At 71.7% G+C, this 112738-nt stretch carries 102 protein-coding genes and 1 pseudogene (1 of these 103 cut by a window edge); 51 read left to right on the top strand and 52 right to left on the bottom strand.

Annotated features, from left to right (window positions below; all coding sequences use genetic code 11):
• On the top strand, positions 1-667 hold the 3' portion of the coding sequence (locus tag AB0C66_RS31880; protein WP_362446520.1) for a PP2C family protein-serine/threonine phosphatase. Its footprint begins 440 nt before the window's first position; only the last 667 of its 1107 coding nucleotides appear in the window; the start codon falls outside the window, past its left edge; its stop codon occupies positions 665-667.
• Here AB0C66_RS31880 and AB0C66_RS31875 read toward each other — a convergent pair.
• A complete protein-coding gene (locus AB0C66_RS31875; protein WP_362446517.1) occupies positions 664-2331 on the bottom strand; it encodes an ATP-binding cassette domain-containing protein in 1668 nt (555 codons plus the stop codon). The two genes, AB0C66_RS31880 and AB0C66_RS31875, sit on opposite strands and share 4 nt — an antisense overlap.
• A 286-nt stretch (positions 2332-2617) precedes the next feature.
• A complete protein-coding gene (locus AB0C66_RS31870; RefSeq protein WP_362446514.1) occupies positions 2618-4747 on the bottom strand; it encodes a SpoIIE family protein phosphatase in 2130 nt (709 codons plus the stop codon).
• Between the two features lie 241 nt (positions 4748-4988).
• On the opposite strand from AB0C66_RS31870, the gene AB0C66_RS31865 reads away from it, so the two are divergent.
• The gene (locus AB0C66_RS31865; RefSeq protein WP_362446512.1) at positions 4989-6200 is read left to right on the top strand and encodes a CoA transferase; all 1212 of its coding nucleotides are present in this window, start codon (positions 4989-4991) and stop codon (positions 6198-6200) included.
• Between the two features lie 73 nt (positions 6201-6273).
• Here AB0C66_RS31865 and AB0C66_RS31860 read toward each other — a convergent pair whose 3' ends face one another.
• Genes AB0C66_RS31860 through AB0C66_RS31850 form a run of 3 tightly spaced genes read right to left on the bottom strand, consistent with a single transcriptional unit; the run spans position 6274 to position 8889 of the window.
• A complete protein-coding gene (locus tag AB0C66_RS31860) occupies positions 6274-7089 on the bottom strand; it encodes an FAD:protein FMN transferase (protein ID WP_362446509.1) in 816 nt (271 codons plus the stop codon).
• A 31-nt stretch (positions 7090-7120) separates the two neighbouring features.
• Entirely contained in the window at positions 7121-7549 is a 429-nt protein-coding gene (locus AB0C66_RS31855; protein ID WP_362446506.1) for an FMN-binding protein, read from the bottom strand.
• A gap of 44 nt (positions 7550-7593) precedes the next feature.
• A complete protein-coding gene (locus tag AB0C66_RS31850; RefSeq protein ID WP_362446643.1) occupies positions 7594-8889 on the bottom strand; it encodes a ferric reductase-like transmembrane domain-containing protein in 1296 nt (431 codons plus the stop codon).
• Positions 8890-9145: 256 nt separating this feature from the next.
• Here AB0C66_RS31850 and AB0C66_RS31845 point away from each other — a divergent pair, with 256 nt between their 5' ends.
• Both AB0C66_RS31845 and AB0C66_RS31840 read left to right on the top strand, forming a co-directional pair.
• Positions 9146-9931: a response regulator transcription factor gene (locus AB0C66_RS31845; protein WP_362446640.1), complete on the top strand. Its 786-nt coding sequence runs from the start codon at positions 9146-9148 to the stop codon at positions 9929-9931.
• Positions 9928-11412, top strand: coding sequence for a HAMP domain-containing sensor histidine kinase (locus AB0C66_RS31840; protein ID WP_362446503.1), 1485 nt, complete (start codon positions 9928-9930; stop codon positions 11410-11412). Before AB0C66_RS31845 ends, AB0C66_RS31840 begins: the two co-directional genes overlap by 4 nt.
• On the opposite strand, the gene AB0C66_RS31835 is transcribed toward AB0C66_RS31840, so the two are convergent.
• Positions 11409-12089 (bottom strand): TetR/AcrR family transcriptional regulator, encoded by a 681-nt coding sequence (locus tag AB0C66_RS31835; protein WP_362446500.1) that lies wholly within the window; start codon positions 12087-12089, stop codon positions 11409-11411. The genes AB0C66_RS31840 and AB0C66_RS31835 overlap by 4 nt on opposite strands.
• A gap of 58 nt (positions 12090-12147) precedes the next feature.
• Here AB0C66_RS31835 and AB0C66_RS31830 point away from each other — a divergent pair, with 58 nt between their 5' ends.
• Complete coding sequence (locus AB0C66_RS31830; protein ID WP_362446497.1) at positions 12148-13710, top strand: FAD-binding oxidoreductase; 1563 nt, start codon at positions 12148-12150, stop codon at positions 13708-13710.
• Between the two features lie 61 nt (positions 13711-13771).
• On the opposite strand, the gene AB0C66_RS31825 is transcribed toward AB0C66_RS31830, so the two are convergent.
• Together AB0C66_RS31825 and AB0C66_RS31820 are read right to left on the bottom strand one after the other, a co-directional pair.
• Entirely contained in the window at positions 13772-14575 is an 804-nt protein-coding gene (locus AB0C66_RS31825; RefSeq protein ID WP_362446494.1) for a crotonase/enoyl-CoA hydratase family protein, read from the bottom strand.
• 149 nt (positions 14576-14724) lie between these two features.
• The gene (locus AB0C66_RS31820; RefSeq protein WP_362446491.1) at positions 14725-15681 is read right to left on the bottom strand and encodes a DUF6194 family protein; all 957 of its coding nucleotides are present in this window, start codon (positions 15679-15681) and stop codon (positions 14725-14727) included.
• Between the two features lie 364 nt (positions 15682-16045).
• Between AB0C66_RS31820 and AB0C66_RS31815 the strand changes: the two genes are divergently transcribed.
• The 4 genes from AB0C66_RS31815 (at position 16046) to AB0C66_RS31800 (ending at position 22280) form a co-directional block, all read left to right on the top strand.
• Positions 16046-18463, top strand: coding sequence for a xanthine dehydrogenase family protein molybdopterin-binding subunit (locus AB0C66_RS31815; protein WP_362446488.1), 2418 nt, complete (start codon positions 16046-16048; stop codon positions 18461-18463).
• The gene (locus AB0C66_RS31810; protein WP_362446485.1) at positions 18460-19359 is read left to right on the top strand and encodes an FAD binding domain-containing protein; all 900 of its coding nucleotides are present in this window, start codon (positions 18460-18462) and stop codon (positions 19357-19359) included. Before AB0C66_RS31815 ends, AB0C66_RS31810 begins: the two co-directional genes overlap by 4 nt.
• Positions 19356-19895, top strand: coding sequence for a (2Fe-2S)-binding protein (locus AB0C66_RS31805; protein WP_362446482.1), 540 nt, complete (start codon positions 19356-19358; stop codon positions 19893-19895). The genes AB0C66_RS31810 and AB0C66_RS31805 overlap by 4 nt, the downstream gene beginning before the upstream one ends.
• A gap of 153 nt (positions 19896-20048) precedes the next feature.
• The gene (locus AB0C66_RS31800; RefSeq protein ID WP_362446479.1) at positions 20049-22280 is read left to right on the top strand and encodes a SpoIIE family protein phosphatase; all 2232 of its coding nucleotides are present in this window, start codon (positions 20049-20051) and stop codon (positions 22278-22280) included.
• A 27-nt stretch (positions 22281-22307) separates the two neighbouring features.
• Here AB0C66_RS31800 and AB0C66_RS31795 read toward each other — a convergent pair whose 3' ends face one another.
• Together AB0C66_RS31795 and AB0C66_RS31790 are read right to left on the bottom strand one after the other, a co-directional pair.
• Positions 22308-22790 (bottom strand): hypothetical protein, encoded by a 483-nt coding sequence (locus AB0C66_RS31795; RefSeq protein WP_362446476.1) that lies wholly within the window; start codon positions 22788-22790, stop codon positions 22308-22310.
• A gap of 103 nt (positions 22791-22893) precedes the next feature.
• On the bottom strand, positions 22894-23778 hold the full coding sequence (locus AB0C66_RS31790) for a LysR family transcriptional regulator (protein ID WP_362446473.1): 885 nt from the start codon (positions 23776-23778) through the stop codon (positions 22894-22896).
• Between the two features lie 175 nt (positions 23779-23953).
• Between AB0C66_RS31790 and AB0C66_RS31785 the strand changes: the two genes are divergently transcribed.
• Entirely contained in the window at positions 23954-24985 is a 1032-nt protein-coding gene (locus tag AB0C66_RS31785) for an aldo/keto reductase (RefSeq protein ID WP_362446470.1), read from the top strand.
• Between the two features lie 112 nt (positions 24986-25097).
• Positions 25098-26078 (top strand): hypothetical protein, encoded by a 981-nt coding sequence (locus tag AB0C66_RS31780; RefSeq protein ID WP_362446467.1) that lies wholly within the window; start codon positions 25098-25100, stop codon positions 26076-26078.
• 10 nt (positions 26079-26088) lie between these two features.
• Here AB0C66_RS31780 and AB0C66_RS31775 read toward each other — a convergent pair whose 3' ends face one another.
• The 3 genes from AB0C66_RS31775 to AB0C66_RS31765 all read right to left on the bottom strand — a co-directional run bounded on the left by AB0C66_RS31775 (position 26089) and on the right by AB0C66_RS31765 (position 29736).
• Positions 26089-26913: a nuclease-related domain-containing protein gene (locus AB0C66_RS31775; protein ID WP_362446464.1), complete on the bottom strand. Its 825-nt coding sequence runs from the start codon at positions 26911-26913 to the stop codon at positions 26089-26091.
• 111 nt (positions 26914-27024) lie between these two features.
• The gene (locus AB0C66_RS31770) at positions 27025-28380 is read right to left on the bottom strand and encodes a diacylglycerol kinase family protein (protein ID WP_362446461.1); all 1356 of its coding nucleotides are present in this window, start codon (positions 28378-28380) and stop codon (positions 27025-27027) included.
• Between the two features lie 174 nt (positions 28381-28554).
• On the bottom strand, positions 28555-29736 hold the full coding sequence (locus AB0C66_RS31765) for an ROK family protein (RefSeq protein ID WP_362446458.1): 1182 nt from the start codon (positions 29734-29736) through the stop codon (positions 28555-28557).
• A 294-nt stretch (positions 29737-30030) separates the two neighbouring features.
• On the opposite strand from AB0C66_RS31765, the gene AB0C66_RS31760 reads away from it, so the two are divergent.
• The 6 genes from AB0C66_RS31760 (at position 30031) to AB0C66_RS31735 (ending at position 35337) form a co-directional block, all read left to right on the top strand.
• Positions 30031-30981, top strand: a complete 951-nt coding sequence (locus AB0C66_RS31760) for a thiamine pyrophosphate-dependent enzyme (RefSeq protein ID WP_362446456.1) — start codon at positions 30031-30033, stop codon at positions 30979-30981.
• On the top strand, positions 30978-31937 hold the full coding sequence (locus tag AB0C66_RS31755) for a transketolase C-terminal domain-containing protein (RefSeq protein WP_362446454.1): 960 nt from the start codon (positions 30978-30980) through the stop codon (positions 31935-31937). The genes AB0C66_RS31760 and AB0C66_RS31755 overlap by 4 nt, the downstream gene beginning before the upstream one ends.
• A gap of 295 nt (positions 31938-32232) precedes the next feature.
• Positions 32233-32838 carry a hypothetical protein gene (locus tag AB0C66_RS31750; protein ID WP_362446451.1) on the top strand — a complete coding sequence of 202 codons (606 nt, stop codon included), beginning with the start codon at positions 32233-32235 and terminating at the stop codon, positions 32836-32838.
• 73 nt (positions 32839-32911) lie between these two features.
• Positions 32912-33517: a hypothetical protein gene (locus AB0C66_RS31745; RefSeq protein WP_362446448.1), complete on the top strand. Its 606-nt coding sequence runs from the start codon at positions 32912-32914 to the stop codon at positions 33515-33517.
• Between the two features lie 95 nt (positions 33518-33612).
• On the top strand, positions 33613-34227 hold the full coding sequence (locus tag AB0C66_RS31740) for a hypothetical protein (protein WP_362446446.1): 615 nt from the start codon (positions 33613-33615) through the stop codon (positions 34225-34227).
• A gap of 297 nt (positions 34228-34524) precedes the next feature.
• Entirely contained in the window at positions 34525-35337 is an 813-nt protein-coding gene (locus AB0C66_RS31735) for a hypothetical protein (RefSeq protein WP_362446444.1), read from the top strand.
• A gap of 117 nt (positions 35338-35454) precedes the next feature.
• Here the strand turns inward: AB0C66_RS31735 and AB0C66_RS31730 are convergent, their stop codons facing one another.
• Positions 35455-36504: an alpha-L-rhamnosidase C-terminal domain-containing protein gene (locus AB0C66_RS31730; RefSeq protein WP_362446441.1), complete on the bottom strand. Its 1050-nt coding sequence runs from the start codon at positions 36502-36504 to the stop codon at positions 35455-35457.
• 607 nt (positions 36505-37111) lie between these two features.
• Between AB0C66_RS31730 and AB0C66_RS31725 the strand changes: the two genes are divergently transcribed.
• On the top strand, positions 37112-37756 hold the full coding sequence (locus AB0C66_RS31725) for a hypothetical protein (RefSeq protein WP_362446438.1): 645 nt from the start codon (positions 37112-37114) through the stop codon (positions 37754-37756).
• A 22-nt stretch (positions 37757-37778) separates the two neighbouring features.
• On the opposite strand, the gene AB0C66_RS31720 is transcribed toward AB0C66_RS31725, so the two are convergent.
• Positions 37779-38192, bottom strand: a complete 414-nt coding sequence (locus AB0C66_RS31720; RefSeq protein ID WP_362446435.1) for a DUF1398 family protein — start codon at positions 38190-38192, stop codon at positions 37779-37781.
• A 107-nt stretch (positions 38193-38299) separates the two neighbouring features.
• Here AB0C66_RS31720 and AB0C66_RS31715 point away from each other — a divergent pair, with 107 nt between their 5' ends.
• Positions 38300-38746, top strand: a complete 447-nt coding sequence (locus AB0C66_RS31715; RefSeq protein ID WP_362446432.1) for a MarR family winged helix-turn-helix transcriptional regulator — start codon at positions 38300-38302, stop codon at positions 38744-38746.
• Between the two features lie 49 nt (positions 38747-38795).
• On the opposite strand, the gene AB0C66_RS31710 is transcribed toward AB0C66_RS31715, so the two are convergent.
• From AB0C66_RS31710 to AB0C66_RS31670, 9 genes are all read right to left on the bottom strand, one after another.
• Positions 38796-40424, bottom strand: coding sequence for an APC family permease (locus AB0C66_RS31710; protein WP_362446429.1), 1629 nt, complete (start codon positions 40422-40424; stop codon positions 38796-38798).
• Between the two features lie 207 nt (positions 40425-40631).
• A complete protein-coding gene (locus tag AB0C66_RS31705) occupies positions 40632-43562 on the bottom strand; it encodes a DUF5682 family protein (RefSeq protein WP_362446426.1) in 2931 nt (976 codons plus the stop codon).
• Entirely contained in the window at positions 43559-44680 is a 1122-nt protein-coding gene (locus AB0C66_RS31700; RefSeq protein WP_362446423.1) for an AAA family ATPase, read from the bottom strand. The genes AB0C66_RS31705 and AB0C66_RS31700 overlap by 4 nt, the downstream gene beginning before the upstream one ends.
• 21 nt (positions 44681-44701) lie before the next feature.
• Positions 44702-46042: a VWA domain-containing protein gene (locus AB0C66_RS31695; protein WP_362446420.1), complete on the bottom strand. Its 1341-nt coding sequence runs from the start codon at positions 46040-46042 to the stop codon at positions 44702-44704.
• A complete protein-coding gene (locus AB0C66_RS31690; protein ID WP_362446417.1) occupies positions 46039-47433 on the bottom strand; it encodes a hypothetical protein in 1395 nt (464 codons plus the stop codon). The genes AB0C66_RS31695 and AB0C66_RS31690 overlap by 4 nt, the downstream gene beginning before the upstream one ends.
• Entirely contained in the window at positions 47433-47927 is a 495-nt protein-coding gene (locus tag AB0C66_RS31685) for a hypothetical protein (RefSeq protein ID WP_362446414.1), read from the bottom strand. Before AB0C66_RS31685 ends, AB0C66_RS31690 begins: the two co-directional genes overlap by 1 nt.
• Before the next feature lie 217 nt (positions 47928-48144).
• Positions 48145-48963: a tyrosinase family protein gene (locus AB0C66_RS31680; RefSeq protein ID WP_362446411.1), complete on the bottom strand. Its 819-nt coding sequence runs from the start codon at positions 48961-48963 to the stop codon at positions 48145-48147.
• A gap of 51 nt (positions 48964-49014) precedes the next feature.
• On the bottom strand, positions 49015-49458 hold the full coding sequence (locus tag AB0C66_RS31675) for a tyrosinase family oxidase copper chaperone (protein WP_362446408.1): 444 nt from the start codon (positions 49456-49458) through the stop codon (positions 49015-49017).
• Positions 49459-49787: 329 nt separating this feature from the next.
• Entirely contained in the window at positions 49788-50831 is a 1044-nt protein-coding gene (locus AB0C66_RS31670; protein ID WP_362446405.1) for a DUF4331 family protein, read from the bottom strand.
• 593 nt (positions 50832-51424) lie between these two features.
• Here AB0C66_RS31670 and AB0C66_RS31665 point away from each other — a divergent pair.
• Genes AB0C66_RS31665 through AB0C66_RS31645 form a run of 5 tightly spaced genes read left to right on the top strand, consistent with a single transcriptional unit; the run spans position 51425 to position 55259 of the window.
• Complete coding sequence (locus AB0C66_RS31665; RefSeq protein WP_362446402.1) at positions 51425-53215, top strand: ATP-binding protein; 1791 nt, start codon at positions 51425-51427, stop codon at positions 53213-53215.
• 12 nt (positions 53216-53227) lie between these two features.
• Positions 53228-53662, top strand: a complete 435-nt coding sequence (locus AB0C66_RS31660) for a roadblock/LC7 domain-containing protein (protein ID WP_362446399.1) — start codon at positions 53228-53230, stop codon at positions 53660-53662.
• Positions 53659-54048: a DUF742 domain-containing protein gene (locus AB0C66_RS31655; protein WP_362446396.1), complete on the top strand. Its 390-nt coding sequence runs from the start codon at positions 53659-53661 to the stop codon at positions 54046-54048. The genes AB0C66_RS31660 and AB0C66_RS31655 overlap by 4 nt, the downstream gene beginning before the upstream one ends.
• Positions 54026-54637 carry an ATP/GTP-binding protein gene (locus AB0C66_RS31650; RefSeq protein WP_362446393.1) on the top strand — a complete coding sequence of 204 codons (612 nt, stop codon included), beginning with the start codon at positions 54026-54028 and terminating at the stop codon, positions 54635-54637. Before AB0C66_RS31655 ends, AB0C66_RS31650 begins: the two co-directional genes overlap by 23 nt.
• Positions 54618-55259, top strand: coding sequence for a GAF domain-containing protein (locus AB0C66_RS31645; RefSeq protein ID WP_362446390.1), 642 nt, complete (start codon positions 54618-54620; stop codon positions 55257-55259). The genes AB0C66_RS31650 and AB0C66_RS31645 overlap by 20 nt, the downstream gene beginning before the upstream one ends.
• 33 nt (positions 55260-55292) lie before the next feature.
• On the opposite strand, the gene AB0C66_RS31640 is transcribed toward AB0C66_RS31645, so the two are convergent.
• The gene (locus AB0C66_RS31640; RefSeq protein ID WP_362446387.1) at positions 55293-55742 is read right to left on the bottom strand and encodes a DUF523 domain-containing protein; all 450 of its coding nucleotides are present in this window, start codon (positions 55740-55742) and stop codon (positions 55293-55295) included.
• Positions 55743-55923: 181 nt separating this feature from the next.
• Here AB0C66_RS31640 and AB0C66_RS31635 point away from each other — a divergent pair, with 181 nt between their 5' ends.
• Complete coding sequence (locus AB0C66_RS31635) at positions 55924-56982, top strand: enoyl-CoA hydratase/isomerase family protein (RefSeq protein WP_362446384.1); 1059 nt, start codon at positions 55924-55926, stop codon at positions 56980-56982.
• Positions 56983-57130: 148 nt separating this feature from the next.
• On the opposite strand, the gene AB0C66_RS31630 is transcribed toward AB0C66_RS31635, so the two are convergent.
• The gene (locus AB0C66_RS31630; RefSeq protein ID WP_362446381.1) at positions 57131-57613 is read right to left on the bottom strand and encodes a helix-turn-helix domain-containing protein; all 483 of its coding nucleotides are present in this window, start codon (positions 57611-57613) and stop codon (positions 57131-57133) included.
• Between the two features lie 50 nt (positions 57614-57663).
• Here AB0C66_RS31630 and AB0C66_RS31625 point away from each other — a divergent pair, with 50 nt between their 5' ends.
• Complete coding sequence (locus tag AB0C66_RS31625; protein ID WP_362446378.1) at positions 57664-58092, top strand: nuclear transport factor 2 family protein; 429 nt, start codon at positions 57664-57666, stop codon at positions 58090-58092.
• Between the two features lie 33 nt (positions 58093-58125).
• Here AB0C66_RS31625 and AB0C66_RS31620 read toward each other — a convergent pair whose 3' ends face one another.
• The 3 genes from AB0C66_RS31620 to AB0C66_RS31610 all read right to left on the bottom strand — a co-directional run bounded on the left by AB0C66_RS31620 (position 58126) and on the right by AB0C66_RS31610 (position 60752).
• A complete protein-coding gene (locus tag AB0C66_RS31620) occupies positions 58126-58635 on the bottom strand; it encodes a tetratricopeptide repeat protein (protein WP_362446375.1) in 510 nt (169 codons plus the stop codon).
• 42 nt (positions 58636-58677) lie between these two features.
• On the bottom strand, positions 58678-59085 hold the full coding sequence (locus tag AB0C66_RS31615) for a protein-tyrosine phosphatase family protein (protein WP_362446637.1): 408 nt from the start codon (positions 59083-59085) through the stop codon (positions 58678-58680).
• 143 nt (positions 59086-59228) lie between these two features.
• Positions 59229-60752: a PLP-dependent aminotransferase family protein gene (locus tag AB0C66_RS31610; protein WP_362446372.1), complete on the bottom strand. Its 1524-nt coding sequence runs from the start codon at positions 60750-60752 to the stop codon at positions 59229-59231.
• 29 nt (positions 60753-60781) lie between these two features.
• Between AB0C66_RS31610 and AB0C66_RS31605 the strand changes: the two genes are divergently transcribed.
• Together AB0C66_RS31605 and AB0C66_RS31600 are read left to right on the top strand one after the other, a co-directional pair.
• Positions 60782-61393 carry a LysE family translocator gene (locus AB0C66_RS31605; RefSeq protein ID WP_362446369.1) on the top strand — a complete coding sequence of 204 codons (612 nt, stop codon included), beginning with the start codon at positions 60782-60784 and terminating at the stop codon, positions 61391-61393.
• Positions 61394-61401: 8 nt separating this feature from the next.
• Positions 61402-62148 (top strand): phenylalanine--tRNA ligase beta subunit-related protein, encoded by a 747-nt coding sequence (locus tag AB0C66_RS31600; RefSeq protein WP_362446366.1) that lies wholly within the window; start codon positions 61402-61404, stop codon positions 62146-62148.
• Positions 62149-62179: 31 nt separating this feature from the next.
• Here AB0C66_RS31600 and purU read toward each other — a convergent pair whose 3' ends face one another.
• The 5 genes and pseudogenes from purU to glyA form a co-directional block, all read right to left on the bottom strand.
• Positions 62180-63034, bottom strand: coding sequence for a formyltetrahydrofolate deformylase (gene purU / locus AB0C66_RS31595; protein WP_362446363.1), 855 nt, complete (start codon positions 63032-63034; stop codon positions 62180-62182).
• On the bottom strand, positions 63031-63621 hold the full coding sequence (locus AB0C66_RS31590) for a sarcosine oxidase subunit gamma family protein (RefSeq protein WP_362446360.1): 591 nt from the start codon (positions 63619-63621) through the stop codon (positions 63031-63033). Before AB0C66_RS31590 ends, purU begins: the two co-directional genes overlap by 4 nt.
• Positions 63611-66813: pseudogene (locus AB0C66_RS31585) on the bottom strand (sarcosine oxidase subunit delta family protein). The gene AB0C66_RS31590 and the pseudogene AB0C66_RS31585 overlap by 11 nt, the downstream one beginning before the upstream one ends.
• A gap of 23 nt (positions 66814-66836) precedes the next feature.
• On the bottom strand, positions 66837-68081 hold the full coding sequence (locus AB0C66_RS31580; protein WP_362446634.1) for a sarcosine oxidase subunit beta family protein: 1245 nt from the start codon (positions 68079-68081) through the stop codon (positions 66837-66839).
• Positions 68081-69442 carry a serine hydroxymethyltransferase gene (gene glyA, locus AB0C66_RS31575; protein WP_362446357.1) on the bottom strand — a complete coding sequence of 454 codons (1362 nt, stop codon included), beginning with the start codon at positions 69440-69442 and terminating at the stop codon, positions 68081-68083. The genes AB0C66_RS31580 and glyA overlap by 1 nt, the downstream gene beginning before the upstream one ends.
• Positions 69443-69543: 101 nt before the next feature.
• Here glyA and AB0C66_RS31570 point away from each other — a divergent pair, with 101 nt between their 5' ends.
• The gene (locus tag AB0C66_RS31570) at positions 69544-70209 is read left to right on the top strand and encodes a GntR family transcriptional regulator (RefSeq protein ID WP_362446354.1); all 666 of its coding nucleotides are present in this window, start codon (positions 69544-69546) and stop codon (positions 70207-70209) included.
• Positions 70210-70252: 43 nt separating this feature from the next.
• Here AB0C66_RS31570 and AB0C66_RS31565 read toward each other — a convergent pair whose 3' ends face one another.
• From AB0C66_RS31565 to dnaK, 6 genes are read right to left on the bottom strand one after another with little or no spacing between them, the layout of a single operon-like run.
• A complete protein-coding gene (locus tag AB0C66_RS31565; protein ID WP_362446351.1) occupies positions 70253-70516 on the bottom strand; it encodes a UBP-type zinc finger domain-containing protein in 264 nt (87 codons plus the stop codon).
• 6 nt (positions 70517-70522) lie between these two features.
• Positions 70523-73144, bottom strand: coding sequence for an ATP-dependent chaperone ClpB (clpB, locus tag AB0C66_RS31560; protein ID WP_362446348.1), 2622 nt, complete (start codon positions 73142-73144; stop codon positions 70523-70525).
• Positions 73135-73542 carry a chaperone modulator CbpM gene (locus AB0C66_RS31555; protein WP_362446345.1) on the bottom strand — a complete coding sequence of 136 codons (408 nt, stop codon included), beginning with the start codon at positions 73540-73542 and terminating at the stop codon, positions 73135-73137. Before AB0C66_RS31555 ends, clpB begins: the two co-directional genes overlap by 10 nt.
• Entirely contained in the window at positions 73539-74522 is a 984-nt protein-coding gene (locus AB0C66_RS31550; RefSeq protein WP_362446342.1) for a J domain-containing protein, read from the bottom strand. The genes AB0C66_RS31555 and AB0C66_RS31550 overlap by 4 nt, the downstream gene beginning before the upstream one ends.
• Before the next feature lie 6 nt (positions 74523-74528).
• Positions 74529-75119 carry a nucleotide exchange factor GrpE gene (locus AB0C66_RS31545; protein ID WP_362446339.1) on the bottom strand — a complete coding sequence of 197 codons (591 nt, stop codon included), beginning with the start codon at positions 75117-75119 and terminating at the stop codon, positions 74529-74531.
• Positions 75120-75130: 11 nt separating this feature from the next.
• Entirely contained in the window at positions 75131-77032 is a 1902-nt protein-coding gene (gene dnaK / locus AB0C66_RS31540; RefSeq protein WP_362446336.1) for a molecular chaperone DnaK, read from the bottom strand.
• 241 nt (positions 77033-77273) lie between these two features.
• On the opposite strand from dnaK, the gene AB0C66_RS31535 reads away from it, so the two are divergent.
• Positions 77274-78515 (top strand): GNAT family N-acetyltransferase, encoded by a 1242-nt coding sequence (locus tag AB0C66_RS31535; protein ID WP_362446333.1) that lies wholly within the window; start codon positions 77274-77276, stop codon positions 78513-78515.
• A 376-nt stretch (positions 78516-78891) separates the two neighbouring features.
• On the opposite strand, the gene AB0C66_RS31530 is transcribed toward AB0C66_RS31535, so the two are convergent.
• The 3 genes from AB0C66_RS31530 to AB0C66_RS31520 all read right to left on the bottom strand — a co-directional run bounded on the left by AB0C66_RS31530 (position 78892) and on the right by AB0C66_RS31520 (position 81034).
• Positions 78892-79638: an alpha/beta fold hydrolase gene (locus AB0C66_RS31530; RefSeq protein ID WP_362446330.1), complete on the bottom strand. Its 747-nt coding sequence runs from the start codon at positions 79636-79638 to the stop codon at positions 78892-78894.
• Between the two features lie 153 nt (positions 79639-79791).
• The gene (locus AB0C66_RS31525) at positions 79792-80250 is read right to left on the bottom strand and encodes a hypothetical protein (protein WP_362446327.1); all 459 of its coding nucleotides are present in this window, start codon (positions 80248-80250) and stop codon (positions 79792-79794) included.
• A gap of 166 nt (positions 80251-80416) precedes the next feature.
• Entirely contained in the window at positions 80417-81034 is a 618-nt protein-coding gene (locus tag AB0C66_RS31520) for a hypothetical protein (protein ID WP_362446324.1), read from the bottom strand.
• 162 nt (positions 81035-81196) lie between these two features.
• Between AB0C66_RS31520 and AB0C66_RS31515 the strand changes: the two genes are divergently transcribed.
• From AB0C66_RS31515 to AB0C66_RS31490, 6 genes are all read left to right on the top strand, one after another.
• On the top strand, positions 81197-82372 hold the full coding sequence (locus AB0C66_RS31515; protein WP_362446322.1) for an FAD-dependent oxidoreductase: 1176 nt from the start codon (positions 81197-81199) through the stop codon (positions 82370-82372).
• Entirely contained in the window at positions 82369-82662 is a 294-nt protein-coding gene (locus AB0C66_RS31510) for a (2Fe-2S)-binding protein (protein ID WP_362446319.1), read from the top strand. Before AB0C66_RS31515 ends, AB0C66_RS31510 begins: the two co-directional genes overlap by 4 nt.
• Positions 82643-84085 carry an NAD(P)/FAD-dependent oxidoreductase gene (locus AB0C66_RS31505; protein WP_362446317.1) on the top strand — a complete coding sequence of 481 codons (1443 nt, stop codon included), beginning with the start codon at positions 82643-82645 and terminating at the stop codon, positions 84083-84085. The genes AB0C66_RS31510 and AB0C66_RS31505 overlap by 20 nt, the downstream gene beginning before the upstream one ends.
• A 102-nt stretch (positions 84086-84187) precedes the next feature.
• Entirely contained in the window at positions 84188-85093 is a 906-nt protein-coding gene (locus tag AB0C66_RS31500; protein WP_362446314.1) for a dihydrodipicolinate synthase family protein, read from the top strand.
• A gap of 2 nt (positions 85094-85095) precedes the next feature.
• A complete protein-coding gene (locus tag AB0C66_RS31495) occupies positions 85096-86097 on the top strand; it encodes a proline racemase family protein (RefSeq protein ID WP_362446311.1) in 1002 nt (333 codons plus the stop codon).
• 130 nt (positions 86098-86227) lie between these two features.
• Complete coding sequence (locus AB0C66_RS31490; RefSeq protein ID WP_362446308.1) at positions 86228-86935, top strand: GntR family transcriptional regulator; 708 nt, start codon at positions 86228-86230, stop codon at positions 86933-86935.
• 85 nt (positions 86936-87020) lie between these two features.
• On the opposite strand, the gene AB0C66_RS31485 is transcribed toward AB0C66_RS31490, so the two are convergent.
• The 3 genes from AB0C66_RS31485 to AB0C66_RS31475 all read right to left on the bottom strand — a co-directional run bounded on the left by AB0C66_RS31485 (position 87021) and on the right by AB0C66_RS31475 (position 89914).
• Positions 87021-88391: a phytase gene (locus AB0C66_RS31485; RefSeq protein ID WP_362446305.1), complete on the bottom strand. Its 1371-nt coding sequence runs from the start codon at positions 88389-88391 to the stop codon at positions 87021-87023.
• 141 nt (positions 88392-88532) lie between these two features.
• Positions 88533-89075, bottom strand: coding sequence for an ester cyclase (locus tag AB0C66_RS31480; protein WP_362446302.1), 543 nt, complete (start codon positions 89073-89075; stop codon positions 88533-88535).
• Positions 89072-89914: a class I SAM-dependent methyltransferase gene (locus AB0C66_RS31475; protein ID WP_362446299.1), complete on the bottom strand. Its 843-nt coding sequence runs from the start codon at positions 89912-89914 to the stop codon at positions 89072-89074. Before AB0C66_RS31475 ends, AB0C66_RS31480 begins: the two co-directional genes overlap by 4 nt.
• 286 nt (positions 89915-90200) lie before the next feature.
• Here AB0C66_RS31475 and AB0C66_RS31470 point away from each other — a divergent pair, with 286 nt between their 5' ends.
• Positions 90201-91082, top strand: a complete 882-nt coding sequence (locus AB0C66_RS31470) for a fructosamine kinase family protein (RefSeq protein WP_362446296.1) — start codon at positions 90201-90203, stop codon at positions 91080-91082.
• A gap of 34 nt (positions 91083-91116) precedes the next feature.
• Here AB0C66_RS31470 and AB0C66_RS31465 read toward each other — a convergent pair whose 3' ends face one another.
• Positions 91117-92061, bottom strand: a complete 945-nt coding sequence (locus tag AB0C66_RS31465) for an SDR family oxidoreductase (RefSeq protein WP_362446293.1) — start codon at positions 92059-92061, stop codon at positions 91117-91119.
• A 327-nt stretch (positions 92062-92388) separates the two neighbouring features.
• On the opposite strand from AB0C66_RS31465, the gene AB0C66_RS31460 reads away from it, so the two are divergent.
• Positions 92389-93723 carry an MFS transporter gene (locus AB0C66_RS31460; RefSeq protein WP_362446290.1) on the top strand — a complete coding sequence of 445 codons (1335 nt, stop codon included), beginning with the start codon at positions 92389-92391 and terminating at the stop codon, positions 93721-93723.
• Positions 93724-93819: 96 nt separating this feature from the next.
• On the opposite strand, the gene AB0C66_RS31455 is transcribed toward AB0C66_RS31460, so the two are convergent.
• The gene (locus AB0C66_RS31455) at positions 93820-94101 is read right to left on the bottom strand and encodes an antibiotic biosynthesis monooxygenase (RefSeq protein WP_362446287.1); all 282 of its coding nucleotides are present in this window, start codon (positions 94099-94101) and stop codon (positions 93820-93822) included.
• Between the two features lie 177 nt (positions 94102-94278).
• Between AB0C66_RS31455 and AB0C66_RS31450 the strand changes: the two genes are divergently transcribed.
• The 3 genes from AB0C66_RS31450 (at position 94279) to AB0C66_RS31440 (ending at position 97100) form a co-directional block, all read left to right on the top strand.
• Entirely contained in the window at positions 94279-94827 is a 549-nt protein-coding gene (locus AB0C66_RS31450) for a helix-turn-helix domain-containing protein (RefSeq protein ID WP_362446284.1), read from the top strand.
• Positions 94828-95043: 216 nt separating this feature from the next.
• Positions 95044-96033 (top strand): Gfo/Idh/MocA family oxidoreductase, encoded by a 990-nt coding sequence (locus AB0C66_RS31445; RefSeq protein WP_362446281.1) that lies wholly within the window; start codon positions 95044-95046, stop codon positions 96031-96033.
• Between the two features lie 68 nt (positions 96034-96101).
• The gene (locus tag AB0C66_RS31440) at positions 96102-97100 is read left to right on the top strand and encodes an NAD-dependent epimerase/dehydratase family protein (RefSeq protein ID WP_362446278.1); all 999 of its coding nucleotides are present in this window, start codon (positions 96102-96104) and stop codon (positions 97098-97100) included.
• A gap of 93 nt (positions 97101-97193) precedes the next feature.
• Here AB0C66_RS31440 and AB0C66_RS31435 read toward each other — a convergent pair whose 3' ends face one another.
• On the bottom strand, positions 97194-98321 hold the full coding sequence (locus tag AB0C66_RS31435) for a carboxylesterase family protein (protein ID WP_362446275.1): 1128 nt from the start codon (positions 98319-98321) through the stop codon (positions 97194-97196).
• On the bottom strand, positions 98312-99208 hold the full coding sequence (locus AB0C66_RS31430; protein ID WP_362446272.1) for an MBL fold metallo-hydrolase: 897 nt from the start codon (positions 99206-99208) through the stop codon (positions 98312-98314). Before AB0C66_RS31430 ends, AB0C66_RS31435 begins: the two co-directional genes overlap by 10 nt.
• A gap of 188 nt (positions 99209-99396) precedes the next feature.
• Between AB0C66_RS31430 and AB0C66_RS31425 the strand changes: the two genes are divergently transcribed.
• The gene (locus AB0C66_RS31425; RefSeq protein WP_362446631.1) at positions 99397-102114 is read left to right on the top strand and encodes an AAA family ATPase; all 2718 of its coding nucleotides are present in this window, start codon (positions 99397-99399) and stop codon (positions 102112-102114) included.
• Positions 102115-102192: 78 nt separating this feature from the next.
• On the opposite strand, the gene AB0C66_RS31420 is transcribed toward AB0C66_RS31425, so the two are convergent.
• Positions 102193-103134, bottom strand: coding sequence for an RICIN domain-containing protein (locus AB0C66_RS31420; protein ID WP_362446269.1), 942 nt, complete (start codon positions 103132-103134; stop codon positions 102193-102195).
• Between the two features lie 237 nt (positions 103135-103371).
• Between AB0C66_RS31420 and AB0C66_RS31415 the strand changes: the two genes are divergently transcribed.
• The 7 genes from AB0C66_RS31415 (at position 103372) to AB0C66_RS31385 (ending at position 110328) form a co-directional block, all read left to right on the top strand.
• Positions 103372-103992 (top strand): cyclodeaminase/cyclohydrolase family protein, encoded by a 621-nt coding sequence (locus AB0C66_RS31415; protein ID WP_362446266.1) that lies wholly within the window; start codon positions 103372-103374, stop codon positions 103990-103992.
• Positions 103989-104831: a bifunctional 5,10-methylenetetrahydrofolate dehydrogenase/5,10-methenyltetrahydrofolate cyclohydrolase gene (locus tag AB0C66_RS31410; RefSeq protein WP_362446263.1), complete on the top strand. Its 843-nt coding sequence runs from the start codon at positions 103989-103991 to the stop codon at positions 104829-104831. The genes AB0C66_RS31415 and AB0C66_RS31410 overlap by 4 nt, the downstream gene beginning before the upstream one ends.
• 359 nt (positions 104832-105190) lie before the next feature.
• Positions 105191-105829 (top strand): bacilysin biosynthesis protein BacA, encoded by a 639-nt coding sequence (locus AB0C66_RS31405; protein WP_362446260.1) that lies wholly within the window; start codon positions 105191-105193, stop codon positions 105827-105829.
• Positions 105826-107094 carry a DUF6421 family protein gene (locus AB0C66_RS31400; protein WP_362446257.1) on the top strand — a complete coding sequence of 423 codons (1269 nt, stop codon included), beginning with the start codon at positions 105826-105828 and terminating at the stop codon, positions 107092-107094. Before AB0C66_RS31405 ends, AB0C66_RS31400 begins: the two co-directional genes overlap by 4 nt.
• A gap of 11 nt (positions 107095-107105) precedes the next feature.
• Complete coding sequence (locus AB0C66_RS31395) at positions 107106-108170, top strand: DMT family transporter (RefSeq protein ID WP_362446255.1); 1065 nt, start codon at positions 107106-107108, stop codon at positions 108168-108170.
• Positions 108167-109441: an ATP-grasp domain-containing protein gene (locus AB0C66_RS31390; protein WP_362446252.1), complete on the top strand. Its 1275-nt coding sequence runs from the start codon at positions 108167-108169 to the stop codon at positions 109439-109441. Before AB0C66_RS31395 ends, AB0C66_RS31390 begins: the two co-directional genes overlap by 4 nt.
• The gene (locus AB0C66_RS31385) at positions 109441-110328 is read left to right on the top strand and encodes a branched-chain amino acid aminotransferase (protein WP_362446249.1); all 888 of its coding nucleotides are present in this window, start codon (positions 109441-109443) and stop codon (positions 110326-110328) included. The genes AB0C66_RS31390 and AB0C66_RS31385 overlap by 1 nt, the downstream gene beginning before the upstream one ends.
• Before the next feature lie 20 nt (positions 110329-110348).
• Here AB0C66_RS31385 and AB0C66_RS31380 read toward each other — a convergent pair whose 3' ends face one another.
• The gene (locus AB0C66_RS31380; RefSeq protein WP_362446246.1) at positions 110349-111596 is read right to left on the bottom strand and encodes a DUF1266 domain-containing protein; all 1248 of its coding nucleotides are present in this window, start codon (positions 111594-111596) and stop codon (positions 110349-110351) included.
• 237 nt (positions 111597-111833) lie between these two features.
• Here AB0C66_RS31380 and AB0C66_RS31375 point away from each other — a divergent pair, with 237 nt between their 5' ends.
• Positions 111834-112304, top strand: coding sequence for an RHS repeat-associated core domain-containing protein (locus tag AB0C66_RS31375; protein WP_362446243.1), 471 nt, complete (start codon positions 111834-111836; stop codon positions 112302-112304).
• A 14-nt stretch (positions 112305-112318) separates the two neighbouring features.
• On the top strand, positions 112319-112648 hold the full coding sequence (locus tag AB0C66_RS31370) for a hypothetical protein (RefSeq protein ID WP_362446240.1): 330 nt from the start codon (positions 112319-112321) through the stop codon (positions 112646-112648).
• Positions 112649-112738: the final 90 nt, after the last annotated feature.

Raw genomic sequence — 112738 nt, 5'->3', positions numbered from 1 at the left:
CTATCTGCCCGCCGAGGCGGAGGCCAAGATGGGCGGTGACCTGTACGCGGCGGCGCGCACCCCGCACAGCACCCGGCTGCTGATCGCGGATGTCCGGGGCAAGGGGCTGGCCGCGATCAGCCATGCCGCGCTGCTGCTGGGCGCCTTCCGCGCGGCCGCCCACCGCCAGGCCACCCTGCGCAACCTGGCCATCCATCTGGACGGCGCGATGCGCTGGGACAGCGCACAGTGGCGCGGCCGGGACGCCACCGACACCGAGGAGTCCTTCGCCACCGCCATGCTGCTGGACATCCCCGACGAGGAGCCCGTCGTCCGGTCCATCAGCTGCGGCCATCCACCCGCCCTGCGGCTCGGGGGCAGCGGTGTCGGCGCACTCCGCCCCCGTGAGTGCCATCTGCCGCTGGGGCTGGGCCGACTCGCCGGGGCGGCCGAGTACCAGACCGAGACGTTCCCCTTCGAGCCAGGTGAGCTGCTGCTGCTCTACACCGACGGTGTGGTCGAGGCCCGCGACCCGGACGGTGTCTTCTACCCGCTCGCCGACCGGGCCGCCGCCTGGCACCGGCAGCGTCCGGACGAGGTGGTGCACCGGCTGTGCGAGGACCTCCTCGCACATGTCGACGGCCACCTCGGCGACGACGCCGCGGCCGTGGCCGTGCGCCGGGGCTAGGCCCGGTCCGTGTCGGGTGCCGCGAGCAGTTCGCCCACCTCCTCGGCGGTGGTGTCCCGGAGCTCTTCCCCGAGGAGCAGCCAGCGGGTGATACCGGCCGACTCCAGGAAGGCCAGGTCATGGGAGGCGATGAGCAGCGCGCCCCGGTAGGAGTCGAGCGCGCCGGTCAGCTGGCGCGCACTGGCCATGTCCAGGTTGTTGGTGGGCTCGTCCAGCATGAGCAGCTGCGGAGCCGGGGCGGCGAGCATGGTGGCGGCGAGGGCGGCGCGGAAGCGTTCCCCGCCGGACAGGGTGCCCGCGGGCTGTTCGGCCCGTGCCCCCTTGAACAGGAACCGCGCCAGCTGGGCCCGGATGTGCTGATCCGCCACCCCGGGCGCCGCCCTGGCCACGTTGGCCGCCACACTCAGCTCCTCGTCCAGCAGGTCGAGGCGCTGGGGCAGGAAGCGCATCGGCACCCACGTCCTGGCCTCGCCGGACAGCGGGGTGAGTTCCCCGGTGAGGGTGCGCAGCAGGGTGGTCTTGCCCGCTCCGTTGCGGCCGACGAGTGCGATGCGTTCGGGGCCGTGCACCTGGAGGGTGGCCTCGCGCAGCCCGCCGTAGCGCAGGCGCAGTCCGGTCAGGCTCAACACGGTGCGTCCGGCGGGTACGGCGGTGTGCGGCAGGGACACCCGGATCCGGGCGTCGTCGCGGATCGCGTCCGCGGCCTCCTCGCGGCGTTCCCGCGCCTCGTGGAGCCGGTCCTCCTGGAGCCCGCGGAGCTTGTCGCCCGACTCCTGCGCGGACCGTTTGCGTTCCCCGGCGACGATCCTCGGGGCCCTGCGCTGGGCGTCCAGCTTCTTGCTCTGGCGCTGACGGCGCGCCAGTTTGATGTGGGTATCCTCCAGTTCACGCTTCTGGCGGCGTACGTCGGCCTCGGCGGCGCGCAGGGTGCGGGCGGCCGCCTCCTGCTGGGTGGCCAGCGCCTCCTGGTAGGCGGACCAGCCACCGCCGTACCAGGACACCGCGCCGGAGCGCAGTTCGGCGACGCGGTCCACCCGCTCCAGCAGTTCATGGTCGTGGCTCACCACGATCAGCACCCCGGAGCGCCAGGAGTCGACGGCCTCGTACAGGCGGCGGCGGGCGAACAGGTCAAGGTTGTTGGTCGGTTCGTCGAGCAGGAGCACATCGGGGCGCTCCAGCAGCAGCGCGGCCAGTCGCAGCAGTACGGTCTCCCCGCCGGACATCTCGCCGACGGCGCGGTCGAGTCCGATGCCGTCGAGTCCGAGGGAGCCCAGGGTGGCCAGGGCACGTTCCTCGACGTCCCAGTCGTCGCCGAGGGTGTCGAAGTGTTCCTCGTCCACCTCCCCGGCCTCGATGGCGCGCAGCGCCGCGCGCCGCCGGTCGATACCGAGGGCCTGGTCGACGCGGAGCGCGGTGTCGAGGGTGAGGTTCTGCGGAAGGTGGGCGAGGGTGCCGCCGACGGTCACCGACCCCTGGGCGGGCCGCAGCCGTCCGGCGAACAGCCGCAGCAAGGTGGACTTACCGGTGCCGTTGTCGCCGACCAGGCCGGTGCGGCCGCGGCCGATGGTCAGGGAGAGCCCGTCGAAGACGGGTGTGCCGTCCGGCCACTGGAAGGTCAGTCCGGAGCAGGTCACGGAGGCGCCGGGCGCGGTGGATGGGGCCATGAGTGGTTCTCGCAGTCATCAGCGCGGTGGATGGGGACTTGGTGTGCGAGCACCACGCGGCGGCCGAGCCGTGGAGGGGGTTGCCCTGCGGAAGTTGCCCCGCGGAAGGTGAGGGACGGCTCATGCACCGAGGTCGGATCCACGCGTACGTCACGGGCCGGACGGACCGGCAGCGGGTGACGGGCGTACGGCCGATGCCGTACCGCGCGGTGATCGCGGACCTCAGATGCGCAACGTCCACCTCTATCGGAGACAACAGGACACGGTCACTGTACCGCAGCCGTACTCAGAGTGAGATGTGGTGTGCGGTCCGGAAGCGCGACCAGCGCCGGGCCACGGGGTGTGCGTGGCGGGGTGTCCGGTGCAGCCGGGCCAGGATGAGGACGGTGTCGTCGGCCGGGTCGCCGGGCACCATATGGTCCAGGATGCGGTCGGCGGCGGCCTCCAGTCCGTCGGGCGCCAGCCGCAGTTCGGAGCGGAGCGCGTCGAGTCCCTTCGCGACGTCGTGGGTGCGGCCCTCGATCAGCCCGTCGGTGTACAGCACGAAGACGGAGTCCTCGGGCAGATCGGCGTCGGCCGTACGGAAGCGGCAGCCGCCGATGCCCAGGGGTACGCCCAGCACCTCGTCCAGCAGCTCGACCCGGCCGTCCGGGCAGAGCACCAGGGGCGGCGGGTGTCCGGCGCTGGCGAGGCGCAGATGTCCGGTGGTGGGGTCGTAGACGGCGTACAGGCAGGTGGCCAGTTCGATATGGGACTCGCGGGCGAACTGGTCTAGTTCGGCGAGGAGTTCGGCCGGTTCCGGGTCGTGGCGCGCCAGTGCGCTGGCGGTGATGCGCAGCCGCCCCATGGCGGTGGCGGCGGGGATGCCGTGGCCCATGACATCGCCCACCACCATGGCGACACGGTGGGCGGACAGGCCGATCACGTCGTACCAGTCGCCGCCCACCTCGGTGATGCGCCCACCGGGCAGATAGCGGTGGGCGATGCGCACATACGGGCTTCTCGCCAGGGAGTTGGGCAGCAGCGCGCGCTGGAGCCGGAGCGCGATGTCCCGCTCCTGGTTGTACAGCCGGGCGTTGTCCAGGCACAGCGCGGCCCGGGAGGCCAGCTCCCCGGCCAGGCCGCGGTCCTGCTCGGTGAAGCCCGGCCGGGCCGAGGACCGTCCGAACACGGCGATGCCCTGCACGGTCTTGCGGGCGATGAGGGGCGCGAAGAGCAGACTGGACAGACCGCTGTCGTTCAGCAGCCGGGCGCGCTCCTCGCTGAGCACGGTACGGGTCAGGAAGTCCTCGTCCACCCGGGCCAGGGTCGGACGCCCCGTGCGCAGCACCTCGTGGATGATCGAGCCGGTCGGATACGTCACCACGTCCAGTCCGCCGACCAGTTCGGTGGCGGGTGGCGGCAGGATGGTCTCGGCGGCGATCCGCCGGGTGACCAGGGGCCGGTCCGGGTCGAACTCCAGCCCTTCCTCCGGGGACCGCATCACCTCCACCACGGCGCCGTCGCAGAAGTCCGGGACGGTGACGTCGACCACCTCCCGCGCGGTGACCGTGGTGTCCAGGGTGGTGCCGATCCGGGCGGCCGCCCGGTCGAGCAGGGCGAGCCGCTGGCGGGCGGCGGACGCCTCGACGAGGGCCTGCTCCCGGTCGGTCACATCAACCATCACCCCGCCCACCCCGAAGAACCGGATGCCACCGGGGCGCGAGAGCGGGAAGAGGGACACCGACCACACCTGGTCGGTGTCCGGGTGGCCCTTGGTGCGCACCCCCACCAGGGTGCCCACGATGGGCCGCCCCACCTCGGCCACGGCGCTCAGCATGGCCGCGTACTCACCGTTGTCCGAGGTGATGACCACTTCGCCGACATGGCGTCCGAGGTGGCCTTCGACGGGGAGTCCGTCCATGTCGGCGAGGGTCTGGTTGACATGGGCGTAGCGCAGGTCCTCGTCGAACATGACCAGACCGATCGGACAGCTCTGGAAGAGCACATCGAGGAAGGCCAGATTGGTCTTCACCCGGTCCAGCTCATCGCCTCTGCTGCCGAGCGCCAGCACCACTTCCCGGCCACCGACCCCGGCCACCGGGAAGACCCGGAACGCCGCGTCGAGCGTGTCGCCGTCCCGGTGGCGGGCCCGCACCCGGCCACGCCAGTAGCCCTCGGTGCGGCCCCGCTCCACCAGCCGGGTCCACGATCCGAAGGCGCCGTCGGACGGGCCGGTGAAGAGCATCTCGCCGGGCTGGGACAGCGCCTCCCGGGAGCGGTAACCGAAGAGGTCCTGCGCACCGGGTCCCCAGTAGCAGATCCGGTCGGACTCATCGACGGCGAACACCGCCACCGCCACCCGCTCCAGCAGGGTGCCCGGCTCCGACCAGAGCGGCCCTCGCCCCGCTTCCTCGCTCTGCCGGTCTGCTGGCACCAGTCATCCCTCCGCGCATACGAAAACGCAGTGACCTGGTCGCCCTCGAAGAGGGGGCCTCCCGATCCAGTCTGCGCCCTTCGGCCACACATCGAAAGGGTGGACGCAGGGTGTGCGGACGGACACGGAGGGTAGCACCCGAACGGGATCGACGCTGGGACGGCATGGTGGCGACGGGCGGCAGGCTCGTACCCTTGCCGCACCCGGCAGTCCGTGTCCCGCCCCGTACCGAAGGTGGCCCATGACCAGCCCCGCACCCCATGGCGCGGCCCCGCTCGCGGGAATCCGCGTGGTCGACCTGTCCAAGATCCTGGCCGGCCCCTATGTGACCATGTCGCTGGCCGATCTGGGCGCCGATGTCATCAAGGTCGAGCACCCGGTCGGCGGCGATCCCACCCGTCGGTGGGGACCGCCCTTCAACGGCCCTGACGCGGCGTACTACCTGGCCGCCAACCGCGGCAAACGGTCCGTGACGCTCGATCTGAAGTCCCGGGCCGGACAGGAGGCCGCCCACCGGCTGATCGCCGACGCCGATGTGGTCGTGGAGAACTTCCGCCCGGGCAGCACCCTCCAGGAGGAGTTCCGCTACGACCGGCTCAGCGAGGCCCATCCCCGCCTGGTGGTCCTGCACATCTCCGCGTTCGGCGAGAGCGGTCCGCTGCGCTCGGAGCCGGGCTACGACATGGTGGCGCAGGCCGCCGCCGGGCTGATGTCCCTGACCGGTGAACCGCAGGGGCCACCGGTCAAGGCCGGATACGCGATGGGCGACCTGGGGGCCGCGCTCTTCGGCACCATCGGGGTGACCTCGGCCCTCGTCGAACGCGCCCGGACCGGCCACGGCCAGTACGTCACCACCTCGCTGTACGAATCGCAGCTGGCCCTGCACATCAACTGGGCCACCAGCTACTTCGCCACCGGGGAGACACCGACCCGGCTGGGCTCCGGACACCCGAGCCTGGTGCCCTACCAGGCGTATCCGGCGTCGGACGGCCACTTCGTCATCGCGGTCGGCAACGACGCCCTGTGGCAACGGCTTTGCGCCCTCATCAACCGCCCGGACCTCGGGGACGACCCCCGGTTCGGCACCAACCGGGACCGGGTGGTGCACCGCGCGGAGCTCAACACCGCGCTCGAGACCACCCTGCGCGGCGAGACCGTGGCGTACTGGTGCGCCACCCTCAAGGCGGGCGGTGTCCCCGTCACCCCGATCCGGACGCTCGACGAGGTCTACGGCTCCGAGCAGACCGCGGCCCTCGGCATGGTCCAGCAGGTGGCGCACCCCGTCGCCGGACCGCTGGACCAGGTGGCGTTCCCGGTGAGCTACCGCGGCCTCCGGCCGCCGGTGCGCACCGCGCCACCGCTGCTCGGTGAGCACAACCATGAGGTGCTCTCCGCGCTCGGCTACGACGACGAGGAGATCCGGCGGCTCACCGAGCCGCCGCCCGGCCGTTGACCGCCCCGGCTAGGGCGTGTTTCGAAAGTCCCGCCCGCCCTCCGGGCGAACGGCGCTACTTTCGAAACACGCCCTAGGGGCGGACACCCCCCGGATCCGTGTCGCCGCCCCGGCCACCGGCGCCCACCTCACTCATCGCCGCCGATGACACCGCGGCCACGGACGGGACACCGCCCACCGCCGCGAACCCCGGTGTCCACCAGGCGCGGCCGTCCGCGGTGAGGGCGAACGCCTCGACCCCCGGGAGCGATCCCACCCAGTCACGCGCCCGCTCCCCCTTGACGAACGCGGCGGTGGCCAGGGCGTCCACCTCGGTCAGATGACGTCCCACCAGGGTGATCGAGACCAGGGCGGTCGGCGGCCGGCCGGTCGCGGGGTCGAGGATGTGGTCGCCGCGTTCGGCCGTACCGGAGGTGGCGACGGCCAGGTCCCGGCCCGACACCACGGCGGCCACCTCACCACCGCGCCACGGGTCGGCGATCCCGCACCGCCAGGGGCGGCCCGGGCCGGAGCCGCCCCGCGCCTGGAGGTCACCGCCGCCGTTGACCAGATGGTGGCGGGCGCCGGCCGCGTAGAGGATGCGGGAGGCACGTTCGGTCGCCCAGCCCTTCACCATCCCGGACGGGTCGAGCCGCCCGCCCGGGGAGGCGGTGAACGCCCCGCCGCTGCGGTGGCCGACACCCCGGCACAGCCGCAGCACCTCGGCCACCTCGGGGTCGCACTCCGCGAGCGTGAGCTCCCCCCGCCCCAGCCGACTGATCTGGCTGCCCGGCCGGTACGTCGAGAAGAGCGCGTCCACGCGGTGCAGCCAGGCCACGGCCTCGCCGAGGGCGGTCTCGATCGCGGGTGTGGCCGGGTCACGGATGTCGAAGGAGAACACCGTCCCCATGACCTCCTCTGTGTGGCGTACCCGGTGGCGTTCAGACATCGGCCCGGTCCAGGGCGCTCTGGAGGGAGGAGATATAGCCCTGGCTGGTGTAGGTGGCGCCGGAGACGGCGTCGATGTCCGCGGACTGGGCGGTCAGCGCCCGCTCGGTGAGCTGGGGTACGGCCTGTGCGCTGGGGCCCTCGTCATGGACACCCTCCAGGACGTCCACCTTGGTGAGCCTGGACTTCGCCAGGGTGATCCGGACCTGCACCGGGCCCTGCCGGGTCTCGACGACCTCACCGGTGAAGCGGCCGGACACCGCCTTCGACGACGGGGACGACGGGGTGGAGGTCTCGGCGGTGGGCCGGGACGAGGGCGCGGCGGCGGGGGCGGGACCGCCGGGTTCCTGGTGCGGTTTCGCGTACAGCACCAGGAACAGCCCCAGCACGGTGGTGGCGGTGGCCAGGACGGGACGTTTCATGGCAGTGGCTCCTCGGCGTCGGGATCGGGCGCGACGGGCGGTGGTCAGAAGGCGAAGGACTCGTGGTGGATACGGCGCCGGGGCACTCCGGCTCCGCGCAGCGCCCGGATGGCCGCCGCCGTCATCCCCGGGGGCCCGCACACGAAGACGTCGTGCGCCTCCAGCTCGGGCACCAGCGCGGTCAGCGCCTCCGTCGTCAGCGGGGGCGGCTGGCCGCCGGGCGCGCCGACGGCGTAGTGCACCCGGGCACCGCGCGCGGCGGCGATGTCGTCGAGTTCACGGCGCAGCGCGAGGTGTTCGAGGCTCCGGGCGAAGTACACGAGCACCACCTCACCGGGCAGCGTCTCGAACAGGGTGCGCAGCGGGGTGATGCCCACGCCGCCCGCCAGGAGCACGGTCCGCTCGCCGCGTGCGCGGGCCGCCGTGAACCCTCCGTACGGGCCCTCCGCCCACACCCGGGTGCCGGGCCGCAGCCGGGCCACCGCGCGGGAGTGGCCCCCGGCCTCCTTGACCGTGATGCGCAGATGACGGGAGTCGGGGGGCGCGGAGAGCGAGAAGGGGTTGGCCGTCCACCACATGCCCGGGGCCAGGAAGCGCCAGCGGAAGAACTGGCCGGGCTGGGCGCCGAGCGCGCCCAGCCGCTTGCCGGTGAGATACACCGACACCACGCCCGGGGCCTCCGGATGGATCTCGGCCACCCGCAGCCGGTGGCGCAGCGCGCGCCGGACCGGGGTGAGGAAGCGGTACCACAGCAGCAGACCGGCCACCCCGAGGTAGAGGGTGTACCAGGCGATCCGCGCGGGTTGTGAGCCGAGGAAGTCCGAACCGTTGGACAGCTGGTGGAAGAAGGCGAGGAAGACCGCGAGATAGGTGCAGAAGTGCAGGTAGTGCCAGGTCTCATAGGTCAGGCGGCGGCGCGCGGCACGGGCGGAGATCACCCCGGTGGCCACCAGCAGCAGCATCCCGGCCGTGGCCATCAGCATGTCCTCGTAGTCGAACACCAACGTGGTGGTCTGGTCGATGACATCCGCGCGGGACACCACCGAGTAGCCCCAGATGATCAGCATGGTGTGGGCCAGCGCCAGGAAGACGGTGTACCGGCCGCCCATGGCGTGCCAGCGGGCCAGCCGGTCGGTGCCCACGCCCCGGTCCAGCGCCGGGATCCGCGCCATCAGCGCGAGCAGCACGGCACACGCGTAACCGGCCAGCAGCCCGGTGAGCCGCCCCGCGCCGGTCAGCCAGCCGTCCAGGCCGACCACGGCCGGGGTGTTGCGCCACCACAGGACGAGGACGGCGGCGGCCCCGGCGTGGATGAGGGCCAGCACCACGGCCGGGGGCAGCCCCCGGCGGACCGGAGGCGGTGCGGGGCGCGGCAGCCGGCGGCTCCAGCCGGTGTGCTCGATGACGGTCACGGGAATCTCCCTCCACGGACGGACACGACACCGGCGGGGCGGCCCGGGTGCGGACGGCGGACCCGCCGGTGGCGCACACCGTGGCAACCGTTCCTCTGGGTTTCCTCTGAGAACGGGCCCTGGCATGCTCGGGAGGCCGGATTCAGAGGAAACACAGAGGTTGGCACGGGAGACTGCGGGCACCATGGAGAATCTCGACACCCCCGCGGCGGCCCCGGCCGGACTGCACCGCAGCGACGGCACACCGGTGCGGGTGCTCGTCGTGGACGACGAACCCGATCTGGCCGGCATCCTGTCCGACGTACTGCGCTACGAGGGCTGGGAGGTGCGCACCGCGGGCAGCGGCGAGGACGCGCTCACCACCGCCCGCGAGTTCCGTCCCGACGCGGTGGTGCTCGATGTGATGCTCCCCGGTATCGACGGCCTCCAGGTGCTGCGGCGGCTGCGCGCCGAGGCGCCGGGGGTCTGTGTGCTGTTCCTGACGGCGCGGGACGCGGTGGAGGACCGGATCGCCGGGATCACCGCGGGCGGTGACGACTACGTCACCAAGCCGTTCAGCCTCGAGGAGGTGCTCGCCCGGCTGCGGGGGCTGCTGCGCCGGGCGGGGATGACCCGCGCGACACACGCCGCCCAACTGCTCACCTTCGGGGACCTGGTGATGGACGAGGACGCGGTCGAGGTGTCGCGCGGCGGACAGGTGGTGGAGCTGACGCCCACCGAGTTCGAGCTTCTGCGGTTCCTGATGCGCAACCCGCGGCGAGTGCTCAGCAAGGCCCAGATCCTCGACCGGGTGTGGAGCTATGACTTCGGCGGCCAGGCACATGTGGTCGAGCTCTACATCAGCTATCTGCGCAAGAAGATCGACGCCGGACGCAGCCCGCTGATCCACACCGTGCGCGGCGTCGGCTACGTCCTCAAACCGGACCCCACGGGCGACGCCCGCTCCGAGCCCCGGGCGGACGCCCGATGAGATGGCTGTCCGCCCTGCCGCCGCGCAGTCTGCGTGCCCGGCTGACCGCGTTCGTGGTGGCCCTGCTGGCGGTCGCTTGTGTCGCGGTCGGGATCGCCACCTCCGCGGCGCTCGAAGGCTTTCTGCTGCAACGCCTGGACCAGCAACTGAACGCGGTCGGAAACCACTTCCCCGCCAGTCTGGACCCCGTGCCCGTGGCGGCCGGCAGCGGGCCCGAACGGGTCGGCACCGATCCCGGCCGCTCCGGTCCGGACACCCGCGGCCAGGCCGCGGGCACCTTCGGCGCCTGTGTCCTGGGCGGCAGGGTGACCCAGGCCGCCGTCGTCCGTGAGCGCACCGAGACCGCCGTACCGTTGACCGACACCGACCGCCGTACCCTGACCGCCGTACCGGTGGACGGCCGCGGCCACAGCATCACGCTGTCCTCGCTGCGCGAGTACCGGGTGATGGCGGTCCACGGCAAGGCCGATGTCCTGATCACCGGCATGCCGCTGGCCCCCGTCGAGGACACCGTGGACCGGCTGCGCCTGGTGGAGGCCGTGGTGTTCGGCGCGGCACTGCTGGCCACCGGGGTGGCGGGCGCCGTGGGCGTACAGCTCTCGCTGCGCCCGCTGCGCCGGGTGGCGGCCACCGCCTCCGGAGTGGCCCGGCTGCCGCTGGCGGGCGGGGAGGTGGCGGTTTCCCAGCGGGTGCCGGACACCGATCGGCGCACCGAAGTCGGCCAGGTCGGCTCGGCGTTCAACCGGATGCTCCAGCATGTGGAGGAGTCACTGGCCCGCAGACACGCCAGTGAGGAACGGCTGCGCCGGTTCGCCGCGGACGCCAGCCATGAACTCCGTACCCCGGTGGCCTCCATCCGCGGCCACGCCGAACTGGCCCTGCGCCACCCCGACCCCGTACCGGACAAGGTGCGCCACGCACTGGACCGGGTCCGGTGCGAATCGGTGCGGATGGGCGAGCTGGTCGACGATCTCCTGCTGCTCGCCCGGCTGGACGCGGGGCGTCCGCTCGCCACCGAACCGGTGGATCTGACCCGGCTGGTGCTGGACGCGGTGAGCGACGCTCGCGCCGCCGGACCGGACCACCGCTGGGTGCTCGAACTCCCCGAGGAACCGGTGGTGATGGACGGGGACGCCCGCGGACTCCAGCAGGTGCTGACCAATCTGCTGGCGAACGCGCGCACCCACACGCCGCCGGGCACCACGGTGACCGTACGGCTCCGGTACCGGGACGACGGAGTGGAGTTCGTGGTCGAGGACGACGGCCCCGGCGTGCCCCCGGCCCAGCAGTCCACCGTCTTCGACCGATTCGTACGGGCCGGTGACGGACGGGTGCGCACCGGCGGCGGCACCGGTCTCGGCCTGGCCATCACCCATGCCGTGACCACCGCCCATGGTGGCCGGGTGGACCTCACCAGCCACCCGGGGCACACCGTCTTCCGGGTGCGCCTGCCGGGTCCGGCCCACACCGCCCCCGGCTAGGGGGTGTCCCGCGACGCGCGGCCCGTGCCGAGCGCCGCCAGGAACAGGCGCTCGCACCGCTCCGCCATGTCCTGCGCCGATTCGCCGGGGTTGCGGGTCCACCACACCACCAGGGAGCTGACCACCCCGGTCCACACATGTTTGAGGGCCGCCGCGTCCCGGGGGTCGTCGAACCCCCGGGTGTTCAGCAGTTCCTCCGTGCCGCGGGCCGCCATACGGTCGATCGCCGCGCGGTACCGGTGCGCGGTACCGGCCGGTTCGCCGGTGTCCGGGAGCGTGGGGTCGTACAGCAGAAACCACCCCTGGCGCTGTCCCTCGAGGGCCTCGAAGACCGCGCGCAGCACCGCCACCGGAGTGCCGGGGGTCGTGGTGGCACCGTCCATCGCCTGGGCGATCGCCGCACTCAGCCCGTCGCCGATATGACGCAGGGCCGCCAGATAGAGCCCGTCCTTGGAGCCGAAGTACTGGTAGAGCAGTGGCTTGGTCACCCCGATGGCGGCGGCGAGGTCCGCCATCGAGACCTGGGCGTAGCCACGGGTGCCGAACTCCTCGATCGCGGCGGCGAGGATCTGCTGCTCCCGGCGGTGCCGGGGCACCCCTTTGGAGCCCGCACGCGCCGGGCCCGTGCCGTCCGCCCCCGTCGATCCCCGTGCCGTCCGCCCTCTTGTGCTCGCCATGAGCTCGATCTTACCTTGAGGTAATATACCGATGGGTAAATTCCTGGGAGGCGCATCGATGAAGACCAGATCGTGGTGGGGATGGGGCTGGGAACAGGACGCCCTCACCGACGCCGAATGCGTGGCCATGGGCGCCCTGGTGCCCGGCACCTCGGCGGCCCCGCTCCCGGTGCCCGCCCTCGCCGACGTGGCGCCGCCCGCACCCCGGCTGACCGCCCCCGCCTCACTCGCCGCGGTCGTCTCCGGCGACCCCGCCGACCGCGTGGCGCACACCATGGGCAAGGCGTACCGCGATGTCATGCGCGCGCTGCGCGGCGAACCCGGCCGGGCACCCGACCTGGTGGCGTTCCCCGAGACCGAACAGGACGTGGTCGACCTCCTCGACTGGGCCGCCCGGGAGGGGGCCGCGGTCATCCCCTACGGCGGCGGAAGCTCCGTCGTCGGCGGTGTGGAGTACCGGGGCGACAGCCACCCGGCCGTGCTCTCCCTCGACCTGACCCGGATGGACCGCGTCCTTGCGGTCGACCCGGTGAGCCGCGCCGCGCGCATCCAGGCGGGCGCTCTCGGCCCCGTCCTCGAAGAGCAGCTGCGCGCCCATGACTTGACGCTGCGTCACTATCCGCAGAGCTTTGAATTCTCCACCCTCGGCGGCTGGCTGGCCACCCGCGCGGGTGGCCACTACGCCACCCTGCACACCCGCATCGACGACTTCACCGAGTCGCTGCGGGTGGTGACCCCCATCGGCGTCAGCGAGTCGCGACGGCTCCCGGGATCGGGAGCGGGTCCCTCACCCGACGGGCTGTTCCTCGGCTCCGAGGGCACACTCGGCATTATCACCGAGGCGTGGATGCGACTCCAGGACCCACCGCGCCACAAGGCGTCCGCCTCGGTCACCTTCGAGGACGTCGGCCAAGCCATCGAGTGTGTACGCCAGTTGGCACAGTCCGGACTGCACCCCGCCAACTGCCGGCTGCTGGACCCGGGCGAGGCAGAACTGGCCGGGGCGGACCCGCACGGCCGCAGTGTGCTCGTCCTCGGCTTCGAATCGGCCCAACACCCGGTGGACGGCCCGCTCGAGCAGGCACTCGACATGGCCCGCGGCCACGGCGGCACCGCCCGGCGGAGCGAGGGCGGCGCCGACGACTCGGTGGCGGCGTGGCGGTCGGCGTTCCTGCGCATGCCGTACATCCGGGACGGGCTGGCGCGGATGGGCGCCATCGTGGAGACGTTCGAGACCGCGTGCACCTGGGACAGGGCGCGGGATCTGTACGAGGCGATCCACGGCGAGGTCGGCGCCGCGGTGGCGAAGGTCACCGGCCAACCCGGGAGGATCACCTGCCGGTTCACCCATGTCTACCCCGACGGGCCCGCCCCGTACATCACCGTGATCGCGGCCGGCCGCCCCGGTGCGGAGGTGGCGATGTGGGACGACATCAAGCAGGCTGCCTGCGAGGTGCTGGACGCCCACGGCGCCACCATCACCCATCACCACGCCGTCGGCCGTGACCACCGCCCCGGCTACGACCGCCAGCGGCCCGACCCGTTCGCGCTCGCCCTCGACGCGGCCAAACGCGCACTCGACCCCGGCGGTGTGCTCAACCCGGGTGTGCTGCTGCGCTGACCAGCAGAGGGACGGTATGAGGACGTGCCGCCGGAGACACCCTCCGGCGGCACACCCACACTCAGCGGCCCTTGAACTCGGCCTGCCTGCGCTCGATGAACGAGGCGACACCTTCCGCGGCGTCAGCGGTGTGGAACAGGGCGGCCACGTCCTTGGTGAGCCGCTCGGCGGCGGGCCGCTGACCTTCCACACGGGCCCGCCGGGCCGAGGCCAGCGTGGCGCGCACCGCCAGCGGAGCGGCGCGGCGCGCGATGTGCTCGGCAAGCTCCACCGCGCGGTCCCGCTGCGCACCGGTGTCCACGACCTCCTGGACCAGCCCGATCCGCAGCGCCTCCGCGGCGTCGAACTCGTCGCCCGTCAGCAGCCAGCGCATCGCGTTGCCCCACCCGGCGTCCTGCGGGAAGCGGATGGTGGCGCCGCCGAACGGGTAGATACCGCGCTGCACCTCGAGCTGGGAGAAGCGGGTGTCGGCGGCGGCGATCCGGATGTCGGACGCCAGCAGCAGTTCGATCCCGAGGGTGAGGCAGCGCCCCTGGGCGGCGGCCACCACCGGCTTGGTGCGGTCCCGGCCGACCAGCCCCCACGGGTCCACCCCCTCGGTGGCGGCGAACGCGCCGCCGTCGGCGATCCGGGGCGCCACCTCCGCCAGGTCAAGACCGGCGGTGAAGTGGTCGCCGTGGGCGAAGAGCACACCGACCCACGCGTCCGGATCGTCCTCGAGCCGCTGGTAGGCGCGGGCCAGGGCGTGGAGCATCGCCAGGCTGAACGCGTTGCGCTTGGCGGGACGGTTCAGCCCCATCAGCAGGACATGGCCCCGCAACTCCTCCGTCACCACAGGTGCGTTGTCCGCATCGTGCTCACTCATCAGCCCGCTCCTGCCCCCATCGTGGACATCACGTCATCGCGCACATCACGCTTCTACCAATGGGTAACTATGGTCTACAGCATATTCCTGAGTCAAGGGTGGGGACGGCCACCGTCGCCACCCGGACATGGCCCGGAGCTCCGCGCGGATCAGGGCAGCAGAGGCCGCAGCGCCGCCCAGGCACCGAGCTGGTCCCGGACCGGCCCCGGCCGCAGATGGCCGATCAGCCGGTCAAGATGAGCCGTCAGATTCTTGTGCCGCCGCAACTCCCTCATCCGCTCGACATCGAGCTCGGACCAGTGAGCGGCCAGCGCACGGGCCTCCGCCGGGCTCAGCTCGAGCGCGTCGAGCGTGTCGCCCGCCAGCGCCTCGGGGTTCCAGTCACCGTCCGGGTCATCGGGAGCGAGCCGGTCGATGACCCACATCCGGAGCATGAACTCCTGGGAGCGGGCACGCGTCCGCCGCCCCCGGCCACCGCCGCCCTGGCGCCGGCTGGCCTCCAGCGATACGGCGGCCCATCGCACACGGTCCTCCCGCGAGCAGCCGTCGTCATAGGCCCGGTCCTGGGCGAGCAGCCGAGCCGCCTCCAGCTCCTGTCCATGAGCCTCGCCGACGAGGGTCTGGAAGTGCTCGTCCATCAGCAACCGGCATGAGCGGACCCGCTGGTTGCGGTACTTGCGGACCGCGAAGGCATGGGCCTCGGCCAGCAGGGGCTTCAGCGTCTCCAGGGTCGCCGCGCTCGGCTCCACCACGCACACCCAGTGCTGTGTGGCGTACACGGGGTGCGGCATGAGAGTGTCCCGTCGCGCGTAGTCGCACCCCGCGTCCAGGACGCCGCTCTCGTCGCGCCGCGTGGGGACGGCACCGAACCGCGTGGTGTACGTGTCCTTCGTCAGCCCGATATTGAGCCGGTAGGCGCCCGGGCGGCTCAGATCGGACACCCGGTCGTAGGTGTCGCCCGTCACGAGGGTGAGGAACGGGAACTGGCGGTGGGCCGGGAGGTCGGCGTTCGGGTCGTAGATGACGAAGGTGTCGCCGGAGCTCTCCAGCACATTGATGCCCACGAAAGTGTCACGCAGGTACCGCTCCACTTCACTGACGTCCATACCGATGGCCCCTCCGGCTCGGAAACACACTCCTTCAAGCGTCTCATTGAAGTGGGGAGTTGAGAGTTTCGGAGCCGTCGCGAGGGCGGTGGCGGGATCGGCGGCCCGGTATGGATCACGGTAAGTCTCAACGCACGGTGTCAGGTGTCGGCGATGCCCGAGCCGCATACGAGGGCCGGCGCGACCGGTGGTCCGTCCGGGCAGATCACGCATGCCCCATGCTCACACTCCGCGTTCGCCGGATCACTCACCGCCTCCCCGGCCACCGGGCGGCGGAAGCCGCTTGGCACACTATTCTTTCTCTCATCCGCCGTGGCACCGGGAGTGTCATAGCCTGGGATTCCACAGGTGCAGGCGGTACGAGATGAATGCGAAGCCTCCCTTCCGGGACACCGGGTACGGCGTGGGCGCCAGCTGCCCGCGGATCGAGGACGCCCGCCATCTCAGTGGTCACGGGCGGTTCCTCGCGGATGTACGGCTGCCCGGGACACGGGACGTGGCGGTGGTGCGCAGCCCGGTCCCGCACGGCAGGCTGCGCTCGGTGCGCGCGCCGCGCGGGGTGGCCGCCGCCGATGTGTGGACCGCCGCCGAGCTGGCCCCGCTGGCGCGGCCGCTCCTGGCCACCGCGGCGCTGCCCGGGTTCCGGACCGCTCCCCTGCCGGTCCTCGCCGTGGACACGGTGCGCTACGTCGGCGAGCCGATCGCGCTGGCGATCGGTGACAGCCGGGCCGAGGCGGAGGATCTGGCCCGGCGGATCGCCGTGGACATCGAGGAGCTGCCCGCCGTGGTCGGTCACCGCGCCGCACTGGCCGACGGTGCGCCCCGGGTGCACGCCGACTGGCCGGACAACGTCTACGCCACCACCTCCGCCGGCGCCGGTGATGTGGCCGCCGCGGCGCGGCGGGCGGCGGTCTCGCTCACCCGGCAGTACACCGTGGACCGTATGTCGCCGCTGCCGCTGGAGACCCGTGGCGTGATCGCGCACTACGACCGCGCGGACGACCAGTTGGTGGTGTGGACGTCCACCCAGACCCCGCATCTGATCCGCGACACCATCGCCGAACTGCTCGGCCTGCCGGGCAACCGGGTGCGCGTGATCGCGCCCGATGTCGGCGGCGGGTTCGGGGCGAAGTGCACGGTGTACCCCGAGGAGATCGCGCTCGCGGCCGTCGCGACCCGGCTGGACCATCCGGTCCGCTGGGTCGAGGACCGGGCGGAGGCGATGGTCGCCACCACCCAGGGCCGTGACCACCACTACCGGCTCACCGGCCATGCGGCGGCCGACGGCGAACTGCTCGGGCTCGAGGCCGACATCGTGGTCGACGCGGGGGCGTACTCGGTGCACCCGTGGACGGCCACGATGGACGCCTCGATGGCCTCGGCGATGCTCCCCGGGCCCTACCGGGTACGCGACTACCGCTGCACCGCGCGCAGTGTGGCCACCCACACCACACCGCTGGGGCCGTGCCGCGGAGTGGCCCGCCCGGCCGCCTGCTTCGGCATCGAGCGCCTGATCGACGACCTGGCCCATGCGCTGGGGATCGAGCCGTACGCGATGCGGATGCGCGCGATGGTCGGCCCGGAGTCCATGCCGTACACATCGGTCGCCGACAAGGTGTACGACAGCGGCGACTACCCCGAGGCGGTGCGCCGGGTCGGCGAACTCATCGGCCACCGGGCGGTGCGCGTACGGCAGCGGGCCACGGATCCCGGCTCACGCACCCGGATCGGCGTGGGATACGGCTCGTTCACCGAGCAGACGGCACACGGCTGTCTGGAATGGGCTTCCCGCGGTCTGGCGGTCACCTTCGGGGTCGAGAGCGCCCGGCTGGTCATGGACGCCACGGGCAGTCTGACGCTGAGCGTCGGTGTGCAGTCCCAGGGCCAGGGCCATGAGACGACGCTCGCGCAGGTGGTGGCCGAGGTGCTGGACATCGCGCCGGAACGGGTCGCGGTGCGCCACGGTGACACCGCGCATATGCCGCGCGGGGACGGCACCTTCGCCTCCCGCACGATGGTGATGGCGGGCGGGGCGGCGTACGGGGCCGCGAACCTGATGGCGGAGCGGATCCGGAACATCGCGGCGGTGCTGCTCGGCGAACCGCCCGACCGGTTGCGCTTCGAGCACGGCTCGGTCGTCGGAGACCACGGCGGGCGCACCCTGTCGGCACTGGCCCGGGAGTTCTGTCTGACACCCGACCACGTCCCCGGTGTCGAAGGCGGTCTGGACGTCACCTTCCACTACCGTCCCGATGTGCAGACCGGCGCCTTCGCCTACGGTACGCACGCGGCCGTGGTCCGGGTGGACCTGGACACCGGCGAGGTGGAACTGCTCGACTACGCGGTCGTCGAGGACTGCGGCACGGTGGTCAATCCACTGATCGTCGACGGCCAGATCATCGGCGGCACCGTCCAGGGCATCGGCACCGCGCTGCTGGAGGAACTGCCCCATGACAGCGGCGGCAGACCGGCCGTGACCACGCTCAGTGCCTACCGTCTGCCCCGGGCCGCCGATGTCCCCGAGATCAGGGTCGAGCACCTTCGCACACCGTCACCGCACACCGTCCTCGGAATGAAGGGCGTGGGCGAGAGCGGGGCCATTCCGCCCCCGGCCGCGATCGGCAACGCGATCACCGACGCGCTGCGGGAGTTCGGAGCGCGGATCGAGCGGACCCCGATGACGGCCGCCCGGGTGTGGGCCGCGCTCGACCGTGCGTCGGTGTCCGGTCCGCCGCGCGCACCGGTGGGCGCCGCGGCCGGTGGCCGGGCGGTGCCGCGATGAAACCGGCGGAGTTCAGCTACCACCGGCCCGGTGGTGTGTCCGCGGCGGTGGCGCTGCTGGCCGGTCTGGGCGACGGGGCCCGGGTGCTGGGCGGCGGGCAGAGCCTGGTGCCGGAGCTGAACACCCGCCGCGTCACACCGGAGCATCTGGTGGACATCACCGGCATCGGCTCCCTGCGGGGCGCCCGGCGGATGGGCGCCGGTGTGCGCTACGGGGCGACCACCACCCATCGGATGGTCGAGGACGGACTCGTCCCGGACGCCGCGGGGGGTCTGCTCGCACGTGCCGCCGCGGGCATCGGCCATCGGGCCGTCCGCACCCGCGGCACCCTGGGCGGCAGCCTGGCGCAGATGGATCCGGCCGCGGAGTGGCCCACGGTGTTCGCCGCGCTGGACGCCACCGTGGAGGTGTGCGGGGCGCGCGGAGTCCGCTCGCTTCCCGCCCGTGAGCTGCCGCTGGGCGCGTTCCACAGCGCACTCGCGACGGATGAGATCATCGTCGCCGTCGAGGTGCGCGAGCTGCCGCCGGAGCGCTGGTGGGGGCTGTACAAGACACCCGGTACCGGAGGGGCCTTCGCCGCGTCGCTCGCGGTGGTCCTGTACGACACCGATGAGCGCGGCGCGCTGCACGGGGTGAAGCTGTGGCTCGGGGCGGCACAGGAGACGCCGGTACGGCTGGCCGCCACCGAACTGCTGCTCACCGGACGGTCCGCGACGGAGCTGGACGTGGCGGCGGTGCTGCCCGGTGTCGCCCAGGACCTCGACACCGTCGACGGGACGCGGAACGACACCGCCCGCCACGCGCTGCGCGTGCACGCGGCCACGGTGTGCCGGGCGCTGGCCGGCGCCGAGCGGGTGGGGCGCCCCGCCGCCGCGACGGGGAGGGGTGCGCCATGAACGAGGTGTCGCCGCGTCTGAGGGTCAACGGCGCGGAGCACACCGTGACCGTTCCGGCCCGGACCAGCCTCGCCGACCTGCTGCGCGACCACCTCGGGCTGACCGGCACCCATCTCGGATGTGAGGACGGGGTGTGCGGGGCGTGCACCGTCCTGGTCGACGAGTTGCCGGTACGGGGCTGTCTGGCCCTGGCGGCGACGTGCGACGGGGCGGAGGTGGTCACCGTGGAGGGGCTGGCCGGGGCGGACGCCGACCGGCTGCGGGCCGCGTTCTCCCGCGAAGGGGCCCTTCAGTGCGGTTTCTGCACACCGGGCATGCTGATCACGGCGTACGACCTGGTGCGCCGCCACGCCGTGGGCTCCCCGGCCGAGATCCGCGCCGCCCTCTCCGGCAATCTGTGCCGCTGCACCGGCTACCAGGCCATTGTGCGCGCCATCGGCTCGGCGGCCGGGGAGACCGGTGCCGGACCGGGTGTGCGGGCGGGTGGCGGGGCGGGAGCGGAGACCGGGGCACCTCGTGCCCGCGACGACGCGTGACCCGCTGTATACCTGTAGAGAGGGCAGTTTTCGCGCGGAAACGTCCGCTGGGAAACCGCTCGCCGGGAAACCGTTCTCGGGAATCCCTCTCGGGGAATCCATTCGCCGGGAGGACGTTCGCCGGGACACCGCGAGGAAACGTCGAGTGCCACGATGCAGGAGCGCCACCACAGCCGACCAGAGGCGACCGGGTCCGACACCGATCGCGTCACGCCGGTGTTCACCCAGGCGCTCCAGCAGGCGGCCCGTGAGCTGAGGGCCACCGCCGCGATCGTGGTGATCCCCGTCGACGACGGACGCGGTCTTGCCTCGGCGGTGGTGGTGGGCCGCCCCCTGTCGATCTTCACCACGATCGAGCGGATGCCGGTGACGGCTCGCCTGGCGTCCGCCACCGCACACCGCACCGGCCGCCAGTACGTGTCCACCTTCACCGAGTTCGACAACGCGGCCCCGTCCCGTTTCGACGTCACGATGCCGTTCCCCTACACGGTGGCCTCCACCCCGATCCGCGCCTCGGGGCACGGATACGGGGTACTGACCCTCATCTGGGCTCCCCCGCTCGGCCCGCGGGCGCTGCAACCCGATGAACTGGACCGCTGCGAGAAGATCGCCGAGGATCTGGCCCGGGAGCTGACGCAGTCCGGGGTGGCCTCGCCACCGCGGATCTCGCTGCCGATGCCGCAGTTCCTCCAGGCCCTGCCGGACCGGGTGGGCCAGGAGTGGGCACCGGAGTCCGCCAACATCACCTTCCTCTACCAGATCTACAAACTGGCCTCCTGGCTCAACCGCGCGGTGCGCGGCCAGGAGGTGCTGGATGTGGTGGCGTCGCGGATCATGGAGCCCTTCGGCGCCCGTGGCATGGCCGTCTCCGTCCGCCAGGACGACCAGACCACGCTGCTGGGTTACAGCGGGTATCCGCGGATCGTCGCGCATGCGCTCGCGGGGGCTCCGTCGCCCTCGCCGGACGATCACACCCCCGGGATGCCACCGCTGTCCGTGGACGCCCCCACGTTCCTGGAGTCCGAACGGATGCTGGCCGAGGCCCGGTTCGACGGCACCTCCCAGGGGGTCCGGGCATCTGCCCTGCTCCCTCTCATCAGCGGTGGTTTCCGTACCGGCACCCTGGCACTGGGCTTCGACGGCCCCCGCCACTTCTCCGCCGAGGAGCGGTCGACGCTGGTCACCATGGCGGATCTGGTGGCCCAGGCCGTGGAGCGCGCCGTCCACTTCGAGAACGAGCACCGGCTCGCCCGCGAACTGCAACAGGGACTGCTGCCCGCCCGGCTCCCGCACCGCGAGGACCTGGACATCGCCACCCGGTATGTGACGGCCACGGCGGGCACCGCGGTGGGTGGCGACTGGTACGACGTGCTGACCCTCCCCGACGGCAATGTGGGACTGGTCATGGGCGATGTCGAGGGCCACAACCCCAACGCGGCGGCGTGCATGGGCCAGTTGCGCAGCGCGGTACGCGCGTACGCGGCCGAGGGACACCGCCCCGCGGCCCTGCTGGAGCGCACCAACCGGATCCTCACCGAGCTGGACACCGAGCTGTTCGCCACCTGTTGCTGTGTCTGGCTCGATCTGGACGTCGGTACGGCGGAGATCGCCAGCGCGGGCCATCCCGCGCCGCTGCTGTGCCATCCGGACCACCATGTGGTCGTGCCCGAGATGTCGGTGGGGCTGCCGCTCGGGGTCGCGCCCGACACCGTCTACCAGTCCATGGAGCAACCGCTGCCGGACGGCACGGTGCTGGCGCTGTACACCGACGGTCTCGTGCACTCCCAGACCGTGGATCTCGGCAATGCCAGCGAGCTGTTCGGCCAGGCCCTGGCGGCCACCCGGGACGGGCGGCTGGAGGACCTGGCCACCCGCGTCATCGAGAGCACCGGGATCCAGCGGGCGCGCGGGGACGACGCGGCGCTGCTGCTGGCCCGCTACGCGGGAGTGCTGCCGGGTTCACGCCAGCACGTCAGCCGGGTCTTCGTGCAGCGGCACGACCTGAGGTCGGTCAAGGACGTCCGGGAGTTCCTGCGCCACTACACCCGCACCAGGGGCTGGGACGAGATCTCGGACGATCTGGAGCTGATCGCCACCGAGGTGGTGACGAACGCCCTGATGCACGCGGACAGCGAGGTGGACGTACGGCTGCGCGAGTACTCCGACCGGCTGCGGGTGGAGGTCCTGGACTCCGATCCCCGGCCGCCGATGCCCGCGCCGATCACCGTCTCCGACTCCGTACAGGACAACTCCGAGCACGGACGCGGTCTTGTCATCGTGGCGGCCCTGGCCGCCGCGTGGGGCAACAGCCCCAGCGGCCGCGGCAAATCGGTCTGGTTCGAGCTGCGCCTCCCGGAGGAAGCGCGGCCGCCGGTCGGCGCGTAGCGGGCCATTCGACGGGCGGCGGCCCCGTCAGGTGGTGGTGTGCACGGCGAGTTTGAACTCGGCGAACACCAGCCGGCGGGCGGTGCGGTCGTCGTGCGCGACCATCAGCGCGAGCGGGACATCGGGATGTACGAAGATCTCGTGGTGTTTGGTGAAGCACTGCATTCCGGGGCTCGGCGCACGGTGGTCGGTGGCCGTCGAGTCGGCGCCCGTCGACAGCCCCAGCGGATCGCGCGAGAAGCGGTCCCGCAGCTCGGTGTAGTTCCCCTTCTCCCACTGGACCATGGCGGTCAGCGCGCCCCAGCCGTCCACCGACGGCCAGATGAGTCCCGAGCGGTCGTCGCTGCGCCACTTGCCGACCGTGTAGCCGTCGGGCTGCCGGGCCGGATGCATATTGTCCGGGTCGTGGGACTCCTCGCGGCCGTACGGGAACCGCACCACGTGGTATCTACCGTCGGCCGGGACGAGCTGCGGCATATCGACGATCAGCGAACAGATCCGCACGGCCACGGCGCCTCCTGGGAGGGGACTTGCTGGACAGTGTGCGAGCGGATCTCCTGACTGTCCATCAATCCGGCAGCCTCCCCGTGCCCGGAGCCCGCCGAACCCGCCCTCAGCGGCCCAGATACGACAGCAGCTCGCGCGCGGCCGGGCTCGGACGGTCACCGGCCGGGGTGGCCACGGACACCTCCCAGCGCCGCTGCCGCTCGTCGGCCCCCGGGTCCATCGGCACCACACACAGCCCCGCCGCCTGCTCCTTGCGGGCGACGGGCCGGGGCACGACCGCGATCCCCAGCCCGTGGCCCACCAGCTCGATGAGGGTGTGCACGTCGTACACCTCCAGGGCGACCCGGCGTGGCGTATCGCAGGCGGCGAACACCCGGTCGGTCACCCGCCGGGCGCCCCAGTCGGGGTGGAAGTCCACGAAGGTCTCGTCCGCCAGCTCCTCCCACTTCACCTGGCCGGACCCGGCCAGCCGGTGGCCGGAGCCGCAGAGCAGCACCATCGGCTCGCTGTCCAGCGGCACCAGACACGCACCGTCCGGGGGCGGTCCTGGAAGGGTCACGAAGGCCATGTCCAGCCGCCCGTCGACCACGTCGTCCATCAGCAGGGCCGAGCCCGCCTGGCGCAGCCGGACCTCCACATTGGTGTGCTGGGCGCGGAAGCGCGCCAGCAGCGCTCCGACATCGACGGTGACACACTGCTCGACACCGACCGCGAGGCTGCCCCGCAGCAGCCCCTGCACCTCGGCCACGGCCTCCCGGGCGGCACGCGCCCCGGCCAGCGTGCGGTTGGCCTCCACCAGCAGGGCCCGCCCGGCGCCGGTGAGCTCCACACTCCGGGTGGTGCGGACGAACAGCGGAGAGCCGAGCTCCCGCTCCAGCGCACGCACCGAGGCCGAGAGCCCCGACTGGGACACCATCATCCGGTGGGCCGCCCTGGTGAAGTGCCGCTCCTCGGCGACGGCCACGAAGTACTCGAGCTGTCGGAGTTCCATGAGGGAGAAGTGTAGGCGATTGAGAAGTGCTGGCGCTGAATCCGTCCACTCTCTTCTCTTGGACAAATGGGTGGGGTACGGCCCAGCATGGAAACCGGCCACCGGGCCCGCCCGGCCGCCACCACCCGGACCCTCTTCTCTTCTCCGCTCATCTCTCATCCAAGGAGTACCGACCGTGGAGTACCGCACCCTCGGCCGCAGTGGTTGCAGTGTCTCGACGCTCGCGCTCGGCACCATGACCTTCGGCGCCGAGTCCGACGAGTCCAGCGCCTTCGCCCAGCTCGACCGCTTCGTCGAAGCGGGCGGCACACTGATCGACACCGCCGATGTCTACACCGCGGGCGCGGCCGAGGAGATCGTCGGCCGCTGGCTGGCCGCCCGTCCCGCCGATATCCGCGACCGGGTCACCATCGCCACCAAGGGGCGTTTCCCGATGGGTACCGGCCCCAACGACGTGGGGCTGTCGCGCAGCCACCTGGACCGCGCGCTCAACGCCTCGCTGCGCCGTCTCGGCGTCGAGACCGTGGCGCTGTACCAGGTGCACTCCTGGGACCCGCTGACCCCGATCGAGGAGACGCTGCGCTTCCTGGACGACGCCGTACGGCAGGGCCGGATCCACTACGTGGGGCTGTCCAACTTCACCGGCTGGCAGCTCCAGAAGGCGGTGGACGTGGCCGACTTCCGGGGGCTGAGCCGCCCGGTGACCCTCCAGCCGCAGTACAGCCTGCTGTCGCGCGAGATCGAATGGGAGATCACTCCGGCCTGCGCCTCCGAAGGGCTGGGGCTGCTGCCGTGGAGCCCGCTCGGCGGCGGCTGGCTGACCGGCAAGTACCGCCGAGACACCCGCCCCAGCGGGGCCACCCGGCTGGGCGAGAACCCCGAGCGGGGCACCGAGGCGTACGACCGGCGCAGCTCGCTCGAGCGCACCTGGGACGTGGTGCACACGGTGCGGGCGGTGGCCGAGGAGCGCGATGTCTCCATGGCCCAGGTGGCCCTGGCATGGGTGCTGGCCCGTCCGGGCGTGAGCTCGGTCATCCTGGGCGCCCGCACCCTGGAGCAGCTCGAGGACAATCTCGCCGCCGCCGAACTGCGGCTCTCCGAAGGGGAGTTGCGGCGGCTCGACGAGGTCAGCGACCCGGGTGCGGCGGACTATCCGTACGGTGGCCCGGGGATCGAGCAGCGCAGCCGCGCGCTCGCGGGCGGCTGACACCGTTTCGGACCGGGGCTGGCCGACCTGCCGTACGGCATGGTCCGCTAGCCTCGGTCCGGCGTTGTTGACGCCTGTCGGTGTCGTCGGTTGTCGAGGTGGGGGATGGGCGATGTCCGGGGAACGGATGCCCTACGAGCGGCGGCGGACCGCCGTCGCGGACCGGGTGCTGCGGGAGTGGGGTGTCACCCTGCCCGAGTCCTTCTTCCGGTTCTGGACGTTCCTGGAGGGGCTCGGCCCCGTCGAGCGGCAGGCGCTCGCGGACATGGACGTGGCGGTGGCCGGGGTCACCGACCTGTGTGCCGATCCGGGGCTCCCGGCGCGCGACGGCGTCGATGTGCGGGTGCACGGGCGCTACTACCGCGATCCTCCGGAGTTCCTCACCTTCCTGCACGGCGGCTCGGACGGGCTGCACTACGGGCTGTGGTTCGACGACGGCCGCGACTGCGACGGCGTCGCCTCCTACTACACCCATGACGGCGGCGGGATCGACCGCACCTGGCGGACCCCGCTGGAGGCGCTGCGCGCCCGGCTGGAGCTCCATTGGCGGGACCTCGCGGACGACGACGCGGAATCGGCGTACGTGGCCGCGCGGATGTCGGGGCTGGAGCGGCTGCGGGAGGCGCTGACCGCTCTCGAGACGGGGGACCGCACCGAGGTGGGGCTCGCGTACGGCAACGCCTACGGCGCGGGTCTCCCCCCGGAGGATCCGGACCGGATCACCACCCTGGACGCCGGGGGCGCGCTGGTGGCGGGCCGTACCGCACTGGACCGGCCACCGCACGGGGGAGCCGACGAGTACCGGTTCGCGCGGTACATGTACGGGCTCTTCGACGACGCCGCGGCCGTGGAGACCTGTGCGGCCGACGCGCTGCGGTGGTGTGCGGACGGCGATCCGGCGGAGGCGCTGGTCCTGGGGCGGGATCTGCACTGGGCCTCGGCCGGGGACCCGGTCCGGGAGGCCCGGGCGAACACCCTCCTCGTGGCGGCGTACCGGGCGCTGGGCCGCACCTCACTGCTGGAGATCGCCGAAGCACACCACCAGCACCGGGATCTGCCCCGGGTCGATGTGCTGGACACCGGCGGCGGGTGAGGGCGGGGCGTCAGACGTCTGCCCAGGTGCGGGGGTCGCGCGCGGCGCCGTGGATGGCGTCGGTCTCGCCCGGTGTCCATATCCCCGCCATGCCCGTGAACGACGAGAACTCCCGGTCCCGGACCACCCGTACGTCCCGCAGCGACGGCACCACGGTGACCCGGTCGATATCGACGAACGCGAGCACGGGCCGCACCTCGACGGTGAAGCCGCACGCCCGGGAGAGGGCGGTGGACGCGCGCCGCGCCTCGGCGCGGCTCTTGCGGACGTACGGATACGACTGGCCGCCGATGCGCACGGAGTCGTCCCCCACCCAGACCCGGGCGCCGCGGTGGTATTTGGTGTTCACGCAGAACACTCCGCCGGGACCGATCAGCAGATGGTCGATGTCCACGTTCCGCGCCAGTGGGATGGAGTGCAGCACCCGCCAGCCCCTGGAGGTCAGCCGCTCCAGTTCGGCGCCGACCCGCCGCTCCCCCACCAGCCCCTTCCGCCAGCCGTACGCCGGGGAGCGGCGTCCCAGCAACACCGCCACCAAACGCTCCACCCAGCCCGGGGCCACCTCGTCCAGTTTCTTGCGGACCGCGTCGCCCGGCCGGTTGGCCGCGAGGTCGTGCCGCGGGCGGATCGCCGCGGGCTCCCCGGGGGCCACGCCCTGTGCGGGTGTGGGCACCGGACCGGTGAGATACGGCGCCAGCACCTCGACGACGTCCTCCCGGTACTCCTCGATCCGCACCCGGAGCCGTCCGGTGCCGCGGTCGAACCAGGCCACCGTCTCGCCACCGGGGAGATTGACGTACAGGCGGTCATGCCCATAGCGCTTCCACGGCGACACCCGTAATCCGTCCACACCACACCCCCAGCGACACCGGTCCGTATATCGCGGTCATCCGAGCAAACGCCGTCGGCGCGGGCAAGGGCGCGCCGCGCTTTCCGGCCACCCGGTTCAGTGGCGTGCGGGGCCATGTGTGGGGGGCCTCGCGGTCCGGCCAAGGTTCAGTGCCAGCTGCCGCACCCGCCGCCAGTCCATCGGCGGCTTACGGGACGGGGTGCCGGGGCGGTGGCGGGGCAGCCGCAGACGGAGGGCGCGCGGCGCGATCCGGCACCGCACGGGTGCCGGCAGGGTCAGCGCCTCCCCGTCCACCCCGACCTGGACGGTGGGGTCGTCGGCCTCCACGACCACCTCATGGACGGTGAGCGAGGTCAGCCCAGGGGCATGGCGGCCACGCAGCATCCCGGCCGCCTGGGCCGCGCTGTCGACGGTGGCGGCCAGCACCCCCAGCACGCCGGAGTCCAGCCGGTCCCGCCGTCCCAGTCCGGCCGGGTCGCCCATCCGGTACGGGTTGTTGCTCACCAGGACGGCCTGCGGCCCCTCGATGACACGGTCCCGTGCCCGGACGGTCAGCCGTGGTCCGGTGTGATGGGTGAGCAGGTCCGGCAGCAGGTCCAGGGTCGTACGGAGCTTGTCGTCGCGGTAGGCGGGGCTCTGGACGACGGAGGCGTAGGCGCCGAAGGACGCGTTGTTCACGAACGGGCGGTCCCCGATATGGCCCAGGTCGACCCGGAGTTCCACCCCGTCGGTGAGCGCGTCCAGACAGGTGGCGGGGTCGTCCCGGTCCAGTCCGAGGTCCATGGCGAAGTGGTTGCGGGTTCCGGCGGAGATCACCATGAAGGGGAGTCCGCGTTCGGCCGCCACGCCCGCGACCAGGGCCTGTGTTCCGTCACCGGCCGCCACGCCGAGCAGATCGGCGCCCTCGTTGGCGGCCCGCCGGGCGAGCCCGGCCACGTCTTGGGGATGGCCCGGGTCCAGGACCACGACCTCGGCGCCGAGCGCCTTCGCCCGCTCGACCAGGTGGAAGGCGTCGACCTTCCCGCCGCCCGAGCGCGGATTCATGATGAGGAAGGGCCGCCGCGGCGCGGTGGCCGGGCGTTCCGCGGTGTGGTCCGGTCCGGTGTCCGCGGCCAGCGCGGCCCGGCCGGTGGACACGGCCAGCGCCCACAGGGCGGCCGAGACGAGGGCCACCCACAGCAGTCCGGCGAGCGCGTAGAGCACGACGACCGTCACGGGTGCGGCGACGGCGAGCGCGAGGGCGAGCGCCCTGAGCAGCGCGCGGTGCACCAGCGCCCACCACGCACCGGCGGCCGTGAGCGCCATCCCGGCCGCGCCGACCGCCACCAGGAGCACACTGCTGAGTCCGGCGAAGAGCAGCAGGACCAGCACCGCCGCCGCGCCCGCCGCCACCGCCAGCCGTGCGCTCCAGCGCGGGGCCACGGGACCACCCACCCCCAGAGCCGTGTGCATCGGACCTCCCGCGGCGGCCGAGGTGCCGTCCGTTCCAGCACACACCCGGCGCCGTGGCCGCGCATCATTTCCGTCGTACGTGGCCCGTCCCGCGGGTGTGGGTTCCGGGGCAGAGCACCGGCGAGGCCCGCGTGGCGAGGGCCATGGCGGCCGCCCGCCGTGGTGTGCGCGGGGTCAGCCGGGCGGGGACGGCGGCGACGAGGACAGCGGCCCACCGACCCCGAGGCCACGGACATGGTCCAGGGCGAGCCGGACCGCTCCCAGCACCACCGCCCGCTCACCAAGGGGTGAGACCAGGATCTCCGGAGCGCGCAGACAGCGCCGGGTCAGCTCCCGGCGCAGCGGGGCGGTCACCGCCTCCGGCTGGTCCGCGAAACCACCGCTCAGCACGAGGAGCTGTGGATCGAGGGTGAGCACCAGAGCCGCCGTACCGGCGCCCAGGTCCCGTGCGTAGGCGCGCACCGTGTTCACCGCGGACCGGTCCCCGGCGCGGGCGGCGGTGAACACGTCCACCGCGCCTGCGTCCGCGTCGTCGGCCGGGCCGCTCCCCGCCGTCGTGGGACGCCAGTCCCGTACCCGCCGCCGCGCCCGTTCCCAGCCCGCGGCGGGCAGTGCGCCGATCTGCCCGGCGGCGTTGCCGAAGCCGCGGTGCACCGCACCACCGATGATCAGCCCCGCGCCGGTGGTGGGCCCCGCGTACAGACAGATGGCGTGCTCGGCGTGGTGTGCCGCGCCCCGCCAGCTCTCGGCCAGAGCCGCCAGATTGCCCAGTGTGTCCACCAGGACGGTGCCGGGCACCGAGCGGGCGAGCCGGGCGCGCAGATCGACCCCCGTCCAGTCCGGCAGGTCGTCGCAGACGGCCACGCGTCCGTCCGCGTCGACGAGGCCGGGAGTGGCCACCCCGGTGGCCCAGATACCACCGGGGCCCAGTTCCGCGGTGGCCGCGGACCTCGCCTGCCGTGCCGCCTCGTCGACCGCGGCCAGCCGTCCGGTGCGGTCCGCGGAGGCGTCGACCGCGATACGGGCGGTGTGTGTCACGGCGCCGTCGAGATCTGCCACCGTCGCGGTCACCTGGCGCTCGCCCACCTCCACACCGAGCACCCGTCCGGCGTCGGCGCAGAAGCGGTAGCGGCGGGCGGGACGGCCGATCGTGCCGGCGGTGCGCTCGGCCTCGGCCACCCAGCCCTGTGCGGTCAGTTGCCGCACGACGTCGTCGGTGGAGGCGCGCGACAGTCCGGTGCGGCGGGCGATCTCGCTCAGGGTCAGCGGTGGTTCGCCACGGAGCACACGTACGACGGCACGCGCGTTCAGCTGACGGAGGCGGGACAGATCACCCCCGCGCGCTTCCTCGGCCATGTACCCCTACCGATCAGTATGGAGAGATCGATAGTAATCGAGCGCGACGGCCCGCGAGTACGGAGCCCGTGGCCGACGACTAGGGAAAGCCATCGGGGTCCGGTCGCTGATCTTCTGGAATGCTCAACGCGATCCGTGGCCGCGCCCTGTTCCGGCGGGCGCGTTCACGGCAGGTCCACGCGACCGTCCGCCAGGGAGACCGTCCGCCAGGCGAAAGAGTGGCAATACGTGCAGACAGCTTCCAGCCGCGGCCCGAGCCGCACTCTCGAGCGCCGACTCCCCTTACTGCGTCTGATGATGCGTGTGCGGCTGTACGAGGCGAAGGCCGCGTCGCTGCGGGCCCAGGGGCTGGCTCCCGCGCTCGAACCCCTCCCCCACTGCGGGGAGTCGGTGGTGGTCGGTGTCATCGCGGCGATGCGCGACGAGGACAGGGTGACCTCGGTGTCCTCCGGCCACGCCGCGCTCATCGCGAAGAACACCCGCCCGGACCGGCTGTGGGCCGGAGTCCTGGGGCGCCCGAAGGGCTGTGCCCGGGGCCACGGTCTGCTGGCCCACTTCTTCGACATCAGCCACGGACTGGTCGGCGCCAACGGCCTCGCCGAACAGGCACTGGTGACGGCGGTCGGCACCGCCTGGGCCGACCAGGAGGCGGGTCGCGACCACATCACCGTGGTCCTGTGCGACGCCCATCTCTCCCCCGGATGGTACGAGGCGACGCTGATGGCGCGGGAGATGCGGCTGCCGGTCCTCTTCGTCCGCCAGCACCGTTCCGCCGAACCGGGTGACCCGGCCACCCCCGTCGCCGCGACACCCGGCGATCTGCGGGCGATGCGGGACGGACCGGTGGACGCCGGGGACGTACTGGAAGTGCACCGGGCGGCGGAGAGCGCGGTACGCCGGGTGCGCGGTGGCGGGGGGCCGGGGCTGCTCGAGATCCAACTCCCCGCCGCATTGCCCCGGTTGGCCAGCCCGGAGTCCATGGGCGGCGACGGCGCCCCGGCGACCGATGGCGCGTACCCCGAGGACCCGATCGCCGCTCTGGCAGGACAGTTGATCGCCGCCGGGGTGCTGACCCGCGCCGATGTCGACCGGCTGCGGGCCGAGGAGGCGGCCACCGTCGACGGCTGGCTGGACGCCACCGACACCGGCCACCCGGACGACGGCGACGCCGGTTCCGGCCTCATCCCACCGGGCGCCGGTTCCGCTTCCATCGCCCCGTCGGGGGATGTCGGACGGGCGTGGTGAGCGCGGGCAGATCCGTACCCGACACCCCCGCGCTGGCCGGAGTGTGGGAGGGGTTGCGGGCCGCGATGGCCGACGATCCCTCCGTCGTGGCCGTCCGCCCGGCGGCCCGGCCGCCGGATGCCACCACCTCAACGGCCCTTCGTGAGCTGGCCGAGGCGGTCGGGGCGCGGCGGGTCCGTGACCTGCCGGGCCCGGCGGGGACGGTGGCCGGGGTGTGCGCCGCCGCCGCGGCGGCCGGACTGCGTCCGGTGGTGGACCTCACCGGCTGCGCGGCCGCCACCGTCCTGGGGCCACTGGCACATACCGCCGCGGTGAGTGCCGCGACCTCCGCGCTGCCGGTGGTGTTCGTCGTCGACGACTGGGGTGAGCCGCCCGGTGCGCAACCGGTGCACTCGCTCCTCGTCCCGCTGACCGGGCTCACCACGGTCCTGCCCTCGGACGGGCATGACGCGGCGGGGCTGACGCTGGCCGCCATCCGCTCCTCGGGGCCGGTGGTGGTGGCGCGGAGCGCGGCGGCGGACCATCTGCCGTCACGGGCGGGGCCCGCGGCGGAGGTGCCGCTCGGGGTCGCCGCGGTGCGGCGCCCCGGTACGGATGTGTCCGTGGTGGCGGTCGGCGCGCTGGTACCGGTGGCGCTGCGGGCGGCGGCCCGACTGGCCGACGAGGGCGTGTCGGTGGAGGTAGTCGATCCGCGCACGGTGGTGCCGCTGGACCTGGACACCGTCCTCGGCTCCGCGGTCCGCACCGGCCGGCTGGTGGTGTGTGACGACGCCCCGGCGCAGGGTTCGGTGGCCGGTGAGATCGTGGCCGCGGCCACCGTGGTGCACTCCGCGCTCAAGGCGCCACCGCTGCGGATCACCCGCGGGGATCCCCTGGGGGGCGACGGCGAGGGGGATGACACGGTGACGGAGTGGGACATCCGCGCGGCCATCCGGCTTGTCCTGCACGCTGATTGAGGGATATTCACCTTCACCCGGAACCAGGCCCCTTCCACCGTACGGCCGTGGTCGAATCACAAAATCTCACCGTGAATATGAGCCGCGAGCCAGGGCAATTAGGGCGTGTCCGAGGCCATCGCTCACAAGAGGCGAAAGTCTCTTCGGGACTTCGCTGGTGCGCCGTTCCACCGGAGTGCATCATTATTATTCCGCTTCTGTCCCGGCGGTCCGTTTCCTTGGCTCGACCGTACGGAAGGCTGCCCGGAACGCCGGGAGCGAGCACCGAAGTTCCTCTCACACAGGAGACGTTCGCATGACCGCACGAGCACGACGTGGCCGGATCGCGGTGGCCGCGGTGGCCGGAGTCGCCGGGGTGTTCTGCACCGCGGGGACCGCACCGGCCGCCGTGGCCGAGACCTCCCATGCCGCCGGCCGCCACTGCCTGGCCAACACGGACAACGGCCAGTTGCGGTGCTTCGCCACGTTCGCCGAGGTGATGGAGCACGCCACGGCGGGCCGCGCCGCCGCCGCACCCGACCCCGCGACCGCAGCGAGGTCCGCGGCCTTCCGGACGAAGGTGAACGCCGACGAGGAGGACCTGCCCGCTCCGGCGACCAACCGGGTCGTCCAGCCCAGCGACGTCGTCATCGGCACGTTCTTCACACAGAAGCGCTACGGAGGCGCCTCGCTCACCCTGTGGGGCTCCCACCCGTGCCACGACGATGACGAGGACTTCTACTGGAACCTCGACACCAAGTGGAAGAACAAGATCTCTTCCGTGCAGCCCTGGGGCAACTGCCAGATCCAGCTCCATCCGCAGCCCAACCTCGGTGGCGGGGTCGAAGGACCGTACAAGGAGAACACCATCGACGTCGGCGCCTCCGCCGACAACAAGGCCCAGTCGGTCAGCTTCACCTAGCCGGTCCCCGCGGCACCCCGAGCAGGGTCACCGCGGCAGCAACCCGGCGCTCCCGATAGGAGATCAACGCACGATGTTCCGTACCCGTGCCCGCGCAGCCGGATTCGTGGCGGCGGTGGCCGTGGTGGGCAGCCTGACCGCCGTGCCGGCCGCACAGGCCGATGACCCGCCCTCCGACAAGGAACTCCTGGAGAAGTGCGGCAACGGCACCAAGTCCTGTGTGTTCCACCCCAGCGGTCAGCCCACGGAGTTCACCGGCGAGCGGCACCAGGTGGGTGACTTCGCCTACAACTGCACCAGCCGCAAACAGCGGTCCAGCCTCTCCTGGTCCGACACCACCGGGGAGTCCAACAGTGTCGGGCTCTCCATGAGCGCGACATTCGGCGTCATCTTCAAGACGACGGTGACGACGTCCTTCGAGCACACCTGGACGAGCTCGCACACCGAGACCCAGACCACCAATGTGGATGTCCGCCCCGGCGAGGTGGGCTGGATCACCCGCGCGCCCAGGATGCAGTCCGTCGAGGGCACCTACGAACTGGTCTTCAAGGACAGGTACAAGGGCCACTACTACTGGTACGTCCCGTTCAAGGCCACCGGCCCCCTGGGGGTCAGCAACAAGTCGCAGCTCACCCGGCCCATGACGGCCAAGGAGAAGGCGTCGTACTGCGACGAGTGACGCGGGCGGGCCGCCCGGACGGGCGGAGGCCGGCGCGCCGCCTCGAAGGAGCCGCACCGATCGGCTCGGCACCCCCATGAAGGAGAGCACGAACCATGTTCCGTCACCGTGCCCGCGTGGCCGGTTTCCTGGCGGTGGCAGCCGCCGTGGGCAGCCTGACCGCCATGCCCACCGCCCAGGCCGACGACCAGCCGACCGACAAGGAGCTGCTGGACCAGTGCAACAACGGCACACAGTCCTGTGTGTTCCACCCCGGCGGTCAGCCCGACATCTTCCCCGGGGAGAAGCGGCATGTGGGCGACTACGCCTACAACTGCACCAAGGACCCCCAGCTGTCCAGCATCTCCTGGACGGACACCACAGGGTCGAGCAATTCCCTCGGGGTCACGATCAGGGCGGAGTACAAGTTCGCGGAGGTCTTCACGGGAGCCGTGGAGAGCTCCTTCAAGCACACCTGGACCTCTGAGCACTCGGAAACGGCCACCACGATGGTGGACGTCCCGCCCGGTGAGGTCGGCTGGGTGAGCCGCGAGCCCCAGATGCAGAAGGTGAAGGGGACCTACGAACTGGTCTTCAAGAAGAGGTACAAGGGCCACTACTACTGGTATGTCCCCTTCGACGCCACCGGTCCGGTGGCGGACATCGCCAGCGCCAGGACGCAGCACACCCGCAAGATGACGGCGCGGGAGAAAGCCGAGAACTGCGGCTGACTCCGCAGGAGAATCCACACCGGCCGCCCGGGGAAATCCCCGGGCGGCCATTTTTTTGACGGCGCACGATTCCCTTACCTTTTCTCACTAGGGAGAATCCCTAGTGAAACCCGTGTGTCGACACATGTCCTTTCCATGTGGCAGGGTTGCTTCCGCTCTTTGCCGTCCGTCGGCCATGTCAACGCGCGTATTGCCAGCGCGATTTGACTCCGCGCCCTGAATGCCTATCCCATGATCTGGGACGGACGCTTCTTACTTTCTCTGCATCACATTTCAACGAACAGGCGGTAGTAGCTCATGGCACGGAAATTCGGCGTGTGGACGGCCACGGTGATCGCGGTGGCCGCGATGGGGCTCTCCGCCTGTAGCAGCGACAGCGGCACCGACAGCAAGAAGGACACCGACAAGACCGCCGAGGGCAAGCCCGGCGACGAGGGCAAGCCCGGCGATGACAAGGGCGGCCAGGCCAACGGCGTCGAGAAGCTGAGCGCGCAGCAGATCGCGAAGAAGAGCGGGGAAGCGGTCTCATCGGTGAAGTCGCTGCGCGTCAAGCTCGACGACACCAAGGGCCAGAGCTCTCTCGACCTCACGACGGACACCTCGGGCAACTGCTTGGGCAAGACCAGTCTCCAGGGGATTGATTCCCGCGTCATCAAGAAGGGCGAGCAGGCGTGGATCAAGCCCGAGGATTCCTACTGGGCCACCAAGGAGGGAAAGCAGACGCTCGCCAAGGAGCCGCAGGCCAAGGGCAAGTATTTTCACGGCACCACAAAGTCCTCGATCACCCTGGGGCTGACGACCGCGTACTGCGAGCTCCAGCCCGAGACTCTGGCCAAGGGCCTGATGTCCGCGAAGCAGGTCACCAAGGGGGCACCGACCACCGCGGGCGGAAAGAAGGTGGTGCCGATCACCTTGGCCATGTCCGGGGGGAAGCCCTCGACGCTCTACATCGCGACTGAGGGCAAGCCCTACCCGGTGAAAGTCAACGACAAGAAGACGGGGCAGGGCGTGGAACTGTCCGACTTCGGCGTGCGCTTCACGGTGACGGCGCCCTCCGCGGCGGAGTCGATCCCCGTCTCCAAGGTCGAAGGCCCCTCCTCGATCGGCTGAGCCCCCACGGCATCTTCAGCTCGCCCTGATGCGGGACGGCGTCCGGGCGTGCGCGGGGCGCCTCGCCGACACGGTCGGTGAGGCGCCCTCGTGCTGTCTGCCGGGCGGGCGGCCCGGTCAGCCGCGGCGGCCGCGGCTGATGAACTCCCAACGCCCCTGGTCCACGCGGAACACCTCGAACCCCGTGTCCGAGCGGAGCCAGCGCGCCTGGTCATGGGCGGACACCCCGGCACGGCCGGCGGCCGGTACATGCACTTCGGCACTCGAGCCCACCGGGACCTCCACCGACATCCGCACCGTCCCCTCGAGGGCGGACCAGGACACCGCCGCACGGCCGCGTACCGTACGGAGCGAGGTGCTCGCCGAGGTCACCCCGGTCCGGCCGTCGGGACGGACTGTGAAGGTGCGGTAGCCGTCGTCACCGGGGCGCAGGCCCGCCACGTTCTCGTAGAGCCACTGCACCACGGTGCCCTGGAAGTAGTGGTCGCGCGAGCGCGAGTCGAGCTGCCACATCTCCCACATGGTGTCGGCGCCGTTGGCGAACCAGTAGCCCCAGCTGGGGTAGGTGCGCTGGGTGGCGATGGCATGGGCCACCTCGGGGTGGCCCTGGGCGCTGAGCTGGCGCAGCAGCAATCTGGTGCCGAGGGCGCCGGTGTTGAGGTGGTTGCCGCGCTTCTCGATATCACCGAGGAGGGAGTCGACGACGGTGGCGCGCGCTCCGGCCGGGACCAGACCGAAGGCGAGCGGAACGCAGTTGCTGGTCTGCCGGTAGCCGTTCCGGGCGTGGTCCGCGGTGCGGTAGTGGCCCTCGGGCGCGAGGAACGCGGCGTTGAACGCGGACTTCAGCTCATCGGCGGTGGCACGGTACCGCTTGCCCACCGCCGTGTCACCGGTCACCCGCGACAGCTCGGCGATCGCGGTGAGCCCGCGGTGCAGATAGGCGGTGGCCGTGAGCCGGGTGTCCTCGGGCGGGTTGCCGCCGTGGCCCGGCGGGAGGTAGTCGCCGAGCGCGGTGACCGCGAGACCGTCCTCCAGCCGGTCGATCTCCCGGTCCAGATAGCGCACCACGGCCTTCCAGTGGTCATGGGACCACCCGGTCGTCACCGAACGGCGGATGGCCAGTGCCGAGTGAAACGTTTCATTGAACGTGGCACGGATGCTACTCATGGGCCTCGCGGAACATCGAGGGTCATGCACCATGCGCCAGGGACCGGGCCCGTGTGGGGAATTCACGGACCCGGTCCAGCCTGCGGAGCTAGTCGTTCCACAGATGGATCACGACGAACACACCGAAGAGGAAGAGTTCGGCGATGAGCCCGGCGATCAACCAGAAGCGAAGCATCGCGGCTCACCACCCTTTCTCGCGGAAGCGTGACCCGCACTGTCGCCAGCTTTGCCAATACCGACACTTCGGACATCGGTGACTGTCCCTAGTCGCCCTGGCGCGCACACCGAGGGCGACACTCCGAGCACCCTGTGCGATATGGACGGATCGGCGGAGCCGGGCGGGCGCCCCGTCCACCGAGCGGTGCGGATCAGATGTGGCCCGGTGGATGACAAGCCGCGGATCGATCGCCCGCACCACCGATATCTGGAGTTGCCGCATGACGAGGACCACTCCGCCACGCCCGCTCGATGCCGAGAAGCTGTATCCCGGGCTGGCCGCCCACCGCGGTACGGTGACCCGGCTGCATCCGCGTCCGGGCACCCCGGAGGTGACGGACAGTTCCGTGGCCGGGCCGCTGCTGTGGCCGGTGGACGAGCCATGGCCGGTGTGCACCGAACCCCACGGCCGGGCATATGGCAGGCGTCCGGCGGACTTCATCGCGAACGGCGGATCCTCCGGGACGCGTGGGCGCGCGATCCCTCCTCCGGTCCCACGGACGCGGAGCGGGAGTTGCTCGCGGAGCTGAGGCATGAGCACCGTGTCGCGGGGCTCGCCGACACCGATCCGCTGCCGATGCTCGGGGCGGCGCAGCTGTTCCGCCGGGACATCCCCGATCTGCGCCCGGGGCCGGACGACTGCGATCTGCTCCAGGCGTTCTGGTGTCCGTTCGACCGGCACGGCCGTACCGGATACGGCATGTCGGTGCGGCTGTTGTGGCGCCGGTCATGGGAGGTCACCGAGGTACTGCCCGGATGGCGGGCCGGAGGATTCGCGTCGCGGCATGTGACGGACCCCGCCCGGATGGACTGCGCGTCCTGCGCGGCGCCGATGGAGTTGCTGCTGACCATCGACAGCTCGGAGTGGGACGGCGGCAGTGGGAGCTGGATCCCCGTGGAGGAGCGCGATGCGCCCAGCCATCTGGTGTCGGCGACGCCCACCGAGGTGACCGTGGGCCGGTGGGGCGAGCTGAACATCTTCGCCTGTCCCGCCGATCCCGGCCATCCGCACCGCTGGAGCCTCCAGCAGCCGTGATGGCCCGTCGTGCGGGGTGCACTCAGATTGTGACGGCCACATAGTCCTCGGTGTAGCTTTCGCCCTCCGCGCCGTAGTACACGCACTGCCGTCCGGGCAGATCCACGTCGTACCAGACCACCCCGGCCGACCAGCAGCCCTGGACGAACTCAGGAAACGTGGTCTCGCCCGCCTGGTCGGCGCGGAGGGCGGCGATCAGCGCGTCGCGGTCGAACCGTGGCACATCGGCCGTGCCGGTGATCAGTGGCTCGCCCTGGACGGCCACGTTTCCGGCGTCGGTGAGGTACAGCATCGCGTTGGACGGCACCGCCATCCGGCAGCGGACCACCCCGGCCCGGCGCAGGGATTCGGCGAGATAGGGGAAGCCACCGACTTTGGGGCGGATGGCGGCGCCGCGCTCCTGGGCCGCGTGGACCGCGCTGATGGCTCTGCTCATGATCGTCTCCAAAGGATGGGGTGTCCCGTACGGGCCCCTATGATTAGGATGACAACAGCTTCACACACAGACAATATGTTGTCAATGAGCGAAGGACGGAGAACGGTATGTCCGACGAGATGGCCCTGCTGGTGGCGGATGTCTTCGAGGCGGCCGGGCTGCTGCGGAGGACCGGCGAGGCGATCGCCGCGGCCGAGGGGCAGACCCAGGCACGCTGGCAGCTGCTCAGCGTGGTGTCCGAGACACCCCTGACCGTGCCCCGGGCCGCCCGCCGCCTCGGCATCGCCCGTCAGGGGGTGCAGCGGGTCGCCAATGACCTGGTGGGCGAGGGGCTGGCCGCCTTCGAGGCCAACCCGGATCACAAGGGCTCACCGCTGCTGGCCCTCACCCCCACCGGGCAGCGCACCCTGCGGAAGATCACGGCACGGGCCACCGAGGTCCATCAGGAGCTCATCGGAGGCATCCGGCCGGACGAGATCGGCGCCGCCCGCGACCTGCTGCGGCGGCTCATCGGCCAGGTGCGGCATTACGAGGAGGGCCGCGGCGGCCGCTGAACGGGGAGGGCGCCGCGCGGGGTCACACCGCGGGTCCCGCCGCGCGGGGTCACACCGCGGGTCCCGAGGACATCGCGGGCGGCGCCGTCCTGAGGTGGTCGGCGCCCGAGCGCACCGCCCACAGGAACACCGCGGAGGCGAGGGCGGCCACCGCCAGGGAATCGTACGGCGCCGGAAGCCGCCCGGAACCGCCGAAGGTGCCGAGCCACGACAGCAGGGTCAGTACGGCCAGGTGCAGCACCAGCCAGGCGCCGTGGCGCAGTTCGTCCCGGACCGGAACCCCGTCCGCGTTCCGCCGTTGCAGCAGGAACAGCGGCACACCGACGAGGACGAGGGGCAGCGCGAGCCGCAGATCGTGCCAGCCCGACCAGTAGACGAACTCGCTCGCCACGACGAACCCGACGGGGGCGATCCACCGCACACCGGGTACCTGGCCCTCGGCCCGTGGCACACCCCGTTCCCGGTCATGTGCCCGGAACGCGGCGACGGCCACCGCCGAGGCCGCGTAGATGAGCAGATACATGTCCCCCATGACGCTCACGATGTCCTGCCAGCCGCCGAACGGCAGCATGAAGACCACGATGACCACGAGGTTGAGCACCAGGGCCCGGTGCGCCATACCGGAGCGGGGGTCGATACGCATGAAGAAGCGGGGCAGCAGACCGTTCTTGGCCAGGGCGTAGGTATGCCGGGCGTCGATGGCCACGCCCACATAGGCGGAACCGCCCGGGGAGACGACCGCGTCCGCGTAGAGCAGCGTGGCCAGCCAGTGCAGATTGAGCACCAGGGCGAGCTGTCCGAACGGCGACTCGAAGTTGACGCCCCGCCAGCCGTGGTCCAGCAGCGATTCGGGCACCGCGAAGAGGAACGCCAGCTGGAGTCCGAGGTAGACCAGGACGGCGAGGCCGATCCCGGTGAGCACCGCGGCCGGTACGGTGCGCCGCGGGTTGCGGGCCTCTCCGGAGAAGTCCAGCGGGGCCTGGAAGCCGTTGACGGAGTAGACGATGCCGCCACCGGCGAGCGCGGTCAGACACGCCGCGTAGCCGTACGGCGCGAAGCCACCGTGGTCCGTGAGACGTCCGCCGTGGGTGCCGGACAGGAACAGCGCGGCGATGGTGACGACGGGCACGACCACCTTGAACACCGACACCAGGTTGTTCATCCGGGCGAATATCCGTACCGCGAACCAGTTGAGCGCCGTCAGCAGCACACTCAGCGCGACGGCAACACCGAGGCCGGAGGCGGTGAGCCTGCCGTGGTCGTAGAGCCCCGGTACGTAGTGGGCGGCGTACTGCATGATGGCGCTGATCTCGGCGGCCGTACCGCCCACCGAGAGCACCACGGACCAGCCGATCATCGTGCCGACCAGCCGTCCGCTGGCGTACAGCGGCCAGCGCACGGTGCCGCCGCCCTCCGGCCGGGTGGCCCCCAGCTCCACCATGACCAGGGCGATCAGGGCGATCAGGGCGCACAGCGCACCGGCCGCCACCCAGGACAGCAGGGCGGCGGGTCCGGCGGCCTGTGCGGCGTACATGGCCGCGAACAGCCAGCCGGAGCCGAGGATGTTGGAGAAGCCGATCGCGGTCAGACCCCAGAAGCCGAGGTCCTTGTGGAGTCTGCGCTCCTCGGCGAGGACCGCCGGGGCGGCGAGGGACTCCGCTGGCTGGTGCTGCGGCACGTGGCACTTCTCCTCGGGTGGTGCGGAACTTGCGCGTGCCCAGCGTGCCATGGGATGTGCCGCGGACCGGCCAAGGGATGCCGTCTGACGTGCGGATTCCGATGAAACGCCCTGCCGTGTCCGGGTTCCGGCGGCAGGGGTTCCGCGGCGCGTGGGGTACGCCGGGTGGCCGGGCCGCACCGGCCCGGCCACCCGGCGCCATCGCCGCTACCCGACCGGCTGGGGTGCGAGCAGCCGCGCGACCGCCTCCGCCGTATCGGGGTGGCCGGTCAGCAATGTGTCCACCTCCCGCGACGCCTTGGCGCCGCCGCCGGCCGGCCCGTCCGTCCGCCACTCACCGTCACAGCCGAGCAGCCCGGCCACGGCGTCACAGCTCTCCGGATGGGCGGTCAGCAGCTCGGCGGCCGCCGCGGCGGGGCCGGACACCGCGCCCGGCGCCGTACCGCTGTCGCCGTCCGAGGACGAACGGGACGGCCGGGACGACCACGGGGGTACCCAGCCGTCCACGGCGGACAGGGCGCCGGGGAAGGTACGGCCCGCCTCCCGGACCAGCAGCGGCACCATCTCGGCCGCCTCGGCACGCAAGGTGGTGATGAGCCCCGGCAACCAGGGCAGCAACACACTGTCCGGCAGCCGTGCGAACGCCTTGGACATCAGCTCCACCACGAACGGCGCCAGCGACGGAACCGGCTCCAGGGCCTGGAGGAACCCGCTGAGGTAGCGCGGGAAGGCCGGGACGACCAGCGGGTTGGCCAGCAACTCATCGCACCGCGACCGCAGTTCGTCCCGGGTGGTCAGCCCGAGGTGGGTGGTGGCCGCCCACAGCAGGGCCATCTTGTCGGCTGTCTCGGGATGGCACTGACGCACCGCCAGCTCCAGCTGGCTGTGGTCACAGCCGAGCGAGAGCGCGAAACTCTCCATACCGAACAGGAAGCCCAGCATGGCCGCCACCTGGCGGACCCCGGTGTCCTCGTCGGTGAAGGCGGTCGGCAGCAGGGTGCAGTAGTGCGCGTACCCGGCGGTCACGAACGCCTCGCACCAGCGCGGCAGTTCCGGCTCGGTGGCGCGGTAGTGGGCCAGCAGCCGACGCATCTGCCGCAGCACCCGGGGCGCGCCGTCCACCGTGCGCTCGGAGGTGAGCAGCTCCACCGCCCGGTTCCCGAGGTCGTCGGCGAGCCGTGGACTCCCCAGATAGAGCAGCGCTTCCTCCACCGACTCGAGCACGGCCGCCGCGGTGGCCTCCGGTGCCCAGGCGTCGCGGCGCAGCCGCTGTTCCAGCACCTGCTCGATGGTGACGCCCTCGTAGCCGAGCTCCACCAGGGCCCGCTGGTTGCGCCCGATCGCCAGGTCCCAGCTCTCCTGGATGGAGCGTTCGCCCAGCCGCCGGGATCCCATGATGGGACGGGCCACATCCCCCAGCAGACGGCGCAGGATCCACAGCAGATCCGAGCAGGGCCGCAGCTGAGGTTCGGCGTCCAGGTCGAGCAGTGCCCGCTGGTTGGTCCGTGCGCTCAGGTTGAGCCCGAGCGGCTCCAGCCGGTCGAGCACATCACGGGCCAGGGGCGGCAGCGAGTCATAGCCGACCGTGCCGATGCGGTCGCCACCGAGCAGGATCTCGCACAGTCGGCGCACATCGCGGCGGCCGGGTACGGAGTCCTTCTCGATGCAGGTGACCGCGGCGTCCTCGAAGTCGTACGGGGTGGGACGGGCGCGGCCGCGCATCCCGGCCAGCAGGATCGAGGTCTCGAACACGGCGATGGCATCGGCGGTGCTGGACAGATAGCCGTTGCGGCGGGCCAGCCGGACGATGTCGACGCACCAGCCGAGCAGTTCGGCCTCGTCCAGTCCGTCGAGCGCGGGCGGACTGCCCAGGAATCCGGAGAGCCGGTCGGTGACCGCCTCCGGGGCCTGGGGTGCGGCCCCCGTGGGCGTGGCCTTCCCGCGCCCGGGCTTCTTCCCGGTGCGCTTGGTGCCCGAGGACTGCTGGCCCTTCAGCCGGTACGGGGTGTCCCCACCGCGTTTCAGCGCCTTGGACCAGGTGGCGGCCGCGATCGACACCGCCCCGGGAGCCAGCCCGAACTGCGCCTCGATGGCGGAGTGGCTGGACGGGATCAGCCCGTACATCCAGCGGCTGGCCGAGCGGGGGGTGATGGGGAACGGCTCCGCCGAGGCGCCGAGGCCGAACTGCTCGACCCGGCTGGCCGCGTGGAACGCACCGCATACGTACATGCAGTGCGCGGGGTCGGCCTCGGACTCCGCCAGGTGTTCGCGGATCCGCGTCCACATATAGCGCTCGCGGTCCTCGTCCCGGGTGTCGCGTCCGCGCGGATCGGGGCGCAGCCTGCGGAAGAGGCTGCCGATCATGACCATCACCTGGCGGTAGGTGTCGTAGTCGGCGCCGACGAGGGGCTGTTCGACGTACTGGTCCCACCACTCGGACCAGTGCCTGACCTTGCCGTGGTGGAGCAGATGCCGCTCCAGCTCGGCGAAGCGGGGGCGCAGATCACCGATCTCGATGCCGACCGCGTCCCCGTGCAGGGCGGCTTCGTCCTGCCCCGTGTCCTGGCCCGTCCGGTCGCCGCCGTCCGCCGTGGCGGGATCTGGCGGGGTGTCCCCGGCGGGCTGCCGGGGCTCCCACTGGAAGACATGGTCGGTGGAGCGGTCGACCAGTACCAGTTCCACCCCCGGTGTCTCCAGGGCGTACGCGATGGCCTGGTACTCGGCCGACGCCTCGGTGATGGGTGCCACCACGCTGAGCGGCGCCCAGGCGGGCGGAAAGCCGTCGATCTCGCTGGCGAACGCCTGGAGTGCCACCGGGAGGCGGCAGTTGCGCAGTTCGTCCAGGAGCGGGCGCAGGTCCTCGCACAGCTCCAGATAGATGACCTTGGGCTGCTTCTCCTTCAGCCGCCGCACCATCGCCAGGGCCGAGGCCGGGGAGTGATGGCATACCGGGAAGATCTCGAGCTCTTCGCGCAGTGCCCGGTCGACGTCGTCCACCATGCCCGAGAGGATGGCGGGGACCGCGCCCGGGTCGGTGGCGAAGACGTCGGCGGCATCGCGCAGTTGCTCGCGGAGGGCGCCGAACGGGTGCCCGACCGCACCCGTGGCGGACTCGTGTGAAAGGTTCAGGTCCGTCATGACAGGGTCTCGATCGCCTCTCGGCCGCCCTCCAGGAAGTCCTGCCAGCCCCCGTCCTCGTCCTCCTTGCTGCGCGGCTCGACGACGCCGTGCCAGAACTTGTTCAGGATGGCCAGGTCCTCGGGGCTGCGCCGGGCCAGCGAACCCACCAGCGAACTGGCGAGCGTACGGGCGCCGAGGACCCGGTCGCCGAAGAACTGGCTGTGCAGAATGGCGTCCTCGAGCACACCGATCTGCTCGGCGGTGGACAGCGCCGACTCCAGCTTCTCGTCGTCGCTGGTGGCCGAGGCGGACGCGGTGCGCAGATCGGCGAAGCTCTGGAGCAGGATGTCCAGCAGGGTGGGCGGTACCTCCAGCTCGATCCGGTGGCGGCGCAGCAGCTCGCTGGTGCGGAACCGTACGATCTCCGCTTCGCTGCGCTTGTTGGTGACCACCGGGATACGGACGAAGTTGAACCGGCGCTTGAGCGCGGAGGAGAGGTCGTTGACCCCGCGGTCACGGCTGTTGGCGGTGGCGATGATGGAGAAGCCGGGCTTGGCGAAGACGATGTTGTCATCGTCGAGCTCCGGTATGGACACGTACTTCTCGGACAGGATCGAGATCAGCGCGTCCTGCACATCGCTGGTGGACCGGGTCAGCTCCTCGAAGCGGCCGATCACACCCCTCTCCATGGCCGTCATGATCGGCGAGGGGATCATCGAGTCGCGGGACTGTCCCTTGGCGATGACCATCGAGACGTTCCACGAGTATTTGATGTGGTCCTCGGTGGTGCCCGCGGTGCCCTGGACCACGAGGGTCGAGTTACGGCAGATGGCGGCCGAGAGCAGTTCCGCGAGCCAGCTCTTGCCGGTGCCGGGATCGCCGATGAGCAGCAGTCCGCGGTCCGAGGCGAGCGTCACGATGCTGCGCTCGACAAAGCTGCGGTCGCCGAACCACTTCGGGGAGATCTCCCGGTCGAGCCCGTCGGCGCGCTCGGAACCCAGGATGAACAGCCGGACCATACGGGGGCTGAGCCGCCATGAGAACGGCTTCGGGCCGTCGTCGACGGACTCGAGCCAGTCGAGCTCCTCGGCGTACTTCACCTCGGCCGGGGCGCGGAGCATGGAAGCGTCGGACATGGGTCGTTCTCCTTCAATGGATCAGGCGAGGAAGTTCTTGAGCTCGAAGACGAGCTTGCGGATATGGCCGGAGATCACGGGGGTGCCGAGGTTCTTGAGGCGGTCGCGGAACCACTCGTCCACGCTCTGCCGACCCGAGCTGTTGACGGAGCCGACCGGGATGAGCTTCACCCCGGAGCGGTGGATGGATTCAAAGTTCGTCATCAGCGCCCGGTTGTCATAGAAGTCGGAGATCCACACCACCACGGTGTTGCGGGGATCGGCGATCTTCGGCCGGGCCAGGGCCATCGCTGCGGTGCCGTCCGTGCCCCCGCCGAGCTGGGTGCGCAACAGCACTTCGAACGGGTCCTGCACCCATGGGGTGAGGTCGAGCGCACGGGTGTCGTAGGCGACGAGATGGACGTCCACCTTGGGCAGTCCCGCGAAGATGGAGGCGAGGATGGTGCAGTTGACCATCGAGTCCACCATCGACCCCGACTGGTCGACCACCACGACCATCCGGGCGGGTGTGGTCCGCTTGGCGGTGTGCCGGTAGAACAGCTGGTCCACATAGAGCCGCTCGCTCTCCGGGTCCCAGTTGGTGAGGTTCTTCCAGATGGTGCGGTTCAGGTCGAGGTTGCGGAACACCCGCTTGGGCGGCACCGAGCGGTCGATGGTGCCCACGCTGGTCTGCTGGACCTGGGTCCGCAGCACCTCCGCCACCTCGTCGACATAACGCCGGATGAGCGCCTTGGCGTTGGCGAGCGCCACACCCGAGAGGTTGTCCTTGTCGCGGAGCAGCTGTTCGATGAGGGACATGCTCGGGGTGAGCTGACGGGCCAGGGAGCTGTCGGCGAGCACCTCGCGCAGCCGCATCCGCTTGACCAGGTCGCCCTCCAGGGTGGCCAGCACACCGCTCAGCTCACCCGCGGACTCGGTGCCCATGGCCTCGGTGCACCAGCCCGCGTCACGCTTCCAGTCGGACAGCTGCTGGGCGGTGACATTGCCGGTGCCGGTGGCGAACACGTTGAGCAGCAGCTTGGACACCAGCGCGGCGCGGCGCACTTGGGCACCGGGATCGTCCTCCTCGTCGCCGGTGTCCTCGGCGCCGGGCGCCATCAGCTCCCGGAACTCGTCCTGGAGGTCGGGGAAGCGCTGCACCAGGTTGTCCACGGACACCGCGGGGTCGAGCAGCCCGGACGGCAGCCCGATGTCGTCCACGATGGCCACGCTCGCGGCCTCCAGTGTGGGCTGTTCCTCGGGGTCGAACAGCCGGGACAGCAGGCGCCAGTAGAGGACCTGCCGCCGGTTGCGGTCGGCGCTACCGTCCGCGGTGGTGTGCGCGTTCGTCGTCGTGTGCGCGTTCGTCGTCTGGTCGCTCATTTCCGCAGCAGCCGTCCCGCCCGCTCGCGCAGCACCGCCACCGCGTCGCCCGCCCGGGCATCGGCCTTGGCCAGCTTCGGATCGGTGATGCCCATGGCCCAGGCACCGCCGTGCACATCGGTCTTCTTGCGCTTGACGGTGGCCTGGACGGCCAGCGGCTGGAGCGCCCAGCGGTCGCCGCCCCAGCGCAGCAGGCCGATACAGGCCGCGGAGGCGGCCACCAGTGCGGGGGTGAGCGGTCCGCAGCCGGGCAGCCGCTCCAGGTCGAAGGGGAGGGTGGTGCCGTCCAGCTCGAGCACACCGCCGTCGGTGGTGTACCCCTCCAGGAACACCGGCTCGGCGATGCGCACCGGATGGCGCTCCAGCGGCGGGACCGGTGCGGCCACCGCGTCCGCGAGCTGGACCCGGGCGGTGACGAACGGGTCGGCGGGCTCTCCCGCGGTGGCGCGGTCGTCGTGCCACACCAGATCGCCCCCGGCCAGCACCGGCAGCTCCGTGATCTCCAGGGCGCGCTGCTCGGCCAGCGCCGTGAGCAGCACCGGGTGACGGTGCAGCAGGCGCCATAGGGCGGGGCCGACGATGGTGTCCACCTTCGCGGCCGTGACAGCGGTGCGCACCAGCCGCGAGGGTCCCCCGCCGGTGGGCTCGAGGACACCGTGCACCTGCGCCTGGACGGCGGTGGCGTGCTCGTGCACATCGACGCCGAGGATCAGCAGCCGTCCGGACACGGACTCCACGGGCCCGGCTCCCCCGGAGCGCTCCCCGCCGTGGGCCAGCAGCAGACCGCGGGCCCACAGGTCGGCCCAGCGCCGGACGGGCAGCCGGTCGGCCGTCGCGAGCGGTGAGGCGGCGCGCAGTTCGGTGGCGAGGCCGTCGAGCAGAACGGCCGGTCGCCGCGACGCGGGGTCGGCGAGCAGCGCCTCGACGGTCTGGTCGGCGGCGGAGATCAGATCGTGGTCGACACCGCGCCAGCCGGTGATGGCCAGCTCCTGGAGCCAGGACCGGCATCCGGCGAGCAGGTTGTCGGGCACCGGTGCTGCCGCGGGCGGCTCTTCCCAGGTCTGCCTGGTCCGTCCGAGCGCGGTGTCCAGGCCGGTGAGCCGGGCGTCGTGGACCGCGCCGAAGAGGGCGGTACGGGCCCCGGCCAGGGCCGTGAGGTGTTCCTCGGTGAAGGATCCGGCGGCGACCTTCCCGGCCGCCTCGGCCACGGACGCGCCGAGCGGTGTCCCCGCCACGGCGGCGGCCAGGGCGGTCAGCGCCGCGGCGCGGTCCTCCCCGAGCCGGGCCAGGCCCTGGACCAGGGTGTCGTCGAAGGCGGCCACCAGGTCGAGCGCTTCACCGCTTCCGACCGGTGTGGCCTCGAGCAGTTCGGAGAGCTGTATGCCGCGCATCAGGCGACCGCCCCCGTGGCCGGGAACCAGTGCATCTCGGGCACCGGCGCCGTGGTGTCGGGCAGCTCCAGATAGGCGAGGTGGCGCAGGAAGCGGCTGAACACGGGGGCGGCCGGGGCCTGTTCCACACCGCCGTCCAGACTGCTCACCAGGTCCGCGTCCGCGGCCACCTCGACCCGCAGATAGCGGGCCACCCGCTCGATGCCGTACTGGAGGACCGCCTCGTCGGCGAGGGCCCGCAGATGCTTGCACGGCGAACCGTACAAACCGCCGCACGGGCGGTTGTTGTTGGTGCTGCAACTCAAGGCATGGGTGCCCGCCGCGATTGAGGAGACATACACCCGGGCGATGTCCGAACCACTGGACACCACCCCCTGCAACCGCCCCTCCGCCAGCTCGACGAACGGAACCTTCGCCAGCTTGCGCGCCCGGACGGGCGGCACCACCCGGACCGTACTGCACCGTTCCCACGCGGTCGCGTCCGCGTTGACCACTTGTCGACCTCCAGCCCGGCGTCTGCGCCGAATCGGTCCATCACATCCGGCAACAGACCCGGGCGTTCGGCCTCGTCGGCCCTCCCCGGGACACGTGGCACACCACGCCGTTGCCCATGGGTCAGCGACGGAGAGAACACTTCTCCGTCGACCCGGGACACAGCATGTCGCACCCCACTGACAATCGGGTCACCGGCCGGAGGAGGTCATGCACCTGTCATTCGTAGGTGTAGAACCGGGTGTGGTCCAGCATCTCGGCCGGAGTGACGTCGTTCCACGGTTTCATGGTGTCGCCCAGGGCCACGACGTTCGGGGTGCCGGCGGTCGGCAGGTATCCCGACCGCGGGTGCAGCCGCTGCCAGTCGGCCCAGAGCTTGTCGATGAAACAGTGGTGCAGCCAGAACACCGGGTCGTTGGGCGAGGCGCCGGTGGTCATCTGGCCACCGACCCACACATGCACCCGGTTGTGCAGGTTGGGGCCGCGCCAGCCCTCCACGTAGTTGCGGAAGCCGTCGGAGGAGCTGTTCCAGGGGGCGGTGTCATAGCTGGTCAGGGCGAGCACCCGGTCGACCTCGCCACGGGTGGGCAGATCGCGCACCCCGGCGCCGAGCGCGCGGCGCAGGAACGTACGGCCGTCCACCCGTATGTTCATCGGCCACTCACCACTGCCGAAGGCGAACGGCCCAGTGGTCACCCGGCCGTCACCGGCGCGCCCGTCGCCGCCGAGGAAGTCGTCGGCCCACAGGGAACTGCGGGGCGAGCGGTCCACGGTCCAGTCCCAGTAGGGCAGCGTGACCGACGGTGTGACGCTCTGCAAGGCCTCCTCGAACTGCAACAGGAACCTGCGGTGCCAGGGCAGGAAGGACGGCGAACGGTGGCCGGTCCGCTCCCCGTTGTCGGTGTCGGCGATGATGAAGGCGTTGTGGGTGCTGATGAACTCGTCGTAGCGGCCGGCGCGCTTGAGTTCGAGCACCGCGTCGACGAAGTCGCGCTTCTCGGTGGCGGTGAGGTTCGCCTGGTTCTTCCGGACTGCCATGTGTGGGGAACTCCTCGGAGTCGGAGGTGGGGGAACGGCCGGACGGGGGCCTCAGCCGGTCACCACGGGGACCAGGTCGGCGCCGTTGAGTTCGCGTACCGCCGCGCGTGCCACATCGCGGGGCGAGGTGAAGGTCTCGTAGTGGTTCACCAGACTCACCCAACTGCCGTTCGCGTTCCGCATGATGTGCAGATCGTCGTTGTCGATCCGGACGACGAACTCCATGCCCTCGTGCGGTCCGGCGTGGCCGCCGTGGCCGCCCTCCTCCGGCCAGCCCTCGATGTGGCGGCCCTCGTACATCTCGTCGAACGGCTCGGGCATCTCATGCCCCGCGGGCCGCCGGTGCGCCGCCGGGTGTTCCCCGCCACCGGCGGAACCGGTGGTGGCGGCGAAGGTGTCCGGTGCGGTGGCCGCGGCGACCGGTCCGGCGAGCACCGCTCCGGCCAGGCCCGCGGCACCGCGGTGCAGCACCAGACGCCGGGTGGGACGCGACATGGGTCGACTCCTGTCATTCGGCTTCGTGGAGGTGCGGGCCGTCATCAGGCCCGCGCCGCCACATGCTGGCAGGGTCGAACGGATCATCAAGTCGACGTGGTGATCAGGGCAATGAACGAGACAACGGCCCTCGGAAGGTGCAGCGTTCAACGGCGGATGATCACAGCGGGAGTCATCACCCGACGTGACGGAACGGGACGATCCCACGCCTGGGATCGTTCCCGACCGCTGATCCTCTTCCCGCGCCGCGGTAACCGTGAATCACCCCACGGTCACAACTCGGCGCAATCACACGGGCCGACCAGCCACCACACGTACGGGCGGGGGCGTCAGCCCTTCGGCTCGTGCGCGGAGAAATCCTCGTGCGCGGAGAGATAGGGGAATTCACCGCGCGGTGCCCCCGCGGCGGCGCTCGCGTCCAGCGCCATCCCTACGGGCGCGCCCAGCACCAGCTCGAACATCACTTCGGGGACACAGTCCGTCAGCGCGCGCCCGTTGCGCGCCTCGGCACCGAAGTGGGCCTCGCTGCCCACCTCGTACCGCAGGACGTCGGGCAGCAGAAGATCCCGCAGCCGGGCGGCGTACGCGGCCGGGTGGGGCGCGGCGCCGGTGGCCGCGACGGCCCCCTCGGTGGCGCGCAGCAGCTCCGGGCCGTAGCGCTCGCGGTCCTCGACGGGCTCGGTGGCGTTGAAGTCGATGTGGCGCTCGGTGTCTTCGAGGTCGAAGAGGGTGTTGAGCAGCGGATGCGCACAGCGGTTGATCTGCCGCCAGCCGCCCGCGTCGGTGGCGAGCACGGTGGCCGCCCAGAAGCCGATCGTCGCCCCGGCGCCACCGAGAACGCGGTCCGGCACCTCCAGGACGATCGAGTGGACATAGGTGTCCGCGAAGAGGTTCACCGCGGCGGCCGGGTCGAAGCCCGACAGGTCGGGCGCGGTGCCCTGGGCGATCCCGGTCTTCACCGCCGTCACCACCGAGCCCTCGATCCAGAAGGGGTCCCCGGCCGCTCCCGCCCACACCCGCAGCCCCTCGGCCGTCGCTGCGGGCCGCCCGGTGAGCCCCGAGAGCAGCACATCGCCCTCGGCGAAGCGGTCGCTGGCGGCCGCGCCGGTGAGCCAGCGCAGCTCCCACCGCTGGGTACCGTCGGCGTCCGGTGCGTCGAAGGTGAAGCGGTAGGTGAGGTCCTCGACAGCGTCCCCGTCGGTGTCCACCTTGATCTCGTAGAGGCTCTCGTCGTCGTGGAAACCGCCCTCCCCGGAGAGCGGATTGACGTTCACGACAAAGACGGTCCCCGAGGAACCACGGAACAGATACACATCGCTGATGTCGAGCCGTGGGTCCTGCCGGGCGAGCAGCGAGTCGTGGTGATGACTCATCAAGGGGTCCTGTTCTGCTGGGTCGTGGGCCGCTCAGGAGAGTAGGCACGGCCGGAGCGGACGGCGAGGATAGAAGTGCACAGTGACGGCTCCCCGCGGTTGACCTTCGAACGATGAACTCGCCGGTAAGGAAGCCGGTAAGGAAGGGGAACGGGAGTGCCGTGGAACGGCCACCGTGGCCAGAGGCCACCGCCCCTGCCTCCCCTCGGCACCCGCCCCGCCACGGCCCGGTGGCAGGGCGGTCAACCCCGCCCTGACCTGCGTGAAGCGGGAAGGACGAACTACCCCGGCGGTGACAGGATCTCCGCTCGGCAGAGCAGATTGACGACTCATCAGAAGCACCGTGGCGCACCTCTCGCACAGGGCCGAACGCGCCGCAGCGGCTCCGTCGGCCCGCTCCGCGGAGTTTCTTCCGGGAGTGGCGCGGACCGTCCCACGTGTTGTCTACTCATCCGCGTCCCCCCTCTGCGACGGCAGCGCCGCCACCCCTGGTGCGTTGCACACGTCTGCCCGCGTCATGCCGAACGTCACAGAACCCGAGGATCCCGATGCCGATACCTTCGCCCCGCGCACCCTCAGGCCGTACGGTGCCCATGGATGTGGCAACGCCGTACGGCGGACCGGTGGCGTCCTACGGCGGGGGCGCGCCGTTGCCCAATGGCGGTTCGGGCTCCCGCGCCCGGCACGGCAGGAGCTCCACGCCGGAACACGCGGGCGACCGTGCCATCCGGCGCCGCATGGTGCGTTTCGCCGTGCTGCCCGCCGGGTTGGTGGCCCTCACCAGCGCGGCGGCCGTCGCCCAGCTGGTGCGTGCGGGTGGCGGTCCGGACGGCTCCGTCAGCCGCGGTGTACTGGCGGGCGCCCTGCTGCTGACGTGTGCCGTGCTGGTGGGCGCCTGGCGCTGTGCGGTCGCCGAGTCGCGTGCCGTCGCCCGCCGTCACACCGCGCTGGTCAGCTCCGCGGCGGAGCTTGTCGGACTCGTCATGTGGCTGACACCGCGGCGGGACGGGTTCCCTCCCGTGGCGGGCCCGCGGACGACACCGTCCGAGCACACCGGCGGTGCGCTCGACCTGCTCGGGCAGGAGATCGCCGCGGCGCGGCGCATGGCCGAGGCCGCCGTGGCGGCGCTGCGGGAACCCGGGGGCGCCCCCGCGCCACGTCCGGCCCAGGCGCCTGCCCAGGTGGCTCCGACGGGCGAGGCGGCCGCGGTGGCCGGATCGTTCGAGGACCATGTCCAGAAGGTGCAGGTGTTCGCCAATCTCGCGCACCGGCTCCAGTCGCTGGTCCATCGTGAGATCGAGCTGCTGGACGACCTGGAGAACGAGGTCGAGGACCCGGACCTGCTCAAGGGCCTCTTCCAGGTGGACCACCTGGCCACCCGCATCCGCCGGTACGCCGAGAACCTGGCCGTGCTCGGCGACGCGGTGTCCCGCCGCCAGTGGACCCGCCCCGTCAGCGTCAGCGATGTCCTGCGGTCCGCGGTCGCGGAGGTCGAGAACTACTCACGGGTCAAACTGGTGCCCCCGGTGGAGGGGACCCTGCGCGGACACGCGGTGGCGGATGTCGTCCACCTGCTGTCCGAACTGGTGGAGAACGCCACCGTGTTCTCCGCCCCGCAGACCCAGGTGCTGCTGCGGGCCCAGCTCGTGACCGCGGGCCTGGCCATCGAGGTCGAAGACCGTGGCCTGGGCATGACGCGGACGGAGCAGGACCGGATGAACGCGCTGCTCGCCGACCCCCACCACATCGCCCTCGGCGAGCTGCTCCAGGACGGCCGGATCGGGCTCTATGTGGTGTCCGCGCTCGCCACCCGGCACACCATCGCCGTGCAGCTCCGGAGCAACATCTACGGCGGCACCCAGGCCGTTCTGGTGCTGCCGCACGAGTTGCTGGGGCAGGAGGACACCGAGACCACCCTTCTGCGCGACCCGTCGCAGAGCTCCGCCACCGCATCCGTCCGGGCTCCCGGGTCGGGCGTACCACCGCCCAGGGAGCCGTCCCCGCCACAGGCCATGCCCCGTTCCGCCGCACCGCACTACGCGCCCGGTGCCACAGCGCCCGACCCCCGAGCGCCCGACCTCCGAGCGGCGGACCCCACAGCGCCCGACCCGGCGGCGCCGGTTCCGCCACCCGCCGACGGCCGCCCCTCGCTGCCCCGGCGTCACCGTCAGGAGAGCCTGGCCCCCGAGCTGCGGGAGGCGCCGCGCCCCCGCACGGCCGGGGACACCGAGCACGACCCCGGGCTGATGGCCGCGTTCCAGGGCGGTTTCCGCCGTGCCGACACGACGGGCACGGGCACGGGCGCCACTCCCCCGGACATCGGCCATCGTCCACCACCCGGCCACGGCCGGGACACCCCGGACGATGACGATGCGGCCCGCTAGCCCGTCCCCCTCATGGAGAAGGAACTGATCATCGTGAGCGAAGCGTCGTACGGTCAGTCGACGGATCTTTCCTGGCTGTTGGGCGGTCTGGTGCGGCGTGTGCCGTACACCCGCAGCGCCCTGCTGCTCTCGTCGGACGGGCTGGTGAAGGCCGCGCACGGGCTGGACACCGACACCGCCGACCATATGGCCGCCCTCTCCAGCGGACTGCACTCGCTGGCCCGCAGCGCCGGAATGCGGTTCGACGGCGGTGGCGACGTACGTCAGGTGGTGGTCGAGCTGAGTGGTTCGCTGCTCTTCGTCTCCAGCGCCGGGCAGGGCGCCCAACTGGCGGTGCTGGCGGGCCGGGAGGCGGACCCGTCGGTCCTGGGCTATGAGATGGCCATGCTGGTCAAGGCCGTTCGGCCGCATCTGGCGACCCCGGCCCGGCTGACGGCGGATCGTTGACCGGCCGTACACCCGAGACGGCGGGCCCCTGGCTCGACGACGCGGCCGGGCGGCTCGTCCGGCCGTACACCGTCAGCGACGGACGTACCCGGCCCACGTCCCACTTCGACCTGCTGACCATGGTGATGGCCACCGGTGTCCGGCCGCGCGATCTGCTCGACGTGGATCACGCGGATGTGCTGGAGCTGTGCGGGACGCCGGTGACCGTCGCCGAGATCGCGGCACGCATCCGACTGCCCGCGACCGTGATCAAGGTACTTCTCTCCGATCTGCTGGAGAGCCGTGTGGTGGCCACCCGGGCCTTCGACCCCGCACCCCTGGGGCCCGGCCCGGCCGACCGAGAACTGCTGGAGGCGGTGCTGGATGGGCTCCGTAGACAACTCTGAAGTGCCCCGAACCCCGGGCCCGTTCCCGACCGCCATCAAGATCCTGGTCGCCGGGGGTTTCGGGGCGGGGAAGACCACCTTCGTGAGCGCGGTCAGCGAGGTGGAACCGCTGTGCACCGAGGAGTTGCTGACGCAGGTGAGCGCCGCCACCGACAGTCTGCACGGGGTGGAGGCCAAGTCCACCACCACGGTGGCGATGGACTTCGGCCGGCTCACCCTCGGCCCCGAGCATGTGCTCTATCTCTTCGGCACCCCCGGTCAGGAGCGCTTCTGGTTCCTGTGGGACGAGTTGTCCACAGGTGCGCTGGGGGCCGTGGTGCTGGCCGACACCCGGCGGCTCGAGCACTGTTTCGCGGCGGTCGACTTCTTCGAGCGCCGTGGCATCGGCTTCCTGGTGGCGGTCAATGAGTTCGACGGGGCGCCACACCGCTACGGTCCCGAGGAGGTGCGGAGGGCGCTGGATCTCAGACCCGAGGTGCCGGTGGCGCTGTGCGACGCCCGTGAGAACGCCTCCGGCATCCGCATCCTCATGTCCCTGGTAGAGCATTTGCTCAACACGAGGAGTTCCCATGTCACCGACGCCGTATGACCCGACTTCCGGCTCCGAGGGTGGGATCGCCATGCGGCATCTGCTGCTCCCCCCGGACGACACCGAGGCGCCGTCGCGGGTGCTGCGGCTGCGGGAGCTGGGGATCGGTGACAGTCCGGTCCCGGAGTTCGACGACTTCGCGCGCGATCTGGCCACCGCCACCGGTGGCCGCTACGCGATGGTCAACTTCATCGACGAGCACCGCCAGTACTTCGCGGGGCTGTACACCGCGGTGGCCGACCGCACGGTCGACCTCGGACCGCAGGACGCGGCCGAGGCCCGGGCCCAAGCCGAGGCCCAGGCCCAGCCCGGCCGGGTGATGGCGCGTGACCACGGCTACTGTCCGCATGTGGTGGTACGGCGCAAGGCGCTGGTGCTGGAGGACGTCCGCGACTATCCGCGGTTCGCCGGGAATCCCGTGGTCGACGAGATCGGGATCCACTCCTACCTGGGCGCGCCGCTGATCGACCGTACGGGGGTGGCGCTGGGCACGATCTGTGTGGTGGACCAGGATCCCCAGCCCTGGGGCCGTCAGGGGCTGGAGATCATCAAGTCCAGGGCCGAGGAGCTGGTGGACCGGATCCAGCGGCTGGAGTTCCATCCGGGACGCCACCGGGGGTGAGAGGGCGCTGCCCATGGGCGGGCCGGTGCGCCCTCACACCCCGGGCGCGGGCCGCACGGTGATGCCGTTGCGGGCGAAGAGCGCCGCGGTCACCCCGTCGCCCGGTGTCAGCTCCCCGGTGAACGATCCGTCGTAAACCGCGCCCTGCCCGCACGACGGGCTGCGCGGCATCAGCAGGGCCTCGGTGCAGCCGCCCCGCCGGGCCGCCTCGAGGGCACGCCGGGCGCCGTCCACGAACGCGGCGGTGACATCGCGTCCTGTGTCGTCGACGACCTGTGCCGTACCCTCCAGGACGTCGTGGCCATCACCGCCGACCAGCTCCGCGGGGCGCCGCGGGGTGGTGAGCCCGCCCGCCACCTCCGGGCAGAAGGACACCACATCGTGCCCGGCCACCGCCTCGTCCAGTGCTGACACCGCCTTGTGGCGGCCGTCGTACCGGCAGGGCACTCCGCGCAGACACGCGCTGACCAAGATTGCTGTCATGGGGCCAAGGCTAGCCGCGGCACGGCGGACCTGGGCAGTATGGCCTCGGACGTGCGGCGACGGACGAGGTGGTCCGCGCTCCGCGGCCGCGCCGAACCGTGGAAGGAATGGACGAGATCATGCGTTTCACCCCGCCCCGCGCACACACCCGCGCACAGACCGGTCCGGCCGGGGCGGTCCGATGACGGCGGCCGACGACGCGCAGGTGCTGTTGCGCACCGAAGGGCATACGGCCCATCTGACCCTCAACCGCCCGCGGGCCCTCAACGCCCTGACGCACACCATGGTGACGCGTATCGAGGGGGCGCTGACCGCCTGGGAGCGGGATCCGGCCGTGGCCACGGTGGTCATCACCGGCGCGGGCGAGCGGGGGCTGTGCGCGGGTGGCGACATCGTGGCCGTCCACGCGGACGCCCGCGCCGGGGGCACCGCGTCGGCCGCCTTCTGGGCCGACGAGTACCGGCTGAACGCGCGGATCGCCCGTTTCCCCAAGCCGTATGTGGCGGTCATGGACGGCATCGTGATGGGCGGCGGGGTCGGGATCTCGGCACACGGCAGCGTACGGATCGTCACCGAGCGCTCCCGGGTCGCGATGCCCGAGACCGGTATCGGCTTCGTTCCCGACGTCGGCGGCACCTATCTGCTCGGCCGCGCCCCCGGTGAGCTCGGCATCCATCTGGCCCTGACGGGCCGGGCGGTGGGCGCCGCGGACGCGTTGCTGTGCGGGCTCGCGGACCACTTCGTCCCGTCGGAGCGGGTGCCCGCACTGCTGGCGGATCTCGCCCGGTCCTCCGTGGACGAGGTGCTGCCCCGTTACGCGCGGCAGCCGCCGCCCGGTGAACTGGACGCCCAGCGGGGGTGGATCGACGAGGCGTACGCGGGCGGCACGGTCGAGGAGATCGTGGACCGGCTGCACGCCCTGTCCGTGACCGCGGCGAAGGAGGCCGCCGAGACCCTGCTCACCCGGTCCCCCACCGCGCTGAAGGTGACGCTGACGGCCCTGCGGCGGGCCCGCACGCTCGGTCCGCTGGAGCGGGTGCTCGACCAGGAGTACCGCGTCTCCTGTGCCGCGCTGTCCAGCCCGGACCTGGTGGAGGGGATCCGCGCGCAGCTGGTCGACAAGGACCGCCGGCCGCGGTGGTCCCCGGCGACCCTCGCCGAGGTGACGGACGGGGACGTGGCCGCGTTCTTCGCACCGCTGGGTGAGCGGGAGTTGGGCCTAGCGCCCACGGCCCCCTAGCCGCCCACGCGGCGGTGTCGCCGGGAAGTGCGTGGGCCGCGTACGGCGGACACCGGGCCACCGGCTCGTGGCCGCGCCCGGGGGTGCCGGGACGCGCACGGGCGGGCCTGCTCATGGCGCGCGATGCGGGGCACAGAGGCCCCGGTCGTCAATGAGGTGGCCGGATGTCCCGGCGGCGGACCGCGTCGCTACCACCCAGCTCGTCCAGCACCTCGCTCAACAGCGCCCGCTGCTCGGCGAGCCGCCGGTCACCGAAGCGGTCGGCCAGCCGCGCGTCGAGCGCCGCCCGCGCCGCCCGGGCGGCCGTCACCGCGGCGCGGCCGCGTGCGGTCAGCCGGACACGGCGGACCCGGGCGTCCCGGTCGTCGGGGACACGCTCGGTGTAGCCGAGGCGCTCCAGCTCGGCGAGGGCCTTCGAGGCGCCCTGCTGGGTCATGTCCAGCTTGGTGGCGAGTTCACCGATGGTCGGCCGATCGTCGATGAGGTGCTGGAAGACATAGCCATGTGAGAACCGCACATCGCCGAAGCCGTCGGCCGCCATCCGTTCCTGGATCAGGTCGGAGGCGGCGAGGCCCACGAAGAGGGCGAGGGAGGCGGTGTCCAGCTGCTGGGGTTCCACGGGCTGCGGCATACCGCCATTCTCTATTTGACAACCTCGGTTGTGCAACTATGGTTGTTGACATGACCGGAATACCGCAGCACCCCAATGTCGATATCGCCCTCCGCTACCACGAGGCGGTCTCCCGCTTCGCGGGCGGTGAGGAACTGGCCGCCTTCCTCCACCCGGACATGGTCCACCACGAGCTGCCGAACGCCCTGTTCCCCGAGGGAGCCGTGCGCGATCTGGCGGGTATGGACGCGGCGGCCGACGCGGGCCGCCGGGTGCTCCGCGAGCAGAGTTTCGAGGTGATCGGCGCGGTCGCCTCGGGCGACCAGGTGGCGCTGGAGGTGCGCTGGACCGGAACGCTCGCGGTGTCCCGTGGCGAGCTTCCGGCGGGCCACGTCCTGCGCGCCCATATCGCGACCTTCATCGACTTCCGCGACGGCCGCATCGTCGGCCAGCGGAACTACGACTGCTACGAACCCCTGGCCGCCTCCCCCGCGGCCTGAGCCCCCCGCCCGCTCCCCGGCCCTCAGACCGCCTCAGACCGTCTCCGTCTCGTCGAGGTCCTGGGCGTAGTGCGCGATGGCCCGCCGGTAGCTCCGCACCGACGGGTCGTCGCTGGTCTCGGCGAGCAGGGTGAGCAGCAGCCGTATGGCGTCGTGGTGGTGGCCGGTGTTGTACAGGGCCATGGCCAGGAAGGTCCGGAACGCACCGTCGTCCGGGAACTCCTCCACGCCCCGGCGCAGGGTGTCGACCGCCTCGGTGAACCGGCCGAGCACACGGAAGGTGCTGCCGAGCCCGAGGAGCGCGCCGCGGCGGTCGGCGTCCGACAGCCCCGGTCCGCTCAGGCCGCGCTCGTAGAACGGGACGGCCTCGGCCTCCAGCCCCAGCGCATCGTGGGCCCAGGCCGTCTGGTACGCGATCTCGGCGTCCTCCGGATGGTCGGCGGCCAGCGCCACCAGCCGCCGCCGTGCCTGCTCGACCTCGCCTCGTTCCCGCAACTCCACGGCCTCGGCCAGCAGTTCGTCTCGTGTGCCTTCGTCGCTCATACCGGACATCCTCGCAGCCGGGCGCCCGGGGCGACCGTGCGCTCAGCCGGTGGCGGCGCCGAAGCGGCGCACATAGCGGCGCTGCCACGGGGTTTCGACGGCGTGCCGGTCGTAGCGCCGCCGTACGAAGTCCACCGCCTCGCTCGGCGGAACGCCGTCGAGGACGGCGATACAGGCCAGCGCCGTGCCGGTGCGGCCGCGGCCGCCACCGCAGGCGACCTCGACCCGCTCGTGCTCCGCGCGGCGCCACACCTCCCTGAGCAGGGCATCGGCGCGGGCGCGGTCACTGGGGAGGCGGAAGTCCGGCCAGCGGAGCCAGTCGGATTCCCAGGCCGTCTCCGGTGGCCGCGCCCCCAGCAGATACACCGCGTAGCCGGGCGACGGGCCGGTGGGCAGGGGCTTCCGCAGTCCCCGGCCACGCACCAGACGGCCGGAGGGCAGCCGGAGGATCCCAGCGGCCTCGGGGTCCCAGAGCGGTGAGCCCGCAGTGTGCTCCTGCTCCTGCGCGCCGTGCGTCACCGCCGCCTCCTCGACACTCACTGCGTGGACTCCTCGACCTCAACATAACGGAGACACACCGGCGTTACCCGGCCCTACCGCGGATTTCCGCCCACCTGGTGGCGCAGCGCCGCACCGAGCGCCGCGATGCCCTCCGCGATATCGCCCGGTGGGGACGCCGCGTAGCCGAGGACGATGCCGGGCGGCTGGGGCCGCTGGCCGTACCAGGACAGCGGATGCGCCTTGACCCCCAGGGCGAACGCCGCGGCGGCGAGGGCGACACCGTCCACCCCGGGCGCGAAGGTGATCGTGAGGTGGAGTCCGGCCGCCGCGCCGTGGACCTCCGTGCCGGGCAGCTGACCGGCGATGGCCTTGATCATGGCGTCCCGGCGGTGCACATGGCGTCGGCGCAGCAGACGCAACTGGCGCTCGAGCTCCCCGGAGTCCAGCAGTTCGGCCAGCACCAGCTGCGGCAGCACCGCGTTGCCGAGGTCGCTGTTGCGCTTGGCGAGGGCGAGTGCGTCGCGGTAACGCGCAGGTGCGAGCAGCCATCCCAACCGCAGGGCGGGGGCAAGGAGTTTGGAGATGGACCCGGTGTAGAAGACGTGTTCCGGCAGGGCGGCGCGCAGCGCGGAGACGGGAGGGCGGTCATAGCGGTGCTCCGCGTCGTAGTCGTCCTCGATGATGAGCCCGCCGTCCTCGGCCCAGCGCGACAGGTGTCGCCGCCGGTCGCCGTGGAGCACCACACCGGTCGGAAACTGGTGTGCGGGGGTGAGCACGACCGCCTTCGCCCCGCTCGCGGTCAGCTCGTCGACGCGCAGTCCGTCGGCGTCGACCCGGACCGGGGGTGTGTCCATGCCCCAGTAGTTCAGATGCTGACGGATGCCGAGGGAGCAGGGGTCCTCGACGGCGATGCCGGTGATGCCGTCCCGCCGCAGTACATGGGCGATCAGGGCCAGCGCCTGGGAGACCCCGGCCACGATGATGACCTCTTCCGCGTCGACACGGATCCCGCGGTTGAGCGCCAGCCACCGGGCGATGGACCGCCGTACGGCGGGTGCTCCGCTCGGATCGCTGTAGCCGAACGCGGACGGCTCCAGGGTGTTCAGCACGGCGCGTTCGGCGCGGAGCCATGCGGCGCGCGGAAAGGCGGCGAGGTCGGGCAGGCCGGGTGAGAGGTCGATACGCGCCGGTGTGGTGCGCAGCCGGTCGAAGATGTCCGTACCGGGCGGGGCCTGGCCGAACAGCGCCGACGAGGACGGAGCGGTGGCCGGTGGGCGCTCGGGACGGGGCAGCGTCGGGGCGGAGACCACGGTGGTGCCGCCACGGCCGCGGCCGGTGACATGGCCCGCTTCGGCCAGCCGCTGATAGGCGTCGGTGACAACACCGCGGGAGACACCGAGGTCGGCGGCCAGCCGTCGGGTCGCGGGCAGTGTGCTGCCCACCGGGAGGCGGCCGTCCGCGAGGGCGAGGCGCAGCCGTTCGGCCAGCCACTGGGCCCGGCCCCGGGCGGGCGCTTCCCCGATGTCGAGTTGCAGGAAGTCGGCGCCGGGCTCCTTGGAGGTGTCTTCGGAGCTCTCTTTGGACCTGTTGACCGATCCCTCTTTGGCTCTCCTCACCGGACCATTGTCTCAGGCAGGGTGGCCGCATGAGCATCGCATTCCTCCTCACCACGCTCATCATCGTGGCCACACCGGGAACCGGCGTCGTCTACACCCTGTCGGCCGGGCTCTCGCACGGACGGCGCGCCAGCCTCGCGGCCGCGTTCGGCTGCACGCTCGGTGCCGTCCCGCACGCGGCGGCCACCCTGCTGGGCCTGGCGGCCACGCTGCGTACCAACGCGGTGGCGTTCCAAGTGCTGAAGTACCTCGGGGTGGCCTATCTGCTCTACCTGGCGTGGGCGACGCTGAGGGACCGTCAGGAGATTGCCGTATCGGCCGGGTCCGGTCCGCGGTCCACCCGCCGGGTGATCTCCTCCGCCGTACTGATCAACCTGCTCAACCCCAAACTGACCATGTTCTTCGTCGCCTTCCTCCCCCAGTTCGTGTCCGCCGACGACCCCCGTGCGCTGCCCCGGATGGCGGCGCTCAGCGGTGTCTTCATGCTGGCCACGTTCGTGGTCTTCGCCGGGTACGGGGCCTTCGCGGCGGCGGTCCGCGACCACGTGGTCGCGCGCCCGAAGGTGCTCGCCTGGATCCGGCGGCTGTTCGCCGGATCGTTCATCGGCCTGGGCCTCAAGCTGGCCCTGGTCAATCCCTAAGGACATCCATGCGTCTTCTGTACTCCTCCGCGGTCCGGGCCGAGCATCCGGAGCTCGTTTCCGGCGCCCTTCATGTCACCGGTATCACCACCGATGTCCCCGCCGACGCACTCGCCTCGGCCGTCGCCCGGCACACCGCCGTCGCGGAGAGGCGGCTCGGCGACGGAACGGAAGGGGAGTTCCCCGAGATCCAGGCGTGGCGGCGGGCGTTCACCCGGATGGGAGTGAAACCCACGCAGTACCGGAACGCGGCCGAGGCACTGTTGCGGCGCTACCGCAAGGACACGTCACTGCCGTCGGTCCATCCGCTGGTGGAACTGTGCAACGCCATCTCGGTCGCGTACGCCATCCCGGTCGGGGTGTTCGATCTGGCCTGTGTCACGGGGCCGTTGGAGGTCCGGCACGCCGTGGGCGATGAGGTGTTCCTGTCCTTCTCCGGCAAGGCGGAACATCCGGACCCCGGGGAGGTGATCTTCGCCGACGCTGCCGGCCGCGCCCATGCGCGTCGCTGGACCCATCGGCAGAGCGGCCACTCCGTCGTCCGGGACACCACGGCCTCGGCCCTGATCGTCTCCGAGGGTATGCATGCCACCGCTCCCGGCGACGTCGGCAAGCTCATCGCCACGGTGGCCGCCGAACTGACGGAGCTCTGGCAACTACCCCCCTCAGCGGTGACCCTCACCCCCGCCTGCGGCCCGATAGACCTGCCCGGATGGTCCCCAAGCACCGAACGGACCACCAGCGGCACGGGCTGAACCCCGTTCAGCGGACCGGGTCGGCGGTGGGTCAGTTGAAGATGACGGTGCGATTGCCGTGCAGGAGTACTCGGCCCTGGCAGTGCCAGTTGACGGCGCGGGCCAGTGCCAGTCGTTCCGCGTCGCGGCCGACGGTGATCAGGTCGTCCGGGGTGGCGCGGTGGTCCACCCGGATCACCTCTTGCTCGATGATCGGTCCTTCGTCGAGATCGGCCGTGACGTAGTGGGCCGTCGCGCCCACGAACTTCACCCCGCGCCGGTACGCCTGGTGGTAGGGCTTGGCTCCGGCGAAGCTCGGCAGGAAGGAGTGGTGGATGTTGATGGCGCGGCCCTCGAGCCGCTTGCACAGGTCGTCCGAGAGCACCTGCATATAGCGGGCGAGGACCACCAGATCGACGCGGTGTTCGTCGATGAGCTCGAGCAGCCGTGCCTCGGCCCTCGGTTTGGTGTCCGGGGTGACCGGTACGTGCGCGTAGGGCACACCGGCGGCCTCGGCCGTAGCGGCGAGGTCCGGGTGGTTGGAGACCACCAGGACCAGTTCCGCGTCCAGGGCACCGCTGCGCCAGCGGTAGAGCAGATCCGCCAGACAGTGGTCGAACCGGGACACCATCACCAGCACCCGGGGCCTCGCTCCGGCGTCCCACAGCTGCCATTCCATCCCGAAGGACGCCGCCACCGGTGCGAAGGCGCTGTGCAGCCGGTCGAGGGTGAGGTCCGCGTCATGCGCGGTGAACGCGGTGCGCAGGAAGACACTTCCGTGCTCGGTGTCGTCGTACTGCTGGTGTTCGGTGATGTCACAGCCGTGCCGCAGCAGGAACGAGGTCACGGCGTGGACGACACCGGGGCGTTCGGAGCAGGTGAGGGTGAGCAGAAAGCGGTGGCTCATGAGCCACCCCGGTACTCGGTGGAGGCGTCGACGAGCCAGCCGGCCACGTACTCGGCGAAGGACGAACGGACCAGCAGCCAGACGCTGGAGGCCGCCACGCCCCGGACCACGAGCGTCACCCCGGCCTGCGCCAGCAGGGTGGTGAGGCAGGAGCCGACCGGGGTCACCCGCGGATCGAGGTCGATGGCGCAGCCGCGGGCCAGCACCTCACGGGTGAGGTGTCCGGAGACGGCCAGGGTGGTGCGCTGGGCGGAGACGTCGGTGACGGTGGCGAACGCGTCGCCGATCGCCGCGCGCAGCCGCGTCGCCAGGTCCTGGCCCCGGTCCGGCGGCGCCACCAGCAGCCATTCGTCCGGCCCCAGCCACAGGGCCTTCACCTCCCCGGACATATCCGCGCGCGAGGGCCCGGGCAGGGCGATACCCAAGGTGTCCTCGGCGGCCCGGGCCGCCGGGCTGCCGGGCTCCACCCGCAGGGAGAGCTGGGTCAGGAAGGGGATCTCCCTGATGTCCAGACCGTCGGGCAGCCGGTCGAAGGTGTTCTGCCACCCGTCCAGCGGGCTGAAGCGCAGGGGTGTCTCAACCGTCACGGCGAGCTCCCTCCTTGTCGAAGAGCACGGGCTCGGACACGGTCACCGGGACGGTCTCGCCGTCCAGCGGCACATAGAGGGTTTCGCCGATCCGGCGGGCGCCCGACCGCACCAGCGCCAGCGCGAACGTCCGGCCCAGGGCGTCGCTGCGGTAGCTGGAGGTGACATGTCCGAGCATGGGCACCGGTGGTGCGGGGACGCTGCTGGTGGCGATGATCTGGGCGCCCTCCGGCAGCAGCCTCCGCTCGTCGGCGGGCAGCAGCGCCACCAGTTCCTTGCGGTCGGGGCGCTGGTTCTCCGGCCGGGCGAAGGAGCGCTTGCCCACGAAGTCGGCCTTCTTCTTGGACACCACCCAGGACATACCGAGATCCTGCGGGGTGACGGTGCCATCGGTGTCCTGGCCGATGATGGGGTACGCCTTCTCGGCGCGCAGCACATGCATCGTCTCGGTGCCGTAGGTCGTGAGGCCGAAGGGGGCGCCCGCCGCGTACAGCGCCCGCCACACCGCGATGCCGTCCCACGCCGGTACGTTGATCTCGTAGGCGAGTTCACCGGAGAAGCTGATCCGGCAGACCCGGGCCGCGGCACCGGCCACGGTGGTGTCGCGCCAGGACATGAACGGGAAGGCGTCGCTGCCGACGTCGAGGCCGGGGGCGACCAGGGCCAACACGTCCCGGGCGCGCGGACCCACCAGGGGGATGGTCACCCAGTGCTCGGTGACGGAGGTGAGGTGCACCCGCAGCTCCGGCCATTCCGTCTGGAGCCACTCCTCCATCCACTCCAGCACCTTGGCGGCGTTTCCGGTGGTGGTGGTCAGCAGGAACTCCTCCTCCGCCACCCGGATCACGGTGCCGTCGTCCATGGCCATGCCGTCGACCCCGCACATCACGCCGTAGCGGATCCGGCCGGGCTTCAGGGTGCTCATCAGGTTGGTGTACAGCCGGTCCAGCAGTTCACCGGCGTCCGGGCCCTGGACGTTGATCTTCCCGAGGGTCGAGCCGTCCATCATCGCGACGCCCTCGCGCGCCGCCCGGCATTCCCGCAGCACGGCCGCGTCCATCGTCTCCCCGCCGCGGGGGTAGTACCAGGGGCGCTTCCACTGTCCGACGTCCTCGAACAGCGCACCGTGCTCGAGATGCCAGGGGTGCAGCGCGGTGACGCGTGCGGGGTCGAACAGCTCACCGCGGTCGCGCCCGGCGAAGGCGGCGAAGGCCACCGGCACCGCGGGCGGTCGGAACCGGGTGGTGCCCAGGTCCGCGATGTCCACGCCCAGGGCCTCGGCGACGATGCCGGAGGTCAGCACGCCCGAGGTGCGGCCCTGGTCATGGGCGGTGCCGATGGTGGTGTAGCGCTTGACGTGTTCCACCGACCGCAGCCCCGCGCCGGTTGCCCGCAGCACGTCCGTCACCAGGGCGTCGCGCTGGAGGTCGACGAACTGGTGGGAGCCGTCGGGCGCGTCCTGCGGACTGGGCACCCGCCACAGCACCCGGCCGGGCGCGGCGGGCGGTGCCACGGCCACCGCCGGGAGCGGGGCCGGGGACACGCGGCGGTCCAGCGCCGACAGCGCCCGCGCGGCGGCGTCCGTCCCGTCGGCCAGGCAGCCGGCGAGGGTGGCGAGGCCCCGGGCCGACCCGGCGGTCCGCACGGTGGGCAGCGCGTCCGCGGGGACGAACGCGCCCGGCTCCGGGTCGTACACCAACGGGCCACCGGCCTGGCTGAACAGCGCCACGGCCGGGTTCCAGCCGCCGGAGACGAGCAGCAGATCGCAGTCCACGCCCTGGCGTTCGCCCAGTGCGCCGTCGTCGAAGCGGGCGACATGGGCGCGGGAGATCCGGTCGATCCCACTGGTGCCCGTCACCACGTGTCCGGGGCGCACCTCGATACCGCGTGCGGCGCAGGCGGCCAGCAGATGGGCGGCCACGCTCTCGCGTGCGTCGATGACGGCGGCGATGTGGACACCGGCGTCGGCCAGGTCGAAGACGGCGTCGTAGGCGGAGTCCTGGGTGGTGAACACCACGGCCCGCCGCCCGGCCACGACTCCGAAGCGGCCCAGGTAGGTACGGGCCGAACCGGCGAGCATGATGCCGGGGCGGTCGTTGTCGTCGAACGCGACGGGCCGTTCGTAGGCCCCGGTGGCGTAGACGACCTGACGGGCCCGGATCCGCCAGATCCGCTGCCGTGACACATGGGCGGGCGCGGCGGCGCCGAGGTGGTCGGTGCGCTTCTCCAGGGCGAGCACCAGACCGTCGTCGTAGTGGCCGAAGGCGGTGGTGCGGCTGAGCACCGTGGCATCGGGGCAGGCGGCCAGCTCGTCGGTGACGGCTTGGACCCACGCGGCCGCCGGGGCACCGTCCAGGGTCCGTCGGCCACTGAGCAACGAGCCGCCGGGCCGGGGCAGTTCGTCCACCAGGATCACCCGGGCGCCGGAGCGGGCGGCGGTGAGCGCCGCGCTGAGTCCGGCCGGTCCGGCGCCCACGACCAGGACGTCGCAGTGTGCGTGCAGGGTGTCGTAGCGGGCCGGGTCCGGCTGGTCGCTCAGCCGGCCCTGACCGCCCAGGCCCCGCGCGACCAGCCCGTCGTAGAGCTCCACGGTGGTGGCGGTGAGCATCGGTTCGGGGAAGGGCGCCTCGATCTGCACCAGCGCGTTGGGCTCCTCGACACCGGCGGCCATGATGCCGCGCGGCCTGCCGTACTTGATGCCGGTGGCCACCCGGTGCACACCGTTGGCCAGCAGGGCCGAGGCGAGGGTGTCCCCCGGGTGCCCGGTGTACATCACACCGTCGAAGACGAAGGAGAGGGTGGTGCCGCGGTCGATCTGGCCGTGGCCCGCGGTGCGGTACGCGTTGCTCATGAGGTGGCCTCCTGGCCCTGCCGCGGCTGTGCGCCGGTGGCGGTGCGGGGGGTGGCGGGGGCGGTACGGACGGCGGGGGGCGGGTCACCGACGCGGTAGACCGCGAGGAACTCATGGGTGACCGTGTCGCGCAGGGCGTTGAACCAGCGGCGGCATCCGGCGGCGTGTGTCCACCGCTCCGCGAAGGGCCCCTTGGGGTTGTCGCGGAAGAACACGTACTGGGCCCACTGCTCGTCGTCCAGGGCGTGCGGGTCCTCTGGGTGGGCGATATGCGCCTGTCCGCCGTAGTGGAATTCGGCTTCTTCGCGCACACCGCACCAGGGGCAGTCGATGAGCTGCATGGGGTCTCCTCGCTCGGCGGCCGTCAGTGGGCGACGGCGGCGGCGCCGTGTTCGTCGATCAGTGCGCCGGTGGTGAACCGGGACAGGGTGAAGGGCGCGTTGTAGGGGTGGGGTTCACCGGTGGCGACGGTGTGTGCGAAACACCAGCCGACCCCGGGGGTGGCCTTGAAACCACCGGTCCCCCAGCCGCAGTTGAGGTAGAGATCCCGGACCGGGGTGAGTCCGACGATGGGTGACGCGTCCGGGGTGACATCGACGATCCCGGCCCAGGTGCGCAGCATGTGGGCGCGGGCGAACACGGGGAAGAGCTCCAGGGCGGCGGCCATCTGGCGTTCGATGATGTGGAAGGCGCCGCGCTGGCCGTAGCCGTTGTAGGAGTCGATGCCCGCGCCCATGACGAGTTCGCCCTTGTGCGCCTGGGAGACATAGACATGTACCGCGTTGGACATCACGACCGTGGGGTGCACCGGCTCCAGGAGTTCGGAGACCAGCGCCTGGAGCGGATGGCTCTGCAACGGCAGCCGCAGTCCAGCCATGGTGGCCAGGACGGAGGAGTGTCCGGCGGCGGCGAGTGCCACCTTCCCGGCGGCGATCGGGCCGCGGGTGGTGCGCACACCCGTCACCCGGCCGTCGCTGATGTCGATGCCGGTGACTTCGCAGTCCTGGATGAGATCGATGCCCAGGTCATTGGCGCGGCGGGCGAATCCCCAGGCCACGTAGTCGTGTTTGGCGATGCCCGCGCGCGGCTGGTAGGTGGCGCCGTGCACCGGGTAGCGGACGTCGGAGGAGACATTGACGATGGGGCAGACCTTGGCCACCTCGTCGGGCTCCAGCCACTCGGCGTCGATGCCGTTGAGCTGGTTGGCGTGGACCCGGCGCTTGCTGTCGCGTACGTCCTGGAGGCTGTGCGCGAGGTTGAGCACCCCGCGCTGGCTGAACAGGATCGGGTAGTCGAGGTCCTCCTCCAGGGTCTCCCACAGCTTCAGGGAGTGCTCGTAGATCCCGGAGCTCTCGTCCCACAGGTAGTTGGAGCGGATGATGGTGGTGTTGCGGGCCATGTTGCCGCCGGCCAGCCAGCCCTTCTCCAGGACGGCGATATTGGTGATGCCGTGGTTCTTCGCCAGGTAGTAGGCGGTGGCCAGTCCGTGGCCGCCGCCCCCGACGACCACCACGTCGTAGGAGGGCTTGGGGTCGGGGTTGCGCCAGAGGAAGTCGGAGTGGTCGGGCAGCACGTCCCCGGGGGTGGGCGGGGTGTTCGCGGAGTGCATCACGCGTCGGCCTCCTGGGCAGCGGACGGCTGGGGGTTACGGGACCGCGCCGCCGGGACACCGCCGGGGTAGAGCGGGAAGCGGTCGGCGAGGACCTGGACGCGCTCGCGCAGCGCGGCGGACACCCGCTCGTCGAAGCCGGGCAGGAGCGCGGTGGCGATGATGTCCGCCACCTCGTGGAACTCCTCGGCGCCGAAGCCACGGGCGGCGAGCGCGGGGGTGCCGATCCGGACGCCGGAGCTGACCATCGGCGGGCGGGGGTCGAAGGGTACGGCGTTGCGGTTCACGGTGATGCCCACCTGGTGCAGCCGGTCCTCGGCCCGCTGCCCGTCCAGCTGGGAGTGGCGCAGATCCACCAGGACCAGATGCACATCCGTGCCGCCGGTCAGCACGCTCACCCCGGCGTCCGCGGCGTCCGCGGCCAGCAGCCGCGCGGCGAGGATCGAGGCGCCCTCCAGGGTGCGCCGCTGCCGTTCGGCGAACTCGGGCCGGGCCGCCAGGCCGAACGCGACCGCCTTGGCCGCGATGACATGCTCCAGCGGGCCGCCCTGCTGGCCGGGGAAGACCGCCGAGTTGATCTTCTTGGCCAGCTCCCGGGTCGAGAGGATCACTCCGCCGCGCGGGCCGCCGAGTGTCTTATGGGTCGTGGTGGTCACCACATGGGCGTGCGGTACGGGCGAGGGGTGCAGCCCGGCCGCCACCAGACCCGCGAAGTGGGCCATGTCCACCATCAGATAGGCGCCGACCTCGTCGGCGATCCGCCGGAAGGCGGCGAAGTCCAGCTGGCGCGGATACGCGGACCACCCGGCCACGATCAGCTTCGGCCGGTGCTCCCGGGCCAGCTCGCGGACCCCCTCCATATCGATGCGGTGGTCATCCTCGCCGACCTGGTACGCGGCCACCGTGTACAGCCGCCCGGAGAAGTTGATCCGCATCCCATGGGTGAGATGGCCACCATGCGCCAGGTCGAGTCCCAGGATGGTGTCACCGGGCTCGAGCAGCGCCGCCATGGCGGCCGCGTTGGCCTGCGCGCCCGAGTGCGGCTGCACATTGGCCGCCTCGGCCCCGAAGAGCGCCGTGACCCGCTCGATCGCGAGCCGCTCGATGACGTCCACATGCTCACAGCCGCCGTAATAACGACGGCCGGGGTAGCCCTCGGCGTACTTGTTGGTGAGCACCGAGCCCTGCGCCTGCATCACGGCGAGCGGGGCGAAGTTCTCGCTGGCGATCATCTCCAGTGTCCCGCGCTGGCGGGCCAGCTCCGCCTCGATGGCCGCGGAGACCTCGGGGTCGGCGTCATGGAGCCGTTCGGAGAGCACCGCGGAGCGAGCCGCTCGCTGGTCGGGGGTGGCGGCAGTCATCAGAACTCCCTTGCGGACCGACTAGAAGGCGACTGATATATCAGTTGGCTGTTGAGGTACGGTAGGAGTGCGCCTCCGGGCGCGTCAAGGGAGGGATCCGGGTGACTTCTTCAGCAGTCGCGGGCCACGGCGCCGAGAGCCTGGCCGACCGCGCCTACCAGGCGATTTCCGAACGTCTGGTGACCTTGGGCATCCGCCCCGGCGAGCCCGTCAACGACGAGCGGATCGCCGCCGAGCTGGGCTTCGGGCGCACCCCGGTGCGGGAGGCGCTCAAGCGTCTGGAGACCGAGCGGCTGATCGTCGCCTATCCCCGCCGCGGCACCTTCGCCACCGAGGTCCAGATCGCCGACCTCGGCCATATCTCCGAGGTCCGCCAGCAGCTCGAACCGCTCGCCGCCTCCCTCGCGGCCGAGCGCGCCACCGAGCGCGACCGCGCCGGACTCGGCGAGCTGCTGACCCGGCTGGAGAACGAGAGCGCCGCCGACGCCGACGGCGGCGCGGATCTGATCCGGCTGGACATGGCCGTGCACCGGGCCCTCTACGCCACCACCTACAACCCGTACCTCCAGGACACCCTGATCCGCTACGACAACCTGGCCACCCGTATCTGGTGCCTGTTCATCGACCGGCTGCCCGGGCTGGCCGGGCATGTGCGCGAGCACGGACCACTGCTGCGCGCCGTCATCGACGGCGATCCGCAGAAGGCCGCCGCCCTGGCCGCCAGCCATGTGGAAGGGTTCGAAGCGGCCATCCGCGAGATCATCTGACCCGCTGTCCAGCGGACACGGACACCGCCTCCGGCACCGCGCGTCAGACCAGGGACTCATGGGCGAAGCACCACCGCCACTCCTCCCCCGGCTCCAGGGGCTCCACGATGGGGTGCTGCTCCGCGTAGGCGTGGGCGCGGGCGTGTTTCAGCGGTGAGGAGTCACAGCAGCCCACGTGGCCGCAGGTGAGGCAGAGCCGCAGATGGACCCAGGGGGAGCCGATGCGCAGACATTCCTCGCACCCCTCGGGGGTCTGCGGGGTGACCTCTCGCACCATGGACAGATGCGGGTCGGATTCGATGGCCATGGCCTTTCACCTCTTCCCGTTCCGCTCGTAGGTGACCACGAGTTCACCGTGCTGGGCGTCGACCCGGACGACGGCGCCGTCCTGGACATCGCCGCGCAGCAGGGCGCGTCCGATGAGCGTTTCGACCTCGTGGGAGATGAAGCGGCGCAGTGGACGGGCGCCGTACACCGGGTCGTAGCCCTCGTGGGCGATCACCTCGCGGCCGGACGGGGTGAGTTCGACGCCGATCCGGCGCTCGGCCAGCCGCGTGCGCAACTCGTCGAACTGAAGCTCCACGATGCGCTCGATCTGGGGTTCGCCGAGCGGCTTGAAGAGCACGATGTCGTCGACCCGGTTGAGGAACTCGGGCCGGAAGTGGGCGCGCAGTTCGGCCATGACCAGACCGCGGGCATCCGGCTTGAGCTCGCCCTGTGAGGTCACGCCGTCCAGCAGATGTTCGGAGCCGATGTTGGAGGTCATGATGATCACGGTGTTGCGGAAGTCGACCACCCGGCCCTGGGAGTCGGTGATCCGCCCGTCGTCGAGCACCTGCAACAGCGTATTGAACACATCGGTGTGCGCCTTCTCGATCTCGTCGAAGAGCACCACGGAGTACGGCTTGCGCCGCACCGCCTCGGTGAGCTGCCCGCCCTCCTCGAAACCCACGTAACCGGGTGGCGCGCCGAGCATCCGGCTGACGGTGTGCCGCTCCTGGTACTCGCTCATGTCCAGCCGGATCATGTTGTCCTCGGAGTCGAACAGCGCCGCGGCGAGGGTCTTGGCGAGTTCGGTCTTTCCGACGCCGGTGGGGCCGAGGAAGATGAACGAGCCGATCGGACGGCGCGGGTCGCGGATGCCGGACCGGGCCCGGATGATGGCGTCGGAGACCAGTGTGACGGCCTCGTCCTGGCCGACGACCCGCTCGGCCAGGATCTCGTCCAGCCGCAGCAGCTTCTCCCGTTCGCCCTCCTGGAGGCGGAAGACGGGGATACCGGTCCACGCGGCGACGATCTCGGCGATCTCGTCCTCGGTGACGACCTCGCGCAGCAACCGGTGCTCGCCTTGTCTGGCGGCGAGTTGTTCCTCCTCGGCGGCGAGTCTGCGCTCCAGCTCCCGGAGCCGTCCGTAGCGCAGTTCGGCGGCGCGGTTGAGGTCGTAGGCGCGCTCGGCCTCCTCGGCCTCCAGGCGGACCTGCTCCAGCTCCTGGCGCAGCTCCTGCACCCGGCGGATGGACTGCCGTTCGGCCTCCCACTGGGCGTGTTTGGCGTCGGCGTCGGCCCGTAGATCGGCCAGCTCCCTGCGCAGTTCCGCCAGCCGGGCCTCGCTCGCCGGGTCGGTCTCCTTGGAGAGCGCGGCGTCCTCGATCTCCAGCCGGGTGACCCGGCGGGTGATCTCGTCCAGTTCGGCGGGCATGGAGTCGATCTCGGTGCGCAGCCGGGCGCATGCCTCGTCGACCAGGTCGATGGCCTTGTCCGGCAGGAACCGGTCGCTGATGTAGCGGTGGCTGAGGGTGGCGGCGGCGACCAGGGCGGTGTCCTGGATCTTCACCCCGTGGAACACTTCGAGGCGTTCGCGCAGTCCGCGCAGGATGGAGATGGTGTCCTCGACCCCGGGCTCCTCCACCAGGACCTGCTGGAAGCGGCGCTCCAGGGCGGCGTCCTTCTCGATGTGCTTGCGGTACTCGTCGAGGGTGGTGGCGCCGATCATATGCAGTTCGCCGCGGGCCAGCATCGGCTTGAGCATGTTCCCGGCGTCCATGGCGCCCTCGGCGGCTCCGGCGCCGACCACGGTGTGCAGTTCGTCGACGAAGAGCAGGATCCGCCCGGAGGCCGCCTTGACCTCGCTGAGCACGGCCTTCAGCCGTTCCTCGAACTCACCGCGGTACTTGGCCCCGGCCACCAGGGAGCCCATGTCGAGGGCGAACACGGTCTTCTCGCGCAGCCCTTCGGGAACGTCGCCGCGGACGATGCGCTGGGCCAGACCCTCGACGATGGCGGTCTTGCCGACTCCGGGGTCGCCGATGAGCACGGGGTTGTTCTTGGACTTGCGGCTGAGGATCTGGGTCACCCGGCGGATCTCGGCGTCCCGGCCGATGACCGGGTCGAGTTGGCCGGAGCGGGCTTCGAGCACCAGGTCACGGCCGTACTTCTCGAGCGCCTCATAGGCCACTTCGGGGTTGGCGGAGGTGACGCGCTGGCTGCCGCGGACATGGGTGAGGGCGGAGAGGAACGCCTCCTTGGTGACGCCGTGGCTCTTCAGCACCCGTCCGGCGGCGCTGCCGGAGCCCTCGTCGGCGAGTGCGAGGACGAGGTGTTCCACCGACACATACTCGTCCTTGAGCCGCTTGGCCTCCTGCTCCGCCTCGTCCAGCACCTGGGCCAGCCGCCGGGTGAGGAAGACCTGGCCGGGGGCGGCACCAGGTCCGGTGACCTTCGGTCTACGGGCCACCTCGGACTCCAGCATGGTGCGCAGCGCGGTGGGGTCGGCGCCGACCTGGTTGATCAGCCGGGGCACCAGGCCGTCGGGCTGGTCCAGGAGGGCGAGGAGCAGATGCTCTCCGTCGACCTCGGTCTGACCGAGCCGTACGGCCGTGGACTGGGCGTCCTGGAGGGCCTCTTGTGACTTCTGGGTGAGACGGTTCATATCCATGGTGGTTGATCACTCCTCGTGCCGCCGCGGCGCAGCGCCGTTTCGAGCCGGTCGATGCGGTCGAGCAGATCGAGCACCAGACCGATGGATGCGTAGTTCAGGCACAGTCCGGAGCGCAGCCGCTGGATTCGGGCGAGCGTCGCCGGAGCGGTGGGGGCGAACACCAGCCGTCCCGCGGCGTCGCGTTCGGCGCCGACGAGGCCGAGGGAGACGAGGCGCCGCACCAGATCGGGGTGGAGTCCGGACCGGCGGGCCACGGTCTCCAGCGAGAGCGTGCGCACGGGCACCAGGGCGAAGCGGACACCGGCGGTGGGCGGGGTGTCCGGGGTGGCCGAGCTGTCCGGAGTGGCCGGGGTGGCCGGGGTGGCCGTGTACGGCCCGGTGGCATGGGTGCTCATGTCGGCCTCCTGGGGTCGAACGAGGAGGCGGCCGCGAGCTTCTCGAACAGCTCGCGCTCCCGGTCGCCGGGGTGGGGCGGCACCTTGACGCTGATCTCGGCGTAGAGATCGCCGTCCGCGCCACGGGGGTTGGGCATACCTTGGCCGCGCAGCCGCAGCCGCCGCCCGCTGGAGGATCCGGCCGGGACGGTGACCTTGGCGGTGCCGCCGGGCGTGGGCACGGGCACGGTGGCGCCGAGCGCGGCCTCCCAGGGGGCGACCGGCAGCTGGACGTGGATGTTCCGGCCGTCCAGGCGGAACCGCGGATGCGGCTGGATCCGCACCCGCAGATACAGATCGCCCGCCGGGGCGCCGCCACTGCCCCGGCCGCCCTGTCCGGCCAGCCGGACGCGCTGACCGTCGGTGACCCCGGCCGGGACGTCGACCTCGTAGGTGCGCTGTCCCCCGTCTCCGGCGAGGGTGACGCCACGCTGTCCGCCTCGGTACGCCTCCTCGACGGTGAGCGGCAGTTCGGCCTCCTGGTCGGCCCCGGGGACGTCCATGCGTACGCCGCCACGACCGGCGCCGGGTCCGCCGCCACCGGCGCCGAAGAGCGATCCGAAGAGGTCCTCGAAGTCGACGCCCGCCCCTTCGGCGTCGTCACCGAAACCGCGGACCACCCGGACCCGGCGGCCGCCCTCGTCCGCGGTGGTCCAGCCACGGAAGCCGCCACCGCCACCCCCGGCACCGGTGCCGACCCGCTCCTCCCAGTCCTCGGGGATCTTGCGGAAGTCCTCGCCGAACCGGTCGTAGCGGGCACGGGTCGCGGGGTCGGAGAGCACGCTGTACGCCTCGCCCAGCTCCTTGAAGCGCTCCTCGGCCCGCGGGTCCTTGTTGACGTCCGGGTGGTGCTTACGGGCCAGGTTGCGGTACGCCTGCTGGATCTCGTCGGCGCTCGCGCCCCGCGAGACGCCGAGGATGTCGTAGAAGTCCCGGGCCACGGCCGGTCACTCCCGTTGGGAGACGACCACGGCGACCGGGCGGAGCTGGTGGTCCGCGTCGCCGTAGCCGGGGCGGAGCACCTCGACCACCGTCCCGGGTTCGGCCTCGGGGTCCTCCACCACGCCGACCACCTCGTGCCGGGTCGGGTCGAACGGCACCCCCGTCTCGGAGTGGCGGGGGTAGCCGAGGCGGGCGAAGGCGTCCACGCCCTGGTCGCGCACCGCCTTGACGCCGTCGACGATCGCCCCGGGGTGGGCCTCGGCGTGGGCCAGGGCGAGTTCGAGGTTGTCGATGAGGGGCAGCAGGGCCGTGGCCGTACGGGCCCGCTCGGCGGCCAGCTCACGTTCCAGCTCCCGGGCGTGGCGCTTGCGGAGGTTGTCCAGGTCGGCCAGGGCGCGCCGCCACCGGTCCTCCAGCTCGGCCAGGACCCGCGAGGTGTCGTCCTGGTCGGCGCCGTCCGGGCCGGTGGCGGCGTCCGCCCCGGGCTCCGGCGGCGGCTCGGCCCGCTCCCGCTCCCCGGGGGCGGGCAGATCCTGTGCGGGGTCCGGTACGGCGCCCTCGGGCACCGGATCCGGCTGCTGGGGGCGGGTGGACATCTGTCCTCGCCTCAGCCCTTGTCGAACTCGGCGTCGATGACGTCGTCGTCGCCCCCACCGGCGTCCCCCGCTCCCGCGGGACCGGCGCCACCGCCGCCCTCCCCGGCTCCCGTGGTGGCCGTGCCGTGGGAGGCGAGTCCGGCGTAGATCTGCTGGAGTTCGGAGGTCAGCGGCCGGGCCCGGTCGGCACCCACCTCGTCCTTGACGGCCCGGCGGGCGTCGGTCACCAGCATCTCGGCGCGCGCCTTCTCATGGGAGGGCGCCGCATCGCCGAGCTCGGCCAGCCGCTTCTCGACCTGGTAGGCGACGGCGTCCAGTTCGTTGCGGGCGTCCACGGCCTCGCGCAGCGCATGGTCCTCACCCCGGTTGCGCTCAGCCTCGGAGACCATCCGCTCCACCTCGGCGCGGTCGAGGTTGGAGCTCTCTGTGATCTGGATGGACTGTTCCTTGCCGGTGTCCCGGTCCCGCGCCGTGACGTTGAGGATGCCGTTGGCGTCGATGTCGAAGGTCACCTCGATCTGCGGTTCGCCACGTGGCGCCGGGCGGATGTCGGTCAGCTGGAAGCGGCCGAGCACCCGGTTGTCGGCGGCGCGCTCGCGCTCGCCCTGGAGCACCACGACGTCGACGGCGGGCTGGCTGTCCTCGGCGGTGGAGAAGGTCTCCGTGCGGCGCACCGGGATGGTGGTGTTACGGTCGATGATCTTCGTCATCACACCGCCACGGGTCTCCACACCCAGCGACAGCGGGGTGACGTCCAGCAGCAGGACGTCCTTGACCTCGCCCTTGAGCACCCCGGCCTGGATCGCGGCGCCCAGCGCCACCACCTCGTCGGGGTTGACGCTCATATTGGGTTCCTTGCCACCGGTCAGCCGGCGGACCAGGGCCTGTACGGCGGGGATCCGGGTGGAGCCGCCGACCAGGATCACCTCGTCGATGTCGTGCGCGCCCACCTTGGCGTCGGCCATGGCCTGCTCCACCGGCCCGAGGCAGCGCTCCACCAGATCGGCGGTGAGCTGGTCGAAGGTGGACCGCATCACCGACTGGGTGAGGTGTTTCGGGCCCGCGGCGTCGGCGGTGATGAACGGCAGGCTGATCTGCGTCTGGGTCACCGTGCTCAGCTCGGTCTTGGCCTTCTCCGCGGCTTCGAAGAGCCGCTGGAGCGCCTGTGGGTCCTGCCGCAGATCGATGCCGTTCTCCTGCTGGAAGGAGTCGGCGAGGTGGTCCACCAGACGGCGGTCGAAGTCGTCGCCGCCCAGATGGCTGTCGCCCGCGGTGGAGCGCACCTCGACCACTCCGTCGCCGACGTCGAGGACGGACACGTCGAAGGTACCGCCGCCGAGGTCGAAGACGAGCACCGTCTCGTGTTCCTTCTTGTCCATGCCGTAGGCGAGGGCGGCGGCGGTCGGCTCGTTGATGATCCGCAGCACTTCGAGACCGGCGATCCGCCCCGCGTCCTTGGTGGCGGTGCGCTGTGCGTCATTGAAGTACGCGGGCACGGTGATGACCGCCTCGGTCACCCGCTCCCCGAGCTGCTTCCCGGCGTCGTCGGCCAGTTTGCGCAGCACCTGGGCGCTGATCTCCTCCGGCGCGTACAGCTTGTCGCCCACCTTGAACCGCGCGACACCGCCCTCGCCCTCGACGACGTCATAGGCGACCGCCCTGGCCTCGTCGGGGATCTCGTCGTACATCCGGCCGATGAACCTCTTGGCCGAGTAGATGGTGCCCTTGGGGTTGAGGATCGCCTGCCGCCGGGCCAGCTGGCCCACCAGGCGCTCACCGCTGTCGGTGAACGCCACGACGGAGGGGGTGGTCCGGCTGCCTTCGGAGTTGGGGACGACCGAGGCTTCACCGCCCTCCCACACAGCGATCACCGAGTTGGTGGTGCCCAGGTCGATTCCGACTGCCTTGGCCATGGCCGCTCCTTCGAAGGCGCCGACGGAGACCCGCCCCGGTGTCCGTCGCCAGCGGTTTATGCCTTTCCTCCACCGTCCCACCCGGGCTGCGCCCGCGCGAACGCGGCGGTCGTCAGGGCCCGGGCCTTTCACCGCTCAAGATCCTTCCGAAAGGATGCCGAATCCGGTATTGACGGAGAGTCATCGCGATGGAGCGCTCTGCGGTACGGTGGGTTTGATCGTCGCAGATTGGGGAGACTTGGTGGACTCATCTGGCCGCGATTTCGACCAGGGCGCGCCTTCCGCACTCACCGTCCATTCGTATTCCGATCCCGCGGAAATCTCCCGGGAGTGGTGGGAGAGCCTGTCCCATCCCTCGGCCTATCTCGGTTTCGACTGGTTACGCGCCCGGAGCGCGACCATTCACGGGAAGCCGCGGTTCATCGGGGTGGCGGGGCCGGACGGCGAAGCGTTATTGGGCGCGCCCGCCTTTCTCACCGACAGCTCCTCCCACCCCGCATATGACCCGGCGCGCTTTCTGGGCATGGCCGACCTCCCGGAGGAGGACATCGCGGCCGAGCCCGGGGCCGCGGCGGCGCTGGCGCGGCTGCGCGGGCGGCTCGAGGACCGGGCGTCCGGCCCGTCCGTGGTGAGCGGCTCGCCGGGGCGGATGGGGGGCGTCAGTTACGCCGGAGCGCTGTCCCCGGAGGGCCGCCGGGACGCCCTGGGACTCGCGGCGGCCGAGCTGGAGCGGCAGGCCGAGGCCGCGTCGGCGGAGCTGGTCTGCTGGGTCTACGTGATCGAGGACGCCGACGGGACCGCCGACACGGTGCTGCGGGAGCGGGGGTACACCCGGGTTTCGGTGGGCGCGGACTGCCACCTTCCGATCACCTGGGACAGCTTCGACGGGTATCTGCGCGGCTTCGGCGCCAAGCGCCGTCGGTCGATCCAGCGGGAGGTGCGGGCATTCACCGAGGCGGGGGTGACCGTCGAGCGGCATGGCGTGGAGGCCCTGGACCGGGAATTGGCCGGTCTGGAGCTCCAGTGGCGCCGGAAATACGACAGAAAGGCCGATCTGGAGGCCACCGTCAGCGATTACCGGGAACTGCGGGAGCATGTCGGGGACGCAATGACGGTCTTCGTCGCCCGGCGGCAGGGGCGGGCGCTGGGATTTGTGACGTTCATCGAGGACGGGCCGGTGTGGTGGGCCCGTTTTCCCGGATTCGACTATTCCGCCGGGTCGGAGGATATCTACCTCTATTTCAACCTCGTCTTTTACCATCCGATCCGGGTGGCGATCGGCGAGGGGATTTCCTCGATCTCGTACTCGATGGGCTCCTACGAGACGAAATGCAGCCGGGGGTGCTCACCGCGTCACCTCCTTGCCTATGTGCGCACCGCCGACGACGCCTCCCTGGCCGCCGACCTGGAGGTGGCCGACCGCGTCCAGCACCGGCGCTTCGACCGGATCGCACGGGCCCACACCCACCGCGGCCGGGGGTGACCGGTGGGGAGACACGACGAGGACGGCGAGGTGTCGAAGAACCGCACTGCCGCGCCCCGGGCGGCGTCGAACCCCACAGCGGCGCAGGAAGCGGGCGGCGTCCGCGCCGGGGCTAGGGGTTCTCCTGGAGGGTCAGCCCGTAGTAGTCGACGTGGTACCCCCCGACCCGCTGTGCGTGGTCCGCCCGGCACGGCGCTGAGTGTCCGGACGCCCAGGACACCGGTTCCGGCCGGGAGGCGGGGCCGGTCCAGCGCGCCTGTGCCGGCGGGCCCACACAGCGGTGGCGGCTGCCGACGCCCTGGACCGGTGGAACACACCGGCGCATCCGGGAAGAGGGGGTCGCTCACGTCACGGCGACCGTCCGGCTGCGCCGGTGTCAGATCCGGTTCGGCGCGGGCGAGTCGAGGGCGTCCGTGATGAGGCCGGACGCGGTGGCGCCGTCCGGTGCGAGGAGCTCGGCCACCGCGATGCCCGCCGTACGGTGCCAGACGCCGCCGCGCCGCAGCATCGCGTGGTCGCCACCCGTGATGAGCAGGGTGCCGGCCCGCGCGCCGTCCTCACGGGCCCGGCGGACCAGCTCGGCCGAGGCGTGCGGATCGGTCGTACGGTCGCGGTCCCCGTGCAGGATGACCGTGGTGCTGCCGCGCAGCTGCGCCACCGGCTCACCCTCCGGGCACCACGGGGCCAGCGCCACGACCCCCTTCACCCGCGGGTCGGCGGCGGCGCGCAGGGCGGCCCGGCCGCCCATGGAATGTCCGATGAGCACCACCGGCACCTCACCGGCGTGCCGGGCCAGTTCGGCGAGCGCCCGTTCGGTGTCCCGCACGGGGTCGGCCAACGTGCCGTTCCAGCCACGGTGGCGATAGCGGACGGTACCGATGAAGAGCCGCCGGTCCGGCGCCGCGCGGTCCACCACCCGCGGGAACGGGCGCATCCGGACCGCCGCAGGCTGCCAGGGACGGGCGGGCCCGCGGCCGTACTCCTGGCCGCCGTGCAGCACCAGCACGGCGGCGTCGGCGTCCACGGGGGCGCTGACGACGCGCAGGGCGGATCCGTCCGGTGACGGCGGCCCTGCCGCGCCGGGCACCCCGTCGTCCGTCGCCCGCCGTGGTCGTCCTCGCATCGTGTCCCGTCCCTCCTGGGATGGCTGCCCGCCGGGCCCGACGGTTCCCAGCCTGCTCCGGGCCTCCCCGGAGCGTGTCACTCCATGCCGGTATTGTCGCGGGTCACACGAGTCTGTCGGCGCTGCCGAAACGCGGGATCGGCACCGGGTCGGTTACGGATGTACCGTCCTGGCCGAGAAGTACGCGTTGGACGACGGCAGGAACATCGGCGCGATCGCGCCGATGGCCAGCACATCCGGCACGGCCCCGATCATCTCGTCCCGGGGGTAGCCGCTCATGCTCAGACTGTTGAGGAGGAACAGTGCGCTGAGGGCCGTGGCGGCGGCGAGCACCATCCGCGCCCAGTTGTGCCCCTCGCGCATTCTGCGGGCGAGAAGCAGCCAGATCACGCTGATCACGCCCAAGGCGCTTCCCGAGAGGGCGAGTTGCTGGATGGCCTTGGGCTGCCCGACCTCGTTCCGCATCTCCTCGTACCCGGTGGGATCGATGACGAAGGAGCCCAGCACCCACGCGACCAGTTGGAGCGCGATGGCAGCGAGGGAGAGGAAGAAGGCGGTCTCCACGTGTGGGGGGCGCCCGTCGTGGCGTGCTCCCGGGCTGCGGCTGATCATTCCGTTTCCCTCCGCTGACGGCCCGTTCGGCCGAGGTTCCGTCCGTGCGTCCGGCAAGACCTCCAACCGGGGCTCGAGGTTCCCTCCGGGGCGATTGCGGAGTCCGAACGCTCCGGTGCGTCACGGACCGTGACACACCGGAGCGCCAACGGGCGGGCAACGGGCGTCAGTTCGGCAGCTGCCCCAGCGCCGCTATCAGCCTGACGGGCATGAACGCCGGCCAGTGCGGCCGGCCCACCAGGTAGGACACATAACCCAGGGACCTGCTCGCCGTGATCTCGTCGGTGGTCTCGGCCTGGTACACGAGCCGGCAGTCGCGTGAGGTGTCCCGGGCGCGTTCCCACAGGGCCGCGGCGGGCTTGCGCTCGGCTTCCGTCCGCGGGGTGAGGATCCGGTCACCGAAGTCGGACCAGGTGAAGGGGCGTGAGTCCGCCCAGTCCTCGGCGACCACCTTCTTGAGTTCCGCCGCCCGTTCGGCGTCGGTGTTCCCCCAGGCGGAGGGGACGTTGGTGATCAGGCCGACGGGTATGTGCCGGGCCCGCAGCGCCCGAAGGTGCTCGGCCGCGCCGGGCAGATAACGGATGCTGCCGTCCTCGGCCGTGTGGATCAGCGTCTCACCGAGGTCGAAGTACACGACCACACAACCGCGGTGCCCCTTCGCGGCGTTGTCCTGCGGTAAGCGCTCGGCGCCCTGTGCCGCGGTGGCCGACACGGCCACCGCGGTCAGACCACCGAGGGCCATCAGCAGCCGTGCGGTGATCTTCCGGGCAGGTGTCCTCGTCATGGCGGATGCCCTTTTCTCTGTGGGGGGTTACCGGTTCGTGTGCGGACACGACGGGCGGCCGCGCCATGCACACGTCATAGCGTCATACCCCGTGATCGCCGAAAACGTGCATCACTTGGTGAGACCTCTGGCATTATCAGTGGTATATGACATGATGCCGAGGTGACTGATACGTCTTCCCGTCCCGATGTCCTGGTCATCGGAGCAGGTGTCGTGGGAGCCGCGTGTGCGTATTACTGCACGGCCGCCGGGCTACGGGTCCGCGTCGTGGAGCGCGGCGCGGTCGGTGGCGGCACCAGCGGCACGGGCGAGGGAAACCTGCTGGTCTCGGACAAGGAGCCGGGTCCGGAGCTGGAGTTGGCGCTGCTGGCGTCCCGGCTCTGGTGTGACCTCGCCGAGGAGCTGGGCGCCGGGGCGCTGGAGTACGAGGCCAAAGGCGGGGTCGTGGTCGCCGGATCGACGGCGACCGCCGAGGGGCTGCGGCGGTTCACCGTGGGGCAGCGGGCGAGCGGGGTCGACGCCGTCGACATCGGGCCGGACGAGCTGTGCGCGCTGGAGCCGCGGGTGACCCGGGAGGCGGTCGGCGGCGCGTACTATCCGCAGGACGCCCAGGTCCAGCCCGTGCTGGCCACCGCCCAACTGCTGCGCCACGCGCGCCGACGCGGGGCACAGGTCCACTGCTCCACCCGGGTGACCGGATTTGTACGCGACCGGCGCGGCGCGGTGATCGGCGTACGGACCGACTCCCCCACCGTGCCGGTGCTGCACGCCCGCTGGGTGATCAACGCCGCGGGCACCTGGGCCGGGGAGCTCGCCGGGATGGCCGGGGCGCCGGTGCCGGTGCTGCCGCGCCGGGGCTTCGTCCTGGTGACCGAACCGCTGCCGCGGGTGGTGCGGCACAAGGTCTACACGGCGGAGTACGTGGCCAATGTCGCCAGCAGCGACGCGGGGCTGGAGACCTCGGTGGTGGTCGAGGGCACCCGGGGCGGGACGGTGCTGATCGGCGCCAGCCGGGAGCGGGTCGGCTTCGACCGCGAGATGTCACTGCCGGTGCTGCGGAAGCTGGCCGCGCAGGCGATCGGGCTCTTCCCCTTCCTGTCCGGGGTCTCGCTCCTGCGCAGCTATCTGGGCTTCCGCCCGTACTGCCCCGACCACCTCCCCGTCATCGGGGCGGATCCGCGCGCTCCCGGTCTGCTGCACGCCTGCGGCCATGAGGGGGCCGGGATCGGCCTGGCGAGCGCCACCGGCCATCTGCTGGCCCAGCAACTCACCGGCGCCGGGCCCGACCTGGACCTGACGCCGTTCCGTCCACAGCGCTTCGAGGAGGCCGCCGCATGAGCACGCCCCCGTTCACCTTCACCTTCACCTTCACCTTCGACGAGCGGGCCGTCCCCGCGGAGCCGGGGCAGAGTGTCGCCGCAGCGCTGATCGCCTCCGGGATACGCTCGTGGCGGACCACCCGCGTCGAAGGGCGGCCCCGCGGTGTCTTCTGCGGTATCGGTGTGTGCTTCGACTGTCTGGTGACCATCAACGGAAGCCCCAACCAGCGCGCTTGTGTGATCGAGGCGCGGCCCGGTGACGTGGTGTGCACGCAGGAGGGAGCGGGCCGTGCCGACCTCGCCTGCTGAGCCCGGCCGCATCGCCTGCTACGACATCGCCGTCCTCGGGGCCGGGCCCGCCGGGCTGTCGGCGGCGGTGGCCGCCGCCGCGCGGGGCGCCCGTACCGCGCTGGTGGACGCGGGTGCGCGTCCCGGCGGACAGTACTGGCGTCATCGCGCCGGTGACGACGGCGCCTCGCATCACGGCTGGGGCCACTTCCAGCGGCTGCGCCACGGGATGGACGCTCACCGGGATCTGCTGGACCAGCTGGCCGGTCACTCCGTCTGGCATGTCGAGCGCACCGGCGCCGGGTTCACCGTCCACGCCCTCCACGAGGGAAGGCCGCGGGAGATCCCTGCCCGGACGGTGGTCGTGGCGACCGGCGCCTACGACCGTCAGCTGCCGTTCCCCGGCTGGACCACCCCCGGCGTCTTCACCGCGGGAGCCGTGCAGGCACTCCTCAAGGGGCAGGGGGTCGTGGCCGGACGGCGCATCGCGGTCGCGGGCACCGGACCGTTCCTGCTGCCGGTGGCGGCGGGGCTGGCCGACGCCGGAGCCCGGGTGGTGGGGGTGTTCGAGGCCGGACGCCCCACCGCGTTCGGCCGCCATCCCCTCGCCGTCGTCCGCAACGCCGCGAAACTGGCCGAGGGCGCCGGGTATCTGCGGACGCTCGCCCGGCACCGTATCCCCTACCGCACCCGCACCACCGTCGTGGCCGCCCATGGCACGGACTCCGTCACCGGGGTGACGGTGGCCCGGCTGGACTCCGGGTGGCGGATCGTGCCCGGCAGTGCGCACGAGCTCGACTGCGACACGGTGGCGGTCGGCTACGGCTTCACCCCGCAGACCGAGATCGCCGTACAGCTGGGCTGCGCGATGGAGCGTGACGGGGACGGCAGTCTGGTGGCCCGGGTGGACACCCGGCAGCGCTCCACCGTGCACGGTGTCTATATCGCGGGCGAGGCGTGCGGTGTCGGTGGCGCGCAGCTCTCGGCGGTCGAGGGCGAGTTGGCGGGGCTGCATGCCGCGTACACCACCACGGGCGCCGCGCCCGACCGCCGGAGGGTGGCCCGGCTGCTGCGGCGGCGCACCGCCCAGCGGCCCTTCGCCGCCGCGATGCACCGGGCGTATCCCGTACCCGGCGGCTGGCGGACATGGCTGGCGGAGGACACCGTGGTCTGCCGGTGCGAAGAGGTCGATGTGGCGGCGGTGCGCCACGCGGTGGAGGAGCTCGGCGCCACCGACCCCCGTACGGTGAAGCTCTGCGCCCGGCCCGGTATGGGTCTGTGCCAGGGCCGGGTGTGCGGCTACGCCACCGCCCATCTGGTGGCGGACGCCAACGGGCGCGAGGTCACGGCGGATGATCTGCGCGGGATGGCGGGCAGGCCCATCGCCCAGCCGCTGCCGCTGGGGGTGCTGGCCGCCGGGACGGAGGAATCCATGAACCCGTGACAGCGCAACCGCCGCTGTGTAATGTGATATTGCACTGCTCGCCTTGCTCAACGAGGACGTCACCATCCACCCCACCCGCGTCACCCGAGAGTGGAGATCCCTATGACACAGGTGAAGCCCTGGCACGGTGTACTCGTCGCGACCGCCCTTCCACTGCGCGAGGGACCGGCCGGCGGTCTGGAGGTCGACTTCGACACCTACGCCGACCATGTCACCTGGCTCGCCGCGAACGGCTGCCACGGCGTCACCCCCAATGGCTCCCTCGGCGAGTACCAGACCCTGTCCGCCGGGGAGCGGGCCCGGGTGGTCACCACCGCCGTCGCCACCGCCCCCGCCGGATTCACCGTGATGCCCGGGGTGGCCGCGTACGGCGCGGACGAGGCCCGCAGCTGGGCGGAGCAGGCCGCCGAGGCGGGTGCCGCCGCCGTGATGCTGCTCCCGCCGAACGCGTACCGCGCCGATGAGCGGGCCGTCGTGGCGCACTACCGGGAAGTGGCGAAGGCCGGGCTCCCGGTCGTCGCCTACAACAATCCGCATGACACCAAGGTCGACCTGGTGCCGGAGCTGCTCGCCGAGCTGTGGCACGAGGGCCTCGTCGTCGCCGTCAAGGAGTTCTCCGGCGATATCCGCCGCTACTACCGGATCAGCGAACTGGCCCCGGGGCTCGATGTGCTGGCCGGTACGGACGACCTGGCGCTGGAGATGGCGATCGCCGGGTCGCCGGGCTGGGTGTCGGGCTACCCCAACGCGTTCCCGCGGGCGTGTGTGGACCTGTGGGAGGCCGCCACCAAGGGCGATCTGTCCGCGGCCCTCCCGCTCTACCGCGTACTGCATCCGCTGCTGCGCTGGGATTCGCGGACCGAGTTCGTGCAGGCCATCAAGGCGAGCATGGACCTGGCCGGACGCTACGGCGGCCCCTGCCGGCAGCCCCGCCTCCCCCTCACCCCGGAACACCGGACGGCGGTGCGCAAGGCGACCGAGGCGGCCCTCGCGGAAGGGCTGGGCTGAGCATGCGCAGCAACCGGGTTTTCCACGCCGTCGATTCGCATACGGAGGGAATGCCCGCCCGGGTCATCACCGGTGGGGTCGGGGTGATTCCGGGCGACACCATGTTCGACCGGCGCCGGTACTTCATCGACCACCTCGACCACCTCCGCAAGCTGCTGATGAACGAGCCGCGCGGCCACGCGGCGATGAGCGGGGCGATCCTCCAGCCGCCCACCCGCCCGGACGCCGACTTCGGCGTGCTGTTCATCGAGACCTCCGGCTGCCTGCCGATGTGCGGGCACGGCACCATCGGTGTGGCCACCGTCCTGGTGGAGACCGGAATGGTGGAGGTCCAGGAGCCCGAGACCACGATCCGGCTGGACACCCCGGCCGGGCTGGTGACCGTCCGTGTCCGGGTCGAGGACGGTGCGGCCCGCTCCGTGACCCTGCGCAACGTTCCCGCGTTCTCGCTGGCCCTGGACCGGACCGTCACGGCAGGTCCGTGGGGAGAGATCGGCTATGACATGGCGTACGGCGGCAACTTCTACGCCATCGTCGAGCTGGCGGAGCTGGGGATCCCGTTCGACCGGTCGCACAAGAACCGGATCATGGAGGCGGGACTCGCCCTGATGGACGCCATCAACGATCAGGACCGACCCGTCCATCCGGGCAACCCCGAGATCAGCGGGGTGCGTCATGTGTATCTGGCGGCGCCCGGATCCACGGCCGCACACTCCCGGCACGCCATGGTCATCCACCCGGGGATGTTCGACCGCTCCCCCTGCGGGACCGGCACCAGCGCCCGGATGGCGCAGCTGTACGCCCGTGGACTGCTGCCGCTGCACACCGAGTTCCGCAATGAGTCGTTCATCGGCACCCACTTCACCGGCACCCTGGTGGAGCGCACCGAGGTGGCCGGGGTGGCGGCGGTGATACCCACGATCAGCGGGAGGGCGTGGATCACCGGCACCGCCCAGTATCTCTACGACCCTGACGATCCGTTCCCGGAGGGGTTCACACTCTGACCGCGGCGCCACCGCGTCACCGCACCATCGCACCACAGCCACCACGCACACCCGGGTGCGGACGAGGCGTCCGTTCCGTATCGCCCCGCGGGTTAGGCTTGGGCGGCCGAGCCAGTGAGGGAGACCGAATATGAACGTGGACGACGGCACGACCGTGCGCCTGCCCTCGTTCCGCGGCCGCCGCAACCTCCGCGAGGAGATCACCGAAACCCTGCGGGGTGCGGTGATAGCGGGAGAGATGAAGCCCGGGGTCGTCTACTCCGCCCCCAGCCTGGCCGAGCAGTTCGGCGTCTCCCCCACCCCGGTGCGTGAGGCCCTGCTCGACCTCGCGAAAGAGGGACTTGTCGAGGTCGTGCGCAACAAGGGCTTCCGGGTCACCGCCCTCTCCCCGGCAGAGCTCGACGAGATCAATGAACTCAGGGCACTTATCGAGGTGCCCACCATCCGCCGGATCACCGAGCGCGGTGTGCCCGCCGCCGTCATCGAGCAACTGCGCCCCCTGGCGGCCGGGATCGAAAAGGCCGCCGAGGACCGGGACTTCATCGCCCATGTCACCATCGACATGCAGTTCCACCTCACCCTCCTGGAGCTGGCCGGTAACGCCCGGCTGCTGGAAACCGTACGGGCGTTGCGCACCAGCTCACGGCTCTACGGGCTGAAGACACTCACCGACAGTGACGCGCTGTTCGACTCCTCCCATGAGCACGCGGAGTTGCTCGACCTGATCGAGGCGGGTGACGCGGAGGGCGCGGAGGCGCTGATGCGCCGCCATATCGGCCATGTGCGGGGGATCTGGAGCGAGAAGAACCCTCCGGACGGCGGGACCGCCCGGATCTGACACACCGTTGGCCGCCGTGCTGGCCACCCCGCCCGGGACCGGTGGCGGGGACCGGTCCCGGTTGGGGTGGATCAGCGGATGGCGGTCAGTCCGTGTCGCGGGGGTCGAATGACGTGGTGTCCACGATCAGCGGCTGCGGGAAGGCGGATGCCACCGCGTCCCACCGCACCAACTTGTATCCGGTGCTCTCCCTGTCCCCGTCCGCCGGGGTGGCCTCGCCGTCCTGGGACACCCACATCCCCTTCGGGAACTTCCCGCCGAGCGGCACATTCACCACGGTGGAGCCGTCCGAGTGCTGCACCCCGTCGGTGGCCCGGCCGTCGGCCACGGTGAACGAACCCACCCAGGCGTTGCCCCGGTCGCGGCGGTAGACGGCGAAGGTGCTGTCACCCTGGCTGGACGCGAGGACGTATCCCTTGCCGTCCTCGGCGTGGTAGACGGTGATCCCCTCGGCGTCGGCCGCGAGGTGGCGGCCGCCGAAACCGGGGTCGGCGGAGGTGTCGATCACACACTCCTCCTCCTCGGTGTCATACGTCCACGGCACCCCGTACTCCCGCACCTTGTCCATGAGCGCGGGGGCACCGAACTCCTCGTCGTCCAGGTCGACCCGCCACACGCCGACGTCTTCCTGGGCCGCGTAGAGGATGTGCTCCTCCTGGTCGACCGCCATGCCCTCGACCTGGGCGTGTTCCCCGGGGTCGGCGCACGGCGTCCACTTCTTGTGGTTCGGCAGGGTGAACGTACCGGGGAGGTCGACGCTGTCCTCGCTCTTGTAGCCGACCTTGCCGTCGTCGTCCTTCAGCTTCAGCAGCGCCATCCGGGTCTCGGCGCGCTGGGACACCACCGCGTAGGCGTCCCCGTCATGGCTGTAGGCGGCCAGACCGTAGGCGGTGTGCTGCTTGTCCACCTCCCCCTCGTCCCCGGCGAAGACCGGCTTGACATCGTCGGAGGTGACATCGCGCAGCGGTGCCTTGCCCTCGGCGAGGGCGGCGCCGTCGATGGCAAAGGCCCGGATCCGGTCCCGGCCGCGGTCGCTCACCAGGGCGAGGTCGGTCTTCTTGCCGTCGAGCTCGAAGCCGTACACCAGGTCCACGTTGTTGAAGCGGCCGGGAGCCGCGTCGTCACCGGGCGCCGCCGGGGCGGCGATGTGCTGGACCCGGCTGCCGTCGAGGCCGTAGACGTCCAGCCCGCCCTCCTTGAGGGTGCCGACGACGAGGCTCTGCCCGGGCTTGTCGGGGTTGACCCACACGGCGGGGTCGTCGGCGTCGGCGTTGCCACCGGCGTCATCGTCGTGGACGGCCGGGGTCTCGGCGTCGGCGGTCACCTTCGACGGGCTGGGGTCCCCGGCCGCCATCGCGGTCGACGCGCAGGCGAGGACCACGAACGCGGCGAGTGCCGTAGTCCGTCGTGAACGGGGGGCGGTGCGGTGAGTGGTTCTGCGGATGGCAGATCTCACGGCTCTCCTTCGGGTGTCGCCGGATCGCGGACAAAACCCTCGGAGCGTAAGGGTGTTCGGTGAACGCCACCGGAACCACGAGCAACAAACGTCCCCTTGGCACCCTCGGGGGCGCGGTGCCGCAGCGCGGAACCGCGCCGGTCATGAGCCAGGGTTCAGCAGGCCGTTGAGGGGGCCGTCGCCCAGCGTGGCGCGCTCGTCGACGATGAAGGGGAGCGGGGTGGAGGTGGTGGCCGCCGGGTCGAGCAGGCCGGTCTGGGCCAGTACGGACGCCTGGTCCCAGTAAATGCGTTCACCGGAGATCCGGGTGCCGTCGAAGGACACCACGGCGACGGCCGCGATGCCGACGGGGCGGCCGCTGGGGGCGATGCCGGGCAGGATCCACGGGACGTCGGAGTCATGGGTGAAGGACACGAACATCTCATCCACGATGCGGTCCTCGCCGGTGGTGCGGGTCAGCGGTGCGATGGCGAAGTCCGCGGGGACATGGCCGATGAACCACCTGCTGTAGAAGTCGCGTACCGCCTCCCGGCCACGGGCACCCATGGCCGTCGGCACATGGAGCACCTCGGGGGCGTCGGTCATCGTGGACATGGTGGCGTCGACGTCGCGGGTCTCGAACTCACTGCTGGTGTGCAGGTCCCAGACGCGCTCGAGTTCCGCGTGGTGGGCGGTGGGGCTCATGGTGCGGCCTCCAGGGGTCTGGCGCCCCAAGCCGTGATCATTCCCGCGGACAGCGCGGCGCAGTCGGATGAGTCGAGTGAGCGGATGGCCATGTCGACCTCGGCGTCGTCCACCCGTCCGGTGGCCACGATCGCCTCCCTGGCCCGGTTCCAGGTCTCCGCCCAGAAACGGCTGATGGGGCTGTTCGGGAGCAGGGGTGGCACCTGGATCTCGGCGGCGACGGAGGTGAGTCCGGCGATACGCAGCAGCTGCGGGTATTCGGGGACCCAGGAGATATCGGTACCGATGGTTGCGCGGAGTCCCTGCCACATGGCGCGCATGACCTTGGTGTACGGCGTCACGGGCGCGGTCGCGGTGGTCAGGTCGATGGCGTCGGAGAGCACCAGCACCCCGCCGGGCAGCAGCAGTTGTGCGAACTTGCCGATCAGCCGACGCCATGACGGCAGGTGCATCAGGACGAACCGGGCGTGGACCAGATGGAATCGGCCCGGGTCGAAATCCGGTGCGGTGATATCCGCCTCCCTGACCTCGAGCCCGGGTACCGGGTGGGCGGCGAGGAAGCGGATATCGCGGTCGACGGCGAGCACGGAGTCGACACTCTGCTCGCTCAGCAGCCGCTGGGCCACGGTCCCGGTCCCGGCGCCCACGTCGAGACAGCGCCACCCCGGACCCGCGCCCAGCTCACGCAGGCGGGCCAGGGTGAGGGAGTCGTACGCGAGCGCGCCGAGGTCGATCCGTTCGTCCTCGCCGCTCTGCCCGGGCGGGAACACATCCTCGCCGTAGTGGCCCGTCGCGCCGGGCCCAGGGTGCTGTGCACCGGGGCTGACACGTGCGCACATCAGTCGGTCACCGCCTCCGTGTGGCGCCCTCGCCGACCGTCGGACGGCCGCCGCGGGCGGCGGATCCCCTTCCATTGTGGCCGAAGTGCTACGGCCCTTCCTGTCGTGGCGGACGGCCCTGTCGTGGCGGACGGCGCGGTCGCCCTACCCTGGTGCCCGTGCACCTCTGTTTCGTCCGCACCGGGAGCATCCGCCGGTCGCCCTCCGCCGCGCGGGTCGCCGCCGGGCACCCGCGCCGGGCCTCGGTGCCCGGACCACTCGCCCGGGTGCGCGAGCGGCGTGCCGCATGATCGCCCGTACGACGGCGGGGGACGCCGAAGGCCCGGGTGCGGCCGCGGCGCGTCTCACCGGCCGCCGGGTGACCACCGAGCGTCCGCTGTCGGGCGCGCTCGCCGAAGTCGCGCTGGGCGATGGGCAGTTGGCCATGGTCAAGCGCGGTGACGCCCCTGACGCGGTACGGGCCGAGGCGGCGGGGCTGCGCTGGCTGGCCGACACCGGTACGGTCCGCGTCCCGGTGGTGTACGGACACGACCACCGCTGGCTGGTCACCGAACGGGTCCCGACCGGCCCGCCGAGCGCCGGGGCCGCGGTGCGGTTCGGCCGCGATCTGGCCGCCCTGCACGCCTCCGGCGCGTCCGCGTTCGGCGCACCGCCGCCCGACGGCCCCGAGGACGCGCATATCGGGCTCGCGTCCATGCGCAATGTGGCGGGCGAGGACTGGCCGCGCTGGTACGCCGAGCACCGGGTGCTGCCGTATCTGCGCCGCGCGGTCGACGACGGCACGGTGCGCTCCGCCGAGGCCGACGTCGTCGAACGGGTCTGTGGGCGACTGCCGGAACTGGCGGGCCCGGCCGAACCGCCCGCCCGGCTGCACGGCGATCTGTGGAACGGCAATGTGCTGTGGGGTGCCGACGGGCAGGTCTGGCTGATCGACCCGGCCGCGCACGGCGGTCACCGGGAGACCGATCTGGCGATGCTCCAGCTGTTCGGCTGCCCGCTGCTGGACCGGGTGCTGGACGGCTACCAGGAGGCGGCGCCGCTGGCCGACGGCTGGCGGGACCGGGTCGGTGTGCACCAGCTCTTCCCGCTCCTGGTGCACACCGTGCTCTTCGGCCGTGGCTACGCCGAGCAGACGCTCGCGGTGGCCCGGGCCGCCGTGGCGCGCTGAGACCGCGGGTCCGGATGGGCACCGGGGGAGCCGGTCAGGGCGCGTCCCAGACATCGGGCCGGGCCCCGTCGACGTCGGTGAAGCCGTACTCCCGGGCGAGTTGGGCGGAGCTCACCGACCGCTGGTTCCACCTGGCCCGTTCGGTGTCCGCGGCCAGCGCGGCGACGGCCCGGCCGACATAGCGCGGTGACTCGGAGGAGGCGAAGGCCGCGGGTGCGGTCGGCCGGCCCTCACCCCGGTCGGGAGCGAGCGCGTCACGCCAATTCGCCTCCGTCACACCGTAGTTGTCGAGCATCATCTCCGAGCGCAGCCAGCCGGGTGTCAGCGCGACCGCGGTGGCTCCGTACGGCGCCAGCTCATGGCCCTGGGAGAAGGCCAGCCGGTTCACGGAGCTCTTCACCAGGTCGTAGAAGACCGAGATGCGGTACCGCTCGGCGTTGTACGCGGCGGTGCCGTCGGTCACCTCGACCAGCAGCCCACCCGGCCTCTCGATCAGCAACGGCAGCAGATGGTGCGAGGTGATGAGGTGTGTTTCGAGGCCGAGCCGGACGATACGCAGCCCGTCGTCGAGACGGTGGTTCCAGATCGGGGTGTTCCAGTCGGCGGGGCCGCCCTTGAGCCGCTCGGCACCCCAGACGTTGTTGACCAGCACATCGATGGTGCCGTGGTCGCGGCGGACGAGCGCGGCCAGCCGGTGCACCTGCTCGGGGTCGAGGTGGTCGGTCCGGACGGCGATCCCGCTACCGCCGAGCCGGGTCACCAGTTCGGCGGTCTCCTCGATGGTCTCGGGCCGGTCGTAGTCCGATCCGCCGGTGCCGGTCACACTGCTGCGTCCGGTGCAGATGACGGTCGCCCCGGCCTCGCCCAGGGCGGCGGCGATACCGCGTCCGGCGCCCCGGGTCGCTCCCGCGACGACGGCGACCCGTCCGCGGAGCGCTCCTGATGACTCGTCCGTGCCGTGATCGAGTGATCGGCTCACCCGATGAGTGTGGCACGGCGCGCGCCTGCGGGCCGTTCGTCGTGCGATGTCACGCCCCACCTCGGAAGGTGGGAACCGGTGAGAACCGTCACAGGTGCTCCCCCGGCCCGGATACGCCGCAGGTCGGGCATGGGATTCCCGGTACTATGTGGCGGCAAGCAACACACCACTCTGCCTGATGCAGAGCTGGCGCGACCGCTCGGCGGCCGCGGTCCTTCTGCCCCCTTTCGGCGCGGACCCGGTATCTACCCCGGTCCTGCGCGAGAGGACAGCTCTCGGCGCACTCCGCGGCGACGCTCGGGTGCGCTACCAGGCGGCAGAAAGGGAATGGCCGTGGCAACCGCGGTCTCCACCACCCCTCCTGTCCGGCGGCCCGAGCCCGCCGACACGCCCGAACCCGTCAAGCGCCCCGGCTACGGGCAGCTGCTGCGCACACCCGGCGCGTGGACGTTCCTGCTGCCCGGCTTCGCCGCCCGGCAGCCGTTCGCGATGCTCACGATCAGCATCGTGCTCCTGGTGCGCCACACCACCGGCTCGTACGGCGTGGCCGGTGCGGTGGCCGCGGTCACCGGTGTCTCGATGGCGCTCTTCGCCCCGCAGGGCGGCAAGTTGGCCGACCGGTACGGACAGCGCGCGGTCCTGGTGCCGGGGGTACTGATCCACGCGGCGTCCGCCGCGCTGCTGACGGCGCTCGCACTGGGACACGCCCCGCTGTGGGCGCTGGTCGCCGCCGCGGTGCCGACGGGCGCCTCCGTTCCGCAGGTCGGCCCCATGGTGCGGGCCCGCTGGGCGGCCACGCTCGGGGACGGATCCGGGCCGGGCGGCCGCCGCAGTCCGCTGCTGGCGACGGCGGCGGCGTTCGAGTCGGTGACGGACGAGCTGACGTTCGTCATCGGCCCGGTGCTGGCGACCGCCCTGAGCACCGGGGTGCATCCCGCCTCCGGGCTGATCGCGGAGGCGGCGCTGACCCTGTCGGGCGGGCTGCTCTTCGCGGCCCAGCGCCGTACCGCACCGCCCGTCGACGCGGCCGCGCAGGGCGCCCGTGAGCGGCGCGCCTCGGCCCTGTCGGTGCCGGGGGTACGGGTCCTCGCCGTGGCGTTCCTGGGGATCGGCTCGGTCTTCGGCGGTATGCAGGTGGCGCTGACGGCCTTCACCCAGGAGCTGGGTGAACCGGGTCTGAACGGTATGCTCTACGGGATCTTCGCCGCGGGCAACATGCTCGCGGGCGTGGCCTGCGGGGCCATCGCGTGGCGCACCTCGCCGCAACGGCGACTGCTTGGCTCCTACGCCGCGCTGGCGCTGACCTGCTCGGCCCTGTGGGCGGTGCACGCCCCGCTGGCGCTTGGCGGGCTCGGGCTGTTGGTCGGCCTGTGCATCGCACCCGCGCTGATCACCGGATACACCCTGGTCGAGCCACTGGTCCCGGCCACGGCGCGGACCGAGGCGTTCACCTGGCTGACCGGCTCGGTGGCGCTGGGCCAGGCCACGGCGGTGACGGTGGCCGGACAGCTGGCCGACGGCCTCGGCGCGAGCGCCGCCTTCACGGTGCCCCTGGGCGGTACGGCGCTGGCCCTGCTGACCGTGGTCGCCCTGCGCGGCCGGATCGCACCGCGGGCGCGGCACGCCACTGTGAGCCGTGCGGGGGCCGCCCTGTCGTCCTGACGGGAGACCGGCCCCGGCACGTCGTGGAGTCGGCCGGTGGTGCTCGGCGGGCCGAGCACCACCGGCCGGCTCGACGCCGAGCGGGGGCGGGCGCCTTCAAGGCGACATCAGCTGGAACACCTCGCGGGGGCGCGCTTCACGTTCATCGAAAACGATGTCCGCCTCCGCCTTCGCCATCACCGCGGAAAGCGCCGAATCCAGCGCTTCCGCGGATTCGCATCGCACCGTCGACACCACCGCGTCCTCGTTCACCCAGCACTCGGCCGACAGACATCCCGGGGAGTCCCGAAAAACCTCGGCGACGCGATGGACGCGGCCGATGAATTCTTCCCGGTGCGAAGGCCGCGGATAGTGGAATGCCACGAGACATGCTTTCACGCTGTTCTCCTTGGGCAGATATCGGCAGGCAGATATCAGCGGATGAAGCCGTGGTCGGCGCCATCGGCGGCCGCCTGGGGTCTCCGTCGACGCCATATATACGCTACCGTATAGTACTCGGCGGCGCCTGGCGGCACCGCCGGACGCCGACCATCAGGGACAGGGGCAGGAAGAGCCATGGGTGCCGAAACCCGAACGCCGCGCGTGAAATGGATCGAGACCGGTCTGCGGGCACTCGCCGACGGCGGTCCCGACGCGGTCCGCGTCGAAGCCCTGGCGAAATCCCTCGGAGTCACCAAGGGCGGCTTTTACGGGTACTTCGCCGACCGGAGCGCCCTGCTGGAGGAAATGCTCGACACCTGGGAGCGGGAAAGCGTCGACGAGCTGCTCGCGCGCGTCGAGCAGGAGGGCGGCGACACCGAGGCCAGGATGCGGAAGGCGGGTGCGCTGGCCTCCGGCGACCGGCTGCTGGGGATCGACCTCGCGGTCCGCGACTGGGCCCGGCGGGACCAGGCGGTCGCGGACCGGCTGCGGCGCGTCGACAACCGGCGCATGGACTATCTGCGCTCCCTGTTCCGCGAGCGCTACAGCGACGAGGACGAGGTCGAGGCGCGCTGCATGCTCTCCTTCTCGCTCGTGGTCGGCAATCACTTCCTGGCCGCGGACCACGGCGGCCGCAGCCGCGACGAGGTCTACGCACTCGCCGTGAAGCTGATCCGGAGCTGATCCGGTCCCAGCGTGTGGAAGGGGCTTGCGTCAGCGAGGAGAAATCGGATTGGGTGAACATCGCCGGTACCGGAGAGCGTGTATGCGCACCGCATCACCGGTGATTTCCTTTACTTCAGAAGGGTTGGGCCCGTGACGAGTCTTCTCACGACCGATGAACAAGGCCGCGATGAATCGCGTGATCGGTCGCTGCCGCTGCCACGGACCCCCGACCCGATGAAAGTCCCTAGTATCAACTGGGGTGTCATCGCGCCCGGCGGTATTGCGTCCTCATTCGTCAGCGCGGTGCGGAGCCACACGGCACAGCGCATTGTCTCGGTGGCCTCACGCGACATCGAGCGGGCCCGCGCCTTCGCCTCCCGTTTTGACATACCGAACGCGTATGGCGGTTACGACGTCCTGCTCGAGGACAGCGATGTGGAGGCGGTCTACGTCGCCTCGCCGCACTCCGAGCACTTCACCCATGCGCTGCGCGCCATCGAGGCGGGCAAACATGTGCTGGTGGAGAAGGCGTTCACGCGTAACGCGGACGAGGCGGAGCGGCTGATCGCCGCGGCGCGGCAGCGGGGCGTCTTCCTCATGGAGGCGATGTGGACGCGCTTCCTGCCGCATATCGACGTGGTCCGCCAGGTGCTCGACTCCGGTGCCCTCGGCGAGATCCGGACGGTCGTGGCCGACCACGGGCAGTACATGGAGCCGGACGCGGCCCACCGGCTCTTCGCACCGGAGCTCGCCGGTGGCGCCCTCCTCGACCTGGGCATCTACCCGGTGTCGTTCGCGTCGATGGTGCTCGGCGAGTTCGCCACGGTGTCCGCCGTCGGCACCCCGGCCTTCACCGGTGTGGACGGGCAGGTGTCCATCGTCGTCACCAACGGCGCGGGAGCCCACGCGCTGCTGAACACCACGCTCTTCGCGCGCACGCCCACCAGGGCGTCCATCGCGGGCACCCGGGCCCGTCTGGAGCTCGACGGCGACTTCTACGCGCCCACCTCGGTACGTCTCATCGACCGGAAGAACGAGGTGCTGGACGTCTTCACCCCGCCCCGGCTCGACGGCGGGCTGTGCTTCGAGGCCGCGGAGGTGGCGCGCTGTGTGTCGGAAGGCCGTACGGAGTCCGCTCTGATGCCGCTCGACGAGACGCTCCGCATCATGCGCACGCTCGACGAGATCCGCGGGGCCGTCGGCAACCGCTTCCCCGGGGAATGACCCTACGGGCGCCGCCCCTCTCCCCCCCACCGCACCCCTGACCCGACAGAAGCCCGACGGGAACGACAGTGAACGCTCTCAAAGTCCTTTTCATCGGCGGTACCGGTGTCATCAGCTCGGCCTGCGCCCAGCGGGCCGCCGAGCTCGGTGCCGACCTGTATCTGCTCAACCGCAACAGCTCCTCGCTCCGGGGCGTGCCGAGCGGTGCGCACACCCTCACCGCCGACGCGCGCGACCCGGAGTCCGTACGCGCCGCCGTGCACGGGCATGACTTCGACGTCGTGGTGAACTTCCTGAACTTCACCACCGACCATGTGCAGGCCGATATCGACCTGTTCACCGGACGCACCGGCCAGTACGTCTTCATCAGCTCGGCGGCCACGTACCAGACCCCGCCCAGCCGACTGCCGATCGTCGAGTCCACCCCGCTGCGCAACCCGTTCTCGGCCTACGCCCGGAACAAGATCCTCTGTGAGGAGCGGCTGACCCGGGCCTACCGCGAGCGGGGTTTCCCCGTCACCGTCGTCCGCCCGTCCCACACCTACGACCGCACCGCGGTCCCCTTCGACGGTGGCTGGACGGTGGTGGACCGGATGCGGCGCGGGCAGGAGGTCATGGTGCACGGCGACGGCACCTCGCTGTGGACACTCACCCATCACACCGACTTCGCCCGCGCGTTCACCGGACTCCTGGGCCACCGGGAGACCATCGGCGACACCTTCCACATCACCGGCGACGAAGCGCTGACCTGGAATCAGATCTACCTGACCATGGCCGAGGCCGCGGGTGTCGAACCGCGTCTGGTGCACATACCCTCCGACGCCATCGCCGCCGCCGACAGCCGCTGGGGCGAGGAACTGCTCGGCGACAAGACCCACTCGATGGTGTTCGACAACTCCAAGATCCGCACCATCGTGCCGGACTTCACCGCCCGGATCCCGTTCTCGCAGGGCGCGCGCGAGATCGTCGCCTGGTATGACGAGGACCCCGGCCGCCAGACGGTGGACCACCGCATCAACGCCCTGACGGACAAGCTCATCGAGGCGTACCGGCCACGCCCCCTGTAGGCCACCGGCGGCCGTGCCGAAGGGACGGGACGGCCCCGGGGCGGTCGGCGAGCCGTGGCAGTAGCGCCGGCTCGCCGACCGCCGGTCCGGGGGCTACCGAAAGGTGTGCGTACCGGACCAGCCGGGGTCTCCCGTCGACGCGAACCGCACCCACGCACCGTGCATCTCCGCCGCGAGCGCGGGCGGGATGTCCGGGCCGAGCAGGCCGTTCGCCGTACGGAGGGCGGGCAGGGCCGTGTTGTCGAAGACGAAGGGGAGCTCCGCGGTGTGGCAGGCGCCGAACGGGCCGCCGCGCCAGTCGAAGTCGTAGCCGTACGCACCGGGGTACCGGGACACCAACCGCTCCCGGGCGTCGCGGAACATGGCGTCGACGGCGGCGGCATGTTCCGGCCGCTGGTACAGCCGGGACTCCTCGGTGTTCGTGCCGACCAGCACATCCGCCGGAAGCGCCGGTCCGACGTCATCCAACACCAACCCCAGCGGGGACAGCCGCGATCCCCTCCCCGGCACCTCGGCCAGCGCGGACACCAGGCGTTCGTCGGGGACTTCCGCGAACGCCTCGGCCGTCGGCGGCACACCCAGCCGGTCGGCCAGCGCCCGGGTGGTCTGGGCGGCCTCCTCCCCGGAGAGCGTGTGCAGGCCGCCGCTCTGACTGATCGCGCGGTGGAACAGCCCGGCGGCCTCGGGGGTGACCAGCAGCGCGCTGACGATCATCGCGCCAGCCGACTGTCCGAACACCGTGACCCGGTCCGGATCCCCGCCGTACTCCGCGATATGCGCACGCACCCACCGCAGCGCCGCGATGACGTCGAGCAGGCCCCGGTTGCGCGGCGCGCCCGGCAGATCTATCCAACCCGGTGCGCCGAGGCGGTAGTTCAGGGTCACCAGGGACACCCCGTCGCGGGCGAACGACGTCCCGTCGAACAGCGGCGCCTGGCCGGTGCCGGAGAGGAAGCCGCCGCCGTGCACGAACACCATCACCGGTGCGCTGCCGTCGGTCCGGGGTGTCCGGACATCGAGGGTCAGATAGTCGTCGCCGCGGATCCAGCCCGGTCCGACGACAGGGCTCAGATCGAGCGCGAACCCCCGCTCGGGCGCCGGGGCGGTGGGTCCGGGTCCGTCCGCGCCGGGTACGCCGTCCACGGGGATCGGGGCGGCGAACCGGGCGGCGCCGGTCGGCGCGACCGCGTACGGGATGTTGCGGAACACCGTCACCGCCACGCCGCCCACTCCTTCACCGCGAACCGCGAACCGTCACGCCGCACCTCGGCCGCGCCCGGGCCGGGGAAGTGCGCGGGGAACAGCAGGGCGCCCCGGTCGGCGGCCTCCTCCAGCACCCGGCGCCGGGAGACCCGGGACCCCGCCTCGTCCTCGTCGAAGTGCGGGCAGCAGTCCGGCTCGACGATCTGCAAGGGGCTGTGCAGCAGATCGCCCGCGAACACCGCCCGGTCCGTACCGGACCGCAGCCAGACGACGGAGGAACCGGGCGTATGGCCGGGGGCGGGCTCGATGCGCAGCCCGGCGCCGATGTCATGGTGGCCGCCCTCCCACAGCACGGTCTGTCCGGCCTCGTGGACGGGGGCGACGCTGTCCTCGAAGACATTCGCCATCCGGGGGCCCGAGCGGGTCCGGTGCCCGTTCGCCGGGTTCCAGTAGTCGAAGTCGGCGCGGGGGAGCACGTAGGCGGCGTTGGGGAAGGTGGGCCGCCAGGCGTCGTCGACCCGGTGGGTGTTCCAGCCGACGTGGTCCCCGTGCAGATGGGTGCAGATCACCGTGTCCACGTCCTCGGGACGGACCCCGGCCGCGGCCAGATTGGCCATGTAGTCGGTGTCCAGGTGGTGGAAGACGGGCATGGCGGGCCGTTCCCTGCCGTTGCCGATGCCGGTGTCGATCAGGATCGTCCGGCCCTCGCCACGGATCAGCCAGGTCTGGATCATGGTGCGGATCTCGTCGGCGGCGGGGTCGAGGAATTGGGGGGCCAGCCAGCCCTCGTTCGCGCGCCAGTGCTCCATGGCCACGTCGGGGAAGACAAAATCGCGTGCGAGGCCCTTCGTGGGCAGTTCGACGATGCGGGTGATCTCCAGATTTCCCAGGGTGATGGTGTCCATGACCCCAGCCTGCGTCCTGGCCGACGGCAGCGGTATCAGTCATCCGACTGCACCTGCGGTATGCGGTCGGTATGGGGTCGGGGATCGCGGGTCACGGTGCGGGACAGAGCGGGTCACGGTGCGGGACAGAGCGGGTCACGGTGCGGGACAGAGCGGGTCACGGTGCAGGATAGAGTCGAACGGTGACCATGGTCGGGCGGGAGAGCGAGAGCGCGGCCGTGCTCGGGCTGACCAGCGGTGTGCTGATCGTGACGGGAGAACCGGGCGCGGGCAAGAGCACGCTGCTCGCACTCGCGGCCGACCGGCACCGGGGCCGGGTGCTGCGGTTGACGGGCAGCGAGAGCGAGGCGGACCTGCCGTTCGCAGGGCTGCACCAGTTGCTGCGGCCGGTTCTGGACGAGACCGCCCGGCTGCCCACACGACAGCGGTCGGCGCTGCTGGGTGCGATGGGGATGGCGGACCCGGCCCCGGGTGGCGCGGCCGCCGAAGACACCACCGGCATCGGGGCATCAGCCGTGTCCGGGCCGCCCGACCGGTTGCTGCTCGGCGTCGCGCTGCTCTCCCTGTTCTCCGATCTCGCCCGCCGTTCACCCCTTCTCGTGGTCGTCGACGATGTGCAGTGGGTCGACACCGGCTCACTGGAGACGCTGGCCTTCGCCGCCCGCCGTATCCACGACGAACCCCTCGCCGTGCTCGCCGGGGCCAGGGACCTCACGGGTGGCGGCACGGCCGTCGGGGCCGGGGCCCCGGCGCCGTTCACCGGCTTTCCCACCCTTCCGCTGGGCCCGCTGGACGCCGCCGCCGCGGGGCTGCTGCTGGACGATCAGCCGCGGCCGCCCACCGGCCGCCGCCGGTCGCGCGTCCTCGACCAGGCCGCCGGAAACCCCCTGGCCCTGGTGGAACTGGCCCGCGCGTACGGCGCCCCCGGCACGGACACCGCCACCGACACCACCGATGAGGAGCTGCTGCCGCCGACCGACCGGCTGATGCGGGTCTTCGCGGCCGATCTGGACACCCTTCCCGACGCCACGCGGCAGGCGATGCTGTTGGTCGCGGCGGACGAGCGGGCCGTGGCGGGCCGGATCGAGGAGCTGGCCCCGGCCGAGGCCGCCGGGCTGCTGAAGATCACCGGCGGCGCGGGCAACGGCAGGCGCGCCCGCTTCCGGCATCCGCTCATCCGGTCCGCCGTGTACCACTCCGTGCCGCTGGCCGCCCGACGCGAGGCCCACCGCCACCTCGCCGTATCGCTCACGGCCGAGCCCGACCGCCGCGCCTGGCACCTGGCCGCCGCGGCGGAGGGGCCGGACGAGGAGATCGCCACCGCGTTGGAGGAGGCCGCGGCCAGGGCTCACGAGCGCGGCGGCTACACCGCGGCCGCCACCTCACTGGAACGCGCCGCCGAGCTGAGCCCCGACGCCCACGACCGCGCCCGCCGTCTGGTGGCCGCCGCCGGTGCGGCGGCCGCCACCGGGCAGCCGCGCTGGGTGCGTCAGCTCGCCGCACGGGCACGGGCGCTCACCGACGACCCGGCACTGGTGGCGGAGGCGTCGCTGCGGGTCGGACAGGTGCTCACGCTGACCGCCGAGCACGACGCGGCACACTCCGCGTCGCTGCGGGCGGCCGAGACCCCTCAGCTGCGCCGGATCGCGATCGCCACGGCGTCCGTGGCCGCTTTCTACTCCGGCGAGGAGGAACACCGGCGCACCGTACGGGCGCGGGCGCAGGGCGATCCGTGGACACTCACCGTGACCGGCCCGACCGAGGGCAGGGCGGAGCGGGTGGCGGCGATTCCGGCGCTGGTGGAGCGGGCGGACGGCGACCCCGCACTGCTCACCTCGATCGGCGCCATGGCGTGGCTGCTGGACGAGACCGCGCTGGCGGTACGGATCTTCGACGACGCGCTGCACCGCCTGCGGCTGCGCGGCGCCCTGCCCACCGGGCTCGGGTGTTCGGCGGGGTGGGCGTATCTGGACCACGGGCTCTGGGCACAGGCCCGGCTCGCCGCCGCGAACAGCGGCTCCGCCGGGGCCGGACTCCCCCACCTCGACGCCGCCGTAAGGTCGTTGGACGCCGCCGCACTGGCGCTCACCGGGCGGACCGCCGAGGCCCGCGGCGGCGCCGGGGCCGCGCTGTCCCTCGTCGACCCGCACCGCAGCCGCGCGGTGGCGGTGCGCGCCCGCTGGGCGCTGGGCATGGCCTCGGTGGCCGACGGGGACCAGGTGGGCGCGTACGAACACTTCCGGCTGCTGTTCACGGCCGACGGCGACCCCGTGCACTACGTGTGCTCCCTGGCCGGGCTGGCCGAACTCGCGGCGGCGGCCGTACGCACCGGCAACGGCGCCGAGGCGGGTGCCCTCGTGGAGCGCAGCGCGGAACGGCTCGCGGACGATCCGTCCCCACGGATGCGCATCCTCCTCCACCGCGCCCGCGCGCTGCTCGAACCGTCGGGGGCCGAGCCGCACTTCGACGCGGCGCTCGGCGACCCGGCCGGTGTCCAGTGGCCCTTCGAACGTGCGCAGATCCTGCTGGACCGCGCCCAGTGGCTGCGCCGCCGCCATCGCGTCACCGAGGCCCGCACCGAGCTGAACACCGCGCTGGAGACCTTCCGCCGTCTCGGCGCCCGCCCCTGGATCGACCGTGCCCACGCCGAACTCCGCGCCGCCGGGGTCGACTCCGCCCCCACCGCTCCGGACGCGCTGACCTCCCTGACCCCGCAGCAACAGCACATCATCCGGCTGGCCGCACAGGGGCTGAGCAACCGTGAGATCGGCGAACGGCTCTTCCTCTCGCCGCGCACGGTCGGTTCGCATCTCTACCGCAGCTTCCCCAAGCTCGGTGTGACCGCCCGCTCCCAACTCCGCGATCTGGTCGAGGCGTCGTCCGAGCGGACGCGCTGCCGGGTGTAGCGCGGCGCTGTTTCTGCCGGCGGGCGGCGGCACCGTGTACCTCGCCTTCCGGCACCCTCCTCCGAGGAGACGGCGGGGTCAGGCCGTTGGTCTCGTCCGCTCCCACTGCTGGTTGGTGGAGGCCGCGCACTCCCATGTCTGCAACGGGGTTCCGGGCTCGTTGTAGCCGTTGAACGCGTCGACACAGGTCCCGTGCTGCCGTATGGTGCCGTCGCCCTCGAGCTGCCACCGCTGGCGGTCCCCGCCGCCGCACGAGGTGATGACGACCGGCGCCCCCAAGTCGCCCTCCTGGCCCGTGGCCGTCACACAGGTGTCGTCGTACACCCGCAGCTCCCCGGCGGCCGTGTAGAGGAACTTCTGGCCGCTCGATGCCGCACACGGCGCGAGACGCAACTGCGTGCCCTCCTGGTGCGGCACATCGACACAGAGCCCCGACCGGACCCCGACATAGGCGTAGGCGTACGCGGCGCGGCCGGGCGCTCGGCTGGGCGTGGCCTCGGGGGACTTCGACGCCGGAGGGGTGGCGCGGTGGTGTCCGGCCTTCTTGGATCGGGTGGCGGACGGGCTCGCCGAATGCGATGGCCGGCCGCTGGTGGGCGAGGCGGCGTCCGTGGGGACGCTGGCCCGGGGCAGGCTGGGGACGGCCGTGGCGGCGCGGGTGGGCGAGGCGGTGTGCCGTGGCTCCTCGTCCGGGTAGAAGAGGATGGCGGCGGTGACGGTGGCGCCGACCAGGACCGCGGCCACGATCCGCACCCGGCCGCCACCGCGGGTCGGGCGACCGCCCGGATCCGGTGCGCCGCCGGACCGCTGTCCCTGGGCTCCGGAGGCGCCGGGTATCCCCTCCTGGTCGAACGCGGCCACCGCCGCGGCCACCGCGTCGGGATCGGCCCGCGACGAACCCGACGGCAGGAAGACGGGCGGGCCGGGAGGCGGGTCGGTGCGGGGGTCGAATACGGACCGCCCTTCGCACTCATCGGTGCCGGAGCATGACGGGTCATCGCAGAATCGACACGTCGTCATGGAGGGTGCCTCATCTCGGTCTTGCGGTGGTGCTGGATCGAGTGGCCTTTGTACCAGGTCAACCCCGCCGCGCCCAGTGCCGGTGTGCGGTTCGTCGCATCGGCTCGTACGGGAGTCCGCGGGCCCGGCCCGGCGGCGCGCCCGTCGGCGTCCCGGCGGAGTGGTCCCCGCCGTCGTGGGAGGATTCCGGAGCGGGTCGTACAGGTGGGCTGTTCGGTGACGGAGGACGAGGCGTTCATGCGTGACGAGAGGATCGGCGACTTCCTCACCCAACTCGCCGCCCGGGTACCGGCGCCCGGCGGCGGAGCGGTCGCCGCGCTGCACGCGGCGCAGGCCGCCGCGCTGGTCGGGATGGTGGCCCGCTACAGCACCGGTGAGCGGTACGCCGAGCACCGGGACATCATCGAGCGGGTCACGGCCGAGGCGGACCGGTTGCGGGACGAGGCGCTGCGGCTGGCGGAGGCGGACGCCGCGGCGTTCACCGCGGTGACCGAGGCGTACCGGCTGCCGAAGGACACCGATGAGGCGAAGGGCGCGCGGTCGGTGGCGATCGCGCGGGCGCTGGCCGGTGCGGGCAAGCCACCGGCGGAGGTGATCCAAGTGGCCCAGGTGGTGGTCGAACTGGCCGAGGAGATACTGCCGGTGGGCAACCGCAACGTCATCACCGATGTGGCCGCCGCGGCGGAGGCCGCGCGGGCCGCGGCCACCACGGCCCGGGTCAATGTCGAGATCAACCTCGGCGGTGTACGGGACGAGTTGGTCCACGGGAAGCTGACCGCGGCGGCCGCGCGGGTCCCCGCCCTGGTGGCGCGGGCGGAGCGGCTGACCGCCGCGGTCCGTGAGCGGATCGCCGTATGAGTGCCACGGTGCTCTCCGGCAAGGAGCTGTCGGCCACGATCCGGGCCGGGGCGGCCGAACGCGCCGCGGCGCTCACCGCCGCGGGTACGGTGCCCCGGCTCGCGGTCGTGGTGGCCACCGCGGACGAGGCCAGCGCGTGGTACGTCCGGTCCATCGCCAGGGCGGCCGGGAAGACGGGCATCGCCTGCGACATCGTCGATCTGGGGGCCACGGCGGCGCCGGAGTCCATCCGGGCGCGGCTGGCGGAGCTGTCCGCCGATGAGCGGGTGCACGGCGTCATCCTCCAGACCCCGCTGCCCGCGGGCGCGTCGCTCCAGGAGCTGGCCGGGGCCATCGCGTTCGAGAAGGACGTGGACGGGGCCAACCCGGTGTCCCTGGGGCGGCTGGCCGCCGGGCTGTCCGCGTTCGCCCCGGCGACGGCCGAGGCGGTGGTGCGTGTCCTGGTGCACCACGGGATCGAGCTCGCCGGGCGCCGTGTCGCCGTCGTCGGCCGTTCGATCGTGGTCGGGAAGCCCGTCGCGCATCTGCTGCTGAACGCCGACGCCACGGTCACCGTCTGCCATTCGCGCACCCGGGGGCTGGCCGCGGTCACCTCGGCGGCGGATGTGGTGGTGGCCGCGGTCGGCCGGGCCGGGATGATCACGGCCGATCATGTCGCACCGGGCGCGGTGGTGATCGACGTGGGCACCCACCCCACCGAGGACGGCGGGCTGACCGGGGACGTCGACGCCGCCTCCGTCAGCGGCAGGGCGGGAGCGCTGACCCCGGTGCCCGGCGGCGTCGGGCCGGTGACCACCGCGCTGCTGCTGAGCCACACGGTCCGGGCCGCGGGAGGCTGAGCGGCTCCGGGACATGAGCGACGGGCGATGCCGAGGGGGCAGCAGCACACGGGTGTGAGCACACGTCAATGGTTTTCGGCTATTCCCGAAACCCCGAAACCACCGGGGTCACGCGGCGCCTCCTCAGCGGAACTCCCCCGCCGCTTGCGACCTGAGCCATCGTCCCCCTCACACGATCAACGGTGCCCTGTTGGCTGGTTATCGACGTCAATGGGCCCCTACTCCATGCCATTTGCAAAGATCTACCGTAGACACTTGTTCCCATGCGTTTTCTCCTGTTTTGATCCTCTCGGCTCCGAGAATGACGCGTGCGGACGCCTGTCGAGAAGCACCGAGACAACCGAAACCATGGGGGAATCATGCGGCATGTCCACGCTGGGCCTGATCGGGTCCGTCATCTGCACACACTCGGTCCGCAGGGGACCAACCTGGAAGCCGCCTCCCATGAATGGCTGCGCAGGCGAGGTGTCGAGGGCACCGTGCGGCTGCACTCCTCGATCGAATCGGCGCTGGAGGCCGTCCCGGCGGACGGGGAGCACGCGTTGACCGCCTGTGCGGTCTATCCGGCGCTGCACACACTGGTCTTCGGCAACCTCCACCGGCTTCGGATGGTCGACAGCTTCGTCATGCCGACACACAACATGGTGTTCGCCTCCCTGGGGACGGCCACCCCGGCCACCGTGGCCTCGCATCCCGCGCCCAGGGGGCTGGTGCCCGCTTCGGCGGAGATCCATGAGGTGCTGAGCAACTCGCAGGCCGCCATCGACTGCGCCGAGGGCAGGGTGGAGGGCTGTATCACCACGGTCGCCGCCGCCGAACGGCACGGCCTGCGGATCATCCGGGACTTCGGCCCGGTCCCGATGGTCTTCACCGTGCACCAGGTGCTGGCCATGGACCCCGACCCGGCCGGCACCGCTCCCGCCGACGCCGAAGCCCTCGACGCCGGTCTCGCACACGCCGAGGCCGGGGCCGCGCTCACCGCGGGGGTGGCGCTGTGACCGCTCAAGCACCCCTCGACGCCCGGTGGCTGACCGAGGCCCAGGCGCTCACGGACACGCTCATCCCGTGGGTCAACCGCTTCCGGTCCCGTCAGGCCGATGACGGTACGGTCGCCGACGCCACCCCGGAGGATCGTGCCCTGCTCACGCGGATCACCGACGAGGCGTGCGCCTGGTACCGGCGCCATGGGCTCGGGCACCAGGCCGAGGCGCTGCGCGACGACATGGCCGACTGGCTGACCGCCGGACTGGACACCCCGCCGCACTTCGCCCGGTCCCGCGACGCACTGCGGCCGCCCGAGGACGGGGAGGTGGTGTTCTTCCTCGCGCCGCTGCGGAGCACCAACAGCGCACCGCCGGTGGGCAAGCGGCTGGACTGCTTCTTCGCACTGCGCAAGGAGCCCGCGGCACTGCCGGAGCTGGCCGTCAGCTATCCGCACCCCAAGAACAACTGCCAGGCCCTGATCCTCATCACCGGCAGCGACGGTTTCGCGCAGGGCAACTGTCTGGTGTTCTTCCCGGAGAACGTTGCGGCTCATGACAAGATCACCGAGCAGCCGTACGCCATGTTCTTCTACAACAAGATGCGCGCCATCCACGAGACCTACGCACTGCCCGGGGCCGCGGCCGTACTCACCCCGGACTCGGTGCCCGCTGCCTCCACCGGTCTGGCCCCGGAGGTGTGTTACGAGGCCCGCGCCCTGTGGGGCTATCTGCACGACTCCATGCACTACCAGGGGCTGTGGCCGTTCGACGAGCACATCTCACTGAAGATGAACTGGTTCGTGGGGCTGCTCGAAGAGATCAAGGTGGATGCCAAGACCGCGCTGGCCTGTGCCGACGGCGGCGTTCCGTACGCCGAGGAGCAGATCGCGATGATCCTCCTGGAGCGGGTCTTCCGCTATCCGCAGGCGGACGACGCGACCCGCAATTTCGACTCCGGCACCGGTGTGTTCGTATTCTCCTGGCTGCGCGAGCACGGCGCGCTGACCGGTTCCCCGGCGGATGGCGGGCTGCTGCGCCTGGACCGGGACGCCACCGTGGCCGCGCTGCGGGACTATGTCACCACCGTCGAGAAACTGGAGGCCGAAGTCACCACCGACGACGACTACCGGGTCACGGCCAAGGAGCTGGTGCGCCGCTATCTTCCCGCCGGGGAGGACAAGCAGCGCTATCGGTTCACGGAGGACCAGCGCGTACTGCTGCGCGCCAAGCGGGGGCTGGACCGGCTGCCGCCGCTGACGTTCGCCATGGCGCAGTGGTGACGGGCGGTCCCGTGTCGCGCAGGTGGGGCGGGCCCCTGGTGGTGCCCGCCCTGTCGGCGCTGATGGTGTTGCTGCTCGCCGCGGGCTGGCTGATGTCCGCGCGGCTGGTGGACGGGGTGCCCGCGCTCGCGGTGGCGACCGGCCGGACGGCGGCGAGCTTCCTGGCGATCTCCTTGGTGGCGGCGCTCCATCCCCGTGGCTGGCGGGATGTGCGCACGGCGTTCGGCCGCCCGTCCGGGTATCTGCTGCTGGCGTTCCTGGGGTTTTTCGCCTACTACTCGGGCACCCTGCTCGGCATCGGCCGGATCGGCGCGTCCCGGGTGGGTCTGATCGTCTCGCTGCTGCCCTGTGTGACGTTCATCATCGGCCTCGTCGCCTTCGGCGAGCGCAGCAGTGTGCGCAAGGTGTGCGGCACCCTGCTCGCGGTGGCCGCGGCCTGCGGCTACGCGGTGGCGGACGGCTCGGGACATGACGCGGCGGCCGGTACGGGCGCGCTGCTCACCGGGGTACTGCTGGCCCTGGGCGGCACCTTCACCTATGCGCTGTACGGCTATGTGTACCGGCAGCGGATGGCCGATGTGTCACCGCTGGCGGCGCTCCCCGCCATCACGGGTGCGGGCGCGGTGATGCTCGGGCTGGCCACCGTTCTCTTCGTCCCGCTGGGCGGTGTCACGGCGGCCAACTGGGGTGGGGTGGCCCTGCTCGGCGCGGGGCTGACCGCCCCGGTGTTCCTGATCTCGCATGAACTCATCCTGCGCAAGGGACCGCTGTACACCTCGGCGGTGGCCCTGATCGTGCCCTTCCTGATCCGGCTCGGAGAATGGTCGCTGGGGTGGGCGGGCGCACCGGGTCCGGTGGTGCTCGTCCTGATCGTCGCCTGCGCGGCCGGGGTATGGCTGACGGTGGGCGGCTCCCGCCCGGCGAACCCCGCCCCGGCGGGGTCCATGCCGTCCGAAGGCGCCCCGTCCGACGCCACCACGACCGACTCCGCCACGACCGGAAGCGCCGTCGACGTCGAACCCACCACCGACACCGATCAGCCGTCCGGTATCCGTCAGGGACAAGGAACCTCGTGAACACACCACCTCCCACCGTCGTCCTGGTGTACCAGCGCACCACGCTGCCCTGGGTCTTCGACAGCGCCGAGCGCGCCGGAATCCGGCTGATCCTGGTCCCCCGCCCCGACGAGGACGTGGCACCGGACCGGCTGCCCCCGGCCGTGACGGACCTGCTGCGCCTGGACCTCGACCGGGACCGGGCGGGCGCCCTGGCCACGCTGCGGAAGCTGTATGAGACCACTCCGTTCCAGGGCATCTGCACGCTCTACGACCCGGCGGTGCCGTTCGTCGCGGAGGCCGCCGAACTCCTCGGACTGCCCGGTATCGGCCGGGAGGCGGCCCTCGGCGCGCAGGACAAGCGGGTGATGCGGGACCGGCTGGCCGCGGCCGGGCTCAACACGCCCCGTTTCGTACGGCTGGAGGACCCGAGCGGCTGGGAGGCGGCCGCACACCTGGACTTTCCCGTGGTGGTCAAACCCGCCCATGGCTTCTCCAGCCTCGGTGTCACCAAGGCGGACGGCCCGGAGCGGCTGAAGGCGGTGGTCGAGGAGGTCTGGCAGGTCTGCCGGGACAAACTCGGCCGGGTCGAGGGCCTGGTGGTGGAGGAGTATCTCGACGGGCCCGAGTTCGCGGTGGAATCCCTCGCCCACCGCGGTGAGGTGACCGTGTGCGCCATCGGCTACAAGGGCGAGCCCGAAGGACCGTACTTCGAGGAGAGCGTCTACCGCGCGCCCGCCGTACTGCCCCCGGCGGTCGAGGACGCCGTCCGGCGCGAGGTGGTCGCCGCGCACACCGCCCTCGGCATCACCGACGGCCCCACCCACACCGAGCTGCGGCTGCGCGGTGGCGAACGGCCCTATCTGCTGGAGCTGGGCGCCCGGATCGGTGGCTCGGGGGTGTCCCAGTACATCGTCCAGCACGTCACCGGGCTGGACTTCGCCGCCGACGCGCTGCGGATCGCCGCCGGACTCCCCCCGGTCTCCTTCGGCGGCGGTACCCCCGCCGCCACCGGCGCCGCCGCCAACTACATCGTGCCGTGCGGTGGTTCGGGCCGGATCGCCGCCGTCCACGGTCTTGCGGAGCTGCGTGACGACCCCCGGGTGGACCATGTGGTCCAGATGCTCTTCCCGGGCGATGTGGTGCGCCCCTACCCGGACTTCACCGGATACCCGGCCTTCGTACTGTCCCGGCACGCCACGACCGCCGAGGCCGAGGAGTTCCACCAGGGTCTGGAGACCGCGATCCGTGTCGAGTACACCGTCGAGTACACCCCGGAAGGCGGTGCGTGATGACCGTGCTCCCCTTCGACGACCGTGACGGCGTCCTCTGGTACGACGGCGCGTTCGTTCCCTGGCGCGAGGCCACGCTCCATGTCCTCTCCCACGGACTGCACTACGGCGGCGGTGTCTTCGAGGGCCAACGGGTCTACGGCGGCACGGTCTTCAAACTCACCGAACACAATGAGCGGCTGCACAGCTCCGCACGCGAACTGGGCTTCGCCATCCCCTTCACCGTGTCCGCGCTCGACGACGCCACCCGGGAACTGGTCCGGCGGCAGAACATCACGGACGGCTATGTCCGGCCGGTGGCATGGCGGGGCAGTGAACAGATGAGCGTGTCCGGCGCGGGAGCCCGGGTGCACGTCGCCATCGCCACCTGGGAGTGGCCCAGGGTGTTCGCCGGTTCCTCCCAGGACCAGGGCATCAGCCTCGGTATGTCGCGGTGGCGCCGCCCGGCCCCCGACACCGCTCCGGTGCAGGCGAAGGCCGCGTCGCTGTACAACATCTGCACGCTGGCCAGGGACGAGGCCGAGGCGGCCGGTCACGACGACGCGCTGCTGCTGGACCACCGGGGTCTGCTGGCCGAGGCCACCGGCGCCAATCTCTTCCTCGTCATCGACGGTGCCCTGCACACGCCCGTCCCGGACACCTTTCTCGACGGCATCACCCGGCAGACCGTCATCGGCCTCGCCCATGACCTGGACATCGAGGTCCACGAACGCCCGCTCACCCCGGACGTCCTGGCCGAGGCCGACGAAGTGTTCCTGACCGGCACCGCCTATGAGGTACAGCCGGTCCGGGCAGTGGACGGCCATGACTACGGCGTGGGCAAGGTGACCCGGGCCCTGGCCGAGGCATACGCCCGTCTGGTGCGTACACCGGCCGACCAGGGCTGACGGCCGAGGGAGGGAGAGGGTCAGGGCGTGGTGAACGGCACCGTGAGCCAGGGGCTGTCGGGGTCGGTGGTCAGCTCACGGTGCGCCTCCAGGACGGTGGTGTACCAGGAGCCGAAGTGCTCCTCGTCGAAGTGGAGACACCGCCCGAGGATGTAACCGGCGGAGAACTCCTCCCATGAGCCGTAGATCTCCTGGGCCCGCCTTGACGCGCGTTCCAGCGCCGTGTGCGCCTCGGTCTCGGTGGCGTACCGCGCGCCCAGACCCCAGCGGGCCATCTTGGACGCTCGGCCGATGTCCCAGGCGGCGGCCGAGCGTACGATCCCGTCCGGTGGCAGCAGGCCGTCGGCGCGGAAGCGGGCCTCGTACCGCAGGATCTTGCCCACCAGATCCCGCGCCCGCGCCACCATGCTCATGAAGTCGGGGTCGTCGGTGGGGGTGAGGGAACGCCGGGCGCCGGCGCGCAGGGACGCCTCCACATGGTCGCGCCAGTGGTCGGTGGCGCCGTTCGCGCCCTCGAGCAGCATATTGCGCGCTCCCAGGACGTCATTCCAGGCCGAGGAGCTCAACTCGCGCTCCAGGAGCCCTTCCTGTGTCCGCAGCCAGTCCTCCCGGCTGTCCACGCCCCAGTCGCGGGAGATGCGTGTCACTTCGCCCTGGTAACCCATGCCGTGCCAGTGCGCGGTGTTCCAGGCGTCGCCGTTGCGGAAGCACAGGTGCGCACCGCAGGCCAGGCCGTGCAGCAGCGCGCCGGGTTCGGGCACCCGGGTGCGTCGGGTCACCACCCGGTCCATCAGCTCGTCCGGCTCGAAGAGCTCGTGGTGCAGGTCAAGCCAGACCTCACGCTCCTCGTCGTCGGTGAGGAAGAAGTGCTCGCACGGGGTGGCCGCGTTGACCGCGAGGACGTCCACCTGCTCCGGGACGACATGGGCGAGGGCTCCGAGCGTGGCGTACTCGTAGACGAGGTACGGATGCGGACGCGGCAGCACACCGGCGGTGTAGACCTGCGCCACCACCCGGCCGTCGGAGGTGTCGACGGTCAGCATCGGATACTCGTCCTCGGCGGCCTCGCGCGCGTGGTCCAGACGGACCGGGTAGTACACCCCCTCGGTCGCGAGCGTGCGCAGATAGGCGTATCCGTTGTCCGCCCGGCTCAGCTTGTACAGATGCTGTTCCAGCTCGGTGGGTGCCTGCCAGCCGGCGGCGCTCTCGGGGGAGGGTATGGACGGGAAGAACTCGTCGTGGAGTTCGTCCTCGCTCACCACGTGCATGGAATTCCTTTCCTCCGGTCCCGCCCCGAACCGTGTAGTGCAAGATCGATCCGTAGCGTAACCGGGTGCCGTGTCACGGCGCGCACCGCCGGTCCCTCGCGCTCCGCCCACGGCGGCCGACCTCGAAGAAGCCGTGGCCAGGGGGTGTGCAGCGGGAATCACAGAGGGATCGCGAGCACTCATGTGCGACGATATCCGACGGGTGGAGCGGCTGGCCTTGTTCGCGGGCGCCTGCGCATGGGCCTCGACAGCTGGGACGGCACACACCTGGCCGAACAGCTGAGTCCGGACGGCACGGTCGCGACCTGTGACTACACCCACCGGACACGCGACGGCCATCCCGGGAACGCCGACGCGATCCTCGCTCTCGCCGACGTACCGCTCTCCGAGTACGACGTCCGGTTCCACGCCATCATCACCGACCTGGCCGGCGCCCCCACCGACCTGGTCACACCCGACGGCTCCGTCGCCTGGCAAGCCCGCACCACCACCCTCTGGGGCACCCCCCTCACCGCGCCATCCGACGCCACCACCTGCCAGCTCCGCTTCCCCGGTCAGTACGCCGATCCCGAGACCGGATTCCACTACAACCACCATCGGTACTACGGCCCGGAAACACATGGGTACGACGTGGACTCGCTGCCCCGCGAATCCTATGGTGGGGGCAAGCCGATGACGGACGAGGACTTCTGGGACATGGACCAATGAGCGCGCGAGACCGTGTGCTGGCGATTCTGGATTCGGCGTCGAGGGAGACGTTCCTGGTCGCCATGGGGCACCGGCTGGGGATCTCGGCCCGTGATGTCTTCACCGGTGAGGGTCCGCAACAGCTCGCGCAGGCGCGAGCCTGCAACGAAATGATGATCTCCATTTGGTCGCAGCTGTGGGCCACGAAGGATTCCTCTGGTGGCGGCTATCCGGACCCGGAGTTCCTTTCGGCGCTGCTGAACAAGGCCGACGCGGGGGACGCGCGGGCCCATCTGCGTCATGCGATGGAAAGCGCTCTGCGAGCGGTCCGCGCCCCGGGCGCCGGCGACACCGACGGCTCCTAGAGCCTGTCCGGCGGATCATGTGACCGTTTCGGGTCCGGCTCGTTGCCACGGACATGGGGCGGGGGGATCTGTCGGACTCGGAATGGGCGC

Source organism: Streptomyces sp. NPDC048636 (assembly GCF_040650655.1).
Taxonomy (GTDB): domain Bacteria; phylum Actinomycetota; class Actinomycetes; order Streptomycetales; family Streptomycetaceae; genus Streptomyces.
This window is presented reverse-complemented; position numbering and strand designations above follow the sequence as displayed.

Excerpts from the sequence above, each read along its gene's own strand:
- AB0C66_RS31635 (WP_362446384.1), top strand. The coding sequence starts at position 55,924 with ATGACGGCGGCCGACGACGCGCAGGTGCTGTTGCGCACCGAAGGGCAT.
- AB0C66_RS31470 (WP_362446296.1), top strand. The coding sequence starts at position 90,201 with ATGATCGCCCGTACGACGGCGGGGGACGCCGAAGGCCCGGGTGCGGCC.
- AB0C66_RS31690 (WP_362446417.1), bottom strand. The coding sequence starts at position 47,433 with ATGCGCGGCATACAGCTCTCCGAACTGCTCGAGGCCACACCGGTCGGA.
- AB0C66_RS31765 (WP_362446458.1), bottom strand. The coding sequence starts at position 29,736 with ATGGCCGAGGAAGCGCGCGGGGGTGATCTGTCCCGCCTCCGTCAGCTG.
- AB0C66_RS31490 (WP_362446308.1), top strand. The coding sequence starts at position 86,228 with ATGAACGTGGACGACGGCACGACCGTGCGCCTGCCCTCGTTCCGCGGC.
- AB0C66_RS31780 (WP_362446467.1), top strand. The coding sequence starts at position 25,098 with ATGTCCGGGGAACGGATGCCCTACGAGCGGCGGCGGACCGCCGTCGCG.
- AB0C66_RS31740 (WP_362446446.1), top strand. The coding sequence starts at position 33,613 with ATGTTCCGTCACCGTGCCCGCGTGGCCGGTTTCCTGGCGGTGGCAGCC.
- AB0C66_RS31645 (WP_362446390.1), top strand. The coding sequence starts at position 54,618 with ATGTCACCGACGCCGTATGACCCGACTTCCGGCTCCGAGGGTGGGATC.
- AB0C66_RS31855 (WP_362446506.1), bottom strand. The coding sequence starts at position 7,549 with ATGAAACGTCCCGTCCTGGCCACCGCCACCACCGTGCTGGGGCTGTTC.
- AB0C66_RS31415 (WP_362446266.1), top strand. The coding sequence starts at position 103,372 with ATGCGTGACGAGAGGATCGGCGACTTCCTCACCCAACTCGCCGCCCGG.
- AB0C66_RS31800 (WP_362446479.1), top strand. The coding sequence starts at position 20,049 with ATGCAGGAGCGCCACCACAGCCGACCAGAGGCGACCGGGTCCGACACC.
- AB0C66_RS31425 (WP_362446631.1), top strand. The coding sequence starts at position 99,397 with ATGGTCGGGCGGGAGAGCGAGAGCGCGGCCGTGCTCGGGCTGACCAGC.
- AB0C66_RS31750 (WP_362446451.1), top strand. The coding sequence starts at position 32,233 with ATGACCGCACGAGCACGACGTGGCCGGATCGCGGTGGCCGCGGTGGCC.
- AB0C66_RS31825 (WP_362446494.1), bottom strand. The coding sequence starts at position 14,575 with ATGAGTGAGCACGATGCGGACAACGCACCTGTGGTGACGGAGGAGTTG.
- AB0C66_RS31790 (WP_362446473.1), bottom strand. The coding sequence starts at position 23,778 with ATGGAACTCCGACAGCTCGAGTACTTCGTGGCCGTCGCCGAGGAGCGG.
- AB0C66_RS31420 (WP_362446269.1), bottom strand. The coding sequence starts at position 103,134 with ATGACGACGTGTCGATTCTGCGATGACCCGTCATGCTCCGGCACCGAT.
- AB0C66_RS31820 (WP_362446491.1), bottom strand. The coding sequence starts at position 15,681 with ATGGACGTCAGTGAAGTGGAGCGGTACCTGCGTGACACTTTCGTGGGC.
- AB0C66_RS31770 (WP_362446461.1), bottom strand. The coding sequence starts at position 28,380 with ATGCACACGGCTCTGGGGGTGGGTGGTCCCGTGGCCCCGCGCTGGAGC.
- AB0C66_RS31405 (WP_362446260.1), top strand. The coding sequence starts at position 105,191 with ATGCGGCATGTCCACGCTGGGCCTGATCGGGTCCGTCATCTGCACACA.
- AB0C66_RS31665 (WP_362446402.1), top strand. The coding sequence starts at position 51,425 with ATGGATGTGGCAACGCCGTACGGCGGACCGGTGGCGTCCTACGGCGGG.
- AB0C66_RS31385 (WP_362446249.1), top strand. The coding sequence starts at position 109,441 with ATGACCGTGCTCCCCTTCGACGACCGTGACGGCGTCCTCTGGTACGAC.
- AB0C66_RS31380 (WP_362446246.1), bottom strand. The coding sequence starts at position 111,596 with ATGCACGTGGTGAGCGAGGACGAACTCCACGACGAGTTCTTCCCGTCC.
- AB0C66_RS31700 (WP_362446423.1), bottom strand. The coding sequence starts at position 44,680 with ATGTCCGACGCTTCCATGCTCCGCGCCCCGGCCGAGGTGAAGTACGCC.
- AB0C66_RS31715 (WP_362446432.1), top strand. The coding sequence starts at position 38,300 with ATGTCCGACGAGATGGCCCTGCTGGTGGCGGATGTCTTCGAGGCGGCC.
- AB0C66_RS31695 (WP_362446420.1), bottom strand. The coding sequence starts at position 46,042 with ATGAGCGACCAGACGACGAACGCGCACACGACGACGAACGCGCACACC.
- AB0C66_RS31375 (WP_362446243.1), top strand. The coding sequence starts at position 111,834 with ATGGGCCTCGACAGCTGGGACGGCACACACCTGGCCGAACAGCTGAGT.
- dnaK (WP_362446336.1), bottom strand. The coding sequence starts at position 77,032 with ATGGCCAAGGCAGTCGGAATCGACCTGGGCACCACCAACTCGGTGATC.
- AB0C66_RS31625 (WP_362446378.1), top strand. The coding sequence starts at position 57,664 with ATGACCGGAATACCGCAGCACCCCAATGTCGATATCGCCCTCCGCTAC.
- AB0C66_RS31495 (WP_362446311.1), top strand. The coding sequence starts at position 85,096 with ATGCGCAGCAACCGGGTTTTCCACGCCGTCGATTCGCATACGGAGGGA.
- AB0C66_RS31745 (WP_362446448.1), top strand. The coding sequence starts at position 32,912 with ATGTTCCGTACCCGTGCCCGCGCAGCCGGATTCGTGGCGGCGGTGGCC.
- AB0C66_RS31840 (WP_362446503.1), top strand. The coding sequence starts at position 9,928 with ATGAGATGGCTGTCCGCCCTGCCGCCGCGCAGTCTGCGTGCCCGGCTG.
- AB0C66_RS31830 (WP_362446497.1), top strand. The coding sequence starts at position 12,148 with ATGAAGACCAGATCGTGGTGGGGATGGGGCTGGGAACAGGACGCCCTC.
- AB0C66_RS31865 (WP_362446512.1), top strand. The coding sequence starts at position 4,989 with ATGACCAGCCCCGCACCCCATGGCGCGGCCCCGCTCGCGGGAATCCGC.
- AB0C66_RS31805 (WP_362446482.1), top strand. The coding sequence starts at position 19,356 with ATGAACGAGGTGTCGCCGCGTCTGAGGGTCAACGGCGCGGAGCACACC.
- AB0C66_RS31705 (WP_362446426.1), bottom strand. The coding sequence starts at position 43,562 with ATGACGGACCTGAACCTTTCACACGAGTCCGCCACGGGTGCGGTCGGG.
- AB0C66_RS31640 (WP_362446387.1), bottom strand. The coding sequence starts at position 55,742 with ATGACAGCAATCTTGGTCAGCGCGTGTCTGCGCGGAGTGCCCTGCCGG.
- AB0C66_RS31720 (WP_362446435.1), bottom strand. The coding sequence starts at position 38,192 with ATGAGCAGAGCCATCAGCGCGGTCCACGCGGCCCAGGAGCGCGGCGCC.
- AB0C66_RS31430 (WP_362446272.1), bottom strand. The coding sequence starts at position 99,208 with ATGGACACCATCACCCTGGGAAATCTGGAGATCACCCGCATCGTCGAA.
- glyA (WP_362446357.1), bottom strand. The coding sequence starts at position 69,442 with ATGACTGCCGCCACCCCCGACCAGCGAGCGGCTCGCTCCGCGGTGCTC.
- AB0C66_RS31630 (WP_362446381.1), bottom strand. The coding sequence starts at position 57,613 with ATGCCGCAGCCCGTGGAACCCCAGCAGCTGGACACCGCCTCCCTCGCC.
- AB0C66_RS31845 (WP_362446640.1), top strand. The coding sequence starts at position 9,146 with ATGGAGAATCTCGACACCCCCGCGGCGGCCCCGGCCGGACTGCACCGC.
- AB0C66_RS31510 (WP_362446319.1), top strand. The coding sequence starts at position 82,369 with ATGAGCACGCCCCCGTTCACCTTCACCTTCACCTTCACCTTCGACGAG.
- AB0C66_RS31680 (WP_362446411.1), bottom strand. The coding sequence starts at position 48,963 with ATGGCAGTCCGGAAGAACCAGGCGAACCTCACCGCCACCGAGAAGCGC.
- purU (WP_362446363.1), bottom strand. The coding sequence starts at position 63,034 with ATGAGCCACCGCTTTCTGCTCACCCTCACCTGCTCCGAACGCCCCGGT.
- AB0C66_RS31545 (WP_362446339.1), bottom strand. The coding sequence starts at position 75,119 with ATGTCCACCCGCCCCCAGCAGCCGGATCCGGTGCCCGAGGGCGCCGTA.
- AB0C66_RS31480 (WP_362446302.1), bottom strand. The coding sequence starts at position 89,075 with ATGAGCCCCACCGCCCACCACGCGGAACTCGAGCGCGTCTGGGACCTG.
- AB0C66_RS31450 (WP_362446284.1), top strand. The coding sequence starts at position 94,279 with ATGGGTGCCGAAACCCGAACGCCGCGCGTGAAATGGATCGAGACCGGT.
- AB0C66_RS31670 (WP_362446405.1), bottom strand. The coding sequence starts at position 50,831 with ATGAGTCATCACCACGACTCGCTGCTCGCCCGGCAGGACCCACGGCTC.
- AB0C66_RS31580 (WP_362446634.1), bottom strand. The coding sequence starts at position 68,081 with ATGCACTCCGCGAACACCCCGCCCACCCCCGGGGACGTGCTGCCCGAC.
- AB0C66_RS31500 (WP_362446314.1), top strand. The coding sequence starts at position 84,188 with ATGACACAGGTGAAGCCCTGGCACGGTGTACTCGTCGCGACCGCCCTT.
- AB0C66_RS31860 (WP_362446509.1), bottom strand. The coding sequence starts at position 7,089 with ATGGGGACGGTGTTCTCCTTCGACATCCGTGACCCGGCCACACCCGCG.
- clpB (WP_362446348.1), bottom strand. The coding sequence starts at position 73,144 with ATGGATATGAACCGTCTCACCCAGAAGTCACAAGAGGCCCTCCAGGAC.
- AB0C66_RS31730 (WP_362446441.1), bottom strand. The coding sequence starts at position 36,504 with ATGAGTAGCATCCGTGCCACGTTCAATGAAACGTTTCACTCGGCACTG.
- AB0C66_RS31530 (WP_362446330.1), bottom strand. The coding sequence starts at position 79,638 with ATGCGAGGACGACCACGGCGGGCGACGGACGACGGGGTGCCCGGCGCG.
- AB0C66_RS31605 (WP_362446369.1), top strand. The coding sequence starts at position 60,782 with ATGAGCATCGCATTCCTCCTCACCACGCTCATCATCGTGGCCACACCG.
- AB0C66_RS31555 (WP_362446345.1), bottom strand. The coding sequence starts at position 73,542 with ATGAGCACCCATGCCACCGGGCCGTACACGGCCACCCCGGCCACCCCG.
- AB0C66_RS31760 (WP_362446456.1), top strand. The coding sequence starts at position 30,031 with ATGATGCGTGTGCGGCTGTACGAGGCGAAGGCCGCGTCGCTGCGGGCC.
- AB0C66_RS31460 (WP_362446290.1), top strand. The coding sequence starts at position 92,389 with ATGGCCGTGGCAACCGCGGTCTCCACCACCCCTCCTGTCCGGCGGCCC.
- AB0C66_RS31525 (WP_362446327.1), bottom strand. The coding sequence starts at position 80,250 with ATGATCAGCCGCAGCCCGGGAGCACGCCACGACGGGCGCCCCCCACAC.
- AB0C66_RS31620 (WP_362446375.1), bottom strand. The coding sequence starts at position 58,635 with ATGAGCGACGAAGGCACACGAGACGAACTGCTGGCCGAGGCCGTGGAG.
- AB0C66_RS31475 (WP_362446299.1), bottom strand. The coding sequence starts at position 89,914 with ATGTGCGCACGTGTCAGCCCCGGTGCACAGCACCCTGGGCCCGGCGCG.
- AB0C66_RS31410 (WP_362446263.1), top strand. The coding sequence starts at position 103,989 with ATGAGTGCCACGGTGCTCTCCGGCAAGGAGCTGTCGGCCACGATCCGG.
- AB0C66_RS31445 (WP_362446281.1), top strand. The coding sequence starts at position 95,044 with ATGAAAGTCCCTAGTATCAACTGGGGTGTCATCGCGCCCGGCGGTATT.
- AB0C66_RS31735 (WP_362446444.1), top strand. The coding sequence starts at position 34,525 with ATGGCACGGAAATTCGGCGTGTGGACGGCCACGGTGATCGCGGTGGCC.
- AB0C66_RS31675 (WP_362446408.1), bottom strand. The coding sequence starts at position 49,458 with ATGTCGCGTCCCACCCGGCGTCTGGTGCTGCACCGCGGTGCCGCGGGC.
- AB0C66_RS31815 (WP_362446488.1), top strand. The coding sequence starts at position 16,046 with ATGAATGCGAAGCCTCCCTTCCGGGACACCGGGTACGGCGTGGGCGCC.
- AB0C66_RS31660 (WP_362446399.1), top strand. The coding sequence starts at position 53,228 with ATGGAGAAGGAACTGATCATCGTGAGCGAAGCGTCGTACGGTCAGTCG.
- AB0C66_RS31565 (WP_362446351.1), bottom strand. The coding sequence starts at position 70,516 with ATGGCCATCGAATCCGACCCGCATCTGTCCATGGTGCGAGAGGTCACC.
- AB0C66_RS31875 (WP_362446517.1), bottom strand. The coding sequence starts at position 2,331 with ATGGCCCCATCCACCGCGCCCGGCGCCTCCGTGACCTGCTCCGGACTG.
- AB0C66_RS31600 (WP_362446366.1), top strand. The coding sequence starts at position 61,402 with ATGCGTCTTCTGTACTCCTCCGCGGTCCGGGCCGAGCATCCGGAGCTC.
- AB0C66_RS31835 (WP_362446500.1), bottom strand. The coding sequence starts at position 12,089 with ATGGCGAGCACAAGAGGGCGGACGGCACGGGGATCGACGGGGGCGGAC.
- AB0C66_RS31810 (WP_362446485.1), top strand. The coding sequence starts at position 18,460 with ATGAAACCGGCGGAGTTCAGCTACCACCGGCCCGGTGGTGTGTCCGCG.
- AB0C66_RS31520 (WP_362446324.1), bottom strand. The coding sequence starts at position 81,034 with ATGACGAGGACACCTGCCCGGAAGATCACCGCACGGCTGCTGATGGCC.
- AB0C66_RS31650 (WP_362446393.1), top strand. The coding sequence starts at position 54,026 with ATGGGCTCCGTAGACAACTCTGAAGTGCCCCGAACCCCGGGCCCGTTC.